The sequence below is a fragment of the Actinoplanes octamycinicus genome (assembly GCF_014205225.1).
GTDB lineage: Bacteria > Actinomycetota > Actinomycetes > Mycobacteriales > Micromonosporaceae > Actinoplanes > Actinoplanes octamycinicus.
On sequence record NZ_JACHNB010000001.1, the window covers coordinates 1,308,245 to 1,422,395 of the forward strand.

Below are 114,151 nucleotides of genomic sequence, written 5' to 3' on the forward strand. Positions count from 1 at the left end.
TGGCGGCCGAGGTGGCCCGCCTGGTCGGGCTGACCGCCGGCCACGCCACCGAGGACGACGACCCGGACGGCGAGCTGCTCTGCGACGCCGACCTGGCGATCCTGGCCGCCGACGAGGAGCGCTACGCCCGCTACACCACCGCGATCCGCCGGGAATACGCCCACGTCCCGGACGGCGACTTCCGGGCCGCCCGCTCCCGGGTCCTCCAGGAGCTGCTGAAACTCCCGTCGATCTACCGCCTCGCCCCGATCCGCGACGCGTGGGAGGCCGCCGCCCAGCGCAACCTCAAAGCGGAGCTGGAGCTGCTCGCGTAGCGGTTTCGGCACGACCCCGAGCCGGCTTCCGACCGCTCCCGCGTAGCGGCCACCGCCGGCTCCAGGCCGGCATCCGGGCCGCCTTCCGGGCCGACTTCCGGGCAAATTCAAGATCAAGAGCCTGCTGACTCGGATCCGCGCTGATCACTGATCGTCGCTCCCGCCAGGGACCCTTCCGGGCCGGGCTGGCCGCTGCGCGTCCAGAACGCCCGGCCCTCCAGGGCGACGTCCGTGGGTGGCCACGACCCGCCAAACCCCAACCCGCCAAGTCCGCCTCGCCCCCAGACCGCAAAGCGCCTCACGGCAGTCCGGCTGGCTCCCACGGGTGCCTCACCCACCCGGAGACACCCCTCACGCCCAGCCGGCCAACCGCGACGCGCGCAGCGACCCCGGCAGCGACGCGCCTCGCGCCCAGCCCGCCGACCGCGACGCGCGCAGCGACCCCGACAGCGACGCGCCTCGCGCCCAGCAGAAACCAGAGCTGGTCGGGGGTTTGGGCGGACCACCGGGAGGGTGCAGTTCGGCCCGGATGCGGCCCCGTGGTCGTGAGGTGGCAGCGGCCTGGCGTCGAGCGCGGGACACCGCTGTGCGGTTGGGGCGGGGTGGACGCCGTATCGAAAAGGGGTTGGGGTGTGGCAGCGGCCGCGCGCCAAGCGGGTCTGAAGCAAACAGCGGCCATGCGCCAAGCGGGCAGCGGTCGTGCACCAAGCGGCCTGAGCAGGTAGCGGCCGTGGGTCAAGCGGACCTGAAGCAGACAGCGGCCGTGGGTCAAGCGGACCTGAAGCAGACAGCGGCCGTGCACCAAGCGGGCTTGGCGCACGCAGCGGCCGCGCGTCAAGCGGACCCGAAGCGGGCAGCGCCGTGCACCGGGCGGGCTTGGCGCACGCAGCGGCCGTGCGCCGAGCGGGCCTGAAGCAGGCAGCGGCCGTGCGTCAAGTGACGCCTGACGGGAACCGAAGGCTGGGGCGAGCGGCCTGGAGCGGTCAGCGGGTCAGGTGTTTGGGGCGGCGGAGGCCGGCGGCTCGGAGGCGGGCGGTGAGTTCGCGGGACGGGACCAGGGTGGCGCCGAGCCAGAGGGCGGTGCGGAAGCGGTGGGCCGGGATGTCGTAGTGGTCGCGGTCGAAGGCTCGGCGTGGGGAGCCGAGCATCTCGGCGAAGGCGTGCAGCTCGGCCAGGGAGACGTCGCTGACCAGGTGGGACCAGAGGTGGCCACGGCCTGGCCAGCGCGGCTCGTCGACGAGGATCAAAGGTCGAGCTCGAGCAGGTCGGCGCGGCGGTCGCCGGCCAGACCCCGGACGTCCGGGGCGCCGACCCGGGCGGCGTCGGCGGTGCGGTCGTCGGGCTTGGTCTGCGACTCGCGCTCGGCGGTGACCCGGGCCAGGTAGTGCTCCACCTCCCGGGTGCGGACCGTGTCGTCCCAGCCCAGCACCTGGCCCATCACCTGGGCGGCATGCTCGGCCGACGCGGAGCCGCGGTGCGCCGTCTCGATCGAGATCCGGGTGCGCCGGGTGAGCACGTCGTCGAGGTGCAGGGCGCCCTCGGCGAGCGCGGCGTAGGCCACCTCGACGGCGAGGTATTCCGGGGCGCCGGCGAGCGGGACGGCCAGCTCCGGGTCGGCGGCCATCATGGCGAGCAGGTGGACGGTCAGCGTGCCGTACCGCTCCAGCAGGTGCTCGACCACGCCGGTGGTGACGCCGTGCCGGCGGGCGGTGTCCTGCCGGTCCCGCCAGGCGGCCTGGTAGCCGTCGGCGCCGAGCAGCGGCAGCTGGTCGGTGCGGGACTCGCGGAACGGGCCGCCCAGCCGGCGCACCGCGCGGTCGATCACGTCGGCGGCCATCACCCGGTACGTCGTGTACTTCCCGCCGGCCACCAGCATCAGCCCGAGCATCGGCTCGATCACCGCGTGCTCACGGGACAGTTTCGAGGTGCTGTCCGCCTCGCCGGACAGCAGCGGGCGCAGCCCGGCGTAGACACCCTCGATGTCGTCGGTGGTCAGCGGCCGGTCGAGCACCGTGTTGACCTGGTCGAGCAGGTAGCTGATGTCGCGCGCGGAGGCGGCCGGGTGGGACCGGTCGAGCTGCCAGTCGGTGTCCGTGGTGCCGATGATCCAGTGGCCGCCCCAGGGCAGCACGAACAGCACCGAGGTGGCGGTGCGCAGGATCAGCCCGGCCTCGCCGGTGATCGCCGAGCGGGGCACCACCAGGTGCACCCCCTTGGAGGCGCGCACCTTGAAGCCGGGCCGGACGCCGACGTCGTGCAGCATCTGCGACATGTCGTCGCTCCACACGCCGGTCGCCGCGACCACCGTCTTGGCGCGGACCTCGAACTCCTCGGAGCCGGGCGACTCCAGGTCCTTGACCTTGACGCCGACCACCTCGCGGGCCTCGCGCAGGAAGCCGGTGACCCGGGCGCTGGTCACCACCGCGGCGCCCTGCGCGGCCGCGGTCCGGGCCAGGTTGACCACCAGGCGGGCGTCGTCCATCTGGCCGTCGTAGTAGCGGATCGCACCGGCGATCTTGTCGGCGCGCAGGCTGGGGAAGATGTGCCGGGCGCCGTCCCGGCTCAGGTGCCGGTGCAGCGGCATGCCGCGGCCGCCGCCGAAGACACCGGCGAAGGCGTCGTAGGCCGCCACGCCGAGCCCGTAGTAGCCCCGCTGCCAGACCCGCTGGGCCGGGTTGGCGGCCGGCAGCGGGACCAGGATCGGCACCGGGCGGACCAGGTGCGGGGCGATCCGGGTGGCGAGCAGCCCGCGCTCGGTCAGCGCCTCGTGCACCAGGTGCAGCTCGAGCTGCTCCAGGTAGCGCAGACCGCCGTGGATCAGCTTGCTGGAGCGGCTGGACGTGCCGGCGGCGAAGTCACGTGCCTCGACCAGGGCGACCTTGAGCCCGCGGGAGGCGGCGTCGACCGCGGCGCCGGCACCGGTGACCCCGCCGCCGATCACCAGGACGTCGAATTTCTCGTCGCGCAGCCGCCGCAGATCGGCGGTCCGGCGGATCGGGGAGAGGCGGCCGGCGGTGTAGCGGGAGACGGAGGGATCACGCACCCGTCCCAGGTTAGTCCCCGCCGGTGTCACCCTGGCGGAGGAATGTGGTCCGGCCCACACACGTCACATCCAGCGATTAGCGTCCTGATCATGCATCGCACCGCGGCCGCGGTCCTGCTGGTCTGGACCGTCGTCCTGGGCTGCTGCGTGTTCCTGGTGGATCGTGGCGTGGCCGCCGCTCCGCCGGCGTTCGCGCTGCGGTTCGAGGCGAACACCAACGGCTCGATCCTGCTGCGCGGCAACGCCAGCCTGGTCTGCCCGGATCTCGACCCGGACTGCCGGGACGGCCGTGACGGGACCGGCGCGCAGCTCGACGACAACGACTTCGCGATGGTCGGCGCGGACGCCGACCACGACCTGACCACGCTGAACGACAGCACCGCCACGGTGTCGCTGCCGCCGGGCAGCACGGTGCTGTTCGCCGGGCTGTACTGGAGCGCGAACGTCACGGCGGGCCCCGCCGGGCTGCCCGCCCTGGCGCCGGCGAGCAAGAACCGGGTCCGGTTGCGCACCCCGGCGAGCGCCGCCTGGCAGCCGGTCACCGCGTCCACCGTCTACGGCACCGGCGCCCCGTACCAGGGCTTCGCCGACGTGACCGGGCTGGTCGCCGGGGCCGGCAGCGGGGTGTACGGGGTGGCCGACATCCAGGCCGGCACCGGCCAGGACCGGTACGCCGGGTGGGCGCTGGCGATCGCCTACCGCAACCCGGCCGAGGTGCTGCGGGCGCTGCGGGTCTACGACGGGCTGGGCACGGTCAGCAGCACGTCGGGGAACCTCAACATCCCGGTGAGCGGCTTCGAGACGCCGCACTCCGGCTCGGTGCGTGCCGAGGTGGGCACCGTGGCGTACGAGGGTGACCTGGGCAAGCGCGGCGACGCTCTCAAGATCAACGGGCAGATCATGTCGGACCCGGTGAACCCGGCCGACAACTACTTCAACAGCACCGCCCCGCCGGGCGGCCGGGACCCCGGTAACGCCAACCTGTTCGGCGTCGACGTCGACACCGTGGACGCGACCGACAAGCTGGGCCACGCCGCCACCTCGGCCACCCTGACGCTGACCACCAGCAGCGACACGTACTACCCGGGCGTGGTCACGTTCGCCATCGACCTGTACGCCCCGAAGCTGGTCACCACCATGACCGGCACCGACCTGAACGGCGGCAGCCTGCTCCCGGGCGACATCCTGGAGTACCGGATCGAGGTGCGCAACGACGGCAACGACACCGCCGACGGCACCGTGCTGACCGGCGCGATCCCGGCCTACACCAGTTTCGTCCCGGGCTCGGCCCGATTACGGGGCGCCCCGGTCCCGGACACGGTCACCTTCACCCTGGGTGACGTCCCGTACCAGGCGGTGGTCGTCGCGGTCTTCCAGGTCCGGGTGACCGCGAACGCTCCGGCCGGCTACGCGATCACCAACCTGGTGAACCTGAGCTACACCGGGCACACCGCCGGGGTCGGCGTCTCCGGGCTGGCCGGGACGATGGCCAGCGTGATCGCCCCGGCCCAGTCCGACCTGGCGGTCACTCTGACCGGGACGCCGGCCGCGGTGCAGCGGTCCGCGCTGCCCGCCCCGGTCGGCTACCTGATCACGGTGACCAACAACGGGCTCGGCGCGGAGCCGGACGCCCGGGCCGCACTGACCCTGCCGGCCGGGGTCAGCGCCGGGCCGCTGCCCGCCGGGTGCACCGAGTTCGGCCAGGTGGTGACGTGTCTGCTCGGGCCGCTGCTGCCGGGCACCCGGGGCACCGCGACGATCCCGGCCACGGTCCAGCCGGCCGCCGGGGCACGGCCGTCGGCCAGTCTGCTGGGGTACGGCGCCAACCCGGAGCCGACGCCCGCCGACAACACCGCCACCGCCGACGTGGTGGTGAACCTGGCGCCGCGCGCGGTCGCCGACCCGGGGCAGGCGCCCGGGACCATCGCGGTGCTCGGCAACGACGACGACCCGGACGGCATCACCGCGGCGCTCACCGTGGCGATCAGCACGCCGCCGCTGCACGGGTCGGCGATCGTGCTGGCCGGCGGGACGGTGGCGTACACGCCGGCGGCCGGGTGGGCCGGGGACGACCCGTTCACGTACACGATCACCGACGTCTGGGGCGGGAGTGACAGCGCGGTGGTGACCGTGCGTACCCCGAACGCCGGGCCGGTCGCCCTGGACGACGCGGCCGCGGTGGACACCGGCGGCACCGTGACCGTGCCGGTGACCGCCAACGACAGCGACCCGAACGGCGACCCGCTCACCGTGGTCGCGGTCACCGACCCGCACCAGGGCACGCTCAGCTTCGCCGGCGGCGGCATCACGTTCAGCCCGTTGCTCACCGTGGTCGGGCTGGTCACCTTCACGTACACGGTCAGCGACGGTCAGGCGACCACCACGGCCCAGCTCACCGTGGACGTGGCCAACGCGGTCCCGACCGCGAGCGACGACCTGGCGACGGTCGCCTACGCCGGCGCGGTCACCGTCCCGGTGCTCGGCAACGACCAGGACATCAACGGCGACACGCTGGGCGTGGTGTCGACCGGGCCGGCCGGGCACGGCACCGTGTCGATCTCCGGCCGGGACGTGGTCTACCAGGCCACCGACCCGGGCTTCTCGGGCACCGACACGTTCGACTACACGATCGACGACAACCGCAACGGCCGGGCGACGGCGACCGTCACGGTCCTCGTCGCCAACGCGCCGCCGGTGGTGGCCGACGTGGTGACCAGCACGGCATATCGGACCGCGAAGCCGCTCCCGGTGCTGGCCGGGGCGGCCGACCCGAACGGCGATCCGCTCAGCGTGATCGGCGCCACCGATCCGGCGCACGGCGTGGTGGTCCGCAACCCGGACGGCACGCTCACCTACATGCCGGACGCCGGCTGGTCAGGATCGGACAGCTTCACCTTCACCGTCGGTGACAACCGGGGCGGCACCGACACCGGCACGGTCACCGTCGTGGTGGCCAACGCGCCGCCGGTCGCCCGCCCGGACGCGGTCACCCTGCCGGCCGGCCTGCCCGCCACCATCGACGTGCTGGTCAACGACGACGACCCGAACGGCGACCCGCTCACGGTCAGCGTGGACGTCGCCCCGCTGCACGGCGTCGCGACGGTGTCCGGCGGCCGGATCGTCTTCCAGCCGGCGCCCGGCTGGTCGGGCGCCGACACGCTGCACTACACGATCACCGACGGGCGCGGCGGCACCTCCGGCGCCACGGTGACGATCGGGCTGGTCAACGCGCCCCCGACGGCCCGCCCGGACACCGCCTCGACGCCGACCGACACCGCGGTCCCGATCGCCGTGACCGCGAACGACGACGACCCGAACGGCGACCCGGTCACCCTGCTCAGCTGGACCACGGCGGCGAACGGGACGGTCGCCGCCGGGCCGGCCGGGTCGGTGATCTACACCCCGGCCGGCGGCTTCACCGGCGCCGACACGTTCAACTACACGATCACCGACCCGGCCGGGAAGCCGGCCACCGCGACGGTCACCGTGGTGGTGCGCAACGCGCCGCCGGTCCCGGTGAACGACACGTTCCGGGTCCGCGCGCAGGGGGCGACGACGCTGCCGGTGACCGGGAACGATCGTGATCCGAACATCGGGCAGACGCTCAGCGTGGTCGCCGCCGGGCCGGCCGGGCGGGGCGCCGTCACGGTCAGCGGGCCGCTGACGGTGGATTACACGCCGCTGCCGGGAACGGTCACCGACACGTTCGACTACACGCTCACCGACGATCTCGGCGGCACCGGCACGGCGACCGTCACGGTCGTCGTGGACGCCGCGCCGGTCGCGGCCGACGACGCCGCGGAGACCGGGGCGGGCGGACCGGTGGTGATCGACGCGCTGGCCAACGACACCGACCCGGCCGGTGACCCGCTGACTGTCACGTCGGCCGGGCCGGCCGCGCACGGCACGGTCACGGTGCAGGCGGACGGCCGGATCCGGTACCTGCCGGCGGCCGGGTTCGCCGGGGCCGAGATCTTCCGGTATGTCATCCGCGACCCGCTCGGCAACACCGCACAGGCCCAGGTCACCGTGCTGGTCCGGGCCGCCCCGGCGGTGCTGCCGGACGTCGCGGCGGTGCGCGCCGGGCAGCAGGTCTCCGTGGACGTGCTGGCCAACGACACCGCGGCGATCCCGGGTGGCCTGACGATCACCGCGGTCAGCGCTCCGGCGCGGGGCACCGCGACGCGGTCCGGCGGCACGGTCCGCTACGCGGCGCCGGTCAACTGGACCGGACAGGACGATTTCCGGTACGCCGTCCGTGACGCCCTGGGCGGCACCGCCGAGGCGACCGTGACGGTGCTGGTCACCGACGTGACACCGCTGGCGGTGGCGGACTCACGGTTCACGCCGTACCGCAGAGCCGTGTCGATCCCGGTGCTCGCCAACGACCTGGACGAGACCGGCAGCCTCGAGGTGGAGGCGGTCACCCGGCCGGACCACGGCACCGCGACCGTGGACCGCCCGGACGCGGTCACCTACGTCCCGCCGGACGACTTCTCCGGGGTGGCGAGCTTCGTGTACACGGCGGGGGACGCGGTCGGGCACCGGACCTCGGCGACCGTGACGGTCGTGGTCGGGCCGCCGCCGGCGGTGCCGGACAAGGCGGTGACCACGCCGCCCGGGCAACCGGCCGGAATCCCGCTGCCCGCGGTCGACGGGCAGGGCCGCCCGGTGGTGGACCGGCGGATCACCCAGCCGGCGCACGGCAGCGCGCGGCTCAACTCGGACGGCTCGGTGACCTACACGCCCGACCCGGGGTTCGTCGGCGAGGACCGCTTCACCTACGAGATCGTCGACGCGGACGGCAACGTCGCCCTGGGCACGGTGGTGGTGACCGTCCCGCCGCCGTCCTCCCCCGCGCCGTCCGCCTCCCCGTCGCCGCCGGCGCCCAGCCCCGCGTCGCCGAGCCCGTCGCCGTCCCGCTCCACCGCGCCGTCGCCGAGCCCGGCCCGCCCGACCGCCAGCGTCCCGGCCGCGCCGCCGCCGGTCCGGCCCGTGCCACCGCCGCCCGGTCCCGGCCCGGCACTGCCGACGACCGGCATGCCGGGGCCGTCGCCGCGGAGCGTGACGGCGGCGGCGGCCGGGCTCACGCTGCTCGGGATGGCGCTTTACACGGCCGCGCCACGGGTCGGCCGACGCGGGTCGCGGGGCGGGCGCTCCGGGCGTACCTGAACGGGGGTCCGGTCGGTGACCGCGAGCAGCATCGCGTCGACCGACGCGGCCGGGTCGGTGACCGGGAACTGGACCTCGCGGATCGTGCCGGCCGGGTCGACCAGCATGGTCAGACGCTTGAGCCGGTCGGCGCCGCCGGCCCGGAAGGTGGGCAGGCGCAGCGCCGCGGCGAGCCGGCCGTCGGCGTCGGAGAGCAGGTCATAGGGCAGGGCGGCGTGGCTCGCGAAGGCGGCCAGCTGGTCCGGGCGCTGGGTGCTGACGCCCCGGATCCGGGCGCCGGCCGCGACGAACCGGTCGTGGCGGGCGGCGTAGGTGGTCGCCTCCAGGGTGCAGCCGCGGGTGCCGGGAATGTCCGTCCAGCGCGGCGGATAGCCCTGCGACTCCGGAGCGAAGGCGCCGGGGAAGCAGAACAGCACGGTCCAGGCGCCCGGCTCGGCGGGGCGGGCCGGTGCGCCGTCCTGCCGGGGCAGGGTCAGCTCCGGCAGCGCGCGTCCGAGCAGGGACCGCACCCGGCGCTGCTCGGCCGAGCCCTCCTCGGCGGTGGCGGTCAGCGAGCCGTCGCCGAGCACGTAGCGGTCGCCCCACTCCTGCAGGGTGAGCAGCACCGGGAGCAGGCCCTCGCCCTTGGCGGTGAGCAGGTAGTCGTGGCGGGGCGGGCGGTCGGTGTAGCGCCGGCGCTCCAGCACGCCGTGCTCGACCAGGGCGGCGAGCCGCTCGGCCAGGGCGCGGCGGCTCATCCCGAGCTCTTTCTGCAGCGCGTCGAAGCGGGTCACCCCGCCGGCCACGTCCCGCACGATCAGGAACGTCCACCAGTCGGTCAGCACCCCGAGGGCCTGGGTGATTCCGCAATCCACGTCTGTCAGGTCGACCTGCCTCACGGCCACCACTATAGTGCGTTCCATTATGAAACTTACTACGTTCTGGCGCTGGTGGACGGCGGGCGCGACGAGCCAGCTCGGTTCCGCGGTGGGCTCGGTGGCCCTGCCGCTGACCGCGCTGACCGTGCTGCACGCCTCCGCCCTCGAGATGGGACTGATCACCGCCGCGACCTACCTGGCCTACCTGCTGATCAGCCTGCCGGCCGGCGTGATCGTGCAGCGTCTGCCGCTGCGCGGCTTCCAGGTCGGTGCGGACCTGACCCGGGCGCTCGCGGTGGCCTCGATCCCGCTCGCCTGGTGGCTGGACGCGCTCTCGGTGACGCAGTTGATCGTGGTGGCCCTGGTGATCAGCTTCGGCGACGTGCTCTTCGACGTGGCCAACCAGACGTTCCTGCCGACGATCGTGCCGGCCGCCCAGCTCCAGGCGCGGAACAGCCTGACCTCCGGCACCCACGCGGCCACCCAGCTCGGCGGCCCGTCACTGGGCGGGCTCGCGGTCCAGGTGTTCGGACCGGTGCCGACCCTGCTGGTCGACGCGGTCAGCTACCTGTTCTCCGGCGCGCTGCTCGGCTCGCTGCCGGCCCGCCGCACCGAGGCGCCGACCGGCGACCGGACCCCGATGGCCGCGCTGATCCGCGAGGGCTGGCGCTACGTCACCCGGCACCCGATCATCGGTCCCGGCATGTGGGTGGCCACCTCGGTCAACTTCGTCTGCGGGGCGCAGATGGCGCTCTTTGCCTACTACCTGGTCCGCGACCTGCACGCCGCGCCCGGCCTGGTCGGCCTGCTGCTCGCCGCCGAAGGCGTGGGCACACTGATCGGGGCGGCGCTGACCACCCGGTTCACCGCCCGGTTCGGCACCGCCCGCGGGCTGATCATCGTGGGCTTCACCGGGGTGGCCGGGGCGCTGCTCATCCCGCTGGGCGCCGGAGCCGCCGGCTACCTGGCCTTCGCCACCGGGAACCTGATCTTCGCGGCCTCGGTGGTGGTGCTGAGCGTGACCACCCGGACCTACCGGATGACGCAGAGCCCGCCCGAGCTGCTGTCCCGGGTGATCGCGACGGTGAAGTTCGTGTCCTGGGGCGCGATCCCGCTCGGCGGCCTGCTCGCCGGGGCGCTGGCCGGTCCGCTCGGCGCCCGGACCACCCTGCTGATCTTCGGGGCGCTGACCGCGATCTGCCCGGTGATCTACCTGCTCTCCCCGGTGCGCGGGCTGCGCGACCTCACCGATCACGCCGCCGCCGGGCGGGAGATGCAACCGGCCTGAGACACGGAACGGGCGGGCCGCTCGCGCGACCCGCCCGGTTCTGTCTGTTACGGCTGGACTCAGAAGTCCATGTCGCCGCCGCCGGGGCCGGCCGGCGCAGCCGGGGTCTTCTCCGGCTTGTCGGCCACGACGGCCTCGGTGGTGAGGAACAGCGCGGCGATCGACGCGGCGTTCTGCAGCGCCGAGCGGGTCACCTTGGCCGGGTCGATGATGCCCGCGGCCAGCAGGTCCACGTACTCACCGTTCGCGGCGTTGAGACCGTAACCGGCCTCCAGGTTGCGCACCTTCTCCACGACGACGCCGCCCTCGAGGCCGGCGTTCACCGCGATCTGGCGCAGCGGGGCGTCCAGCGCGACCTTGACGATGTTGGCACCGGTGGCCTCGTCGCCGGACAGGTCCAGCTTGTCGAACGCGGTCTTGCCGGCCTGCACCAGCGCGACGCCACCACCCGGGACGATGCCCTCCTCGACGGCCGCCTTCGCGTTGCGAACGGCGTCCTCGATGCGGTGCTTGCGCTCCTTGAGCTCGACCTCGGTGGCCGCGCCGACCTTGATCACCGCAACGCCGCCGGCCAGCTTGGCCAGACGCTCCTGCAGCTTCTCACGGTCGTAGTCGGAGTCCGAGCGCTCGATCTCGGCGCGGATCTGGTTGACCCGGCCCTGGATCTGCTCGGCGTTGCCGGCACCGTCGACGATGGTGGTCTCGTCCTTGGTGATGACGACCTTGCGGGCCTGGCCCAGCAGGGACAGGTCGGCGGCGTCCAGCTTGAGGCCGACCTCCTCGCTGATGACCGCGCCACCGGTGAGGATGGCGATGTCCTCGAGCATGGCCTTGCGGCGGTCACCGAAGCCCGGGGCCTTGACGGCGACGGACTTGAAGGTGCCACGGACCTTGTTGACGACCAGGGTGGCCAGGGCCTCGCCCTCGACGTCCTCGGCGATGATGATCAGCGGCTTGCCGGACTGCATGACCTTCTCGAGGACCGGGAGCAGGTCCTTGACCGCGGAGATCTTGCTGTTGGCGATCAGGATGTAGGGGTCGTCGAAGACGGCCTCCATCCGCTCGGCGTCGGTCATGAAGTACGCCGAGATGTAGCCCTTGTCGAAGCGCATACCCTCGGTGAGCTCGAGCTCCAGGCCGAAGGTGTTGCTCTCCTCGACGGTGATGACGCCTTCCTTGCCGACCTTGTCCATGGCCTCGGCGATGATCTCGCCGACCGTGGTGTCACCGGCGGAGATGGACGCGGTGGAGGCGATCTGCTCCTTGGTCTCCACGTCCTTGGCCAGCTGCTGCAGGCCCTCGGAGACGCTGGCCACGGCGGCCTCGATGCCCCGCTTCAGGGCCATCGGGTTCGCGCCCGCGGCGACGTTCCGCAGACCCTCGCGGACCAGGGCCTGGGCCAGGACGGTCGCCGTCGTCGTGCCGTCACCGGCGACGTCGTCGGTCTTCTTGGCGACCTCCTTGACCAGCTCGGCGCCGATCTTCTCGTACGAGTCCTCGAGCTCGATCTCCTTGGCGATGGATACACCATCGTTGGTGATCGTGGGGGCGCCCCACTTCTTCTCGAGGACCACGTTGCGGCCCTTCGGGCCGAGGGTCACCTTGACCGCGTCGGCGAGCTGGTTCATGCCCCGCTCGAGGCCCCGGCGAGCCTCCTCGTCGAATGCGATGATCTTGGCCATACGGCGTTGTCCTCCCGGACATCCGCGGTTTCGGGCCGAGGGCCCGTCCCCGCACACTGAGGAAGTCTGTGGACGTCACCACCTGGCGATGTGACGTCCTCAGGCCGAGCCGGATAGCCCGCGACGACCGGTTTCGTGCCGCGGCGCCGATGGCGGCGACGCGACCGGAACCCCACCGTCCCGACCTGCTGGCACTCACGGGTCGCGAGTGCCAATCACTTGTTTAGCACTCCCGGGTACCGAGTGCAAGAAACCCCATCTTCCCGCGAAACCCTCGGGTGCGGTCCGGAATCCGGCTAAAGATCTTCATGCGCAGCTCAGGACGGTTTTGCGGCAAGACGGTTGTGGCCGGCCGCCGCGACGAGTAATGAGGACGCATGGAGAACTGGACCGTGCGCCGGGTCACCCCCCGGGACGCCGGACGGATGCGCGCCCTGCGGCTCGAGATGCTCGCGGACAGTCCCCTCGCCTTCCTGGAGACCCTGGCCCAGGCCGCCGCCCGCTCGCACGAGGGCTACGCGCAGCGGCTCGGCATGTCGGCCGACGGCCCGGAGCTGTCCCAGTTCATCGCCGACCCGGGTGACGGGCCGCTGCTCGGGCACGCCGGCGGCACCGCGATCCCGGACGAGCCACACGTCACGGTGGTCTTCTCGGTCTATCTGACGCCGGCCGTCCGGGGCGGCAAACTGCTCGCCCAGCTGGTCGACGCGGTCGCCGACTGGTCCACCGCGGCCGGGCGGCACGAGCTGATGCTCGAGGTGGTGGTCGGCAACGGGCGGGCCGTCCGGGCGTACGAGAAGCTGGGTTTCCAGGACACCGGGGTGCGCCTGCCGCACCCGACCGTGCCGGTCCTGACCCAGCTGCAGATGCGCCGGAGGATGTGATGTCACCCCGGCGCTGGCATGTCACCCGGACGGTGCTCACCGCGGCGAACGGGACCACCGGCGCCGGGCTGCTGCTCGCCCTGGCCACCCGCACGAAGATCCGGCGCGGCCGGGACGGCGTGCTGATCGCCGAGGGGTGGAAACTGCCGATGCCGCCGGCGTCCTGCTTCACGGTCGGCTCGGTGATCATCACCCGGCGGTCGGCGGAGTGGCTGCTGGCCGAGGAGCGGGCCGCGCTGCTGGCGCACGAGAGCCGGCACGCCGGGCAGTACGCGGTGCTCGGGCCACTCTTCTGGCCGGCTTACTGGGTCGCTTGTGGCTGGTCCTACGTGGCGACCGGATCCTTCGGCGTGCGGAATTACTTCGAACGCCGGGCCGGGCTGCGCGACGGCGGCTATCCGGAGGATCTGCCACTGCGACCCTGGGTGGAGCGGGTGTTCCGCCGCCGCTGAGACCGGCCATCCGGGGCCGCTGAGACGGCCTAACGCGGCCGCTGAGACTCGGCCCGCCGCCACCGGTGAGATTTGGTCGGGAGGACGGACGCACAACGCCTCCGGCACGAAGCCATTGGGTCAGCGTTGGGTCGTTGGGTCCCTCGGAGATTGTCGCCAAGCTCAGGTGAGGGGCCACTTACGGCGTCGCGTCCTCCCGCGACAAGCATCCTGCCGATCCGGAGATCGGCGCGCAAGTCCTCGGAGGAAGGAATATTCGACAACCGGCAGATGTCCGGTTACTGTCCGCTATCCGAGCAGGCCGGCCTCGCGCGCGCCGCGCAGCGACGGCTTGATCCGGTGGGTCGGGCCGACCTCGGCGGAGATCGCGTCCAGCGTCTTCAGACCCTCGCCGGTGTTGTAGACGACCGTCTCCTTCGCCGGGTCCAGCTTGCCGCTCTCCACCAGCTTCTTCAGCACCGCGACGGTGGTGCCGCCGGCGGTCTCGGCGAAGACGCCGGTGGTCTCGGCGAGCAGCCGGATGCCCTCCCGGATCTCCGCGTCGTCCGCGTAGTCCATCCAGCCGCCGGTGCGGCGGACCGCCTCGATCGCGTACGGCCCGGCGGCCGGGTCGCCGATGTTCAGCGACTTGGCGATGCCGGTCGGCTTGACCGGGGTGATCACGTCGGTGTCGTTGTGCAGCGCCACCGCGATCGGGTTGCAGCCGGCCGACTGCGCGCCGAAGACCGTCCAGCCGCCCGCCGGCGCCTCGGCCAGTCCGATCTCGACCAGCTCGCTGAACGCCTTGTCCACCTTGGTGAGCAGCTCGCCGGAGGCCATCGGGATGACCACCTGGGCCGGGATCCGCCAGCCGAGCTGCTCGGCCACCTCGTAGCCCAGGGTCTTGGAGCCCTCGGCGTAGAACGGCCGCACGTTCACGTTCACGAACGCGGTGTCCTCGAACTCGTCGGTCTCCACCAGCTCGCTGCACAGCCGGTTCACGTCGTCGTAGGAGCCCTCGATGGCGACCAGCTCACCGCCGTAGACCGCGGTGGTGACGACCTTGCCCTGCTCCAGGTCGGACGGGATGAAGACGATGCTGGGCACGCCGGCCCGGGCCGCGTGGGCGGCCACCGAGTTGGCCAGGTTGCCGGTGGAGGCGCAGGAGAACCGCTTGAAGCCCAGCTCCTTGGCGGCGGTCAGGGCCACCGAGACGACCCGGTCCTTGAACGAATGGGTCGGGTTCTGCGAGTCGTCCTTCACCCAGAGCGGGGCGGTGATGCCCAGGCGCTCGGCCAGTGCCGGGGCGCTGACCAGCGGGGTCAGGCCGGGGTCCAGGGTCACTCGGGTGGCCGGGTCCTGGCCGGCCGGCAGCAGCGCGGCGTAACGCCAGATGTTCTGCGGGCCCGCCTCGATCTCGGCCCGGGTCACCCGCGCGAGCGCGGCCTCGTCGTAGGCCACCTCGAGCGGGCCGAAACACTCGAAACAGGCGTGCTGCGCGGCGAGCGGGTACTCCGCGCTGCACGCGCGGCAGATCAGGCCGCGGGCCGGCGAAGTGGTAGCAGTGGGTGTGGTGACGGCAGACGTCATCGAGGCCTTCCCTCTCATCTTTCCCGGCGGCGACCTGCCTCGGGACGGAATTAGCACCTGCCGCGCGCGGCCTCGTCCTCGAGACATACGCGGTGGTTGCCGGGGCTTCACAGGGCCGTTCCCTCTGCCCCTCTGGATGAGGTATTCAGTTGTTTCCCGAAGCTTACGACGAGATCTCGGCAAGTCCACACCGAGTTCCCGAGGTGTGAGCGACCTCCTTCCTATCGGCCGCCGCTTGACTGCTCCAAGGATCCGACGCAGGAGAACTGGCTGGCGACCGGGCGGTACCCCAGCCGCGTGTTGACCGCCAGCATCGGCAGGTTCGCCTCGTCGTTGCTGGTGAACGCGCGAGTCACGCCGGTCGCGGCGGCTCGCCGCAGGGCCACGCTCTTGACCAGCCGAGCCAGGCCGCGGCCGCGGTGGCCGGGGGCGGTGGCGGTCATGTCCGACCAGACCCGGTCGCCGTCACGGACCAGCAGGGAGAACGACACGATCTCGCCGGCCACCAGGGCCGCGGTGCTGCAGTCGTGGTCGAGGCCGGGGTTCTGCCAGATGTCGTACCGCCAGGACTCGAACGAGGGTGGCTGCGGGGCGACGTCGCCGGGCTCGTCGGCGGCGGCGACGACGTCGGCGGCGTAGAGCTCCTCGGCGGTCGTCTCGCGCAGCGCGATCAGCCGGACGCCGTCCGGCACCCGGTCCGCCGGCACGCCGTCCAGGGCGGCCAGCTCCAGCGCGGAATAGCGCAGCTCACGGACCGGCTCGAAGCCGCGGCGCCGGGCGAACGGCAGCGCCTGCGGGGTGGCGGTGACCGCGGCCCGGCGGACGCCGGCCGCGCGCAGATGACCGGCGGCCGCCGCGAACAGGGCGCCGCCGATCCCCCGGCCACGGGCCGTGGGATGCACCTGGAGCAGCGAGATCTGCCCGAAGTCCGGCTCCGTCGTCCGCACCTTCCGATAGGCCGACACCCAGCCGACCGGCTCGCCGTCCCGCTCGGCGACGAACGCCGCCCAGTCCTCGCCCGGCGGCGGCTCGGCGATCATCAGCCGGGTCCGGGCCACGCCGCGGACCAGATAGGGATGGACCGTCGCGCCGAGCGTGACCACGGCGGCGGCGTCGTCCGGCCGGGCGGGGCGGATGCTGAAGTCGGCCATCGGCCGATCCTCGGCCCCCCGGGACCGGCCGGTCAACGCCTTTCCCGGACGCTCAGGAGGTGACGTCCTTGCGGGTGAAGCGGAAGAAGGCCAGACCCCAGAAGACCACCGCGTAGACGAACGCGGAGATGGCGCCCTTGGCCAGGTCCTCGGTCTGCACCGGGGTGGAGAGCAGGCCCAGCCAGGCGTCGCTGTAATGGGTCGGCAGCGCGTTGCGGATCGACCCGAGCGCGGTGATCTGGTCCAGGATGCTGGACAGAATCCAGAGCAGCACCGCGCCACCGACCGCGCCCAGGGCGGCGTCGGTGAGCACCGACAGCAGGAAGGCGAGCCCGGCCACCACCAGCAGGGTCACCGCCAGGTAGGCGAGGATGCCGAGCAGCCGCAGCACCCCCTGGCCGGGTGGGATCTCGGCGGCGATGGTGCTGCCCAGCGGATGCCAGCCGTAGCGGACCGTGCCGACCAGCAGACCGGTGCCGGCCAGCAGGGCGAGGGCGAGCAGGGCGTACCCGAGCGCGACGGTCAGCTTGACCGCGAGCAGGCGGGCCCGCGGGACCGGGATCGCCAGCAGGTAGCGCAGGCTGCCCCAGCTGGCCTCGCTGGCCACCGTGTCGCCGGCGAACAGCGCGAAGACCACCACCAGCAGGAAGCCGGCCGAGACCGCGAGGCAGAACAGCGCGAAGTTCAGCCCGCCCGAGGTGGCCAGGTCGACCAGGCTGCTGAAGGCGCCGCCGCCGTTGCCGTCGTCGTCATCGCCGCCGCCGCCGAACTCGAAGGCGGCCAGGATGATCAGCGGCAGCAGCACCATGAAGCCGAGCGCCAGCTGGGTCCGCCGCCGGGACGCCTGCCGGCGGATCTCGGCGCGGATCGGCAGCGTGCGCGACGGCCGGTACCCCACTGCGGCACTAGTGCTCATCGGTCTCCACTCCCCCGGGAGTTGTCGCCCACCAGGGCCAGGAAGGCGTCCTCCAGGCGGCGGCGCGGAACCACCCGGTCGACGCCGACGCCGGCGCGGACCAGGGAGGCGACCAGCTCGGCGCGCGGGGTGCCGTTCATGTCGACGATCAGGCCGGTGGCGCCGTCCGGGGTGACCCCGCGGACGCCCAGGCCGCTGAGGATCTCGGTGGCCGCCGGGACGTCGGTGACCTCGATGGCCACCGACGGCGACTCGCCGACGATCTCCTCGACCGGCCCGGACGCGACGATCCGGCCCTTGTTCACCACCACGGCGTGCGTGCAGGTCTGCTCCACCTCGGCGAGCAGGTGGCTGGAGACCAGCACCGCCCGGCCGTCGGTGGCGTAGCGCTGCAGCACCCGGCGCATCTCGGCGATCTGCGGCGGGTCGAGGCCGTCCGTCGGCTCGTCCAGCACCAGCAGTTCGGGCAGGCCGAGCATGGCCTGGGCGATGGCGAGCCGCTGGCGCATCCCGTGGCTGTAGTTCTTGGTCCGGCGGTGCACCGAGGCGCCCAGCCCGGCGATCTCCAGCGCCTCGTCGAACCGGGCGTCCGCCCACGGACGGCCGGTCGCCCGCCAGTAGGCCCGCAGGTTGTCGTAACCGGACAGGTGCGGCAGGAAGCCGGGGCCCTCGACCAGCGCGCCGACCCGGGAGAGGATCTGCGCGCCGGGGACCAGCCGGTGCCCGAAGACCCGGATCTCGCCGGCGGTCGGGGTGGTCAGCCCCATCAGCACCCGCAGCGTGGTGGTCTTGCCGGCGCCGTTCGGCCCGAGCAGGCCGACGACCTGGCCACGCTCGACGGTGAAGCCGATCTCCTCGACCGCGACGAAGCCGTCGCCGTACGCCTTGCGCAGCCCGCTCACCACCAGCGGGGTGTCGGCCAGCGCCGGGTCGACCGCGGTCACCCGGCGACGGCGGCGGGCCCGGCGGACCAGCAGCAGGACGGCGAGGCCGAGCGCGATCACCAGGATCAGCGCGCCCAGGGCGTACCAGTAGATCGCCGCGGGCGACGCGATCGCCGTGCCCACCAGGGTGGGCAGCGTCAGCTGCTCGTCGACCGCCACGGTGTAGGTGGCCGGAGCGGCCGGGGAGAGGAACGCCTGGTCCGAGGTGGCGACCACGACCCGGAGGGTGTGCCCGGCCTCGATCTGCCGGACGATCGCCGGCAGGGTCACCGTCACCGGCTGCGCCTGGCCGATCTCGGTCGGCAGGCCGGTGAGCCGGACCGGGGCGACCAGGCCGGCGCTGAGCGTCGGCGCGCCGTTCTGGTCGACGTCGTAGAGCTTGACGAAGAGCACCGCCTGACCGGTCGGTGACGCCGCCCGCAGCCGCAGCGTGGGCGCGCCGGCCACGTCGATCGCGCCGGTCAGCGGCGCGCTGCCGAAGGTGGCGTGCTGACCTGGCACGTCGGTGGCCAGGTTGCCGCTGAGCAGCGAGCTGAGCCGGCCACCCAGCCCGGGCAGCGAGGAGATCGCCGCCGGGTTGCCGTTCGGCGGGTTGGCGATCGGCTGGGCCGCGCCGCTGAGGCTCACCGTCGCACTGCCGGTGCCGGTGAGCCCGGGGTAGGCGCCGGTGGAATACCCGTTGGTCACCAGGTCCCGGTCCAGCGCGCTGAACCCGGCGACCCGCGACCAGGTGAAGTCGTCGCCCGGCGCGCTGCCCTCGCCCTTCACGTAGTGGTCCAGCCACTGGACCGTGAGGAACTTGACCCGGTCCTGGTCGTTGCCGGGACCGGCACCGCCGTCGTGCCCGCCGGTGAACCAGGCGACCCGCACCGGGGTGCCGGTGGCAGCGATCCCGCGCGCGTTGGCGTCCGCCTCGGAGAGCGGGAAGAGCGTGTCGACGGCGCCCTGGATCAGCAGCGCCGGCGCCTTGATCTTGTCGAGCACGGTGGCCGGGCTGGACCGGCGGAGCAGGGCGAGGGTGGCCGCGTCCGGCACGCCGGTGGTGGCCATCGACAGGTAGGCCCGGCAGACGTCGGCGGCGAACCGCCCGCAGGCCGGGTCGTCACCGCCCGCGCCGGAGCCGAAGAAGGCGCCGGCCCAGCTCTTCTTGAACACGCCGGTGGCCGCGGTGCCGGCCGACTGCGGGAGGAACGCGGCGCCCAGGTCGTTCCAGGTGATCGACGGGACGATCGCGTCGACCCGCTGGTCCTGGCCGGCCAGCAGCAGGGCGAGGGCCCCGCCGTAGGAACCGCCGACCACGCCGACCCGGGGGTCGCCGGCCGCGTCGATGCGCACCTCGGGGCGCTCGGCCAGCCAGTCGAGCAGCCGCTGGGCGTCCTTGACCTCGTAGTCCGGGCTGTCCAGGTGGATCTCGCCGGTGCTCCGGCCGAAACCCCGCGCGGTCCAGGTGAGCACCGCGTAGCCCCGGGCGGCGAGCGACTCGGCGTCCGGACGGACCGAGTCCAAGGTGGCGCCGAAGCCGTGCGCGAGCAGCACCGCGGGCACCTTGCCGGACCGCTCCCGGGGCAGCAGGAAGCGGGCGTCCAGGTCGACCGGCTGGTCGTCGCCCGGACCGGAGCGGACCGTGATCCGCAGGTCCTGGGCGGTCCAGGCGGCCCGCTCGGGGAGCACCGCCCAGATGGTCGCGGCGGCCAGCAGCACGAGCACCACCGCGGCGGTGACCGCCCGGCGCCGGGTCACCCGGGGTAACGCAGACATGGCGCCCAACCTAGCCGGGCGCTGCTGAGCACGGGCTGTGAAGCCCGATCTGGCGTCCGGGCCGCTAGCGTGGACCACCTACGGTCTGTCCTGTCGATCAATCGGAGGCTTCCCCGGTGGCAGATGAGCTCACGCTGACCGTGACCCTGCGGCCCGCGGCGCTGGACGCCCGGCGCGGCATCGTCCGCCTGCACCCGGAGGTGATGGCCGCCCTGGCGCTGCAGCCGGGCGACCCGGTGCGGCTGGCCGGGACCAGGGTCACCGCCGGGATCGTGGCCCGTGCCGAGGCCGGCGCCAGCCGGGCCCTGCTCTACGCCGACGACCTCACCCTGGGCAACCTCGGCATGCGGGACGGCGGTCAGGTCACGGTCACCCCGATCCCGGTGACCGGGGCGCGCCGGGTGACGCTGGCCGGGGCGCCGGAGATCGTTGCCGTGGTCTCCCCGGAGATGCTGCGCCTGGCGCTGCTCGGCAAGGTGGTCAGCACCGGCGACGACGTGTCGCTGCTGCCGCAGGACGTGCTGCCCGAGGCGGGGAACCGGTCGCTGGTCGAGGCGGCCCGGCGCAGCCTGGCCAATCGGGTGGGGTACGCGTGGACCAGCACCCTGCTGACCGTGACCGGGGTCGACGACGCGGACGCCGCCCTGGTCACCATGGACACCGTGGTGGCCTGGCAGGACGGGCCGGCGGCGAGCCCGGCCCACCGGACGGCCCGTGCCGAGGCGCCCGCCTCCACCGATCCCGACGTGCCGCCGCCCAGCCTGGACGACCTGCCCGGCCTGCGCTCCCAGGCCAAGGAGCTGGAGGAGCTGCTCGACCTGGGCTTCCACCACCGCGAGGTGCTGGCCAAGCTGGGCACCAAGGTCAGCCTCGGCGTGCTGGTCTCCGGACCCGCCGGGTCCGGCAAGTCCGCCCTGGTCCGGGCGGTCGCCGCGACGGTCGGCGCGGAGGTCCGCCCGGTCTGGGCCCCGGAGCTGGCAGCGCTCACCAACGACGCGGCCGCCCGCCGGCTGCGCGCCCTGGCCGACGAGGTGCGCGGCGGCGAGCCCGCGGTGCTGCTGATCTCGGACGTGGAGGCGCTCACGCCCCGCGACGAGCCGGGCCCGCTCGCCACGGTCTTCCGGCAGGTGCTGCTGGAGACGGTCGCCTCCGGCGCGGCGGTGGTCTGCACCACCAGCAAGCCGGAGTCGGTCGATCCGGCGCTGCGCGCCCCGGACCTGCTCGCCGTCCAGCTGACCGTGCCGCTCCCGGACGCCGCGATGCGCCGCGAGCAGCTCGGCGTGCTGACCCGCGGCATGCCGCTGGCCGAGGACGTGCGGCTGGACGACGTGGCCGGGCGCACCCCCGGGTTCGTCGCCGCCGACCTGGGCGCGCTGGCCCGGGAGGCCGGGGTCCGGGCCGCGCTCCGGCAGAAGGTGGCGGACGCGCCGACCGTGACCATGGCCGACTTCGAGGCCGCGCTGGACGTGGTGCGGCCCACCTCGATGGCCGAGTCCACCCTGGAGGTCGCCAAGGTCACCCTGGACGACGTCGGCGACCTGGCCGAGGTGAAGCAGGTGCTGACCGAGTCGGTGCTGTGGCCGCTGACCTATCCGGACACCTTCGCCCGGCTGGGCGTCTCGCCGCCGCGCGGCGTGCTGCTCTACGGCCCGCCCGGCTGCGGCAAGACCTACCTGGTCAAGGCGATCGCCGGGACCGGCAAGGCGAACGTGCTCTCGGTCAAGGGCGCCGAGCTGCTCAGCAAGTGGGTGGGCGACAGCGAGAAAGCGGTGCGCGAGCTGTTCCGCCGGGCCCGGGAGGCCGCGCCGACCCTGGTCTTCCTGGACGAGGTGGACGCGCTGGCGCCGGCCCGCGGCCAGGGCACCGACGGCGGCGTCACCGACCGGGTGGTCGCCGCCCTGCTCACCGAGCTGGACGGGGTCGAGGACCTGCGCAACGTGGTGGTGATCGGGGCGACCAACCGGCCCGACCTGATCGACCCGGCGCTGCTCCGGCCCGGCCGGCTGGAGCGGCTGATCTACGTGCCGCCGCCGGACGCCGCCGCCCGGACCGCGATCCTGCGGGCGTCGGCACGCGCGGTGCCGCTGGACGAGTCGGTCGACCTGGACGCGCTCGGGGCCGAGCTGGACGGTTTCTCGGCGGCCGACTGCGCGGCGCTGATCCGGGAGTCGGCGCTGGCCGCGATGCGGGACTCGCTGGAGGCCTCGACGGTCACCCTGGCCAACGTCACGACGGCGCGGGAACGGGTGCGCGCTTCCCTGGACCCGGCCCAGGTCGCCTGGCTGGAGTCGTACGCGGAGAAGCGCCAGGCCTGACAGCGGTCAGCGACGCCGGGTGCGGGCCCGGGCTGATCGCAGGCGCCGCAGGCGGCCGATCAGGACCGGGTCGCGCTCCAGCGCGGCGGGATTGTCCAGCAGCGCGTTGAGCACCTGGTAGTACCGGGTCGAGGAGAGGTCGAAGGTGTCCCGGATGGCCTGCTCCTTGGCCCCGGCGTGCTTCCACCACTTCGCCTCGAAGGCGAGGATCTGCTCGTCCCGCTCGCTGAGGGCGGGCGCGACCGGCTCCGATGTGGAGGTCTCCGGGGCACGCGGAACAGGGATGTGCTGCTGCTCCTCGACCGGCTGCTCCCCGGTCGGTTCGGCGGCGGGCTGCATGGCGCTCCCTGACGGCAGGATCGGCTGGCTCGGATGTCGGTGCGGGGATCATCAGCATAGAGGCGGCTGACGATCCCCGCGTACGCTACCTCAGGTGATGTCCCGCTTACGGATCGTCCACATTGCGGCACCCACAATGATGATGGACAGCGCCGCGAAGACGCTCCCGGCCAGCTGCCAGGTGAGCGTGTAGGTGGGTGGCTCGCAGCCGTTGGCGGAGAACACACAGGGCGCGTTGTAGTCGGTCACCTCGAACGACTTGAACATCCAGGCGGCGATCCAGGTGGGCAGCAGGTAGAGGTCGGCGAACCGGGCCTGCGCCAGCGACAGCACCACACCCAGGCCGAACTGGAAGACCACGATCACGCCGATCGCCGCGCCCAGCGCCGCCGCGGTGTGCCGGCCGATCGACGCGATGCCGAACCCGACCGCGCCGGCGACCAGCACCAGGGCGAGGCCGCGCAGGCCCATCAGGCCGATCGACTGCCAGGCGCCCGAGGTCATCTTCGCGGTGGTGCCGCGCTGCGTCGCGATCACCCAGAAGACCCCGGTCCAGACCGCGCCGGTGACCACCGACAGCCCGGTCAGCCAGACCAGCAGGGCGGCCAGCTTGGTGGACAGCACCCGCAGCCGTTGCGGCCGCCAGAGCAGCAGGTTCATCATGCCGCCGCTGTTCCACTCGGCGCCCACGAAGGACGCGCCGATGATGAACGCGGCCAGCGCCAGCAGTGCCGCGAAGGTGATCAGCATCGCCGGGAAGTTGTTCCGGAAGTCGAACTGCGACGGCATGTAGTTCTCGGCCTGGAACTGGTCCTTGGTCGGCGTCCAGAGCGCGTCACAGCCCTCCGGATAGTCCGCCGGCCGCTCGGCGCAGCGCACCTTCTCCTGCGCGGCGAGCTTGGTCTGCTCCTGGAAGTCCCGGTCGGCGTCGGCCTGCGCGGCGGCGACGACCGCCGGGGTGGCCTTGTGGTTGGTGACCGCGACGCCGGCCGCGACCAGCCCGAGCACGACCAGCGCGAGCAGCACGAAGAAGATGGTGAAACGCCGCTTGGTCAGCCGCCGCGTCTCCGCCCGATAGAGGCTCACTGACCCCACCCGCCCTGCGTCGCCACCTGGTCCACCTGCCGGTTCGCCCCGTCGACCGGCGCGGTGCCGGTCAGCTCGAGGAAGACGTCCTCCAGATCCGCCGAGACCGGGGTCAGCTCGGAGACGTAGATCTGCCGATCGGCCAGCAGCTTGGTGATCTGAGCCGGATTGCTGGCGTTCCCCACCGTGAAGTGATCCTTCTCCATGGTGATCTGGGCGCCCGCCGCCCGCAGCAGCTCGGCCGCGCCGAGCAGGTCCACCCCCGGCTCCAGGCGCACCTTCACGGTCGACGAGGTGTGGCTGGCCAGCACCTCGGAGACCGACCCGGCGGCCACCCGGCGGCCGGCCGCGATGATCGTCACCGAGTCGCAGATCAGCTGGATCTCGCCGAGGATGTGGCTGGACAGCAGCACGGTCATCCCGGACGCGGCCAGATCCCGCATCAGCGTGCGCATCTCCCGGATGCCGCCCGGGTCCAGGCCGTTCGCCGGCTCGTCCAGGATCAGCAGCTGCGGCTCCTTGAGCAGCGCGGACGCCACCGCGAGGCGCTGCTTCATGCCGAGCGAGTAGGTCTTGACCCGCTCCTTGGACCGGTCGCGCAGACCGACCAGCTCGAGCACCGCAGGCACCCGGAGCCGGTTCACCCGGCCGGCGTCGGCGAGCAGCGACAGCGTGGTCTCGGCGGAGAAGTTGCCGAAGAACTGCGGGCTCTCCACGATGGCGCCGACCAGGCCGGCCACCTCGGGCAGGTGCTGTGGCACCTCGCGGCCGAGGATCGCCATCCGGCCCTCGTTGGGCCGGATCAGGCCGAGCAGCGTACGCAGGGTGGTGGTCTTGCCGGAGCCGTTCGGGCCGAGGAAGCCGTGCACCTGCCCGGCCTCCACCACCATGTCGAAGCCGTCCAGCGCCTTCCGGACACCCTTACGGCCGCGATAGGTCTTCCGCAGCCCTGATATCTCGAGTACGGCGGTCATCGCCGCACCCTAAGTGATCGGCGCACGTTTTATCAGGCGCAGATCACATCGACGCCGGCCTCACGGAACGCCGCGACCGTCGACGACGACGCCCCCGAGTCGGTGACCAGTGTCTCCACCTCGGTGATCGAGCAGATCCGGGCGAACGCGTGACTGCCCAGCTTCGACGAGTCGGCGATCACCACCACCCGCTTGGCCCGGGCCACCATCAGGCTGTTCATCGCGGCCTCGCCCTCGTGGTGCGAGGCGGCGCCCAGCTCCACGTCCAGCGCGTCCACACCGAGCAGCGCGATGTCCAGGGTCACCTCCTTGAGCAGCGCCCCGCCGAGCGGGCCGACCACCTCGAAGGACTGCGGGCGGACCACGCCGCCGGCCACCACGATCTTCATCCGGGACCGGAGCAGCAGCTCGTTCGCGATGTTCAGGGCATTGGTGACCACGGTCAGCTGGGAGCCCTCGCCGCCGGCGTTCAGGTCCGGCCGGACCGCCAGCGCCCGGGCCACCTCGGTGATCGTGGTGCCGCCGTTCAGGCCGACCACCGTGCCCGGGGTGACCAGCCGGGCCGCGGCCTCGCCGATCCGCTGCTTCTCCGCCGAGTGCTTGGCGCTCTTGTAGCGCAGCGGCAGGTCGTAGGAGACGCCGTTGGCGACCGCACCACCGCGGGTGCGTGTGATCATCTGCTGCTGGGCCAGCTGATCGAAGTCACGCCGGATGGTGGCCTGGGAGACGTCCAGGCGCTCGGCGACCTCCTCGACGGTCACCCGGCCGCTCTCCGTGAGTAGCTCCAGCAGGGCATTCCACCGCGCGTACCGGTCCACCCGACACTCCCCGATGCACGTTTCATGGTAAGTGTGTGCACATTAGTGCGCGAAAGGCAGGGAAGCAAAGCCAGCCGCTGCGCGGTACTTGCCCCCGCGCCGGGCCCATGAGCACAATAACGCGCGAAATACCCGGGAACCGAGCTTGATTGCGCAGCACAACCGCTGAGGATGAGCCATGACGCACGTAAAGGCGGAGATCGCCAGCCAACCGGACTGCTGGCGGCAAGCGGCCAAACTGGCCTCGTCACCGGGCCTGCCGGACCGTGGCGAGCGGGTCGCCGTGGTCGGCTGCGGCACCTCCTGGTTCATGGCCAAGTCCTACGCGGTGCTGCGGGAACAGGCCGGGCACGGCGAGACCGACGCGTTCCAGGCCTCCGACTTCCCGTACGGGCGGCGCTACGACCGGCTGATCGCGATCACCCGGTCCGGCACCACCACCGAGACCCTCGACGTGATGCGCACCGTCGGTGAGCGGACCCCGGTGACCGTGATCACCGCCGACCCGGCGCAACCGGCCGTCGACATCGCCGGGCACACCGTGGTGCTGGACTTCGCCGACGAGCAGTCAGTGGTGCAGACCCGGTTCGCCACCAGCACGCTCGCCCTGCTCCGGGCGCACCTGGGTCAGGACATGGACACCGCCGCGATGGACGCCGAGGTGGCCGTCCGGCTGCCGCTGCCGGTGCACCCGGCGCTCACCGACCAGATCACCTTCCTGGGCCGGGGCTGGACCGTCGGCCTGGCCGAGGAGGCCGCCCTGAAGTGCCGGGAGACGGCCGGGTTCTGGACCGAGTCGTACCCGGCGATGGACTACCGGCACGGCCCGATCTCGATCGCCGGCCCGCGCCGGGTGGTCTGGGCGTTCGGTGACGTGCCGGCCGGCCTGGCCGACGAGGTCGAGGCGCGCGGCGCCGCCTTCGTGCACAGCCGGCACCACGGCGGATACGCCTCGCTGGGCCGCTGGGTCGGCGGCCGCGCCCCGCTCGACCCGATGGCCGACCTGGTCCTGGCGCAGCGGGTGGCCGTGCTGCTGGCCACCACCCAGGGCCTGGACCCGGACAACCCGAGCGGCCTGACCCGCTCGATCGTCCTGCCCGACCAGTCGTGAACGACACCGTCGTCATCGCCCTCGACGTCGGGGGCACCGGGATGAAATGCGCGCTGGTCCGCCCGGACGGCGTGGTGCACCACGAGGAACGCCACCCCACCCTGGCCGCCCGGGGCCCGGCCGCGGTCACCGAGAACATCCTGGCCGTCGCCGAAGGACTGGCCGGCAAGGCGCGCTCGGACGGGCTCACCCCGGTCGCGGCCGGCATCGCGGTGCCCGGCGTGGTCGACGAGACCACCGGCGTGGCGGTCTGGTCGGCGAACGTCGGCTTCCGCGACGTGCCGCTGCGCGACCTGGCCGCCGAGCGCCTCGGCCTGCCCGCGGCCCTCGGCCACGACGTGCGGGTCGGCGCGCTCGCCGAGGCCCGGCTCGGGGCCGGGCGCGGCCGGCGGCACGTGCTGTTCGTGGCGATCGGCACCGGCATCGCCGGCGGCCTGGTGGTGGACGGCACCGGATACTCCGGGGCGCACGGCGCGGCCGGCGAGATCGGGCACGTCACGGTCCGCCCCGGCGGCACGATGTGTGGCTGCGGCCTTCAGGGCTGCCTGGAGGCGGAGGCCTCGGCCAAGGCGATCGGCCGGAAGTACGCCGAGCTCTCCGGCGACCCGGACGCCACCGCCTTCGACGTGGCCACCCGGGCCACCGCCGGCGAGGAACTGGCCGGCCGGGTCTGGCAGGACGCGGTCGAGGCGCTCGCCGACGGCCTGCTCACCGCGCAGGCGCTCTACGACGTCGGGGTGGTGGTGCTCGGCGGCGGGCTGGCCGAGGCCGGCGACGGGCTGCTGCTGCCGGTCCGGGACGCGTTCGCCCGGCGGGTCACCTTCCACCGCACGCCGGAGATCGTCCGGGCCGAGCTGGGCGACACCGCCGGCTGCCTGGGCGCCGCCCTGCTCGCCCTCGACTCCCTGGGTACCCCCGGATGACCGGCCCCTCCGGCCGGATCGTCACCCCGCTCACCCCCGACTCCCTAGGGACCGCCGCATGACGCGCCTCTCCGGCCGGATCGTCACCCCGTCCGCGATCGTCACCGGACATCTCGACGTCGCGGACGGCCTGATCGCCGCGATCACCCCGGACCGCACCGCCGGCGATGACGTGATCGTGCCCGGCTTCGTCGACCTGCACTGCCACGGCGGTGGCGGGCACACGTTCACCACCGGCGACCCGGCGGCGGCCCGCAGCGCGGCGGCCTTCCACCTGTCCCACGGCACCACCACCATGCTGGCCAGCCTGGTCAGCTCGCCGTTCGAGCTGATGCGGTCGGCGACCCTGGCCTACAAGCCGCTGGTCGACGAGGGGACCCTGGCCGGGATCCATTTCGAGGGGCCGTACCTGTCCGCGGTCCGCTGCGGTGCCCAGAACCCGGAGTTCCTCCGCGACCCGGTGCCGGCGGAGATCACCGAAGTGATCAAAATCGGCGAGGGCAGCGTCCGGATGATGACCGTCGCCCCCGAGCTGGACGGCGCCCTGGCCGCGATCAGCCAGCTGCGCGACGCCGGGGTGCTCGCCGCGATCGGGCACACCGACGCCTCCTACGAGCAGGTCCACGCCGGCGTGGCGGCCGGCGCCACGGTGGCGACCCACCTGTTCAACGGCATGCGCCCGGTCCACCACCGCGAGCCCGGCCCGATCGTCGGCCTGCTCTCCTCGACCGCGACGGTGGAACTGATCGCCGACAACATCCACCTGCACCCGGGCGCCCTGGCCTTCGCCGCCCGCAGCGCCGGCCCGGGCCGCGCCGTCCTGATCACCGACGCGATGGACGCCACCGGCATGCCGGACGGCGCCTACGAGCTCGGCGGCCAGGCCGTCGTCGTCGCCGACCGCGTCGCCCGCCTGGCCCGCGACGGCGCCATCGCCGGCAGCACCCTGACCATGGACGTGGCCCTGCGCAACGCGGTCGCCGCCGGCCTCCCCCTGGAGTCCGCCGTCGCGATGTCCTCGACCACCCCGGCCGGGTTGCTGGGCCTCACCGACCGCGGCGCCATCGAACCGGGCCTGCGCGCCGACCTCGCCGTCCTGAACGCCGACCTGACCCTCGCGAAGGTGTTCCGCGCCGGCCTCCCGGTGTAATTCCGCAAGACTGCGCCAACCCATCATTTACGCAGGTCCGCTGGGGTGCGGGCCGCATGCTCCCGCGCGGGCCGGGCGCGGCGATCTGGCCGCTGGCGCGTCCAGGACGATCGCCGCACCCTTCACGGTCCGCGGGTGGTCACCGAAAACCCGCCGTCCCGACCACGTCGTCCACGGCCCATCCGCCGAAGCCTGCGACGGCCCACACCGACATCGACGGCGGCCCCATCGCTGACGCCAGCGCCGCCTCACCCGTCGAGGTCAACGACGCCCCACCCGCCGAGGCCAGCGCCGCCCCACACCGAGGCCAGCGGCGGCCCACCCGCCGAAGCCTGCGACGCCCCATCCGCCGAAGCCAGCACCGCCCCACTTGCCGAAGCCAGCGACGCCCCACCCGCCGAGGCCAGCACCGCCCCACCCGAGGCCAGCACCGCCCCACCCGAGGCCAGCACCGCCCCACCCGAGGCCAGCACCGCCCTACCCGCTGAAGCCAACGACGCCCCACCCGCTGAAGCCAGCGACCCCCATCCGAGGCCAGCACCGCCCTACCCGCTGAAGCCAGCGACGTCCCACATCGACATCAACGGCGGCCCACTCACTGACGCCAGCGCCGCCTCACCCGCTGAGGTCAACGGCGGCTCACCAGCCGAGGCCAGCGACGCCCCATCCGTCGGGGCTGACGATCGGCGCTCCCTTCGTTGCCCGCGCCAGGTCGTCGCCGGGACCCGCTGTCCACATCACCGCGTTGTCCACAGGCTGCGCATCGCGGCCCGCGAAGATTCGGCACTCTGGCAAGAGGATGGCTCCCCCTGGGAGGGTGGGCTCGGTTGGGGCGGCCGGCGCGATCGGGAACCTCGACGTGATGGGCTCCGTCAGGAACCTCGACGCGGTCGGCTCCGTCAGGCCTCGACGCGGTCGGCTGCGTCAGGAACCTCGACGCGATCGGCTCCGCCACAAACCTCGACCCGATCGGCTCCGCCACGAACCTCGACCCGATCGACCCCGTCAGGGCAGCTCGTGGGACTGGCCGGGGGTCAGGTGGGTGTAGGGCACCCCGGTCGGGGCCGGGCCCTGCTCACCGAGGAAGGTGCCGAGCATGGTGAGGCCGATCGGGTTGAGGGCGCCGTCGTGGACGCCGATCGTCCGGGCCGGCTTGACTTCGCGGACCCAGTCGATCAGGTCGGCGACCCGGGACCATGGGCCGTGCACCGGGAGCAGCAGGGTCGGCACCGGCACGTCGGGCACGGTGAGCGCGTCGCCCGGGTGGAAGACCTGCCCGTCGACCAGGAAGCCGACATTGGGGACGCGCGGGATGTCCGGGTGCAGCTCGGCGTGCCAGCGGCCGTAGGCGCGCACCTCGAAACCGTCAGCGGTGAAGGCGTCGCCGTCGCCGACCACGTGCACCCGGGCCGGGTCGCCGTCGAAGGCCCGGGCCACCGACTCGTTGGTCCAGACCCGCAGGGCCGGGTTCGCCGTCAGCGCGGCCGCCAGCTTCTCCGGGCTGAAGTGGTCGAAGTGCTCGTGCGTGATCAGCACCGCGTCGGCCCCGGCCAGGGCGTCCTCCGGGGTGAGGCCACCGGGGTCGATCACCAGCCGGCGGCCGTCCCGCTCCAGCGTCACGCAGGCGTGGCCTAATTTGGTCAGTTCCATGGCGTTCTCCCAGTCAGGCCCAGATGTACAACACTGTTGTACAACCATGTTGTACATTATCGCCATGGCCGCGAGCAACGAACCTGATCTGACCGACATCGCCGAGCAACTGCGGCAGGCGTGCGCCCGGCTGGTCCGCACCACCCGGGCGCACGCCGACTCGCTGCCCCGCACGCACGCCGAGACGATGGGCTACCTGAGCCGTGAGGGCCCGCGCACCATCGCCGAGTTGGCCGCGCTCCGCCGGGTCACCCACCAGAGCATGAGCCGCACCGTCGCCGAGCTGGAGAGACTCGACTTCGTCAGCCGCACCCCCAACCCGGCCGACGCCCGCGGCTTCGTCATCACGCTGACCCCGCACGGCGAGATCGCGCTCGACCACGACCGGTCCGCCCGCCGCGAGTGGGTGGCGTCCCGGATCGCCACCACGCTCACCCGGGACGAGCAGCGCCTGCTGGCCGCGATCCCCGCCCTGCTCGACCGCCTGGCCGAGCCCCCCACCCGCTGATCCCCGCCGCCGGAACCACCGCGAGGCGCACAGCCGCCCGGACCGCCCGCGCCCGGCGGTCTCGACGGCGGCGGCGCGGGTCAGCGGGAGGAGGAAAAGGCGGCGCGGGTCAGCGGGAGGAGCAGAAGGCGGCGCGGGTCAGCGGGAGGAGGAGAAGGCGGGGCGGTTCCAGCCGCGGAGGGCGGGGAGGGGGACCCGGTCCCACGGGATGCGTTCGAGGAAGCGGGCCAGGACCAGCCCGAGCAGGAGGCCGGCGATCGAGTCGGTGAGCCAGTGGAAGCCGGTGTAGACCGTGGTGACGAAGACGATCGCGACCGGCAGGACCCGGATGGCGACGAACTCCCGCCGGGTCAGGGCGCGGCGCAGCAGGGCGGCCACCAGGATCGCGAAGACCGCGTACCAGACCAGCGAGTTGCCCATGTGCCCGGACGGATAGCTCCTGCTCAGGTCACCGCTCGCCACCGGATTGAACATCTCGACCTTGAACGGGCCGGTATATCTCGGCGCGGCCCGGTCGAAGAAGATCTTCATCGGCCCGATCGTCAGATAGGTCACGACGTACGCCGCGACGAACGGCAGCGCCGCCCGCGCCGACCGGGTCCGGTGGACCAGCAGCCCGGTCAGGATCAGCGCCACCGGGGTGAGCACCTGACCGCCCTGCCCCAGGTAGTTGAGCACCCGCGCGGTCCAGTACGGCAACCACGGCTGGTGCGACAGGGACCAGTCGGCCACCCGCTGGTCGAGCCCCAGCAGGTGGCCGTCGATCAACGCCACGGTCAGCGCCGCGAACGCCGCGAGCAGCAGGAGGTCGGGCCACCAGGCGAGGGTGCGGCGTTGGATCATCCGTAAAAGTTAAAGGTACGCCCGCAACTTCGCGGCCAGCAGGTCGCCGCGAACCCCCGAATTGGGGCATCCGCCGAAGTGGTGCAGCGCCACCACCTTGTTGGTCTTGCGGGACAGCACCGGCGAGCCGGACGAGCCCCCGGCGGTGTCGCAGAAGTACGAGACGTCGGAGTGCGCGGCGTAACCGGTGTAGTCCGGGTTGTCGACCGCGCAGTTGCCGGCCTTCTCCCCCTTGGCCCCGGCGATCCGGGTCGGTTCGCCGGCCGGGTGCTGCGGCACGTAGAGCTCGGTCCCCTTGGCCGGCCGCGCGGCATCCAGCGTGAGGTAGCCGAACTTCGCCACGTCGTCGAAGCCGTCGACGCTGAACAGCGTGTAGTCCAGCACATGGTCGGTGGAGACCACCTGGTCGCCCCACACCTTGGTGGGCTTGAAGACGTCGTACCCACCGCACTTGGCGCACTGGTAGTTGAACCAGACCTCGGTGTCGTAGGCCTCCTCCGAGGTGGTCAGGCAGTGGTTGTTGGTGAGCATCCGGTTCTTCGGGCCGACCCGCCAGCCGGTGCACAGCTCGGTCCCGTTGATCAGCAGCCGGGCGATCGCCTTGGACTTGATGTAGGCGACCGGGTCGGCGGACTGGTAACAGACCGCGTCGGTGGAGGTGTCGGCGCCGCACACCGACTCCTCGCGGCCGCTCCGGCCGGGCCGCACGGACGCCGGCGCCGGGACCCGGGCCTGTTCGGTACGGCTGAACCCGCGCGCCACCCGGTCGACCCGCACGCCGAGCCCGTCGAGTGCGGAGCGCAGCCCGAGCGGGTCGAGCGCCCGGTGCACCTCGACCACGGCGGTGTCCCCGCTGATCGACATCGCCCATCGACCGCCGTTTTCCGTGTCGTAGCGGTAGGACTCGGTGCGGTCCGGGTTCGCGACCGTGACATAGTCCCCCGGCAGCATCGCCATCCGGGAGAAGTGCACCTTCACGTACGAAGCACCCGGATAGCGGAATGTCTGCTTCGCCGGCCCGGCCAGATATCCGAGCAGCTTGCCGACGTGGAGCAGTTCCCCGACACGCTGCCGCCCGGGCGCCGCCTCAGCCGATTCGAGGACACGCTCCGCGCCTTCCGGCGTTTTGTCCGTTTTATGCGAAGATTTCCGGGCGGCCGAGGACGGCTCCGAGAAGGTCGGGGCGGTCGGCGAGGCGCGTTCGCGCGACGAGGCGGACGCGGACGAAGGAACGGCCTCGCCGGACGACCGCACCGCGACCGTCGCCGGCGGCAGTGATGCCTCAGCCGCCACCGGTGTCCGCGGCACCCCGGGCGCCTGCTGCCAGGTGCCGACCGGCCTCTCGTCGCCGTGCTTCGCCGTCATCGCGCCGGCCACCCCGGCCAGCACGAGGGCGGCGCACGCTCCGACGACGATCGCTGTCTTGCGTCGCATGCCACTCCCGGTACGTCGTAGGCGTTTTCGCACCTGTGTAACGAGCCACCTACGGGCACGACGCGGAACCGGAACGGGCACACTGGGGCGGTGCGCATCACCTCCGCCCTCATCGACCCCGCGCTGCTGGACCTGCCGTGGCACGTGCCGCTGGAGGACTGGCCGGCGGACCATCTGGTCGCCCTGCCCCAGGGCATCTCCCGGCACGTCGTGCGCTTCGTCAAGCTGAACGACGTGGTCTACGCGATGAAGGAGACCCGGGAGCGGATCGCCGAGAAGGAGTACGACCTGCTCCGCGCGCTGGAGCGGATCGACTTCCCGGCCGTGCAGGCGGTCGCGATCGCCACCGACCGGCTGACCTTGGAGGGCGAGCCGCTGGAGACCGTGCTGGTCACCCGGCACCTCCAGTTCTCGCTGCCCTACCGCGCGCTGTTCTCCCGGGTGCTCCGGCCGGACACGATGAACCGGCTGCTCGACGCCCTCGCCGCGCTGGTGGTCCGGATGCATCTGACCGGTTTCTCCTGGGGTGACTGCTCGCTGTCGAACACGCTGTTCCGCCGGGACGCCGGCGCCTTCGCGGCCTACCTGGTGGACGCCGAGACCGGCAACCTCTATCCGAAACTCTCCGAGGGCCAGCGCAGCGAGGACATCGAGATCCTCCGGCTGAACATCTTCGGCGAGTGCCTCGACCTGCAGGCCGCCGAGCTGCTGCACGAGTCGATCGACCCGGAGAAAGTGGTCGACGACATCGTCGCGCGCTACGAGCGGCTGTGGCACGAGGTGACCTATGAGCAGGAGGTCGCCCGGGACGCCCGGCACCACATCGAGCGGCGCATCCGCCGGCTCAACGAGATGGGTTTCGACGTGGCCGAGGTGTCCATGTCGACGGTGGACGGTGGTTACCGGGTCCGGCCCAAGGTGGTCGACGCCGGCTATCACACCCGCCGGCTGATGCGCCTGACCGGCCTGGACGCCGAGGAGAACCAGGCCCGCCAGCTGCTCAACGACCTGGACACCTATCGCGCGGAGAGCGCGCTGACCGACGAGCAGCAGGCCGCGCACCGCTGGCTGACCGAGGTCTTCGAGCCGGTAGTCCGCGCCGTCCCGCCGGCGCTGCGGCGCAAGCTCGAGCCGCAGGAGATCTTCTCCCAGATCATCCAGCACAAGTGGCTGCTCTCCGAGCGCGCCGGCCGCGACGTCGGGATGGGCCCGGCGGTGCAGTCCTACCTGACCGAGGTGCTGGTCAACAAGCCGGACGAGCAGGCGGTGCTCGGCGTCGACGCCGACGAGCTGGCGGTCTAGGTCCGCTTTCCGGCTTCCGGTCAGAGCCCTTTCCGGTACGCCGGAAGCGCCACCCGCCGTACCGGAAAAGGGGTCTAGGGTTTCGATCTCTCGACCAGGGCTCGCAACGCGCGCTGCCGGGCGACCACCAGGATCCGGTCGCCCGGGGCGAGCACCCGGCGCGGATCGGGCCGCCAGTCCATCCAGTCCGCACCGGCCGACGCACCGGACATGCCGATCACCCGGGCCTGGCCGGCGTGGTCGACGTCGCCCAGCGAGGCACCGTCCCATGCCGACCCGCCCCGCACCGTGACCGTGCCGACCAGCAGCACGTGCCGGTCGACCGGGATGCTGGCGTGCACGTTGCGGTCCAGCAGGGCGGCCGCGAACACCGGGGCGCAGAGCCGGGAGACGCTGCGCGACGCGGTGATGTCGAAGGCCGACCCGATCCGCTGCGCGAAGTCGTCGTCGAAGAGCCGCAGCACCACCCGCAGGTCGTCGCGGATCCCGCGGGCGTGCAGCGCGGCCTGCAGGTTCACCGGATCGTTGGTGGAGACCACGACCAGCGCCCGGCAGGTGGCGATCGACGCGGCCTGCAGCGTCTCCTCCCGGGAGGCGTCGCCGACGATCACCGGGACGCCGCGGCGCTGCGCCGACTTCACCCCGCGGGCGTCCGCGTGCCGGTCGATCGCGACCACCCGGACACCCAGGTCGTGCAGCTGGCGCAACACCTGGGTGCCGACGTTGCCGAGCCCGACCAGCACGATGTGGTCGCGCAGCGCGCCGGCGACCCGGCCCTGGCTGAGCGCCAGCCGGGCGTTCACCATGCCGTCCACCACGGCCGCGGTGATCAGCGGCAGCAGCGCCAGCCCGGCGACGGTCAGCACCAGCTGCGCGGCCTGGGCGACCGCGTTCCGCTGGTCCTCCACATCGGACGCGCCGACCGCGGTCATCAGGGTGACGTAGATCGACTCCCAGAGGTCGTGCCGGGTGTCGTCCCAGGCGTTCAGCACCGCGCCGGCCAGCACCGTGATGACCAGCGTGATCAGCACCGCGACGCCGAGCTTGCGGTTCAGTGCGGCGCGCAGCGCCCGGCCGAAGGCGGCGAGCGGACGACGCCGGCGACCGGCCCGGGCCAGCAGCCGGCGGGTGACGTCCTCGCCGGGCCGGCCGGTCGCCTCGGCCAGCACCAGGTCGTCGGCCCGGACGGCGGGCCGGTCCGGCTCGGCCGGCAGCACCGCCGCCTCGCCGTCGGCGTCGGTGGCCAGGGTCGCCATCACCGCGTGATCCGGCACGTCGCCGCGGTGCGCGACGTAGAGGGTCCGGTCGCCGTGCCGGAAGTGGGTGGGCGCGACCTCGCCGAGCGCGGCCGCCACGAAGGCGGGCGCGGCCATCTCGGCGTCGGAGAGCACCACGTGGTCCGGGAAGATCCGGCCGACGCTGCCGGCCAGCCCGGTGGTGAACATCCGGACCACCACCCGCAGTTTCTCCTCCACCTCCCGGGCGCACAGGGCGGCGTGCAGATTGACCATGTCGTCCGGCATCACCAGGGCCAGCGCGGTGGCGCCGGCCAGTCCGGCCTCGCGGAACGTGCGCTCGTCCAGCCGCTCGGCCTGGCGCAGCTCGACGCCACGCTCCTCCAGCACGGTCAGGTCGGGCACGTCCGGGCGGAGCTCGGGCGGAGTGATCACGGTGAGCCGGATCCGATGGCGGGAATTCGCCAGCTCTTCGGCCAGTGTCCAGACCAGCGCGTCGGCGCCACAGACGACCAGGTGGGGACGGGTATCAGCGGCGGAACCGGGCGACGCACTCACGTTCACGAATCGTAGTGAGCCGTTACCGCCTGGTGGGGCCCTCCGTTGCCCCATCCGACACCATTCGTCCGAGTTGGTGGGTATTTCCAGCAAACCCATCGTCCGAAGTGGTCTGGAGAAGATCAGTGCGTAAGTTGTGGTATGCCGGAGCCGGAATGATCGCCGGTGGATTCCTCCTGTTCGGGGCCGCCCCCGCCCAGGCGGACGACACGTCACCGGACCCGATCAGCTCCGTGACGCCGTACGCCGACCCGCTGGGCGACGTGCTGGCCAAGACCAACGGCCTGCGCCTGTCCAGCCCGGTCGGCAGCGACCCGCTCGGCCGGGCCCCGCTGCTCACCCTGGACCGGGACGGCCAGCAGCTGTTCCCGATCCGGCCCGGGCAGAACGACCTCGCCGGCCACACGCTGACCAAGGGCGGCAGCGGCAAGACGGAGTCCGGCGACACCGGCCGGCGCAGCCCGCTGCCGGCCGCCGACGTGATCGGCGGCAGCATCCACAACAGCCCCGATGACCGGTTCACCGGCTCGCTCAAGGGCGTCCCGTTCACCGACGCGAACACCGGCACGGCCCGCCTGCCGCTGCTCGGCCGGCTGCCGGTCGTCGGCGGCCTGCTCCCGTCCGGCAGCCGGACCATGGAGAGCGGCCTGCTCCCGGACGGCAGCCCGACCAGGGCGGGCGGCCCGGTCCTGGAGAGCGCGTCGAGCGAGTACCCGCTGCTCGACGACCTGGACGGCGACCTCAGCGTGCGCGGCCTGCCGAAGCGGCTCTCCGGCACGAACCGGACCGCGCTGGCCGGGTTCCCGCTCGGCGGCTCGCCGGTGGCCCCGGCCGACCTGCTCCCCGAGGCCGCCCCGTCGGCCTCGCCCTACGCCTCGGCCCCGGCACGCCCGGGTCTGCCCTCGCCGTCGGTCGCGGTCTCCGAGCCGGCCGCACCCTCCGCCGAGGCGCCCGCCTCGGAGGCGCCCGCGTCCGAGGCGCCCGTCTCGGTCGCGCCGTCCGCGTCGGCCGCGCCCTCGGTCTCGGTCGCGCCCTACACCAAGTCCGCCGACCCGCGGTCCAAGGTGGACGACCCGCGCCTGCTGGAGGAGCCGCTCGACCGCAACTGAGCGGAGCCGTTTCACCGACGCTGTCCAGGGAAAACTCCGGGTATGCAGACTTTTCTGCCATATCCGGATTTCCTGGCCAGCGCCCGGGTGCTGGATCAGAAGCGGCTCGGCAAACAGCGGGTGGAGACCATCCAGGTGCTGCGCGGCCTGACCGTCGCGGACTACGGCTGGCGGCACCACCCCGCGGTACTGATGTGGCGCGGCTACGAGGAGGCGCTGGTCCGGTACGGCCTGGCCATGTGCGAGATCTGGACCGCGACCGGCCGCGCCGACACCTGCGCCGCCACGCTGCTCACCGACCTGCGCGCGGCCAAGGGCATCACCGAGGTGCGCAGCCAGGAACAGCTCGCCCGGGTGGTCGCGGTGCCGCCCTGGCTCGGCGATCCGGACGTGCATCGCAGCCACCAGTCGGCGCTGCTGCGCAAGGACCCGGAGACCTACCGCCCGATCTTCGGCGACGTGCCGGACGACCTGCCTTACGTGTGGCCGGTCGCCGCGCGCGCCTGAGGTCGGTCCTGCAGATCAAGCGAGCGCGAGGCGCGGCCCCGCTTGATCGGCAGGACCGACCTCAGTCCAGCAGATCCCAGCTGAGCAGCGTGAACGTGGTCTCCTCCAGCGCGCCGGCCGACCGGTAGGTGGCCAGCGCCGCGGCGTTGTCGTTCTCGGTGGCCACCCACATGCCGTAACACCCGTTCTTGCGGGCCAGCTCGGCCAGGGCGGTGACCAGCGCGGTCCCGATCCCCTGCAGCCGGGCCACCGGCGCCACGCCCAGCTCGTAGACCAGCATCTCGGTGCCCTTGTCCGGATGCGTCGTCTCCACCCCGGAGATCATCCCGACCGGCCGGCCCGCGTCGTCGTAGGCGAACAGCAGATGGTGGGTCGGATCGTGCAGGAACCGCCGGGTCGCCTCGTCGAGCGGCGGCGCGTCGAAGAGGTCGGCACCGCGCCGCACCTCGTCGGCGGCGGTCACCCGTTCGATCCGCATGCCCGCCACCTTAGCCCCGCCGCGCAGCGTGATCGGCAAGCCGTCGCTCGGTAGCATGACGGACCGACACGACGACGGCGGAGGCGACCAGATGCCAGTTCCGGGTGACGGCTCCGAGCAGGCCGCTGCCGCCACGCCACCAGGCAGAACCCCCGATCAAGACCCTTTCCGGTACGCGACCGGCACCGCCCCGGCGGCCACCCCGCCGACCGCGCCGCACGAGCCACCGCCGCCGACCGACACCCGGGCCGAGCCGCCGCGCAACCCGCCGGCCGCCGACGAGCCGTCGATCCGCTTCGCCGAGCCGGTCGACCCGTGGGCCGAGGCCGAGGCGGCCGCGCGCGAGGCCGGCAGCCCGCCGCCGTACTCGATGGCACCCCCGACGGCGGCGACCGCGGCCGGGCCGACCTGGCCGATCGGGACGCCGGGCCAGGGTGGGCGCGGGTCGTCGTACCGTAAAGGGCTCTGGATCGTGGGTGGCGCGGCCGCAGCCGCGACCGTCGCGCTCGCCGTGGCCGCCGCCTACCTGTTCTGGCCCGGCTTCCGCGCCCTGGACTACCACGACCTGCAGGACGTCGCCCGGCTCGACCCGGCCGCGCCGATCACCTCGGGCTGGGCGGCGACCGCGGTGCGTGGCGACCGGGCCTACCTGGCCGGCACCGGCGAGTCCGGCGAAGCGGTGGTGACCGCCTACGACCTCGACGCCGGCGAGGAGATCTGGAAGAACACCAAGGCCGGCACCGCGCGGACCTGGTCCCGGCTGTGGGCGCTGCCCGGGGCGGCGGTGCTGCTCTCCGAGCCGGACTACACCACCAGCACCGCCCGCCTGGTCGTGCTGGACGGCCGCACCGGCGCGGTCCGCTGGGAGAAAACGCTGCACAGCTCGGACGACACGGTGCGGTTCGGCGCCGACATCGTGCTGATCGAGGACCACCGGGCCAAGACGCTGCGTGGCTACGAGCTGACCACCGGCGAGGAGCGCTGGCACGCCGACAACCCGGCGGACACCACGCAGAGCGGGCTGGTCACCGTGACCAGCCAGGCCGACCTGGACGGCACATCCGGCGCCCGAGGCAGCCTGCCCGCACCCGAGCTCAGCGACGACGACCAGGTCGTGCAGCTCACCAGCGACCGCACGGCCCGGGTGATCGACGTGCGCACCGGCAAGATCGGCAAGTCCCGGGCCGACGTCGCCTACGGCAGCGAACCGATGGTGGCGCACGACGGCCGGCTGTTCGTCGAGGAGTCCAGCAGCCACCGGCTGCTCGCCTACGACCTGGCCGGCTTGGACAGCGGTGAGCCGCAGCTGCTCTACACCGCGAAGAAGGACGGCTCGGTGACCGGGCTGGCGCCCTGCGGCGAACACCGGATCTGCTTCATCGAGACGGTGTCCTACGCCTACGACAAAGCCCAGGTGGTCGCGATCGACCTGGACCAGCACCGCGAGGTGTGGCGCCGGACCACGCCGAAAGCCGAGGTGCTGATCCCGGTCGGCGACGCGGTGCTGGCCGTCGGCGACGAGACGACCACGCTCTACGACGCCGACGGCAAACCCGAATGGGAAGGCGTCAAGGGCGCCGCGGCCCGGCTCGACGGCGGCAACGTGCTGCGCTTCTCCGACGACCTGTCCATGTCGGTCAGCGACCGCTACCTGGACGGCGTGCACCTCGGCGACCCGAAAGTGCAGATCGGCCCGCTGTCCGACGTGCGCAGCGGCAGCTGCTCGTGGAACACGTCGATGCTGGCCTGCGTCGGCGAGAAGGACTTCGCGATCAAACGGTTCGCCGGCTGACCCCGGCGACAGAAAGGGCCGCCCGGCTCACCGGACGGCCCTTCTCACTGCCTGGCGCTGGATCAGATCCGCTGGCCGGAGCCGGCGTGGAAGACGTGCAGCGCGTTCGCCTGCGGCCGGATGTAGACGGTCTCGCCCATGTGCGGCATGTTGCGACGCTCGGTGCGCACCACGAACCGCTCCGACCCACCGGCCAGCTCGGCGTGACCGTAGACGTTCGCGTCCGAACCGAGGTCCTCGACCAGGTCCACCACGATCGGCAGCGCGTCGATCGACTCGGGCACGATGTCCGCGGCCTCCGGGCGGAACCCGACGGTGACCTTGCCGTCACCGCTCTGCGCCGCGGCGACCTGCTCGCGGGTCAGCGGGATGGTCAGCGAACCGAACACGCCGCCCGCCTCGGTCAGCGGAACAGTCTTGATGTTCATGGCCGGGGAGCCCATGAAGCCGGCGACGAAGACGTTGCCCGGGGTGTCGTAGAGCGCCCGCGGGGTGTCCACCTGCTGCAGCACGCCGTCCAGCATGACCGCGACCCGGTGACCCATGGTCATCGCCTCGACCTGGTCGTGGGTGACGTAGACGGTGGTGACGCCGAGCTTCGCCTGCAGGGTGGCGATCTGCGAACGGGTCTGCACCCGCAGCTTCGCGTCGAGGTTCGACAGCGGCTCGTCCATGAGGAAGACCTGCGGCTGACGGACGATCGCGCGGCCCATCGCGACACGCTGACGCTGGCCACCGGAGAGCGCCTTCGGCTTCCGCGACAGGTACTCCTCCAGCTGGAGCAGGCCGGCGGCCTCCTTGACCGCGCGGTCGATCTCCGCCTTCGGGGTCTTGCGCAGCTTCAGGGCGAACGCCATGTTCTCGTACACCGTCATGTGCGGGTAGAGAGCGTAGTTCTGGAACACCATCGCGATGTCACGGGACTTCGGCGGGAGGTGGGTGACGTCCTTGTCGTTGATCAGGATCTGACCACGGTCGACGTCCTCCAGGCCGGCGAGCATGCGCAGGCTGGTGGACTTACCACAACCGGAGGGGCCGACCAGGACGAGGAACTCGCCGTCGCCGATCTCGAGGTTCAGCTCGTTGACCGCGGGGCGCTCAGAACCCGGGTAGATCCGGGAGGCCTTCGCGTAAGTGACGGTAGCCATGGTGAAACGACTTCCTTTCCACCGGCAGGAACGTGCCGGACGATCCGAGTAGAAGGAACAGCCCCGTCACCGTATTTGGTTTTCCCTGTGCTGCCAAGATGGCGACTGCATAACGGGACGTTATGCTGAGGCCCGCGCCCCTGTAGCTCAGTTGGCTAGAGCATCCGTCTTGTAAACGGAAGGTCGTCGGTTCGAGTCCGACCGGGGGCTCCGTCCTCGGTGTCCCCTGTCCGCGGAGAGCGCGGACCGGGGACGTCGCTTCGCTTGCCTGGGGGGCCGAGCCCCCCAGACCCCCGCGTTACGGACGGTCACGGTTGGGCTTCGGGCCGGGTTGGAACATCGGGGCATGTGTTTGGCAGCGGCAGCGCTGATTGATCTGCTTCTTATTTTTGTCAGCACTCAATGCATCGCGAGGTGCTGGGGGCTCACTTTCCGGATTACCGAGTCGGCCGTTGCGGGCGCGTGGGTTGGCCTTTTAATGCGGGGTGGGGCCCGCTTGGTGAGCGGGCCCCATGCTATTTAGCCGGCGCAGTTGGCGGGGCGGGTCGGGGAGTCGTAGGCGTAGTCGACGCTGGACCAGCGGGCGGAGTCCTGGGCGGAGCCGTAGGCGAGCCAGCGGCAGATCTGGCGGCCGCTGTAGAGGACCGCTACGTCCCTGCTGCGCGGGCGGGTGCAGCTGCGGATGTAGAGGCGGTCGCCGTTCTGGTAGACGCCGCATGGGCCGCCTGGGCGGCGACTGGGGTGACCAGCGCGGTGGCGCCGGTGCCGGCGACGGCCAGGGCGAGATCGGGGATGGCCTGCTTCAGTTTCATTGACGTTTTCTCTCCCCGTGAATGATGAGGACTACAACTGGGTAACGGGGATTACAAACGCAAAGTAAATGCAAGGTATGCGACGTGAATGCACGTCGCAGGGTTCTTGCTTTTGCGTTTCCCGTTGTCGCCGAGTGTGTCCATCCACGACGGATGATGTCGACCACGGGGCGGTGAATACCTGTCCAGGGACGCCGATTCGACATGGGCTATTCACGGGAAACTGGGCCTGCCCGGGGCGGAAAACAATGAATAGGCAGGTCGGAGGTGCCGCTGTTCGGCGGGCGGGGAGCCGACACGGGAACGGCCCGGTGGGTCACCCACCGGGCCGTTGCTTCCGCGTGTGTCAGCCGTGGGCTCGGCGGCGGGCTACCTCGGCCAGGGTGACGGCGGCGGCGACGCTGGCGTTCAGGGACTCGACGTCCGAGGCCATCGGGATGCTCACCCGCAGGTCGCAGGTTTCGCCGACCAGGCGGGAGAGGCCGCGGCCCTCGGAGCCGACGACCACCAGCAGCGGGCCGACGGCGGCCTCCAGCTGGTAGAGGTCGGTCTCGCCGTCGGCGTCCAGGCCGATCGCGGTGAAGCCCTGCTTCTGCGCCGCCTTGATCGCCCGGGTCAGGTTGACCACCTGAGAGACCGGCACCCGGGCGGCCGCGCCGGCGCTGGTGCGCCAGGCGGTCGCGGTGATGCCGGCGGCGCGCCGCTCGGTCATGAAGACGCCGTGCCCGCCGAAGGCGGCCACCGACCGGATCACCGCGCCCACGTTGCGCGGGTCGGTCACCCCGTCCAGCGCGACCAGCAGCGGCGCGGTCTGCTCCAGCGCCGCGGCGACCAGGTCGTCGAAGTCCTCGTAGGCGAACGGCGGCACCTGCAGGCCGATGCCCTGGTGCAGCACGCCACCGGTCATCCGGTCCAGCTCGGCCCGGCTGACCTCCAGGATCGGGATGCCCCGGTCACCGGAGGTCCGGACCGCCTCGGCGACCCGCTCGTCGATGTCGATGCCCTGCGCCACGTAGAGCGCGGTGGCCGGCACCAGCGCGCGCAGCGCCTCCACCACCGGGTTGCGGCCGAGCAGCAGCTCGGGGCCTTCCTTGGTGGGGTTGGACCGCCGCCCCGGAGCGACCCGCGGGCCGCGCGGACCGGAAGCCCGGCCACCGCCCCGGGCGGCCTGGGTGCGGGTGATACCGGGGGCACGCCCGCCGCCGCGACCCCAGGTGGTGTCCTTGGTGCCGGGCTGGCCGACCTTGGGCGCGCGGCCCTCGGCGGCCGCGGCCCGGCGCTCCTTGTCCTGCTTGCGCGCGGTCTTCTCGGGCAGTTTCTCGGTGCCCGAGTAGCCCTTGTGCCACGGCCGCTCGTCGGCCGGCAGGGTCTTGCCCCGGCCCTTCAGCCCGGCGCGGTTCTTGCCGCCGGAGCCGGCCGGAGCGCCCTTCTTCGAGGTGGCGCGCTTGCTCGCGTTCTGTGAATTACCCGGCATCAGTGCTGCTCTCCTACCGTCCAGCGCGGCCCGGCCGGAGTGTCCTCCACCTGAATACCCGCGTTCTTGAGCTGGTCCCGCACCTGATCGGCGGCCGCCCAGTCCTTCCGTGCGCGGGCCTGGGCCCGCTGTTCCAGAGCCAGCGCGACGAGCGAGTCGACCACCGGCTTCAGATCGTTGCCGCCCTCGCCGCCACCCCAGGCGTCGTCGAGCGGGTCGAGGCCGAGCACCCCGAGCATGGCCCGGACCGCGGTCAGCGCGCCCCGGATCGCCGGCTCGTCACCGGCGGCCAGCGCGGTGTTGCCCTCCCGGATGGTGTCGTGCACCACCGCGAGCGCGGCCGAGGTGTTCAGGTCGTCGTTCATCGCGTCGGCGAACGCCGGCGGCACCGCCTTGGGCCGGCCCGGGCCGACCACCTCGGCGGCCCGCTTGACGAAGCCCTCGATCCGTTTGTACGCCACCGCGGCCTCGCGCAGCGCGTCGTCGGTATAGTCGATCCGCGAGCGGTAGTGCGGGCTGCCCAGGTAGTAGCGCAGCTCGACCGGGCGGATCCCGGAGGCGGTGACCGAGTCCAGGTCGATCACGTTGCCCAGCGACTTGCTCATCTTGGAGTCGCCCAGGTTCAGCAGGGCGTGGTGCACCCAGAACCGGGCGAAACCGAGCCCGGCCGCCTTCGACTGGGCCACCTCGTTCTCGTGGTGCGGGAAGGTGAGGTCCAGCCCGCCGCCGTGGATGTCGAACTCGTCGCCGAGGTAGCGCCGGGCCATCGCGGAGCACTCGATGTGCCAGCCGGGCCGGCCCCGGCCCCACGGCGACGGCCAGTACGCGTCCTGCGGCTCGTCGGCCTTCACGCCTTTCCACAGCGCGAAGTCGCGGTGGTCGCGCTTGTCCCGCTCCAGCACCTCGCCGCCGGCGCGCATGTCGTCCGGTTTCTGCCCGGACAGCGCGCCGTACTCCGGGAAGGAGAGGACGTCGAAGTAGACATCGCCGTTGGCGGCCGCCGACGGGTACGCATGACCGCGCTCGATCAGCTCGGCGATCAGGTCGTGCATCTCGGTGATGTGCCCGGTGGCCAGCGGCTCGTAGGTGGGCGGGAGAACGTTGAGGGTGCGGTAGTCCCGGTCCAGCAGCAGCCGGTTCGCGAAGGCGATGGCCCAGTACGGCCGGCCCTGCTCCAGCGATTTCTGCAGGATCTTGTCATCCACGTCGGTGACGTTCCGGACGAACGTCACCTCCAGGCCGGTGTGCAGCAGCCAGCGGCGCAGCACGTCGTAGTTCACGGCGGAGCGGAGGTGGCCGATGTGGGGGGAGGACTGCACGGTGACACCACACAGGTAGATCCCCACCTGACCGGGCGTCATCGGGACGAAGTCCCGGACCGATCGGGTCGCGGTGTCGTACAAGCGCAGAGTCACCGTACAAGGGTACCGACCGGCGCGACCGAGTATCCGCCCCGCCCGTGCGACACGGGCGGGGCGGCTCGGATCAGCGTCCGCCGACCGCCGCGTAGGCGTCGACGATCCCGTACCCGTAGAAGCCGTTGAAGTTCTTCCCGCCCTCACAGAGCGCGTCGTACTCCGCGGACCGGCCCTCCTGCGCGTAGCTCTGCAGGCGCGGCGTCGGGCAGGACTGCTCGGCAGCCGAGCGGTACAGGATCTGCTCGACCAGCGCGGGCAGCAGCGTCTTGCCGCCGCGGCGCAGGTCCGGCAGGCCGTACCGGCTGACGATCAGGGCGCCCACGCCGGCCGCGTGCGGCGAGGCCATCGAGGTGCCCTGCAGGTAGGTGTAGTAGCCGCACTTGCCGGCCTTGGTGCAGTCCTTGAAGACCGAGCCCTCACCGTCCGCGGTGATGTTGCCGGCCTCGTCGACCAGCCCCTCCTCCTGCAGCACCTTCCGCGGGTAGCTGGAGAGGATGCGGTTGCCCAGCGTGTTGTAGGTGTCGGTGCCGAAGCCGTCCCGGGCGTAGCCACCCGGCGCGGCGACCGAGATCTGCTCGAGGCCGTAGTTGGAGTAGTCCGCCTTCTTGCCGGACGGGCCGACCGCGGACACGCCGATCACGTGCGGGCCCTCGACCGGCAGGTCCCAGCAGGTCGCGTTGTCGATCGGCCGGGAGTACGGCGTGCCGCCGTAGTCCGGGCTGGACGTGTCGGTGCGCGGCTTGCCGTTGTCCTCGTGGTTGTTGCCCAGCGAGCCGAACATGGTGACGCCGCGGGCGTGCGCGTAGTTGAGCGCCCGCCGCATGCCGGCGATGATCGCCTGCTGCTCGGCCTGCGCCTCCGGGCTGTCCGCCGGGTTGGCCGTGCAGTTGTAGAGCCACGGGTCGACGTAGAACGACATGTTCACCACGTCGATGCCCTTGTCGGCGGCGTAGGTCAGGGCGTTGACCACCGGGTCCAGGAAGAAGTAGCCGGAGTCCTGGCCGACCTTCAGCTCGACCAGCGACACGCCCGGCGCGACGCCGGAGATGCCGCTGCCGTTGAGCGCGGCGCCGATGGTGCCGGCCACGTGCGTGCCGTGCCCGCCGTCGTCGGTGCCCACCGGGTCGACGCAGCTGGGCACCTCGCAGCCCTGGTCCACGCCGTCGATGAACTCGTTGTCGATCGCCGGGATGTCCGGGGCGAAGTTGCGGGACAGCCGGGTGTTGAAGTTGGCGCCCAGGTCCGGGTTCGACGCGTCCAGACCGGTGTCCATCACGCCGACCGTGACGCTCTTGTCGCCCGACTCGATCTTGCGAGCCTTGTCGGCCCGGACCATGGCCAGGCCCCAGAGCTTGTCGTCCAGCGGGTCGGCCTTGGCCGGGCCGTGGCCCTTGCCGCCGCGCGAGGTGAGACCCCGCTCCACCTTCTCGACGCCGTTCGGCGTGTAGCCGATCGCCTTGCGCTCGCTGGCGCCGATCAGCGCCGGCGACGCGGTGGCCTTGGTCTCGAACTTCGCGTCGGTGGACGTCACGCGGTAGACGCCGACGGCGTCGTTGGCACTGACGACGGTGCCGCCGGCGGCCTTGATCGCGGCCTGGGCGTCCGACGCGGAAACCCCGTCGGCGGCCACGACCGTGTAATCGACCACGGCCGTGGGCTCCGCCTGAGCGGAGCCCGGGACCGTGGTGAGGAAAGCCAGACCCGTCAACGTGACGACGGCTCCGACGGTGAGGCGTCTTCTCATGAAATGCACTCCTCGTGAGAGTCAGATCTCCGCATCTCATCGAGAAAGATCGCTCAGCGCAAGGTCAACGGCGCCATCAATTCACGGCCGGGTCATCCTCAGGACGTCCAGCGCCTCATCGAGCTGCTTCTCGGTCAGGGTTCCCGAGCTGACATGTCCGCGTTCGATGACCACTTCGCGGATGGTGCGACCGGTGGCGAGCGCCTGCTTGGCGATCGCGGCGGCCTCGTCGTACCCGAGGAAGCGGTTGAGCGGGGTGACGATCGACGGGGAACCCTCGGCGTAACCCCGGGCGATCTCCTCGTTCGCCTCCAGGCCGGCCACGCAGCGGTCGGCCAGCTGCCGGCTCGCCGCGGCCAGCAGCCGGATCGACTCCAGCAGGTTGCGGGCCATCACCGGCAGCATCACGTTCAGCTCGAAGTCGCCCTGGGTGCCGGCGAAGGCGACGGTCGCGTCGTTGCCGATCACCTGGGCGCAGACCTGCCGGACCGCCTCGGGCACCACCGGGTTCACCTTGCCCGGCATGATCGACGAACCCGGCTGCAGGTCGGGCAGGCGCAGCTCGCGCAGCCCGGCCCGGGGGCCGGAGCCCATCCAGCGGATGTCGTTGGCGATCTTGTAGAGCCCGGCCGCCACCACCCGGAGCTGCCCGGACGCCTCGACCAGCGCGTCCCGCGCGCCCTGCGCCTCGAAGTGGTCGCGGGCCTCGGTCAGCGGCAGCCCGGTCTCCTCGCGGAGCAACGCGATCACCGCGGGGGCGAAGCCGGGCGGGGTGTTCACCCCGGTGCCCACCGCGGTCCCGCCCAGCGGCAGCTCGCCGAGCCGGGGCAGGGTGTCGGTCAGCCGCTCGACGCCGTTGGCGACCTGCCGCGCGTACCCGGAGAACTCCTGGCCCAGCGTGACCGGGGTGGCGTCCATCAGGTGGGTACGGCCGCTCTTCACCACGCCGGACCAGGCCGTGGCCTTCTCCCGCAGGGCCCCGGCCAGGTGCTCCAGCGCCGGGATCAGGTCGTCGCGGACCGCCTCGGTGGCGGCCAGGTGGATCGACGACGGGAACACGTCGTTGCTCGACTGGGACGCGTTGACGTGGTCGTTCGGGTGGATCGGGCGGTCGGCGGCGCGGGACGCCAGGGTGGCGATCACCTCGTTGGCGTTCATGTTCGACGAGGTGCCCGAGCCGGTCTGGAACACGTCGACCGGGAACTGGTCGTCGTAGCCGCCGGCGGCGACGTGCGCGGCGGCCGTGGCGATCGCCTCGGCCAGGTCCTTGTCCAGCACGCCCAGCTCGGCGTTGGCCCGCGCGGCGGCGCCCTTGATCCGGGCCAGCGCGCGGATGTGCGCCGGCTCCAGGCCCCGCCCGGAGATCGGGAAGTTCTCCACCGCGCGCTGCGTCTGCGCCCGCCACAGGGCGTCGGCCGGGACCCGCACCTCGCCCATCGTGTCGCGTTCGATCCGGAATCCGCTCTCGTCAGAAGTCACCCGACCATCCTCTCTCGCGGATCAGTCCGCCGCCGCGATCTCCTCGGTGAGGCCCATCCGCTCGAAGATCTCCCGGGCCTGGGCCCGGAGCCGGTCCGCCTCCGGATCACCCTGGTCCAGGCAGTCCGCCAGCCCTCGCTGCGCCCGCGCCGTCCAGTACGGATTCCGCCCCGCCCCGGCCACCCGCAGCGACTCCTCGAACATCGCCCGCGCCCCGGCCCGGTCCCCGAGCCGGCGCAGGGTGACCGCGTAGTCGTGCCGGAACCCGGCCTGGTGCCGGACGTCGTTCAGCCGGACGCTGATCTCCACGGCCCGGCGGTGCTCGCCGATCGCCTCGGCGTAGCGGCCCTCGTCGCGCAGCAGCCGGGCCCGGTCGTTGTGCGCGTCCCCGGTGGTCGACTGGTAGCCGGTCCGCCTGGTCACCCAGAGCGCCAGGTCGATGTAGCGGTGCGCGGCCGCGGCGCTGAGCGTGCCGAGCCGGTAGCGGAGCCGCTGCAGGGAGAGCAGCGTGCCGGCCAGCTGCCCCTCCTCCCGGTTCTCGATCGTCGAGAAGAGCCGGCGCCGGGCGTAGTGCAGCGCCCGCTCCGGCTGACCCAGGGCGGTGTAGATGTCCGCCGCGATGGCCAGCATCGGGCTCGGCGTGGTGTGGTGGCCGAACCGGGTGCGCAGCCGGATCACCGTCTGCACCGTCTCCAGCGCCTCGGTCAGCCGGCCCTGGCTCAGCAGGATGTTGCCCAGGTTGCTGTAGCCGACCGCGGCACCGGCGATCTCGCCCAGCTCCTCGCGCAGCCGGATGGAGAGCCGCAGGTACTCCTCGGCCCGGTCGTTCTGGCCGGCCCGGCCGTAGACCGAGGCCAGGTAGTTCGCGGTGGTGGCGATCGCCGAGCGGCTGCCGGACGCCTCGGCCGCGGTCAGCGCCCGCTCCTGCAGCTCCCGGATGTCGTCCATGTAGCCGCGGTAGAACAGCAGGTGCCAGACCGCCCGCGGGAGCTGCCAGGCGTAATCGGTGCGGCCGGCCGCCTCGACCAGGGCGACCAGGTTCGGACGCTCCCGCTCCAGCCGGGCGATCGGATCCTCGACCACCAGGTCCGGCCGGGCCGGGACCGGGGCCCCGAGGTCGCGCACCAGGATCAACCGGTGGCTGGGGATGGCCGCGGCGATCGCGGCGTGCAGCTGGAAGTCCAGCACCGCGGTCAGCGCGGCGGCCCGGTCCGCCTCGGGCAGCTCGGCGGCGAGCATCCCGGCGTACTCGCGCATCAGGTCGTGCAGCCGGAACACGCCCGGCTCCGGCTCGTCGACCAGGTGCACGTCGACCAGGTCGTCGAGCATCTCCTCGGCGGTGTCCCGGGCCAGGTCGGCGAGCGCGGCCACGGCGAGCGCGTCGAAGTCGGCGCCCGGGTAGACGCCGAGCAGCCGGAACACCCGCTGCAGCGGAGGCCGCAACTGCCGGTAGGTCAGGGTGAACGCACCGGTCACCGTGCGGTCCTCGGCGGCCAGCTCGGGCAGCGCCGCCTCGCTCAGCCGGCGCAGCAGGTCGGCCACCCGCCAGCGCGGGCGGTGCGCCAGCCGGGCGCCGGCCAGCCGGATGGCCAGCGGCAGCAGCCCGCAGCGCCGGACCACCTCGGCGGCCGCCTCCGGCTCCTCGCGCACCCGGTCCCCGGCGATCTGGGCGAGCAGCGCGACCGCCTCGTCCGGGGTGAGCACCGGCAGCGACTCGACCCGCGCCCCGTCCAGCCCGGCCAGCCGGCGGCGGCTGGTGACCAGGGCCAGGCTGCCCGGCGCGGTGGGCAGCAGATCGGCGATCTGGGTGCTGGAGGCGGCGTTGTCCAGCACCACCAGCAGCCGCCGCCGGGCCGCCTCGGTGCGCCAGCAGGCCACCCGCTGCATCGGCTCCAGCGGGATGTCGTCGGCGGCCAGCCCGAGCTGGCGGAGCAGGGTGACCAGCGCGGCGCCCGGCTCGACCGGATCCCGCTCGCTGTGTCCCTGCAGGTCGACGAAGAGGTGCGCGTCCGGGTAGCGGTCGCCGACCAGGGCGGCCAGGTGCAGGGCCAGGGTGGTCTTGCCGCTGCCGGCCATCCCGTCGATCACCGCGACCAGCGGGCCGGCCTCGTCGCCGGCCAGCTGCCCGGCCAGCAGCCGGTTGACCTGCTCGTGGCGGCCGGTGAAGTCGCCGACCGTCCGGGGCAGGCAGCGCACCGGGGCGGCCGGTCGCGGCGCCGGGCCGGTCGCGGTCTCCCCCTTGAGGATCCCCCGGTGCAGCTCCTGCAGCTCCTCGCCGGGCTCGATGCCCAGCTCGTCGGCGAGCAGCCGGCGGGCCCGGCGGAACTCGGTGAGCGCGTCGGCCTGCCGCCCGGACCGGGCCAGCGCCAGGATCAGCTGCCCGCGCAGCCGCTCGCGCAGCGGGAACCGCTCGACCATGGCGGTCAGCTCACCGGTCAGCTCGCGCTCCCGGCCGGCGGCCAGCTCCAGGCCGGCCCAGTCCTCGACGGCCAGCGCGTACCGCTCGTCGAGCACCGCGGCGGCCTGGCGGATGGCCGGGGCGTCCAGCTCGGCGCAGGCCGGGCCGCGCCACAGGGCCAGCGCCGCCCGGTACGCCACCGGGTCGCCGTCGGCACGCGCCTTCTCGATCGCCTGGGCGAAGACCTCGGCGTCCAGCTCGTCCGGTTCGACCCGGATTCCGTAGCCTGCCCGATCAGTGAGGATCACCCCGGCTGGCAGGATCCGTCGCAAACGCGATATACACGACTGCAGCTGGCCGCGCGCGGTGGCCGGCGGGGTGCTGCCCCAGAGCGCGTCGACGAGCTCGCCGGCGCCGACGATCCGGTTCGGGTGGAGCAGCAGCATCGCCAGCACGATCCGGTCACGCCCGGCAGTCACGGCCACCGGCTGTCCGGCCACGGTGACGGACAGTGGCCCAAGAATGCGGTAGCGCATGGTAGCCATCCGTTCCCCGTGCCGGCCATCGAGACTAGCCGACACGTGAGAGCGGATCGACAGTGGAACGAGAGCGCCCTGCCGCAGAGTGAGGTCCAGCGCCGTTCCATCGCCGATGCTTAAACCCATCGCCCCCAGAACGCGGTGGGACGGCCACATGACTTGAAACACGGGGGCGTTCAGCCCGTCCACGGTCACCGTGGGCGGGCTGTTCGTATCTCGCTGATCACTCTCGGTTGGACGGATGCCTCTACGGAACGTACCGTCGGTTCCGCCGTTCCCCCGACGCGAAGGATCCAGATGCGACCCGCCATCCTGGCCGTGCTCACCGGTGTCCTGTTCACCGCTGCGGCCTGCGACAGCGATGCACCGGTCTACGAGACGGGGGCGGCGCCCGCCCCGTCGACCGCCGTGGCCGTCCCGCCGCCGGACTACTCGGCCGACACCGCGAAGGTGTGCCAGCAGCTCGACAAGATCTTCACCGGTGAGCTGAACGACTTCGGCACCGCGCTCGGCAAGATGATCGCCTACAAGGAGGCGAAGAAGGCGGCGGACGCCACCAAGGCGGAGAAGGCGGCGGCCGCCGAACTGCAGTCAGCCGGCGCCCAGATCCGCAAGGAGACGGCGGTCGCGCAGGACCCGGCGCTCAAGGCGGCCGGCGAGACCTCGGCGCGCAAGCTCGAGGCGAGCGCCAAGGACCACGCCTACCTCAAGCAGATCAAGACCACCGCCGACTTGGACAAGACCCTCAAGCCCCAGCTCGCCGAGTGGCTCAGCCCGGTCTCCGGCTTCTGCTGACCGAACCCCTTTCCGGTACGCCCGGCGCCCACCCCACCCGCACAGCCGGCTCCCGTGCCTCGACGCCAGGCCGCTGCCACCGCACGACCGCGAGGCCGCATCCGGGCCGAACTGCCCCCTCCCGGTGATCCGCCCAAACCCCGACCTCGGTCCATCTGGCCGCAGAGGGTGTCTCGACGTGCTCGACACACCCACGAGAGCCAGCCGGACTGCCGTGAGACGCGCGGCGGTCCGGGGTCGCGACGCGCGTCGCGGGGTTGGCGGTCGTGGCCACCCGCGGGCGTCGCCCTGGAGGGGCGGGCGTTCTGGACGCGTAGCGGCCAGCCCGGCCCGGAAGGGTCCCTGGCGGGAGCGACGATCAGTGATCAGCGCGGACCCGAGTCAGCATGCTCTTGATCTTGCAGGTGACGGTGCCGCCTCGACGCGGCGGGACCTCACCGCTTGCCGATGCTCAGGACCGGCTTGGTGACCGCCTCGAAGAAGTCGTTCCCCTTATCGTCGACCACGATGAACGCCGGGAAGTCCGCCACCTCGATCTTCCAGACCGCCTCCATGCCGAGCTCCGGGAACTCGAGCACCTCGACGTGCCGGATGCAGTCCTGGGCCAGCCGGGCCGCGGGGCCGCCGATCGAGCCGAGGTAGAAGCCGCCGTGGGCCTTGCAGGCGTTGGTCACCTGCTGCGACCGGTTGCCCTTGGCCAGCATCACCATCGAGCCGCCGGCCGCCTGGAACTTCTCCACATAGGAGTCCATCCGGCCGGCCGTGGTCGGGCCGAACGAGCCGGATGCGTAACCCTCCGGGGTCTTCGCCGGGCCGGCGTAGTAGACCGCGTGGTCGCGCAGGTACTGCGGCATCGGCTCGCCGGCGTCCAGCCGCTCGGCGATCTTGGCGTGCGCGATGTCCCGGGCCACCACCAGCGGGCCGGTCAGCGACAGCCGGGTCTTCACCGGGTACTTGCTGAGCTCGGCGCGGATCTCGGCCATCGGCCGGTTCAGGTCGATCTTGACGACCTGCTCGGACTCCAGGTGGTCGTCGGTGACCTCCGGCAGGAACCGGGCCGGGTCGGTCTCCAGCCGCTCCAGCCAGACCCCGGACGGGGTGATCTTGGCGACCGCCTGGCGGTCGGCCGAGCAGGAGACCGCGATCGCGACCGGGCAGGACGCGCCGTGCCGGGGCAGCCGGACCACCCGCACGTCGTGGCAGAAGTAGCGCCCGCCGAACTGCGCGCCGATCCCGAAGTCCCGGGTCAGCTCCAGCACCGCGGCCTCCAGCTCGAGGTCGCGGAAACCGTGCGCCGCCATGGTGCCGGCGGTGGGCAGGTTGTCCAGGTACTTCGCGCTGGCCAGCTTGGCGGTCTTCAGCGCGTGCTCGGCGCTGGTCCCGCCGATCACCACGGCCAGGTGGTACGGCGGGCAGGCGGAGGTGCCGATCAGCCGCAGTTTCTCGTCCAGGAACTGCATCATCCGCTGCGGGTTCAGCAGCGCCTTGGTCTCCTGGTAGAGGTACGACTTGTTGGCCGAGCCGCCGCCCTTGGCCATGAACAGGAACTTGTACGCGTCCGGCTGCCCGTTCGGGTCCTCGGCGTAGAGCTCGATCTGGGCCGGCAGGTTGGACCCGGTGTTCCTCTCGTCCCACATGGTCAGCGGGGCGAGCTGCGAGTACCGCAGGTTGAGCCGGGTGTACGCCTGGTAGACGCCGAGCGCGATGGCCTCCTCGTCGCGCCCGTCGGTGAGCACGTGCCGCCCGCGCTTGCCCATCACGATCGCGGTGCCGGTGTCCTGGCACATCGGCAGCACCCCGCCGGCCGCGATGTTCGCGTTGCGCAGCAGGTCCAGGGCGACGAACCGGTCGTTCGGCGACGCTTTCGGGTCATCGATGATGGCGCGCAGCTGGGCCAGGTGCGCCGGCCGCAGGTAGTGCGCGATGTCGTGCATCGCCTCGGCGGTGAGCATGGTCAGCGCGGCTGGCTCGACGGTCAGGAAGCGGCGCCCGCCCGGGCCCTCCACGACATCCACGCCCTCGTCCGTGACCAGGCGATACTCGGTCGAATCGTCGCCGGTCGGCAAGAGCGGCGAGTAGGTGAAAGCGGCGCCTCTGCTCATGAGCGGCAAGCCTAGGCCAGCCGGGGTGGGGGGTGCGAACCCGGCACCCGGCAAACGCGCCTGTCGGCGGGTCAGCGGTAGGGCAGATAGGCCATGTCGCGGCCGGAAACCAGGATCAAACCCTGGGCGGTGGCGGTGAAGACCTTCGCATCCGTGCGTACATCGGCACGAACCGCCCCATTCGCCGGATTCAGCGCCGTCACTCGTCCGGACGAGACGACGATCACCGCGTGCGGCGTGAGCGCGGCACCGGCCTTCGCCCCGGCCTGCCGCCAGACCGCCCGGCCCCGGCTGAACGACCAGCCGCGCAGGGCGTCGCCGTCCCGGATCACCGCGTACCGGTCGTCGACCGCGAGCACCTCGGCCGTCTTGTCGCCGTACCAGAGGATCCGCCCGTCGGCCCCGTTGATCAGCTCCTGCCGGCCGTACGGGTCGACGCCGAGCAGCACGTCGTACCCCCCGGCCGGGTCCCGGTCCTGCTCGCAGTCGCTCTCCGCGGTCCGCAGGTTGAGCCCGTCCCGCTTCCAGACCACCCGGTTGCCCGGCGGGCCGGTGGCCACCACGCCGTAGTAGCAGGTGCCGTCCTTCGCGGTGCCGGTGATCGTGAGCACCCGGCCGCCGACCACCGCGATCCGCTGGTCCGCACCGGCCTTCGCGGTCTGCACCAGCCGGCCGGTGGCGGTGTCGATCACCCGGACCTGGTCGCCGTCCGGCAGGCCGAGCAGGCCGGGCATCTCCGCCGGGCCGGCCGCGTCGTCGTCCACGTCGCCGGTGCCGAGCCGGCGGGCGTCCGGCAGGTCCGGGTTCGCGGCGTGCAGCACGAAGCCGATCCCGCCGGTGGCCACCGACCAGAGCTGGGTGCCGGCCCGCGGGTCCCAGGCGGTGAGCCGGCAGTCGTTCCCGCCCGAGCAGCGCAGGTCGACGATCCCGTTCCGGTACGTCCAGACCGCGCTCGCCTCGGTGTCCGCCCGGCGCACCGTGCCGGTCCGCGGGTCCAGCACCTGGTAACCCTTGGTCAGCAGCCGGCCGGTGACCACCACCGCGTCGGCGCCCTGCCCGGCCATCGCGGCCCAGTCGGCGTCGGTCGACCACATCCGCACCGCGGTGCTCAGGTGGTAGGCCTCCACCGAGGTGCGGTACTCGACGATCACCGACTCGCCGGCCACCGCGACGCTCTGCGGGGCACCGCCCAGCCGCTGCTGCCAGGTGGTGCCGGGCGCCACCGGCTCGCTCGTGCTGACCCATTCCCAGAGCTGCGGGAACGGGTTCCACACCCCGGTCGTGGCCAGCACGGTGACCGTGACGGCAGCGACCAGCGTGACTCCCTTCCAGGTGCCCGAGGCCATGCCGGCACCCTAATGATCGGAATCCACCGACCCCGCCAGCGTAGAAAGCCCGTGTCGTGGGCTTATGCGAGAGTTGCCGCTTTCGTCAACGGCACCGTCCGGTACGGGATCAGCTCGGCCAGCGCGATGATCGTGTGCGCCCGCCGGATCCCCTCGTAACCGACGATCTTGTCGATCACCCGCTGCAGGTCGGCGTTGGAGCGGGCCACGATCCGGCACAGGATGTCCCCGCCACCGGTGATCGTGTGCGCCTCCAGCACCTCGGGGATCTCGGCCAGGTGGCTCGCCACCGCGTCGTGGCCGTACCGCTGGCTGATCTCCAGGGTCACGAAGCTCATCACCCGGTACCCGATCACGGCCGGCACCACCTCCGGGCCGAAGCCCTTGATCGCGCCGCGGGCGATGAGTTTGTCCAGGCGGGCCTGGACCGTGCCGCGTGCCACCGCGAGCCGCCGGGACAGCTCCAGCACGCCGATCCGCGGCTCCGCCGCGAGCATTTCGACCAGGTGCGCATCCAGCTCGTCGAGCTGAACAAATTGCTCGGTCATCTCCGGCCACCCCCCTACTTATTGCACAGATTGACCAGACGAAAAACCGACTGTTGCCCATCCGTGTGAGCTGAGTCAATCCTCAGCCTCATGACCTCGCCGACCGAGAAAAACAACGACGTCTTCCCGGTGAAGGGCGTCGACCACCTGCGCTTCCTCGTGGGCAACGCCCGGCAGGCCGCCCACTTCTACTCCACCGCGTTCGGCATGCGCTGCGTCGCCTACCGCGGTCCCGAGCAGGGCTACCGCGACCACGCCGAGTACGTGCTGGTCAGTGGCGGCGCCAAGTTCGTGCTGACCGGCATGGTGCACGCCGGGGCGCCGGGCGCCGAGCACGTCACCAAGCACGGCGACGGCATCTCGGACATCGCCCTGCAGGTCCCCGACGTCGACGCGGCCTACCTGCACGCCACCTCGACCGGGGCGCGCGGCGTGACCGAGCCGCACGACGTCAAGGACGAGCACGGCACGGTCCGGATGGCGTCGATCGCCACCTACGGCGACACCGTGCACACCCTGATCGACCGCTCCGGCTACGACGGCCCGTTCCTGCCCGGCTTCGTCGCCCGGGAGCCGATCGTGGCGGTCCGCCCGAAGCGCTTCTTCCAGGCCGTCGACCACGTGGTCGGCAACGTGGAGCTGGGCAAGATGGACGAGTGGGTGGAGTTCTACCGGCGGGTCATGGGCTTCACCAACATGGCCGAGTTCATCGGCGACGACATCGCCACCGACTACTCGGCGCTGATGTCCAAGGTCGTCGCGGACGGCACCCGCAAGGTCAAGTTCCCGCTGAACGAGCCGGCCATCTCGCAGCGCAAGTCGCAGATCGACGAGTACCTGGAGTACTACGGCGGTCCCGGCGCGCAGCACGTCGCGCTGGCCACCAACGACATCCTGACCACGGTCGACGCGATGCGCGGGGCGGGCGTGGAGTTCCTGAACACGCCGGACTCGTACTACGACGACCCGGAGCTGCGGGCCCGGATCGGGCAGGTGCGGGTGCCGATCGAGGAGCTGAAGAAGCGCCGGATCCTGGTGGACCGGGACGAGGACGGATATCTCCTGCAGATCTTCACGGCCCCGGTGCAGGACCGGCCCACCGTATTCTTCGAGTTGATCGAGCGACACGGCTCCCTCGGTTTCGGCAAGGGCAACTTCAAGGCGCTCTTCGAGGCCATCGAGCGGGAGCAGGAGCGGCGCGGCAACCTGTGACGTACTGACCTGCGCGCAGGGAACCGTCAGGCATACGTGGTAAAGGTTTGCGCATGAGTTCCCTTCCCGCGGGTTGGTACAAGGACCCGGCCGACACCAGCACCCAGCGCTACTGGGACGGTGAGGGCTGGCTGGGCAAAGCCATCCCGGCCGACGCGGTGCCGCCGGTGGGACCGCCCCCGGTGGAGGCGGAACCCCCCGCGGCACCGCCCCCGGTGGTGACGCCCCAGCCGCAGCCCTACGCCCCGCCCCAGCCGCCGCCCGCCCATCCGGCCTACGGTCCGCCGCCCGGGTGGCAGCAGCCGCCGCCGGGGTGGCAGCAGCCGCCTCCTGGCTGGCACCAGCCGCCGCCTCCGCAGGGCTGGCAGCAACCGCCACCGGGCTGGCAGCAGCCGCCGCCTCCGCAGGGCTGGCAGCAACCGCCGCCCGGATGGCAGCAGCCGCCGCCTGGATGGCAGCAGCCGCCACCGCCGCAGGCCTGGCCGTACCCGCAACCACCGCACGCCTACGCCATGCCGGTCCCGAAGGCACGCCCGCACGGCATGCCGCTGGCCGGCCTGGGGCAGCGCCTGCTCGCCCGGCTGATCGACATCGGCGTGGTGCTGCTGCTGAACGTCGTGGTCAACGGCTGGTTCGTCTACCAGTGGTGGCAGGACTTCCGGCCGATCTACAACCGCTACCTGGACCAGGTGATGGCCGGCGCCGAGCCGGACATGCTGGAGCCGACCGGGCGGATGCAGACCCTGCAGATGACGATCATCGTGATCGCCACCCTGCTCTGGCTGCTCTACGAGGCCCCGGCGATCAGCAGCCGCGGGCAGACCCTCGGCAAGATGCTGATGGGGATCAAGGTGGTCGGGCTGGACAGCACCCAGCCGATCGGGTTCCGCCGCGCGTTCTCCCGCTGGGCCCAGCTCGGCATGTGGACACTGTTCTGGTGGTGCCTGGTCGGGCTGGTGATCCAGTTCCTGGACTCCCTCTCCGCCACGTTCGACCCGCGCCTGCGGCAGGCCTGGCACGACAAGGCGGCGTCCACCGTCGTCGTCGCGGTCCCGCGAGGCGCCCAACAGACCGTCGAGGCCGCGCCGCGCGGCGACATCCCAGGAGGACGAGAATGACCCGGCTGACCCGCGCCGATCTGGACGCGCTGCCCGCGTACGTGCCCGGTCGCAACGTCGCCGACCTGGCTCGCGAGCTGGGCATCGCCGAGGCGATCAAGCTGGCCAGCAACGAGGTGCCGTACGGCCCGCTGCCCGGCGTGGTGGAGGCGGTCACCGAGGCCGCCCAACAGATGCACCGCTACCCGGACATGGGTGTGCTCGCGCTGCGCGACGCGCTGGCCGAGCGGCTCGGGGTGGCCGCCGACCGGGTGGTCACCGGCTGCGGCTCGGTGGCGCTGGCCGAGATCCTGGTCAAGGCCACCTGTCTGCCCGGCGACGAGGTGCTCTACGCGTGGCGGTCGTTCGAGGCGTACCCGATCGTCGCGGCCGGCGCCGGCGCCACCAGCGTCCGGGTGCCGAACACGCCCGGCCACGCCCACGACCTGACCGCGATGGCGGCGGCGATCACCGACCGGACCCGGCTGATCTTCGTGTGCAACCCGAACAACCCGACCGGCACCGCGCTGCGCCGGCCGGAGCTGGACCGGTTCCTCGCGGCGGTGCCGTCCGACGTGCTGGTGGTGCTCGACGAGGCGTACCGGGAACTGGTCACCGACCCGGCGGTGCCGGACGGCCTGGAGACCTACGGCGACCGGGCCAACGTGGTGGTGCTGCGCACCATGAGCAAGGCCTGGGGCCTGGCCGGCATGCGGATGGGTTACCTGGTCGCCCAGCCCGAGGTGGCCGCCGTGGTGCGCAAGGTGCTCACCCCGTTCTCCACCAGCCTGGTGGCGCAGGCCGCGGCGCTCGCCGCGCTGCGCCAGGAGGCCGAGGTGGTGCGCCGCTGCGCGCTGGTCACCGCCGAGCGGCAGCGGGTCACCGAGGCGCTGCGCAAGCTGCCCGTGGAGGTGCCGGAGAGCCAGGCCAACTTCGTCTGGCTGCCGATCGGCGACCGGACCGCGACGTTCGCCGCGGCCTGCGAGGCGCGCGGGGTGATCGTCCGCGGCTTCCACCCGGACGGCGTCCGCGTGACCATCGGCACCCCGGAGGAGAACGACGCCTTCCTCGCCGCGGCCGAGGCGGCCCTGTCGGCCTGATCAAGATCAAATTCAAGGGACTGCTGACTCGGATCGCGCTGATCACTGATCGTCGCTCCCGCCAGGGACCCTTCCGGGCCGGGCTGGCCGCTACGCGTCCAAAACGCCCGGCCCTCCAGGGCGACGCCCGCAACCACTAACGACCCGTCAGACCACAACCACCCGCCCACCCGCCCAACGCAACATCTACGGCCAGCCACAACCCGTCACGCGACCCACCCTGCCCAGGGCGACGTCCACGGCCGGCCACGACCCGTCACGCGACCCACCCTGCCCAAGGCGACGTCCACGGCCTGCCGGCCCCAGCCCGACCTTTGCGCAAGACGCCCACGGCCGGTCACGACCCGCCGGCCCCAGCCCGACCCATGCACCAGACATACACACGCCCCACCGGTGGGGCACGCAAGGCCACAACGCGTCAGGACCCAGCCGCGACTCACGGAGCCGGCTGGCTCTCATGGGTGTCTCGACCACCCCGAGACACCCATGACGCACAGCCCACAGACCACGACCGGCGGCTGGACCCCGACCCATCCAGGCATACACACGCCCCACCGGCGGGGCACGCGAGGCCACAACGCGTCAGGACCCAGCCGCGACTCACGGAACCGGCTGGCTCTCATGGGTGTCTCGACCACCCCGAGACACCCATGACGCACAGCCCACGAACCGCGACCGGCGGCTGGACCGCGACCAGCATCGGTGCGGGGTTGCGGCGGACCCGCTGCGAGGTCGTGGCCGCCGCGGCATCGGCACCGCTCTGCTGCGCCACGTCGGCCGGAACCCGCATCGGCGCCTCGCGCCGGAGGTGACACGGCGGGAGTGGGGCGGAGACGGAAAGCACCTGGCCGGTCCGCGAATCCGCCGCGGGCCGGCCAGGCTTTCCTTGCGGCCGTGAGTGACATTACGTCGTCATCCGCACGGTTTGCGGAACCGCGCGAACATTGGCCCCTAACGAGTAATCACAGTGCGGACGGCGAGCCTCGGCGGGCGGCGGGCGGCGGGCGGCGGGCGGCGGGCGGCGGGCGGCGGGCGGCGGGCGGCGGGCGGCGGGCGGCGGGCGGCGGGCGGCGGGCGGCGGGCGGCGGGCGGCGGGCGGCGGGCGGCGGGCGGCGGGCGGCGGGCGGCGGGCGGCGGGCGGCGGGCGGCGGGCGGCGGGCGGCGGGCGGCGGGCGGCGGGCGGCGGGCGGCGGGCGGCGGGCGGCGGGCGGCGGGGCCTAACGAGCCACCGCGGCGGCTTCCGCGGCGACCCGGTGGTGGTCGTCGGCGCTGATCCGGGTGGGGAAGACCGATCGGGAGAAGAGCACCAGCGTGCCGGCGACCACCGCGAGCACCCCGGCGAGCAGCGGCAGCATCCCGAGGCTGCCGGCCGTCACCAGGCGCTCGCCGACGAAGGCGCCGCTGCCGATGCCGATCTGGAACGCCACCACGTAGACCGCCGACGCGGCGTCCCGGGCGTGTGGCGCGATCCGCAGCGGCACCGAGCCGAGGACCGCCGGGATGGCGGTGAACGCCCCGCCCCACACCAGCGTGGCCACGATTGTCGGCGCCAGCCCGAGGACCGGCGCGAGCAGCGCCACCGACGCCGCCTGGGCGGCCAGCAGGATCAGTAGCAGCGGGCCGGGGCGCCGGTCGATGTGCCGGCCGACCAGGTAGGTGGTGAGCAGCCCGGCCACCCCGTAGCCGAGCAGCAGCGCGCTCAGCCCGGCCCCGTCCAGCCCGCCGTCCCGGCGGACCAGCGGCGCGATGTAGGTGTACGCCGCGAAGTGCCCGATCACCAGCACCGCGGTCACCAGGCACAGCCGGGCCACCCGGCCGTCGCGCAGGATCCGCACCGCGTTGCCCAGTTGCTGCCCGACGCCGGCCGCCCGGTCCCGGGGCAGCGGCGGCAGCGCGGGCAGCACGGTGAGCAGCAGCACCACGCAGATCACCCCGCCGACCGCCATCGAGCCGATCGCCACCCGCCAGCCCAGCCACTGCCCGAGCGCGGTGCCGAGCGGCACGCCGAGCACGATGGCCAGCGAGTTGCCCAGCGAGGTGAGCGCGCTGGCCCGGCCGATCTGGTCCGGCGGGGCGAGCCGGGCGACGATCGGCAGCAGCACCGACCAGAAGACGCCGTGCGCCAGCGCGCAGAGCAGCCGGGACCCGGCCAGGATCGGAAAGGTCGGGGCGAACGTCGCGGCTGCCTGGGAGACGGCGAAAATCGCTACCGTGACGGCGATCAGCAGGTGCCGCGGGATCCGCATGGTGACCGCGGTGAGCGGGATGGTGCTCAGCGCGGCGACCACGGCGTAACTGGTCATCAGCAGGCCCACCCGGGCCTCGCTGACGTGCAGATCGGCCGAGATCTGCGGCAGCAGCCCGATCGGCAGGGTCTCGGCGGCGACGTAGAAGAAGGCGGACGCACCGATGGCGGCCAGCGCGGAGCGGTGGAAACTCACCCTCGAACAATAAGCTTCAAGTCAGAGCATAAGAAGGGGAACCGATGTGACGACCCGCTCCATCGAGCTGCTCCGGGTGGTCCACCGGAGCCCCGGCGTGACCCGTGCCGACGCGGCCCGGCGGCTCGGCGTCGGCACCGGCGCGGCCACCGAGCTGGTCGCCAAGCTGAGCCGCGCGACGCTGCTGACCCAGGCCCCGGCCGCGCCGAGCGGTTTCCGGGGCCGGCCGACGACCGTGCTGCTGCCGCACCCGGCGGGCCCGCTCGCGCTGGCCGTCGCGATCACCCAGGAGGCCTGGCGGGTGGAGGCGGTCGAGCTGGGCGGCGCCAGCGCGGCGGCGAGTTCCGGCCGGCACGCCGGGTCCGCCTGGCCCGAGGTCCGCGACGCGGTCCGGGCCGCGATCGACGAGCTTCGCCTCCGGTACGCCGACCGCCCTCGCGCCATCGGCGTCTCGGTCCCCGGCACCGTCTCCCGCGCCCACCGCGTGGAGGCCGTCGGGATCGGCTGGCACGACGCCGACCTGACCGAGCTCTGGCCGGACGCCGAGGTCTTCACGGCCGGCAACGACGCCACCCTGGCGGCCACCGCCGAGTCCCGCCGGGGCGCCGCGGCCGGCGCGTCGGTCGCCCTGCACCTGCGGATCGAGGCGGGGCTGGGCGGCGCGGTGGTGGACGGCGGCCGGCCGGTGATCGGCGCGCGTGGGGCGGCCGGCGAGTTCGGGCACATGCCGTTCGGCGATCCGGCGGTCCGCTGCCCGTGCGGGGCGCGCGGCTGCTGGGGGGTCGCGGTCGACGGGCACCAGCTGGCCCGGCTGCTGGGCGAGCCGCCGCCGGCCGACCCGATCAGTTACGCCCGCCGGGTGATCACCGCGGCCGCGGCCGGGCCGGGTCCGCGGCTGACCGCGGTCCAGGCCGTCGCCGAGACCCTGGGCCGGGGCATCGCGGGCCTGGTCAACGCGCTGGACGCGGACCTGGTCACGCTCGGCGGGCTGGGCGCCGACCTGCTGGCCACGGTCCCGGACGAGATCGCCGCCGCCTACCGCGACGGGCTGATGTCGATCCACCGGGACGCGCCGCCGCCGATCGTGCCGGCCGCGCTCGGCGACCACGGCCCGATCGCCGGCGCCGCCGAGGAGGCCTGGTCCGCCCTGCTCCCGCGACTGGCCTGAGCAGCCCTGGTCCGCCGCGCTCCCGCGACTGGCCCGAGCAGCCCTGGTCCGCCCCGCTCCCGCGACTGGCCTGAGGCCGGCCCGCGGGAGCCGGGAGCGAGGCGCCGGGTCAGCGCAGGCGCTTGAGCCGGTCCACGCCGTACCAGGTGGCGGCGCAGGCGGCCACCCAGTCCTTGGAGTAGTTCGAGGTGTAGAACGGCTCGGCGAGGTTGCCGATGTTCAGCGGCTTGTACTTCACCACGGTGGCGCCCTCGGCGGCCTGCCGGCGGATCCGCGAGTCCTGCTTGTCCCAGCTCGCGGCGCGGGTGGCGGCCACGTCGTGCAGCGTTTCCACCCGGGGCACCAGGGAGACCACGCCGACGATCGCGACGCCGGCCGTCAGCACCGCGGTGACCAGGGCGGCGGTCAGCGCGGTGGTGCCGCGCCGGGCGTCCATCGCCTTGCGCAGCGCCCGGCCGGCCAGCACGCCGTAGGCGGCCAGGGTGAAGACCATCGGCGCCACGAAGCTGAACCAGGTGCGGTAGTACGACCAGCCGGTCGGGCCGTAGCCCTGCCGGACGCCCAGGATGATCACGAACGAGCCGAGCAGCAGCAGCGGGATCGGCAGCAGGAACGCGGCGATCAGCGCCCAGCGGGCCGGGCGGCGCGCCTCGGACTCCCCCTCGGCGGCCCGGTCCTCGGTCTCGGCCCGGTCGCGCGGCGCCACCAGCAGGCCGGCGGCCACGCCGATCGCGATGGCGGCCAGGTAGGTCCACTCGGACGACAGGATGTCGAGCACCCGCAGCCAGTCGTGGTACGACCCGCTCAGGTTGTCGGCCGACAGCAGCGGCTGGGCGGCCGTGTTCTGCGCCCGCCGCCACTGCGCGCCGGGCGAGGTGTAGAGCACGGCGTAGCCGGTCAGCATGCCGGCGCAGGCCGCCACGCACCAGACGAACGGGTACCAGCCGCGCACCTGACGGAACCACGGCACGACGAGCAGGCCGACGGTCCCGGCGGCGAGCCCGCCGACGATCACGAACGGCTCGTTCAGGGTGCCTACGCAGAAGCCGGCGAGCAGCACCACGACCAGCGCGAAGCCGCGCAGCCAGGCCGGCCCGGAGCGGCCCGCCCAGAGGCCGAGGGCGATGGTCCACACTCCGATCGCGATCGGCAGCGTGTGCGAGATCGTCGCCGGCGCCCAGAGCAGCGCCTGGTAGGGGTTCTTCGCCGCGATGAAGAGCAGCACCTCGACCACGGTGGCGATCGCCGCGAACATCAGCCACTGCACCCGCCAGCCGAGCAGCAGCCAGATCTCCCGGAGCAGCAGCACCAGCCCGAGGCCCATGGCGCCGACCAGGAACGCCGGGAACAGCTTCATCCCGACCACGCCGTCGGCGTTGACCAGACCGCTGATGAAGGCGTTGGCGATCCGCCCGTTCTGGGTCTGGTAGAAGTCCTCGGTGATGCCGAAGATCCCCATGTCCCGGGTCTTCCAGAGCGCGCACCAGTCGTCGGAGGTGGGCCGCACGAACCGTCCCAGGTACGCCATGACGGCCAGCTGGGCGGCCGCGACGACGGTGACCACGCCGGCGATCACCTGGATCGCGGCACGGCGCCAGGGCGAAGGATGAGTATCCGGCACGTGACTTCTCTCTATCCGGATCGAGCGGGACGGTCGTCGCGCGCGAGGGGCGCGGCGGGAGTCCGGGATCAGGGCTGGGAAGGAAGTGTAGGAGATTCGTTTTCCTGGTGAAGGGCGGGTTACCAGCAGCTCATCGAAGAGACGAGAATCACAGATCCCGTTGCTCACGCCCCGTGACGCGGCGCGCGCTGAGCGGAGCCGGTGTCCCCTGTGGACGCGTTTGCCCGTTCGAGTCGATCATTCCGCCCGCTCAGCCGGTCCGCTGGGCGGGCGCATGCTGTGTAGGATGCCCCCGCCAGGCGCGGCCGGCCCCCCGAGGTCGCAACCTCATTGGAGTGAACACCATGCGTCTTTCAGTGATCGTCCCCTGTTACAACGAGGAGGACGTCATTGATCTCTTCGACGTGCGGGTGCGTGCCACGCTGACCGAGCTCGCCATCGATCACGAGCTGTGTTACGTGGACGACGGCAGCTCGGACTCGACCCTGGAGCACCTCCGCGCCCTGGCCGAGAAGAACCCGGACACCACCCGGTACGTCTCGTTCAGCCGCAACTTCGGCAAGGAGGCCGGCATGCTGGCCGGCCTGCGCGAGGCCACCGGCGACGCGGTCGTGATCATGGACGCCGACCTGCAGCACCCGCCAGAGCTGATCGCCCGGATGCTGGAGCTGCACGCGCGCGGCCACGACCAGGTGGTGGCCCGGCGCACCCGGGAGGGTGACAAGTTCGTCCGCAGCCTGCTGAGCAAGACGTACTACCGGTTCATCAACCGGATGGTGGACGTCGAGCTGACCGACGGCGTCGGCGACTTCCGGCTGCTGTCCCGCGCCGCCGTGGACGCGCTGCTCTCCCTGCCGGAGTACAACCGCTTCTCCAAGGGCCTGTTCTCCTGGATCGGCTTCGACACCGTCACCTTCGACTACCAGAACGTGGCCCGCGAGGCCGGCGCCACCAAGTGGCGCTTCAGCTCGCTGCTCAACTACGGCCTGGACGGGCTGATCTCGTTCAACAGCCGGCCGCTGCGCCTGGGCATCCACGTCGGCCTGACGCTGACCGTGCTGGCCGGCCTCTACGCCGCCTGGATCACCGGTGAGGCGATCCTGGACGGCATCGACACCCCGGGTTACGTGACCCTGCTGGTCGCCATCGTCGGCCTGGGCGGACTCCAGATGATCATGCTGGGCCTGGTCGGCGAGTACATCGGCCGGATCTACTACGAGTCGAAGCGTCGCCCGCACTTCCTGGTCAAGGAGACCAACGTGCCGCGGGACGCGTTCCGGGGCAGCGGCGCCGGCGTCCAGGCCGTGCTGTCGCAGCGCGGCACCGCCCCGCAGGAGCAGCGCGGCGCCGTCCCGCAGGAGCGCTGGCCGGCCACCGAGGAGGCCACCACGGGGCGTCCGGTCTGATGCGGACCCAGCTGTTCCAGATCGCCAAGTTCGGCGCCGTCGGGGTCGTCAACACCGGCACCTTCTACGTGCTCTACCTGCTGCTGCACACCTGGCTGCCGTACTACCCGGCCTATGTGATCGCCTTCCTGATCAGCATGGTCGGCTCGTTCTTCCTGAACACCTACATCACCTACCGGACCAAGCCGACCTGGCGGAAGTTCCTGCTCTTCCCGCTGACCAACCTGACCAACTTCGTGGTCACCTCGGTGGGCGTCTTCGTGCTGGTCGAGTGGTTCCACGTGAACGAGAAGATCGCCCCGCTGGCGGCCGCGGTGGTCGCCATCCCGGTGACCTTCGTGCTCTCCCGGAAGATCCTCACCCACCGCGACGCCGACCGCCCGGCCGACGAGGTCCCGGTCGCCGCTCGCGGCTGACCGCGGCCCGGCTCAGAAACCGGCCAGCAGCACCGTGTCGGTGGTGTAGTAGTAGATCGGCGACTCCGGGTCGTCCGGCGCGTCCGGCCGGCGCCGCTCGATCGCCAGGTAGTGCTCGGCGATCTGCAGACCGCTGATCTCCCAGAGGTCGTCCTCCTTGCCGAAGGCGAGGCGGAACTCGGCGGCCGGCCGGCCGGTGACCGCGTCCAGGACGACCAGGTGGTGGTCCGGCCGGAGGAGCAGCACCTGGGTCGACGAGCCGCCCAGCACCCGCACGTCGCCCGCCCAGGTCCAGCGCGCGGCGCCATCCGGCCCGTAGGCGTTGACCAGGCCGTCCGCGGCCGAGACCACGACCCCGGCGGCCACCGTGGCGTCCGGCCGGTCCAGCGCGGCGGCCCGGCCCGGCACCGCGGTGCTGGTCAGCCAGCCGTGACCGGCCGCATCCCGGAACCCGGCGCAGACCGAGGCGGCGACCGGGCAGCCGACCGCGGTGAACGGTCCGGCCGGCCAGTCCGGCATCGGCCGTCCGGAGGCGGCGTCGTAGGCGCCGGTCGCGCAGACGTAGACCCCGCCGGCGGTGGTGAAGCCGTCGGTACAGCCGGCCGGGATCGTGGTGCGCCAGCGCTCGGCGCCGGTGCTCACGTCGTACCCCAACAGCTCTTGACCCGCGGTGACCACGACGAACCCGGCGGCGACCCGCAGACCCGGCGGCGTCCAGACGGCCGCGGCGCCGGTCCGGTGTCCGGCATAGTCCGGCGCGTCCGGACCGCTGGTCCGCCAGAGGATCTTCCCGGTACGCCCGTCCTGCCCGATCAGCTGCCCGTCGGACCACCGGCTGACCACCGTCGTGCCGGTGCTCACCACCCCGCTGAGCTGCTCCGGCCAGCGGCGCAGCGACCACCGGCTGGTGTAGACGGCCTTGCCGTAGACCGGCTCGTCGGCGCGCAGCTGATGCTTGGCGGCATAGATCCGGAGCCGATCGTTGAAGATCAGCGGTGCCACGTTGATCCGCCCGGTCACCCCGGGCGAGGAGACCACCAGTGGCGGGTACGGCGCGGCCGAGGTGTCCAGCCGCTCGGCCGGACCCAGCACCCGCCAGCCGATCAGAACCGAGCTCAGCAGCAGGAGCACCGCCGCGGAGGCTCGCAGCAGCACCCGTGTCACGGGCGTGAAGTATTCCAGGTCCGGCCGGGGGCGATCACGGAACCCACCGTGATCCGCCGCTCAGAGCCCGACCACCAGCACCGCGTCCGGGCTGTAGTAGTAGGTCGACGACTCGGGGTCGTCCGGCGCGGACGCGTTCTTCCGCTCGACCGCCAGGAACCGCTCGGAGACCAGCACGCCGGAAGCCTCCCACCGGCCCTCCTCGTGCGAGCTGAAGAACAGGGCGATCCGGAACTTCCGCTTGCCGGTCGCCGCGTCCAGGCCGATCAGCTCCCGCTTCGGCGTCATCAGCAGGATCCGGGTGGAGTTGCCGCCGAGCAGCTGCAGCCCGGTGCCCGGCCAGGTCCACTTCACCGCGCCGTCCGGCTGGTAGGTGGTGACCACGCCGTTCGCGGTGGAGACCAGGGTGCCGCCGGCGATCGTGACGTGCGGGTCGTCCAGCACCGTGGACCGCCGCGGCGTCACCCGGTCGGCCAGCCAGCCGTGGCCGGCGCCGTCCCGGAACCCGGCGCAGTTCGAGGCGGCGACCGGGCAGCCGACCGCGGTGAACGGTCCGGCCGGCCCGTTGCGCACCGCCGCGCCGGTGCTCAGCTCGTAGGCGCCGGTCGGGCAGAGATAGAGGCCGCCGGCCGTGGTGAAGCCGTCCGCGCAGCCGGCCGGGATCGGGGTGCGCCAGCGCTCGGCGCCGGTGCTCACGTCGTACCCCAACAGCTCTTGACCCGCGGTGACCACGACGAACCCGGCGGCGACCCGCAGACCCGAGGGCGACCAGACGGCCGCGGCGCCGGTCCGGTGTCCGGCATAGTCCGGCGCGTCCGGACCGCTGGTCCGCCAGAGGATCTTCCCGGTACGGCCGTGGAGCGCGATCAGCTCGCCGTCCGACCACCGGGTGACCACCGTGGTGCCGGCCAGCACCACCGCGCTCAGCTGCTCCGGCCAGCGGCGCAACGACCAGCGCGCGGTCTGCACGAACTTGCCGGTGACCGGCTGATCGGCGCGGACCTGGTGCTTGGAGCCGTAGATCCGCAGCCGGTCCTCGAGGAACAGCGGCGCCGCGTTGAGCCGGCCGGTGATCGTGGCGCGGTCGACGGCGGTCGGCGCCGGATAGGGCGTCGTCGCGGTCGCCAGCACCTCGGCCGGGCGCAGGATCCGCCAGCCGACCAGCACCGTGGTGAGCAGCAGGACCAACGCCACCGAAGCTCGGAGCAGCACCCGGGTCACGGGCGGAAGTATGTCAGGCGCGGTCCAGCGGGCTCATTCACGGCCGCCGCTCGGAGACCCCACTCATACCCGCCGGCGGCGGGGCCTCGTTCTCCCCGTCGGCGATGCCTCACTCATACCCGCCGTCGGCGATGCCTCACTCATACCCGCCGTTGACCAGGCCGAGCCGGACCAGCTCGGTGAGCGGCTCGACGACGTTGGCCGCGCCGAACCCGGCGAACAGCGGGCGCGGGGCGTCGCGGTGCGCCCGGGCCGGCTCGACCAGCGGCACCGGATGGGTGGCGGCCAGCGCCTCGGCCACCTCGGCCACCTCGCCGCCGTCGACCGCCAGCAGGGTGGCGACCAGCACGTTCAGAAAGCCGTGATGGGTGAAACCGGTCTCCGGGTCGGTGTGCCGGGTGGCGTGCCGCAGACCGGCGGCCAGCTTGAACGGGAGCTGGCGGTCGCGGCAGGCGCAGATCACCGCGGCCAGCTCGACCGGGGTCGGGAAGAGCTCGGCGGCCAGGCCACCGACCCGGAATTTCGGGGCGATCGGGAGGCCCCCGGCGCGGGCGTCGGCGATCGTGTCCAGAGCGCCGATCAGGCCCCAGCTCAACGGGACCTCGGCCCAGACCTTCGGGGTGCTGCCGGCCGAGGCGTTCGCCGCGAAGGCGCGCAGCACGGACAGGCCCGGCTGAGGGTCCTCACCCCGGCGCGCCACCGCCGCCTCGACGTGCTCGATCACCATGCCGGCCGCCCGCAGCTTCTCCACCGTGGCCGGCAGCGCGCCGAGCGGGATGTCGCCGATCAGCGCGGCGGCCGCCCGGGGCACCGGCTCGGCGCCGACCACCGACGCCGGGACCAGCAGGGCGCCGATCAGATCCGCATACCACGCGGCGGCGTGCTCGCGATGTTTCGCCTCGGCGTCGGCCAGGCCGGTCGGGCTGGGCGGCAACAGGGACGCGTCATCGACGAGCCCGACATACAGCGGAGGCACCATCGTCGACACGATCCGAACCTAACGGACCACGTACGAAGCGGACAACAGTCCGCTCACCCGGCCCAGCCCGCCGTCTCGATCGTCAAGCGCGTGGGCAGCGGTTTCTCGCTCGGAAACACCGGAATCCGGAAGGCGGTCACGTGCTTCCGGTCCGCCGTACGGCGCATGCAGTACGCCCGGCCGGCCTCCAATTCCATATATTGCGATTGATATGTCGCCCCGTTGGCCTCGGCGCACGCCTCCGGGCCGGCGAACGGGTCGCCGACCGCCCGGGCCACCACCGACCGCTTCTCCAGCGGGTCGGCGCTCCACACCCGGACGTCGTCGCCGGTGCAGTTCTGCACGGTGTCGTCCTTGCCCGGAGTGGAACAGATCAGCGACATGTCGCCGGTCCAGGCGTCCGGGCCGGGCCGGGGCGGGTCGAGCAGCAGGATCGCGGCCTGCGGATATTTGTCGCCCCGCGGCAGCGGGAGGTCCAGCCGCAGAACGGCGGCGCCCAACGCGGCCTCGGCGGACCGGGCCGGGCCGGGGGTGGCGCCGGGCTCGTCCGGGCGATGGGAGCGGTAGAGCAGGACACCGGTGGCCGCGGCGGCCAACGTCATGATCACCAGCCCGGCCGCGAAGTAGGCACGGCCCAGCGTCTCGGCCCGGAACAGGACGACCAGCACCACGGCCAGGGCCAGCAGGGCCAGTGCGGCAATCAGAAGATCGGCCATGGTGGTCAAAATACGGGGACATCGGTCGATGCGGCAGCCTGGGTGAGCCGGAGTCTCGCGGCTCTGGCCTTCATCCGCCTGGCCCGGCCCGTTCCGCTCTTCTCCACCCTTTCCGGCGCGTCTCGCCCTCTGCCGCCTTGCCTGGCGCGCCCAGCCCTCTACGGCCCGGTCGGCCTTCTCTGAGCCGGCCGCTGGTCGCCGCTCAGCGGCGGCTGGTCAGGACCACCAGTTCGCCGATCGCGGCGAGGACCATGCCGGCGAGCAGGGTCGGCAGGCCGCCGACCACGGCATAGGCGACCAGGAACAGCGGGGCGGCGAAGGTCAGGTAGAGCGCCACGGCCAGCTTGCGGTCACCGGAGCGGAGCCGGGCCAGCACCAGGCCGACCGGCTCGGTGAGGCGGCTGCGGAACCAGAGGATCACAGCGAGGAAGACCAGGAAGCCGATCAGACCGGCCCAGACCCGCGAGATGCCGTCGCTGATCAAGGTCATCGCGGCGGTGAGGACGGCGGCGACCAGGGTGCCGTTGGCTCCGTACTGGATCGTCTCGCGGACCGCCTCGGCCGAGTCGGCGGAGACGTCCAGCACCGGCTTCCGCGGGCGGCTCACGGCCGGCGGCTCGGACCAGGCCGGACGGGACGGCTGGGCCGGCTGCGGGGTCGCCGACGGCTCGGTGACCGGGCCCGGCTCCGGCGGCACCCCGGCGCCCAGCGAGGCCTCCTCGGCCAGCGCCTCCAAGGCCCGGGCCCAGCGCCGCCGCTCCAGCCGGACGATGCCCACGTCCTGGCCGGCGTCGGCGATCGCCGGGTCGAGCTCCAGCGCCTCCGCGTACCCCCGCTGGGCCAGATCGAACAGCCGCAGCCGGGCGGCGACCACGGCCAGCACCAGGTGCGCCTCGGCCTCGCCGGGCGCCACCCGGACGCCGTTCCACGCGGCGTTCAGGGCCTCCTGGCCGTTGCGCGACTCGCCGAGCAGGGCGGCGCCGGTGCGCTGCGCGTAGGCGTCCGCCGGCCAGGTCCGCAGGATCTCGCCGGCCAGCTGCGCGGCCTCCCCGTAGCGCCGGGTGTCGGTCAGGGCCATCGCCCGCACCACCAGCGGTGGCAGCTCCCCGGGGGCGGCGGCGACCGCCCGGTCGGCGGCGGCCAGCGCCTCGACCGGCTGCTCCGCCGCCAGGTGGATCCGGGCCAGCGTGACCAGCAGCGCGGTCTCGTCCGCCGCGCCTGCGGCGCCGGCCTCTTGACCCGTGGGCGCGCCGGCTCTCGTCCCTCGGCCCGCCGCGTCGTCCGCTTCCGCCTCCTGGGCGGCAGTCCGGTCGGCGCCGGGTTCACCAGCCGCCGTTTGCTCCGCTTCGGTCTCCCGAGCCGTGGTGTCGTCCGACCCGGTCCCGCCGATCCCGGTCTCGCGGACCGCGGTCCCGTCCGGCCCGGTCCCCCAGGCCGAATCAGCCCAGGGCCCGGTAGCGGGCGCCGGGCCCGGATCGGGCGCGATACCGGCGGTGGGGTCGGGTGCGGTGCTGGACGACGCGTCCGGCTGCGGCGTGGCGCCGAGGCCGGCGACCGCGCTCAGTCCGGCCGCGATCTCGTCGGCGGCCTCGTCGTAGCGTCCGAGGTCGGCGAACAACAACGCGCGCTGGCGGTGGTCCTCCGGCGTGGTGTCAGGCTCCATGGGGGCGGGCACTGTCCGAGCCTAGGCGGTCTACCTGTAGATCACATGGGTCGGGGTGAGCCGGCACACCACCCGGACGGTGTCCGGGCCGTCGCTGGTCCACGGCTCGTTCGCGTACTTGTAGCTGAGCTCGCTGATCAGATTGGCCGCGTCGTCGACCAGCGCGACAGTCCCCTCGATCGTGCAGTAGGAGTAGGGCTGCGCCGGGTCGTAGGCACAGATCGACGCCCGCGGGTCCCGCTCCAGGTTCCGGGTCTTGCGCCGCCCGCGGATGGTGGAGAAGAGGACGTCGTCCCCGTCGCGCTTCACCCAGATGACGGTCGACTGCGGAAGGCCGTCCGGATTGATCGTGCTGAGTACCGCGTAGGTGGGGTTGTCGATCAGTCTCCGGGCCACATCGGGCAGAGCGACAGTCATGATCGTCATCATGCCGGACAATCTCGCCGCAGCTCACGTGACGGTTACCACCGCGTAGCCCAGCCGTGCGCGGAAGGCGGCCCGGCCGGCCGCCAGGCAACCCGGATCCCGCTCCGGCTACACCGGCCCGGCGGCGGCCATCTCGCTGTAGACCATCGCCACCGCGACGCCGGCCAGCCCCTCCCCGCGACCGGTGAGCCCCAGCCCGTCGGTGGTGGTGCCGGCGACCGTGACCGGCGCGCCGACCGCCGCGGAGAGCACCTTCTCGGCCTCCGCCCGCCGCTTGCCGATCTTCGGCCGGTTGCCGATCACCTGGATCGAGACGTTGCCGATCGCGAACCCGGCGGCCCGCACCAGCCGGGCCGACTCGGCGAGCAACGTCACGCCGGCCGCCCCGGCCCACTCCGGCCGGCTCGTACCGAAATTGCCGCCCAGATCGCCGAGCCCGGCGGCCGAAAGGAGGGCGTCGCAGGCGGCGTGCGCGGCCACGTCGGCGTCCGAATGGCCGGCCAGCCCCGGCTCCCCGGGCCACTGGAGCCCGGCCACCCAGCAGGCCCGGTCAGCGTCGAAGGCATGCACGTCGGTGCCGATCCCCACCCGCGGAATGATCACCCCGACACCCTAGCGGCCGGCCAACCACAGCCGCACAGATCTCCGTCGCCCCAACCAGCCGCTCCGGCCAAACGGAACGAACGCAACGTCCGGATCACGCACCGCTTCACTACCGAGAGACGACTCGGCAACGGCGTCGCCCACCCGCACGCCGCCGACTTCCATGCCGTCGGCCGGGTCATGCGCAGCAGGCCAGCACCTTGCGCAAGTTGCCACTCCACCGTGCGCGGGCTCACGAACAGCGCCGCGCGGGCGGCGGCGTGCCGGTCAGGCGTCCGGGTCGGGAAGGGCCAGCAGATGGGTGGCCAGAGCCAGGTCGATCGGGCGGGTGATCTTCAGCGCCAGATCGGACCCGGGCACGCAGAGCACCGGCCGGCCCAGCTTCTCGACCGCGCCGGCATCGTCGGTGTGCAGGTCAGCGGCGGCCCGATGGGCGGCTCGCAGCACCGAGGCGCGGAAACCCTGCGGCGTCTGGACGGCCCGGAGCACCGAACGGTCCACCGTCCCGAGCACGGTGTCGTCGGCCGCCACCTCTTTGATCGTGTCGACCACCGGGAGCACCGGGATCACCGCGTCGGCGCCGGACCGGACCGCCGCGGCCACCCGCTCCACCACCGACGGCGGGGTGAGGCAGCGAGCCGCGTCGTGCACCAGCACGATCGCGACCTCGTCGGGAACGACGGCCAGAGCGGCGGCCACCGACTCCTGACGCTCGGCGCCGCCGGGCACCACGGTGACCGGTGCCACCGGTGCGAGCAGCGCGTGCACCGCGTCGACGTCAGCCGGCGGCGCGGCCACCACGATCATCCGGACCGAGGGGGCGGCGGCGAGCCGGCGCACCGCGTGCACGAGCAGCGGCTCACCGTCGAGCAGGCGCAAAGCCTTGGGCGCGCCCGGACCGAGCCGGACACCGGCGCCCGCGGCAGGAACGACGACCGCGACGTCACCGCGAGCATTCAGCTGCGCGGTCACGTCGCGGTCGGCGTACATGGTGCTATGAGGGATGCGTCGGTGTATCAGGCCTCGGTGAGGACCTTGTCGAGCAGAACCTCAGCCTCGTCCTTGGTGCTCTTCTCAGCGAGGGCCACCTCGCCGACCAGGATGTCGCGGGCCTTCGCGAGCATGCGCTTCTCGCCTGCCGAGAGACCGCGCTCCCGCTCGCGACGCCAGAGGTCACGAACGACCTCGGCCACCTTCAGCGGGTTGCCGGAAGCGAGCTTCTCCAGGTTGGCCTTGTAGCGCCGCGACCAGTTGGTCGGCTCCTCGGTGTGCGGAGCGCGGAGGACGTCGAAGACCTTGCCCAGGCCTTCCTCGCCAACCACTTCGCGCACGCCGACTTCCTCGGCGTTCTCAGCGGGCACCCGAACCGTCAGATCGCCCTGGGCGACACGCAGAACGAGATACTGCCTTTCAACGCCCTTGATGACCCTAGTCTCGATTGCCTCGATGAGTGCGGCCCCGTGGTGGGGGTAAACAACGGTCTCGCCGACACTGAAAACCATAGGTTCGAAACCCCTTTCGCTGTGTCTAGGGTAACACGCCCAGGCGACGGTGTCTCGCCCTGACGGTCACTGTTAGTGCAGCTCAGAGGCCCTGTGACGGGGCTTTCTACCGCTTGACAGCGAAGCAGGAAGCTGCCTAAGTAACTCAAAGTGACTGAGAGGTCACCGGCACTGCCAACGAGTCGGAAATTCCGGACCTGATGGCTTTGCCAGATCAAGCGTATCGCTGAGGTCCATGCCACGACAGCACTGGCGATGCGGCGTAGCGTGCGAGACGCTGGACGGAAGTTCCCCGACCGAAGCAAGATCTGGTCGGCCAGGGGGGAGGTGAGTCATGGCAGGCGCGAGCGACAACGGCGGCTGGCCGCCCGACGGCGGTTCCTCCGACGACCTGCCCGACCTCCCCGAGGAGTGGGGCGTCATCGTCATCCCGGACGACCTCTCGGAGCTGTCCGACGAGGTCGAAGCGGTGCGCGCCGAGCTGCACCTGGCTCCGCCGCCGAACCGGTGGCAGCGTTTCGCCCGCCGCCCCGCGGTCCGCCGGCTGCGCCGCGCCGGCAGTCTGCTGCTGCGCGCCCCGGTCCTGATCGTCTCGATGGCCATCCTGGTCACCGTCGCCAGCCTGTTCGCCTCGGCCTGGCCCGGCACCCCGCGGCAGCCGGCCACCCAGCGCACCTCGGAGACCACTCCGGCGCCCGGCAAGACGATGCCCGCGCTCGACCTGATCGGCGCCGACGGCCAGACGGTGCCCCTGCTCGGCAAGAAACCGATGGTGGTCATCATCACGGACGGTTGCGTCTGCGACCGCCTGATCGCCGACACGGTCGCCGCGGTGCCGCTGCGCGTGTCGGTCCTGGCCGTCTCGGTCACCGCCCCGACGGCGGCCGCCTCCCCGGGCACCCTGGCCACCGCCCAGACCCCGCGAGCCGACGGCAAGACTCTGCTCTACCTCCAGGACCCGACCGGCCACCTGCGCCAGCTCGCCGGCCTGCCCCCGGCCCGCCCGGACAAGCGCACCCCCTCCGACGGCACCGCCGCCACCTTCGTCGTCGACGACACCGGCCGGATCCTGCACACCTACCAGCACGTCGTCTCGGTCGAGGGCCTCAAGCCCGACTTCGCCCGCCTCAACTGACCGCCCGCCCGGACTCCATCCCTCCAGGTGCGCTCCTGATCGACCACAACCCCGGCCGGCGCCCCTGACGGCATCGCCTGCCCGGCTGACCAGCCTGGCTGGGCGACGTGCCTAACCCTGGGAGCTGCGCTCCAGCGTGTACCGGAAGATCACCGGGCCGATCCGGTCGACCGCTATCCGCAGGCGCAGCTGGGTGCCGACGCCGACGCTGAACACCTCCGGCGTGCGCGCCCCGGAACACCGCAACCCGCGCCCGGAGTCCTCGTCACCCTCGCCGAGGCTGACCCGCACCAGGCTGCCGTCCGGTCCGGCACACACCACCGAGACCAGGAAGGCGCCGCCGTCCAGATCGTTGATCTTCGCGGTCTCCGAGTTCCCGGCCAGCACCATCGTGTCGGCGGCCTCCTGGTCCCCGGTGTCCGGCAGGAGTTGCTCGGCGGTGAGCCGCCAGGAGAGCAGCCGCGGATCCGACTCCGACCGCGGCCGCGCCGACCACCACCAGGTCCCACCGGCCACCAGCAGCAACACCGCCACGACGAGCAGGACCACCCCGCGCCCCCGAGCATGGGCCGCCCCAGGCCCCTGAGCGTCGGTGAGTAAGCGCCCCTTCTGATCACCCTCAGGGGCACCATCCATTTCGCCAGTCACGACCCGATTGTCCTGTTCCCCGCTCATCGCGTGATTGCCCCGTTCCCCGTTAGAGGTAAAGAACGTGCCGCCTCACCGCAAAACCCACGGCCGCGCCCGCCCACCTCGCTCTCGAACGACCACTCGCCCCGCCCGCCACTCACCCGGCCTTCCGCGGCGACTCGTCGCAACCACCGCTCACCACGCCCGCCGTCCGCCTCTGCACCGACGGCCACTCGCCCCGGCTGCCACTCACGGTGCACTGCCCGCGCACGCCCGGCCACCGTCCCGCGAGGTGCGGATCCTCGGTCCGCCGGTCACCGCGTGACTCCTCCGGCCCGCCGACCTCGCTCGACCACCACGCCGACTGGGCGCCGCGGATGGCTCGGCCGGCCGGTCAGGGCGGGTCGTCTCGTTCCGCGGTCACCGGGTGGCCGGGGCGAACTCGAGCAGCGCGCCGTAGAGGGTGAGCCCGGGACCGAAGGCGAGCATCACCACCCAGCGTGGCGGGCGGGCCGCTCGGCGCAAGGCCTCCAGGACCAGGAGGACGGTGGGTGAGGAGCAGTTCCCGTACGCCGAGAGCACGCCCCGCGACGCCGCCAGCGCCGACTCCTGCAGGCCGAGCCGCTCCCGGACCACGTCGAGGATCCGCGGCCCGCCGGGGTGCACCGCCCACCCGTCCACCTCGCCGATGGTCAGCCCGTGCCGGGCGAGCAGGTCGCTGACCAGCGTGCGGACGTGCACCGAGAGCACCGCCGGCACCTCCGGCGACAGCCCCATCCGGAACCCGAGGTCGGTGACCTCCCAGGTCATGTGCCCGGTCGTGGTGGTGTCGGTGACCGCGACGACCTCGCGCACCTGATATCCGGGGAGCGACCGGGCAGCCGAGGTGAGCACCGCGGCGGCCGCCGCGTCGGAGAAGAGCGCGTGCGAGACGATCTGCTGGACGTCCGCCGCGCCGGTCCCGGCCGGCTGCACGTGCAGGCTGGTCAGCTCGGTGCAGAGCAGCAGCGCCGGCCGGCCGCGGGCGACCACGAAATCATTCGTGGCGCCCAGCCCGGGCAGCGCGGCGTAACAGCCCATGTGCCCGACGAAGAGGCGCTGCACCGTCGGTGACATGTCCAGGTCGCGGGCGAGCAGGATGTCCAGCCCGGGCGTGGCGTAACCGGTGCACGAGCAGACCGCGAAAAGTCCCAACTCGGACGCGGACAGCCCGGCGTCGGCCAGCGCCCGGCTCACTGCGGCCTTGCCCAGCGGCACCGCCTCGTCCTGGTAGCGGCGCATCCGGCGCTCGGTGGACCACTCGGAGACGTCCTCCAGCAGCGGACTCACCGCGGCCTGCCGGGTGACCACCCCGGAATTCGCGAAGATCCGCCGCGCCAGCCGGTGCCGCCCGCCCGCGTAGTGCTGGGCGAAGAATCCCTCCCACAGATCGTCCTGCACCGTGCTGGGTGGCAACGCCACGCCCAGCCCGCTGATCACCGCCCCGGCCACGCCCGTCACTTGCCGCCACACCCTCCGGTCGCCGCCGCCCGCACCCGGCCCGCGCCGGCATCCCCCACGTCGGGTCCTCGGTCGCCACGGTGTCCGGGATGGCCGAAGCCACGGTCAGCCGGCCGATGACCGACGGGTGGACCCGTGGGCGGGGTAGGGCCGGAGGCGAAGCCGGGTGGCTGGTGACCGGCCGGATCGGTGCCACGATCAGCGCCGGATGGCCGGTGATCGGCCGGATCGGCGCCCCGGCCGGGGCGGTGGATGTCGCGGTGGGAGGCGGGGGCGGCCTTGCGGCCGACGCCCTGGTAGAGGACCGCGGTGGAGAAGGTGGGCAGCATGCGCCCGAGCGGCCGCCCCGCGTCGACCCGGGCGGCGGCCAGCCACCGGACCAGGCCGGGCATGCTCGGGCGGACGCCGCGGACCGCCAGCCGGACGCCCCACCGGGCGAACTCGGCGCGCAGCCGGGCCGGCGCCACGAAGAGGGCCGGGTCGTGCAGGCCGATCGGGGCCACCCCGGCACGCTCGGCCAGGGTGACCGTGATGAAGCGGCTGAGCCCGGTGGCGTTGACCGTGTCGAGCACCACGGTGCCGCCCGGCCGCAGCACCCGGCACAGCTCGGCGACCGTGGCGGGCAGGTCGGGAACGTGCTCCAGGATCTCGCCGGCCACCACCACGTCGGCGGACCCGTCGGCGAGCGGCAGCGCGGCCACGTCGCCGCCGACCGGCGTCACGCCTTGCCCCGCGGCCAGCGCCAGGCCGGCTCGGCGCAGGTCCACGCCGATGTGCCGATAGCCCAGGTCACGGACGTGCGGGGCGAGCAGGCCGCCGCCGCACCCGGCGTCCAGCAGGACCCGGCCCGGGCCGGCCGGCCGCGGGATCAGCTCGGCCCGGGCGGCGGCGAGCCAGTGCAGCAGCTCGAACCGGCCACCCGGCCGCCACCACTCGCCGGCCAGGTCGTCGTACTGGCACGGATCGTTACGCCGGATCGACAGCATGTGATCGAGACTGGCACGAACCCCGCCGGGGCACCACCGGAGAGCCGCCACCTGTGGACAACAACAACCAGCGCCCCGAAGGAGCACCCACGGCTGGCCCGGAATGACCATCGGACGCAGACTGCTCAGCATGTCCCGTGCGCTCGCCCTGCTCCGCTCCGCCCATCCGGAACCGGGCGCCGCCGTCACCCTGGTGATGACCCTGCTCGCGGCGGGCGCCGGGCACCGCGGCCGCCGGCTTCTCTGGGTGGCCCTCGCGGTGGCCGCCACCCAGCTCGCGGTCGGCTGGGTGAACGACTGGCTGGACGCCGACCGGGACCGGCGCACCGGCCGGACCGACAAGCCGATCACCACGGGCGCGGTCTCCCGCCGTACCGTAGGAATCTCCGGGTTGATCGCGGCCCTGGCCGCGCCGGTGGTGGCGCTGCCGCTCGGCGCGGCCGCCTCGGTGACCATCGGCGTGGCCGCGCTCGTCGGCCTGCTCTACGACTGGCCGTTGAAGTCGACGCCGTTCTCGGTGCTGCCCTATCTGGTGGCCTTCGGGCTGCTGCCGGCCTTCGTGGTGGTGGCGCTGCCCGGGCATCCGGCGCCGCCGGCCTGGCTGATGGTGGCGGCCGGGCTGCTCGGCGCCGGGGCCCATTTCGCCAACGTGTTGCCGGATCTCGCCGACGACGCGGCGACCGGGGTGCGCGGGCTGCCGCACCGGATCGGCGCGGGCGGTTCCCGGCTGGCCGCGGCGGTGCTGCTGCTGGGCGCCACCGCGGTGCTGGTCCTCGGGCCGCCCGGGGCACCGTCGTGGACCGGCTGGCTGGCCGGCGCGGCGGCCGTGGTGGTGCTGCCGATCGGCTGGTACGCGGCCGGCCGCGCCCGGGGACGCCCGGTGGCGCTGTTCCGCGCGGTGATGGTGGTGGCCCTGATCGACGTCCTGCTGTTGATCTCCAGCGGGCCGGTGGTGTGATCCGTTCCGGTGAGCGGGCGGCCGGATGGATGGGTCGGCGCACGCGGCGGATTACCGCCCACTAGGCTGATCACACACCTTGGTGTCGCTATTTGGAGGATCGTGATGCGCTCGCTGGTAACCCGTCGCGCCGCCCTGGTCGCGGGTGTCGCCACCGTCGGTGTCATCGCGCTGGCCGGTTGCTCGGCCGGCCAGGTTGCCGAGACCGCCCTGCTGGACACCCCGATCGCCGGGGTGAACGCGCAGGCCGTCGACGGCAGCGTGTTCGTGCGCAACGCCCAGGTGCAGTACAACGGCACCGAGGGCTACGCCAAGGGCGAGAACGCGCCGCTCGAGCTGAGCCTGTACAACCAGACCGAGGCCGAGGTCACCGTCTCGATCACCAGCGAGCCGGCGGTCAACCAGCCGAATGTGGTCTCGGCCCAGCAGGTGGGCTTCGTCACCAAGCCGGCGCCGAGCGCCACCGCGGCCGTTCCGGAGACCTCGGGCAAGCCGTCCAGCTCCGCGAACCCGTCGGCCCCGGCCACCCCGGCCGCCGAGCCGTCCCCGGTGGTCACCGCGGCGCAGATCAAGATCAGCCCGCTCGGCGAGGCGCTCTTCCGCCCCACCGACGCCAACAAGCTGCAGGTCATCGGCCTGAGCGACCGGCTCCGGCCGGGCCAGACGGTCAACCTGGTGTTCCACTTCAGCAACGGCGCGGCCGACCTGCCGCTGCAGGTGCCGGTCGCGATCCCGCTGACCCCGGCCTCCCGGGCGCCCGGTCTGGACGCGGAGCACAGCGAGGGCGAGTGACGTTGTCATACCCGGCGGCTAACTTGGCCGGGTGACATCCTCGCGAACCAGTGCCAAGGCCGCCCGGCCCGCCTACGTCTGCGACGCCTGCGGCCACCAGCCGCCGAAATGGCTGGGTCGCTGCCCGGAGTGCGGTGAGTGGGGCTCGGTCATCGAGTCCACCGTGTCCGTCGGCGTCTCCGGCCGGGTGGTCAGCTCCCGCATGCCGAGCGAGCCGGCCCGGCCGATCTCGCAGATCAGCGCCGCGCCCGCGCGGGCCGTGCCGTCCGGGGTCAGCGAGCTGGACCGGGTGCTCGGCGGCGGCCTGGTGCCCGGCGCGGTGGTGCTGCTGGCCGGCGAGCCCGGGGTGGGCAAGTCGACGCTGCTGCTCGATGTGGCCCAGCAGTGGGCGACCGGCGCCGGCACCCCGTCGCTGGTGGTCAGCGGCGAGGAGTCGGTGAGCCAGGTCCGGCTGCGGGCGGAGCGGCTCGGCGCGCTGCACGAGCGCCTCTTCCTGGCCGCGGAGAACGATCTGGGCACGGTGATCGGGCACCTCGACGCGGTCAAGCCGGGCCTGCTGGTGCTCGACTCGGTGCAGACCGTCTCGGCGCCCGGCACCGAGGGCGTGCCCGGCGGCGTGACCCAGGTCCGCGCGGTCACCGCGGCGCTGGTCTCGATCGCCAAGGAGCGCGGCATCGCCACCGTCCTGGTCGGTCACGTCACCAAGGACGGTCAGGTGGCCGGCCCCCGGGTGCTGGAGCACCTGGTCGACGTGGTGCTGCACTTCGAGGGCGACAAGCACTCGGCGCTGCGCCTGGTCCGCGGGGTGAAGAATCGGTTCGGCGCGGCCGACGAGGTGGGCTGCTTCGAGATGCACGAGGGCGGGATCAGCAGCCTGCCCGACCCGTCCGGGCTCTTCCTCACCCGCTATCAGGAGCCGGTCCCGGGCACCTGCGTGACGGTCGCGATGGAGGGCCGGCGGGCGCTGGTCACCGAGGTGCAGGCGCTGATCGGGGCGGAGGTGCAGGGTTCGCCCCGGCGCACCGTGTCCGGCCTCGACAGTGCCCGGCTGGCCATGGTGCTGGCCGTGCTGGAGCGCCGCACCAAGCAGATCAAGCTCTACAACCGTGAGGTGTTCGCGGCCACCGTGGGCGGCATCCGGCTCACCGAGCCCTCGGCCGACCTGGCGATGGCCCTGGCGGTCGCATCCGGCGGGCTGGACCTGGCGATGGCGCCGACCCTGGTGGCGATCGGCGAGGTCGGGCTGACCGGGGAGATCCGCCGGGTGAGCGCGATCGGCCGGCGGCTGGCCGAGGCGGCCCGGCTCGGCTTCCGGGTGGCCCTGGTGCCGCCGGGCAGCCTCAGCGGCGAGGCCGGCGCGCCCAAGGGCATGGAGGTGATCGAGGTCGGCGACCTGCGGTCCGCCTTGCAAAATGCGGCCCGTGCCTCGGCCGAGCACAGCGCGCGGTGACCCAGAGTGACGATTCATCACGCTACGGAGCATTCATCGAACCATGCCTCGTTGCCCGTGATGAAGGTTCGTAGACTGTACCGGTGCCGCTCGACCGCGATGGTTCCAAGTCCGCCGCCAGTTCAACGCCGCGCCCCGGCGTCAACGGCGCGGGCCACCGCGCGGTTGCCCCGCTGACCGGCATCGGCCTCACCGGGGGCGCCAGCGATCCGATCCGGGCCAACCTTGCCTTGATGGCGCCCGGCACCGCCCTGCGCGACGGCCTGGAGCGGATCCTGCGCGGCCGCACCGGTGCGCTGATCGTGCTGGGTTACGACTCGGTCGTCGAGACCATCTGCACCGGCGGCTTCCCGCTGGACGTGGAGTTCTCCGCCACCCGGCTGCGCGAGCTGTGCAAGATGGACGGCGCCGTGGTGCTCTCCAGCGACGGCACCCGCATCGTCCGGGCCGCGGTGCACCTGATGCCCGACCCGTCGATCCCGTCGGAGGAGTCCGGCACCCGGCACCGCACCGCGGAGCGGGTGGCGAAACAGTCCGGTTTTCCGGTGATCTCGGTGAGCCAGTCGATGCACATCATCGGGCTCTATGTGAACGGGCAGCGGCACGTCCTGGACGACTCGGCCGCCATCCTGTCCCGGGCCAACCAGGCACTGGCCACCCTGGAGCGTTACAAGCTGCGGCTGGACGAGGTGTCCGGCACGCTGTCCGCCCTGGAGATCGAGGACCTGGTCACCGTCCGGGACGCGGTCTCGGTGGTGCAGCGGCTGGAGATGGTCCGCCGGATCGCCGACGAGATCTCGGGTTACGTGGTGGAGCTGGGCACCGACGGCCGCCTGCTCGCCCTGCAGCTCGACGAGCTGATGGCCGGCGTCGACGCCGACCGCACCCTGGTGATCCGGGACTATCTGCCCACCGGGCGCAAGGCGCGCACCCTCGACGAGGCGCTGGTCGAGCTGGACCTGCTCACCGCCACCGAGATGATCGACCTGGTCGCGGTGGCCAAGGCGATCGGCTATCCGGGCGCCTCCGACGCGCTGGACGCGGCGGTGTCGCCGCGCGGGTTCCGGCTGCTGGCCAAGGTGCCGCGGCTGCCCGCGCAGATCGTGGACCGGCTGGTGGATCACTTCGGCAGCCTGCAGCGGCTGCTCGGGGCCACGGTCGAGGATCTGCAGGCGGTGGAGGGCGTCGGGGACGCGCGGGCGCGTGGCGTGCGGGAGGGGCTGTCCCGGCTCGCCGAGGCGTCGATCCTCGAGCGTTACGTCTGAGCGAGCGGCTCTCCGCGTACCGAAGATGAACCTCTTTCGAGGGGTTTCTGTTGCCGCGACCAGCATGACTGTCTGTCACAGCCGCCCGGAGCCCCGCGAATCCGCGATCAATTTTCCGGACAATAGCCCCTGAAGACCCCGCTTCGGGTACGGACCCGGCGCCATTTGCCGATGGTCGACATCACGTTCCGTGATGACCTCTTCCGTTCCGCCACGCCACGTCCTAACCTGGTCCCGCCGCGGACGAATCGCCGCGAGCACCCAGATATGGGGAGATAGTGATCCGGGCCGAGCTTGAATCGGTCACCGCGTGGCGGCCCGGGGAGTCAGTGGTGAGACCGCCCCCGACCCGATGAGTGGGGGGCATTCGCCTTGCGCCGTGTCATGCTCGTTCTCGGTGGCGCCGCCGTCGCCACCGCCGCGTTCGCCGGGATCTCGCCGGCCGCCAACGCCGGCGTCTCGCACCAGTCGTGCGTCAGCGCGGCGGACGCGACCTACCGGCACACCTTCGACGGCCCCGGCGGCACCGCCGTGATCACCGCGGTGAAGCCGCTCTGTGCCGGCGAGGCGCAGGACTTCTCGCTGGTGTCCTACACCGCGCCGAAGAAGACCTACGCGACGCCGCAGTTCGTCTACGACGCGGTGACCGGGCGGATCGACGCCGACCACGGCAGCGTCGCCCTGGAGGTCCGGGTGCCCGGCTGCTTCACCCAGGTCGACACGGTCTTCGGCGCCTCGGTGCTGAACGAGATCACCGGCCCGGAGACCCAGTACGGCGACGCCAAGCTCGGTTCGCCGTCCGGGATCGGCAGCCGGTCGAGCGGCGGCCGGGCCTGGTACAACGGCGGCGAGGGCGGCTGCTCGCCGAAGCCGGCGGTGACCTTCGGCAGCGACTGCACGGGCACGCTCACCATCCGGATGGCGAACGCGGCCACCGCCGGCGTGGATGCGGTCTTCGTGCTGGACGGCAAGCGGATCCGGGTCCGTCCCGGTCAGTCCGCCGAGAGCTCCGCCGCGGCCGGGACGACCGTGAAGGTGCGGGACAACACGTTCACCACCAGCACCGGCACGTGGACCAAGCCGTCCGGCTGTGCCACGCCGACGCCCACGGCCACGACCGCCGCACCGACCACGGCTCCCACCACGGCGCCGACCACCGCTCCTACGACGGCGCCGACCACCGAGCCCACCACCGAACCCACCACGGTCCCGGTCACCCAGGAGCCGTCGTCGGCGGCCCCGGTCGTCCCGGTGACCGCCACGCCCAGCCCGAGCACCAGCACCGAGCCCGCCCTCGCGCTGACCGGCTCCGACTCGATGAGCCTGATCTGGTACGCGATCGGCTTCGTCCTGGTCGGCGGCGGCCTGGTGGTCGTCGGACGGCAGGCGCGCAAGGGCCGGCACACCGCCTGACCAGTGTGAAACGCGGCGGGGCCGGGCATCGCCCGGCCCCGTCGTGCTACAGCGGATGCGCGATGTCGTTGGCGTGGTCCGCGATCGCCGCCCCGGTCACCGTCGCGGTCAGCGGCAGGATCTCCAGGCAGCGGCGGATCGCCGGGGCCATCATCGGGTTCGGCACCCGCAGCGACACCGTGCAGTGCGGCACCCACCGGCCCGGCTGGTACTGCTCCCAGATCGGCACGCCGCCCGCGGCCAGCCGCTCGTGCACCGCCCGATGGTGGTCCAGCAACGCCCCGGTCACGGTGACGCCGAGCCAGAGCACCCGGCCGACGAACTGCCCGGCGAAATCCATCCGCAGGGTGAGCCCGCGCCCGACGGCCAGCCCGTCGAGCGCCTCGGCCGCGGCCACCGGGTCGATCGTCCGGGCCGCCGCGAGCGACACGTGCGGCCGGTGCTTCTGGTGCAGCGAGCCCAGGGTCGGGATGCCCTCCGTCTCCAGGGCACGCCACAGCGTCCGGACCCGCCGGGTGGCGTCGACGTCCAGATAGAGCTCGAGGGCCGCGACCAACCGTGGATCAGGCGGTGATGGTCACGGTGACCGGCTTGCTGAGGATCTGGTCCAGGCGGCCGCGCAGCTGGTACTGCCCGGGCTCCAGGGCCGGCCCGGACGCGACCGAGCCGCTGCACGCGCTGGACTGCCGGCCGTTCCAGGTGATGTTCCACTGCCGCTCGGCGCCCGGCGCGAACGACTGCACGTCGCTGCCCTTGGCCGTGCTGCACTTGTCCGACGACCAGACCTTCTGCGCGCCCTGGTCGAGGTAGAGCTCCTGCGGGTCGGCGCCGACGTCCCGGGTGCAGGTCCGCGTACCGATGTTCTTGATCTTCAAGGTGATCGCCAGGGGCGCGCCGCGCTTGGCCGAGGTGGTCGCCGGCACCGGCGTCACCAGCATCTCGGTGTCCGCGCAGGAGCCGTCGGCCGGCACGTTGACGTTGGTGTTGCTGCCGGTCCCGTTCGAACTCGCGGTGGTGGGCAGCAGACCGCCGTCGTCACCGGGCAGCGCCTGCTGGGACTGCGCGGCGTCCGGGTCCGGATAGGCCGGGCCGCCGGGCGGCGCCGAGTCGAGCAGGCCGCTCGGGGTGGGCGACGCCGCAGCCGACGGGGAGGCCGGAGCCGGCGTCGGGAGCGAGGACGACGCGTTCTTGGTGTCCGGCTTGGTGTCGTCCCCATGGGAGCACGCCACGAACCACACGATGATGCCCAGCAGCAGGGCGCCGAGCACGACTGCGCGCCGCCGCCAGTAGACCGCGGGTGGGAGGGAACCAACCGTCGTACGCATGATGTGGCCACCGTAGACCCGGACCCGGCGCGTGGGGCGCGCGACGCGCCGGGCAACCGACACCAACTCACGTATCGTTCGTTAGAGATAGACCTTGCGCTGATAAATCGCGTGCGCACCGGCCACCCGATCGAGGAAGAGCTTTCCGGCGCAGTGATCGATCTCATGCTGCACCGCCCGTGCCTCGAAGGCGTCGGTGGTCAGCGTGACCGCCTCGCCGGTGCCCGGCCGCAGCCCCTCCACCACGATCCGGCCGGCCCGCTTCACGTCGCCGGTCAGGTCCGGCACCGACATGCAGCCCTCCCGGCCGGGCCGCCACCGGCTCGCCTCAATGATCTTGGCGTTGCAGAGCACGAACGCGCCGTGCGTGGTGACCGCCTTGGGGTGCCCGGTCACGTCCACGCAGAACACGCTCGCCGAGACGCCGATCTGCGGGGCGGCCAGGCCGACGCAGCCCGGCGACACCCGCATGATCGCCACCAGCTCGTCGGCCAGCGCGACGATCTCCGGATCGGTCGGGTCCACCTCGGCGGCGACCGTGCTGAGCACGCCGGCCGGCGCGGTCACCACCTGCCTCACAGCAGCTCCGAATCGGCGCGTCGCAACGTCACGTCGACGCCCAGCTCGGCGCCGGCCACCGCGAGCTGCTCGGTCAGCTCGTCGGCCCGGCCGGGTGGCAGGTCCACCTCGGCGACCAGCACGTAGAGCGGCCCGGTGAGCCGGGTGGTCAGGTCGGTGATGTTGCCGCCGGCCGCGGCCACCACCCGGGTGACCGCGGCGACGATCCCCAGCCGGTCCGCGCCGTGCACGCTGACCAGGAACGGCTCGCCGTTGGTCGCCTCGGTGGACGGACCGACCTCGCGCACCGAGGTGAGCAGGCCGATCCCGGCCAGCGCCCGCTCGGCCTCCGCGGCGGGCGGCCCGGTGCAGATCAGGGTCATCGCGAAGTGACCGCGCAGCCGGGTCATCGTCGAGTCGGTCAGGTTGGCGCCGACGGCGGCGAGCGCCTCGGCCACGTCGGCGACGATGCCGGTCCGGTCCGGCCCGATGACGGTGATGGCGAGCTCATGCACCCACTTACAGTAGGTCCTGCTATGACTCTCGCCGACGAAGCCATCTCCTGGTACGACGCCAACGCCCGCGATCTCGCGTGGCGGCAACCGGAAACCACCCCTTGGGGTGTCCTGGTCAGTGAGGTGATGCTGCAGCAGACCCCGGTGGTCCGGGTGGAGCCCGCCTGGCGCTCCTGGATGACCCGCTGGCCCACGCCGGCCGATCTCGCCGCCGAGCCGCAGTCCGAGGCGGTCCGGATGTGGGGCCGGCTCGGCTATCCGCGACGGGCGATGCGGCTGCACGCCTGCGCCCAGGCGATCGTCGAACGGCACGGCGGGGTGGTGCCGGACGATCTCGACCAGCTGCTCGCGCTGCCCGGGGTGGGCACCTACACCGCGCGGGCGGTCGCGACCTTCGCGTACGGCCAGCGCCACCCGGTGGTGGACACCAACGTCCGGCGGGTGGTCTGCCGGGCGGTCGAGGGCAAGCCGGACGCCGGCCCGGCGACCACCGCCGCCGACCTGGTCGCGATGGCCGAGCTGCTGCCCGCCGAGCCGGCCCGCGCAGCCCGGGCCAGCATCGCGTTCATGGAGCTCGGCGCGATCGTCTGCACCGCCCGGGCGCCGAAGTGCGGGGTCTGCCCGTTCCACGACGTCTGCGCGTGGCGGCAGACCGGGCTGCCGCTGCCGGAGGGGCCCAGCCGCAAGCCGCAGCGCTACGCCGGCACCGACCGGCAGGTCCGCGGGCTGCTGCTGGAGGTGCTCCGGCACGCCACCGGGCCGGTCCCCCGGCAGCGCCTGGACCTGGTCTGGACCGATCAGGTGCAGCGCGCCCGGGCGCTGGCCGGGCTGGTCGAGGACGGACTGGTGGAGGCGTACGGCGCGGACGACTTCGTGCTGGCCGGGGACGCTCCGCCGGTCGAGCGGCAGATCCTCTGACCCTTTCTCCACATCGACGGCAACTACTTTGTCAGGTGCGGCTGACCGCGGGATAGGGACGCTCGGGCGGGAGCAGCGCGGCCGCCCGGGCGTCGTCGCCCGCGTCCAGGTGCCCGCAGATCTCCCGGACCAGGCCGGTCACGTCGGTGATCCCGGTGATCCACTCGTCGGCGTAGCGGGCCGCCGCCACGCCACCGAGGCCCAGCTGCAACGACCGGTACGGCAGCTCCCGCAGCCGCAGGTCACGCTCCGGGTCCCACTGCACCCGGGTCGGCGCCCGCCTGAGCGCCCGCTGCCAGGCGTCCCGGCTCGGGTACTCGCCACGCTGGTAGCTGCTGTGCACCGCGTTGGTGAGCGCCCACTCGAAGCCCTCGCGGGTGATCGACACCGCGAGCACGTGCTCCTGACCCTCCTTGGTGGCCCAGCCGCAGCGGTACATCATCCACAGGAACGACGGCTTGATCCAGGTCATCCGGTCCCGTTTGAACGGTGGCACGAACCGCCCGGCGGCGACCGCCGGCACCGCGATGGCCGGCGAATATGCCTGGTAGACGGTGATGGTGTGGTCGTCGTAGACCGCCCGGATCTCGTGCATCCGCCCATGATGGGCGATCAGATCTGGTGCAGCCAGGCAATAAAGAAGGCCGCCTCGGCCACCGAGACGACCGCGACCACCGGCAGCACCCACGCCCCGCCCGGCCGGCCCGCCAGCCGGGCCGTCCAGCGCCGGTGCAGCGCCGCGATGCCCGCCAGGCCGGCCAGGCCGACCGCCGCGAGGGCCGCACCGACCAGGAAGTGCACCGTCCAGGCGCCGGCCAGGGTCGGGCCGCCCCACGCGGTGTCGTACGGGCCCGGATCGACCCAGCCGTAGCCGATGCCGCGGACCACGAAGACCAGCACCAAGCCGAGCGGGATCAGCGCGAGGACACCGAGCAGCAGCCCGACCAGCGCGTTGGCCGCCGCCGGACGGAACCGTCCGGGCAGGCCGGCCGGCGGGCCGATCCAGCTCTGCCAGCCGGTGGCGAGCCGGGCCGCGGTCGCCGGCCGACCCAGGACGGCCAGGCCCAGACTGGCGGCGCTCACCACGCCGAGGCCGGAGCTGTAGAACACCGACTGCGCGAGGCGATTCGTCATCATGGATGGAACCTAGGGACCGGCGCGGGCGGCCCACATCACCCCGCGGAACTCATCCCGGCGTAGTACCCGGGTATGAGAAACGGCCCGGCAGAGCCGGGCCGTTTCCTCGTGCTAGCGGGTCACTCCTCGCCGGTGGCCGCGCCGAGGTCGGCCGGCACCGCGTCGGGCACCGCACCCGCCTTCTCGGCGCCGCGGAAGACCAGCTTGGACTTCTCCACGTTGGCCGGGTCGCCCTCGCAGTCCACGACGACGATCTGGCCGGGGCGCAGCTCGTTGAAGAGGATCTGCTCGGACAGGGTGTCCTCCAGCTCGCGCTGGATGGTGCGGCGCAGCGGCCGGGCGCCCAGGACCGGGTCGAAGCCCTTCTTCGCCAGGTACTTCTTGGCGTTGTCGGTCAGCTCGAGGCCCATGTCCTTGTTCTTCAGCTGGGACTCGATGCGCGCGGTGAAGATGTCGACGATCTGCAGGATCTCCTGCTCGCGCAGCTGGTGGAAGACGATCGTGTCGTCGATGCGGTTGAGGAACTCCGGGCGGAAGTGCTGCTTCAGCTCGTCGTTGACCTTGACCTTCATCCGGTCGTAGTTGCTCTCGGTGTCCTCCGAGGCCTGGAAGCCCAGCGAGACCGCCTTGGCCACGTCCCGGGTGCCCAGGTTGGTGGTCAGGATGATCACCGTGTTCTTGAAGTCCACGATGCGGCCCTGGCCGTCGGTCAGCCGGCCGTCCTCCAGGATCTGCAGCAGCGTGTTGAACACGTCCGGGTGGGCCTTCTCGATCTCGTCGAAGAGGACCACGCTGAACGGCTTGCGCCGCACCTTCTCGGTGAGCTGGCCGCCCTCGTCGTAGCCGACGTAGCCGGGAGGGGCACCGACCAGCCGCGACACCGTGTAGCGGTCGTGGAACTCGGACATGTCCAGCTGGATCAGCGCGTCCTCGGAGCCGAACAGGAACTCGGCGAGGGCCTTGGACAGCTCGGTCTTACCGACACCGGACGGGCCGGCGAAGATGAACGAGCCGGACGGCCGCTTCGGGTCCTTCAGACCCGCCCGGGTCCGCCGGATCGCCTTGGAGACCGCCTTGACCGCGTCCTCCTGGCCGATGACGCGCTTGTGCAGCTCGTCCTCCATGCGCAGCAGCCGCGAGGTCTCCTCCTCGGTCAGCTTGTAGACCGGGATGCCGGTCCAGTTGCCCAGGACCTCGGCGATCTGCTCGTCGTCGACCTCGGACACCACGTCCAGGTCGCCGGCCTTCCACTCCTTCTCCCGCTGCGCTTTCTGGCCCAGCAGCTGCTTCTCCTTGTCGCGCAGCTGGGCGGCCCGCTCGAAGTCCTGCGCGTCGATCGCGGACTCCTTGTCGCGGCGGACCTGGGCGATGCGCTCGTCGAAGTCACGGAGGTCCGGCGGCGCGGTCATCCGGCGGATGCGCATCCGGGCGCCGGCCTCGTCGATCAGGTCGATCGCCTTGTCCGGCAGGAACCGGTCGGAGATGTACCGGTCGGCCAGCGTCGCGGCGGCCACCAGGGCGGCGTCGGTGATGCTGATCCGGTGGTGCGCCTCGTAACGGTCGCGGAGGCCCTTGAGGATCTCGATGGTGTGCGCCAGCGACGGCTCGCCGACCTGGATCGGCTGGAAGCGGCGCTCGAGGGCGGCGTCCTTCTCCAGGTGCTTGCGGTACTCGTCGAGGGTGGTGGCGCCGATGGTCTGCAGCTCGCCGCGGGCCAGCATCGGCTTGAGGATCGAGGCGGCGTCGATCGCGCCCTCGGCGGCGCCCGCGCCGACCAGGGTGTGGATCTCGTCGATGAACAGGATGATGTCGCCGCGGGTGCGGATCTCCTTGAGCACCTTCTTCAGGCGCTCCTCGAAGTCACCGCGGTAGCGGGAGCCGGCGACCAGCGCGCCCAGGTCGAGCGTGTAGAGCTGCTTGTCCTTCAGCGTCTCGGGCACCTCGCCCTTGACGATGGACTGGGACAGGCCCTCGACGACGGCGGTCTTGCCGACGCCCGGCTCGCCGATCAGCACCGGGTTGTTCTTGGTCCGGCGGGACAGCACCTGCATGACCCGCTCGATTTCCTTCTCCCGGCCGATGACCGGGTCGAGCTTGCCCTCCCGGGCGGCCTGGGTGAGGTTGCGTCCGAACTGGTCGAGAACCAGCGAAGTGGACGGCGCGGCCTCGCCGGTGGCGGTGCCCGCGGCGGCCGGCTCCTTGCCCTGGTAGCCGGAGAGCAGCTGAATCACCTGCTGGCGGACCCGGTTCAGGTCGGCGCCGAGCTTGACCAGGACCTGGGCGGCGACGCCCTCGCCCTCCCGGATCAGGCCGAGCAGGATGTGCTCGGTGCCGATGTAGTTGTGCCCCAGCTGCAGCGCCTCCCGCAGGGAGAGCTCCAGCACCTTCTTCGCCCGCGGGGTGAACGGGATGTGCCCGCTGGGCGCCTGCTGGCCCTGGCCGATGATCTCCTCGACCTGCTGCCGGACGCCTTCGAGGGAGATGCCCAGGCTCTCCAGAGCCTTGGCGGCGACGCCCTCGCCCTCGTGGATCAGACCCAACAGGATGTGCTCTGTACCGATGTAGTTGTGGTTGAGCATCCGGGCCTCTTCTTGGGCCAGGACGACAACCCGTCGCGCTCGGTCGGTGAACCGCTCGAACATGCCCTCGTGCTCCTCACGTGCCGTGCGCCAATGCTGAGCCTGTCTCAACAGCTGGCGGGGCCAGCGCACGGGCATCGGTGATACCCGTGCAGTAACTCTATCGCCGCCGGGAGGATCCGCTGGGCCCTCGCAGCCCCTCGAAACGATCCGCGACGTTGATTTAGCCAACTTCGCACGCTCAGCGGCTGTTCCCCCACCCGAACGTGTACGCGGACAGCGAAATCCCCGCGGTCCACAGCCTGTGGACAACCCGCCGGTGCCTGTGGATAACGGTACGGGAAGCACGGAGAGGGCGTACCGATGATCGGTACGCCCTCTCCGGGTGGAACTCAGGCCCGGCCGGGGCCCTTCGAGTGGTACTCGTCGACGATCTCCTGCGGGATGCGCCCGCGGTCGGAGATGTCGTAACCGGCCTTCTTGGCCCACTCCCGAATCGCCTTGTTCTGCTCCCGGTCGGCCGCCGCGCCGCCCCGGCCACGCGCCGCGCGGCCACCGACGACCACACCGCCGCGGGCCACCTTGGTACCGGCGCTCAGGTAGGGAGCGAAGACCTCCCGCAATTCCGCGGCGTTCTTCTCCGAGAGGTCGATCTCGTACTGAATACCGTCGAGAGCGAACTTCACTGTCTCGTCGGCTTCGGTGCCGTCGATGTCATCGACCAGCTTGTGAATGATCTGCTTGGCCACGCGCCGTTATCCTCCCGAACACAGGTTCTCTCCCACGCAATGGGAGAACAATAACGCCAGGGGGACATCGCCCGTCAATGGCGGGGGCAGATAATTGACGTCGGCTACTCTGCCCGGACCAACGGGAAGAGGATCGTTTCCCGAATGCCCAGGCCGGTGAGCGCCATCAACAGCCGGTCGATTCCCATTCCCATGCCACCGGTCGGCGGCATTCCGTACTCCATGGCCCGGAGGAAATCCTCGTCGAGCTGCATGGCCTCGGCGTCACCGCCGGCGGCCAGCAGCGACTGGGCGTGCAGCCGGTCCCGCTGGACGACCGGGTCGACCAGCTCGGAATAGGCGGTGGCCAGCTCGAAACCGCCGACGTACAGGTCCCACTTCTCGGTCAGGCCGGGCGTCTCGCGGTGCGCGGCGGTCAGCGGGGCGGTCTCCTCCGGGTAGTCCCGGACGAATGTCGGCGCCTGCAGGGTGTGCTGCACCAGGTGCTCGAAAAGCTCCTCGGCCAGCTTTCCGGCGCTCCACTTCGGGTCGACGCCGAGCTGGACCTTCTCCGCGTACCGCTGCAATTGGGCCAGGTCGGTCTGGATGGTGACCTCCTCGCCGAGCGCCTCGGAGATCGCGCCGAACAGGGTGATCTGCTTCCACTCGCCGCCCAGGTCGAGCTCGGTGCCGTCGTAGTGGGTGACCACGTGCGAGCCGGAGACCGCCTGCGCCGCCTCCTGAATCCACTCCCGCACCTGGACCTGCATCACGTTGTAGTCGGCATACGCCTGATACGCCTCGAGCATGGCGAACTCCGGAGAGTGGGTGGAGTCCATACCCTCATTACGGAAGTTCCTGTTGATCTCGAAGACCCGGTCGATGCCGCCGACCACCGCGCGCTTCAAAAACAGTTCCGGCGCGATCCGCAGATAAAGATCGGTATCCAACGCGTTGCTGTGCGTCACAAACGGACGAGCGGTCGCGCCACCGTGCAGCAACTGCAACATCGGCGTTTCCACCTCGAGATAATTGCGGCGGAACAGCGACTCACGGAGGCTACGCACCACGGTCGCGCGAGTACGCACGGTGTCCCTGGCCTGCGGCCGGACGATCAGATCGACATAGCGCTGCCGGACCCGGGTCTCCTCGGAAAGCGGCTTGTGCGCGACCGGGAGCGGGCGCAGCGCCTTGGCGCTCATCGACCAGGAATCGGCGAGCACGGACAGCTCGCCGCGCCGGCTGGTGATCACCTCACCGGTGACCGCGACCAGGTCGCCCAGGTCGACCAGGCGCTTCCAGTCGTCCAGCCGCTCGGCGCCGACCTTGTCCAGGGAGAGCATCGCCTGCAGCTCGGTGCCGTCGCCCTCGCGCAGGGTCACGAAGCAGAGCTTGCCACCGTTCCGGATGAAGATCACCCGGCCGGTCACGCTGACCTGGTCGCCGGTGGCGGTGTCGGTCGGCAGCTCGGCGTACTGCTTGCGGATCTCGGCCAGGGTGATGGTCCGGGGAACCGTGACCGGGTAGGGCGCGACGCCCTTGGCCAGCAGCTGGTCCCGCTTCGCCCGGCGGACCTTCATCTGCTCGGGTAGGTCGTCTGCGGGGTCAGTCACTGGCGCGTTCTGCTCGGTCACGGCACGTCTTCCTGTGGGAGAAGCGGGAAAGGTCCTGGAAAGCCTACTCAGCCGGGTTCAGACGTTCCGCTCATATACCATCCGGAGCCCGATCAGCGTGATCATCGGCTCGTGCGCGGTCAGCGTGCGGCACTCGTCCTTCACCAGCCAGGCCAGCCCACCGGTGGCGATCACCGCGCGGACCGGGCCGATCTCCTCGATCATCCGCTCGACGATCCGGTCCACCTGGCCGCCGAAACCGTAGTAGAGCCCGGCCTGCAGGCACTCCACGGTGTTCTTGCCGATCACCGAGCGCGGCTTGGTCGGCTCCACCTTGCGCAGCTGGGCGGCGCGGGCGGCGAGCGCGTCGAAGGAGATCTCGATGCCCGGGGCGAAGGCGCCGCCGAGGAACTCGCCCTTCGCGCTGATCAGGTCGAAGTTCGTGGTGGTGCCGAAGTCGACCACGATCGACGGCCCGCCGTAGAGGGCGTGCGCGGCCAGCGTGTTCACCACCCGGTCGGCGCCCACCTCCTTGGGGTTGTCGATGGCCAGCTGCACCCCGGTCTTCACGCCCGGCTCGACGATCACGCTGGGCACGTCGCCGTAGTAGCGCTTGAGCATCGTGCGCAGGTTGCGCAGCGCGGCCGGCACCGTGGAGCAGGCCGCCACCCCGGTGATCTCGACCGCGTCCCCGGCCAGCAGGCCGCGGAACATCAGGCCGAGCTCGTCCGCGGTCGAGTTGGCGTCGGTCTTGATCCGCCAGTTGTGCACCAGCTTGTCACCGTCGAAGGTGGCCAGCACGGTGTTGGTGTTGCCGATGTCAATGCAGAGCAGCACGGATAACCCCTAGGTCGTACGGGCGTCGCGGTCAGCGGGGTCGCAGATCCAGCGCGATGTCCAAGATCGGTGAGGAGTGTGTCAGCCCGCCGACCGAAAGGTAATCCACGCCGGTCGCCGCGTACGCCGCGGCGGTGGCCAGCGTCAGGTTCCCGGTGGCCTCCAGCTCGGCCCGCCCGCCGATCGCCGCCACCACCTCGGTGAGCAGCTCCGGCGTCATGTTGTCGCAGAGCAGGAAGCCGGCGCCGGCCTCCACCGCCTCCCGAGCCTCGGCCAGCGTGGTCACCTCGACCTGCACGTCCACGTCCGGGAACGTCTCCCGGACCAGCCGGTACGCCGCGGTGATGCTGCCGGCCGCCAGCTTGTGGTTGTCCTTGATCATGGCGACGTCGTACAGCCCCATCCGCTTGTTGGTGCCGCCGCCGACCCGGACCGCGTACTTCTCCAGCGACCGCAGCCCGGGCGTGGTCTTGCGGGTGTCCAGCACCGTCGCCTTGCTGCCGGCCAGCTGGTCGGCCCACTTGCGGGTGTGGGTGGCCACCCCGGACAGCCGGCTGATCAGGTTCAGCGCGGTGCGCTCGGCGGTGAGCAACGCCCGGGTCGGCCCGGTCACCACGGCCAGCACCTCGCCCCGGGTCACCCGGTCGCCCTCGCCGGTGATCTGCCGGAACTCGGCGTGCCCCTGCGAGGTCACCGCGAAGACCTCGGCGGCCACCGGCAGCCCGGCCACCACGCCGTCGGCCCGGGCCACCAGCTCGGCGGTGTCCACCTGCTCGGCCGGGATGGTCGCCTCGCTGGTCACGTCGCGGGGCGGCGTGCCGAGGTCCTCGGCCAGCGCGGTGAGCACGGTCCGCTGGACCTCCGCGAAGTCCAACCCGAAGTCGATCACGCCATCTCCTGGAAGTCTTGGGTCATGCTGCCGTCGGAAGCAATGGAGTCGAGCAGGTGGCCGCGCCACTCGTCGGCCGCGGTCGGGTAGTCCTCACGCCAGTGGCAGCCGCGGGTCTCCCGGCGGCTGCGCGCCGACGCGACCAGCGCGGCGGAGACGGTGAGCAGGTTGGTCGCCTCCCACGCCGCGGTGTTCGGCGTGGAGCGGGACTCGGCCAGCCGGGACAGCTCCTTGGCGGCGGTGTCCAGCGAGTCGGCCGAGCGCAGCACCCCGGCGCCCCGGGTCATGGCGCGCTGCACCTCGGCGCGGATCGCCGGGTCGGCCACCCAGGCCGGGGTCAGGTTCATCCGCACCGGGTCGGCCTGGGCCGGCAGGTCACGGCCGATGTCGTCGGCGATCCGCTTGGCGAAGACCAGACCCTCCAGCAGCGAGTTGCTGGCCAGCCGGTTGGCGCCGTGCACGCCGGTGCAGGCCACCTCGCCGCAGGCGTACAGCCCCGGGATGGTGGTGCGGCCGTGCAGGTCGGTGCGGACGCCGCCGGAGGCGTAGTGCGCGGCCGGCGCGACCGGGATCAGCTCGGTGGCCGGGTCCACCCCGGCGCTCCGGGTGGAAGCCATGATGGTCGGGAAGCGGTGCTCCAGGAACTCCCGGCCCAGGTGCCGGGCGTCCAGGTAGACGTGGTCCGCCCCGGTCGCCCGCAGCACCCGGTAGATGCCCTTGGCGACCACGTCGCGCGGGGCCAGCTCGGCCAGCTCGTGCTGGCCGACCATGAACCGCTCCCCGTTCTCGTCGACCAGGTACGCGCCCTCGCCGCGCAGCGCCTCGGAGATCAGCGGCCGCTGCACCGAGGTGAGCCCCGCGGTCACGAACGACGTCGGGTGGAACTGGACGAACTCCACGTCGGTCACCTCGGCGCCGGCCCGCAGCGCGAGCGCCACGCCGTCGCCGGTGGAGACCGACGGGTTCGTGGTGGACGAGAATATCTGCCCCATCCCGCCGGTGGCCAGCACCACCGCGCGGGCCAGGATCGCGCCGACCCCGTCCTCCGAGCCCTCGCCCAGCACGTGCAGAGTGATCCCGCAGGCCCGGCCGTCGGCGGCCCGCAGCAGGTCGAGCACCAGGGCGTGCTCGACCAGCCGGATCCACGGGTCGCGGCGGACCGCGGCGTGCAGGGCGCGCTGCACCTCGGCGCCGGTCGCGTCGCCGCCGGCGTGCACGATCCGGTCCGCCCGGTGGCCGCCCTCGCGGGTCAGCATCAGCGAGCCGTCCGGGTTGCGGTCGAACTCGGCGCCCCGGCGGATCAGCTCGCGGACCCGGGCCGGACCCTCCTCGACCAGCGCTTTCACCGCTTCCGGGTCGCACAGCCCGACGCCGGCGATCTCGGTGTCGTAGGCATGCGCCTGCGGCGTGTCCAGCGGGTCGAGCACCGCGGCGATCCCGCCCTGCGCCCAGCGCGTGGAGCCGTCGTCGATGTTGACCTTGGTGACCACCGTGACGTGCAGGCCCTGCTCGCGCAGGTGCAGAGCGGCGGTCAGCCCGGCGATGCCGGACCCGACCACCACCACGTCGGTGGTCTCGGTCCAGCCCGGCTCGGCAGCGGCGAGCCGGCGCGGCAGGGCCGGCAGATCCGCGAGAGGTGACATGGGTGTCAGTACACTCCGCCCCCGCGCACCCGTCACGCCGGGGGCACCATCAGTGGTCACCGTTACTTGTACTGGACTGGCAGGGACGTGGCCCCCTTGCCCTTCAGCGACGAGGTCAGCTCGGCCCCGTCCAGCCACAGATAGCAGCGCACGCCGCGGTCGCCCTGGGCCCAGACGTCGGTGTTGCCCGGCAGCGAGACCACGCCGGTGCGGTACTGGAGGTTCTTGTCGTCCGGCACGCCGGTGTACGCGGACACCACGGTCCGGCAGCCGTCGTGGAACTCCTCCCAGGCGGCGTCGCCCTTCGGGTACGAGGCGTCGTCCGGCGCGTCCCACACCCCGGTGAACTCGGCGTTGTGCTTGTCCGAGCAGGCGGCCGGCGGCATCGTGTCGATGGCGCCGCTGTCGTCCAGCTTGATCGCGTAACAGCCGAGCGCCAGGTCGGAGTTCGCCGCCGCGAGCGCCCCGCGCAGGCTGCCCTGCCGCTCGACCAGCGCGCCGTTGTCCTCGATCGAGTCCAGCTCGACCACGTCGCAACGGAACCAGCGGGCCCCGCCGGACCAGGCCGCCGGGGACGGGTGGGTGACCCCGATCCAGAGCCGTCCGGTACGCCAGGGCGCCCCGACGTACGCCGTGGTCTTCTCGTCGCAGGTCCGGTATGCCGCCCGCGCCCCGGTCGAGGTCTCGGCCGGCGGCTGCTCGGCGTCCGCGGCCGTGCCGGTGTAGGTCCCGACGTGGACCGTCTCGGTGCGGTGCTGCACCGAGCAGGCCACCTCCTCGTAGGTGGCCCGGGGCCCGGTCGCCGCGAAGTTGGCCAGGTGGCAGGTGCCGGCCGCCGGCTCGAAACCGGTCGCCGGGGCCATCGCGCCCCAGTCGTTGGTGAGGTCCCCGTCGACGTTGCCGGGGTTACCGCAGCCGGCCGCGACGAGCAGCATCACACCCAGCGTGGCTGCCAGGTCGAAGCCGAGGCCCGGGCCCGGTCGGGCACGCCAGTGTCGCATGAAGGACCCTCCCACACGCCGCCAATGTCCGATTTATCGATCATATGGTGATCGGACCGGTTCATCGGCGGCGTTCGGGAAAGTCACCCTAAGATCAACGGGCGGACAGCGTCAGATCTCCCCGCACCAGGTCATCCGCCATGCCCGCGACCGCCTCGGCCGGGTCCGTGCCCAGCTCGATCACCCGGTTGTCCGCGTCCACGTGCACCACCCGCGGCTGGTACTCGCGCGCCTCGGTGTTGTCCATCTGCCCGTAGGAGATCAGGATGACCAGGTCACCCGGGTGCACCAGGTGCGCGGCGGCACCGTTGATGCCGATCACGCCGCTGCCCCGCTCGCCCGGGATCACGTAGGTCTCCAGCCGCGCCCCGTTGGTCACGTCGACGATCGCCACCTGCTCACCGGGCAGCAGATCGGCCGCCTCCATCAGGTCGAGGTCGACGGTCACCGAGCCCACGTAGTGCAGGTCGGCCTGCGTCACGGTGGCCCGGTGAATCTTCGACTTCAGCATGGTGCGGAGCATCAGGCTTCCTTCCGGAGAACGATCGGGACGTTGTCGATCAGACGGGTGGCGCCGACCTTGGCGGCCACCAGCAGGCGGGCCGGGCCGTCATCCGGGACGGCGCCCAGATCCGGTCCGGTCAGTTCGAGGTAGTCGACGCGTACGCCGGGCTCCTCCGTCAGAATCTTCCCGGCGGCGGCCAGGACCGCCGCGGGATCGGCGTGCGTCGCGCCCTCGCGCAACGCGCGAGACAGGGCCAGAGCGGACTTCCGCTCCTCCGGCGACAGATACCGGTTGCGGCTGCTGAGCGCCAGACCGTCGCTTTCCCGTACGGTCGGCACGCCCACGATCTCGACGCCCAGCTCCAGGTCCACCACCATCCGGCGGATCAGCGCCAGCTGCTGGAAGTCCTTCTCCCCGAAGTAGGCGACGTCCGCCCGGGTCAGCCGGATCAGCTTCTCCACCACGGTGAGCATCCCGGAGAAGTGGCCGGGGCGGCTCGCGCCCTCCAGGATCCCGCCGAGCGGCCCCGGGTTCATCGTGATCGACGGCGCGCCACCCGGGTAGACGTCGTCCCGGCCCGGCGCGAAGACCACCGCGGCGCCCTCGGCCCGGCACGCCTCCAGGTCGGCCTCCAGCGTCCGCGGATACTTCTCGAAGTCCTCGCTCGGGCCGAACTGCAGCGGATTCACGAAGATCGTCACGACCACGAACGCGGACCGCTCCCGGGCCACCCGGATCAGCTGCCGGTGCCCCTCGTGCAGCGCGCCCATGGTCATCACGACCGCGATCTCCGCTTGGTCCGGGAGCGCGGCGGCCAACTCGGCGCGAGTGTTCACAACCTGGGTCACGCGGGGCTCCCGACATCGGCTCGATCCAGAATCTCCAGCAGACCCGTGGCGTCCTGCGGGCGCAGTCGCCCGGCCGCGAGGGCCCGGTCCGCGGTGCGCCGGGCAAGCGCGAGATAGGCCGGCACCGCCTGCGCCGGGATCCGGGCCAGGTGCTTGGCCACCGTGCCGGCGTCGCCGCGGGACACCGGCCCGGTCAGCGCGGCGTCCCCCATCCGCAGCGCGTTGTCCAGCGCCGCGGTCAGCAGCGGCCGGAGCACCCGGTCGGGCTGCTCCACCCCGGCCGCGCGCAGCGTGTCAGCCGCCTCGTTGACCAGCGTGACCAGGTGATTGGCGCCATGCGCGAGAGCCGCGTGGTAGACCGGCCGGGCATCCTCGGCGATCCACTCCGGCGCGCCACCCAGATCGGCGACCAGCCGGGTGGCGAACGCCCGATCCCGGGTGGTCACCCCCCAGGCGATGCCCGGCAGCCGGGCCAGGTCGGAGTCCGCACCGGTGAAGGTCATCGCGGGATGCAGGGCCATGCCGTTCACATCGCCCAGAACGTCGAGTCCATGAGCCCCGGAGGTGTGCGCCACGATCTGCCCCGGCCGCAGCGCCCCGGTGCGGTCCAGCCCGGCGACCACACTCCGCAGCGCGTCGTCCGGCACGGCGAGCAGCAGCAGATCGGCGGCGGCCCGGGCGACCTCGTCGGCGGGCAGGATCGCGGCCCCCGGCAGCAGGCGCGCGGCCCGCTCCCGCGACCCCGCGGAGACAGCGGCCGCGGCGACCACCCGGTGCCCGGCCCGCTGCAACGCCGCACCCAGCACCGCGCCCACCCGCCCGGCGCCGACAACGCCGACGGTCAATACGTTCATCAGATCCAGTCCTCATGTCGGGGTACCGGTCGAGCGCCAGTATGCGCCGTCTTAACACGCCCGTAGCAACCGCCTGTGAACAACCGCACCGGCGACGCCTCCCCCGTTCGGCGGAGGCCGCCCGACGCTGAGTGCCCGACCAACGCTGCGTGCCAGATCACGCCCGGCGGATCGGTTCCCGGTCATCCACAGTCCGGCCTCGTCCACAACCCGCCCCACCCGATCATGAAATCCCCGCCACACTGTCTTGCGGGGGCTCCCCCAGGGAAGGGCGGGGTCTGACGATCTTGCGGTTCGTTCTTCGTGATCTTGCGTTCTGCCTGCTGACTGCGATGCGGTGGGTTCGCGGTCTGCGGGGAGCCGGTCGCGACCGCGAGTTGAGGTCGGCCGATCGGGACCGTCAGCCGAACGGCGACCGACCGACACCATGAGCCGACGGCCGGCCAGTCGCGACCGCGAGTTGAGGTCGGCCGATCGGGACCGTCAGCCGAACGGCGACCGACCGACACCACAAGCCGACGGCCGGCCAGTCGCGACCGCGAGCTGAGGTCGGCCGATCGGGACCGTCAGCCGAACGGCGACCGACCGACACCACAAGCCGACGGCCGGCCAGTCGCGACCGCGAGCTGAGGTCGGCCGATCGGGACCGTCAGCCGAACGGCGACCGACCGACACCACAAGCCGACGGCCGGCCAGTCGCGACCGCGAGCTGAGGTCGGCCGATCGGGACCGTCAGCCGAACGGCGACCGACCGACACCACAAGCCGACGGCCGGCCGGCCGAGACCACGGACTTCGTCACGGCGCCGGGTGGTCGGGCATGGTCGCCGCCGGGTGGTCGGGTGGGGCGGGCTTAGGCTGGCGGCGTGGTGGGGATCGGGTGGCGGCTGGCCATGCAGTCCGCGCTCTATGGGCCGGACGGGTTCTTCGTCCGGCCGCGGTCCGGGCCGGCCGATCATTTCCGGACGAGTGTGCATGCTTCGCCGCTGTTTGCCGGAGCCCTGGTTCGGCTTGCCGAGCGGGTGGACGCGGCGCTGGGGCGGCCGGCGGCGTTCGATCTGGTGGACGTCGGGGCCGGGCGCGGGGAGCTGCTCAGCGCGGTGTGCGCGATGCTGCCCGCCGGGCTGGCCGGGCGGGTGCGGCCGGTGGCGGTGGAGATGGCGCCGCGGCCGGACGGGCTGAATCCGGGGATCCGCTGGCGGCGGGACGTGCCGGAGGTGGTGACCGGGCTGCTGGTGGCGACCGAGTGGCTGGACAACGTTCCGCTCGACGTCCTGGAGTCCGACGAGCACGGGCGGCTGCGGAAGGTGCTGGTCGACCGGCACACCGGCGCGGAGACGCTGGGCGGGGCGGCGGATCCGGCGGAGGTGTTCTGGGCGGCCCGGTGGTGGCCGGGGCCGGGGCGGGTGGAGATCGGGGCGCCCCGGGACGCGGCCTGGGCGGAAGCGGTCAGCCGGGTGCGGCGGGGTGCGGCGCTGTGTGTCGACTACGGGCATCGCCGGGACGAGCGGCCGCTGATCGGGAGTCTGGCGGGGTTCCGGGACGGGCGGCAGGTGGCGCCGGTGCCGGACGGGAGCTGTGACGTAACGGCGCACGTCGCGATCGACGCGGTGGCGAGCGCGAGCGGTCTTCGGTACGAGTTGGTGCGCCAGCGTGCGGCCCTGCACGCGCTCGGGGTCAGCGGTGCGCGACCACCGCTCGCCCTGGCCGGCAGCGATCCGGCGGCCTACCTGCGGGCGCTCTCGTCGGCCGGGGCGGCCGCCGAGCTGACCTCGTCCACCGGCCTCGGCGACCACTGGTGGCTGTGGCACCCGATCGGCATCGACCTGCCGCTCACCTGAGCGCCCCGCAGCAGCGAGCACGGGTCACCGGAACACGTGCCGCGGCCGTAGAGGGCAGCGACTCGCGCGCGAAGACCCGGAACAAGCGCTACGGCCGTAGACGGCAGCGACTCGCCCGCGAAGACCCGGAACAAGCGCCACGGCCGTAGACGGCAGCGACTCGCGCGCGGAGAGCCGGAACGCGCGCTGCGGCCGTTGGCAGCAGCGGCCCGCGCGTAGCGAGCACAGACTCACCCGGGACCGCGCGCAGCGGTCCGGAGCGGTGGCGGCTCGGCGCCGGTGGTCACGGCGGGCGCGCGGTACCCGTACCGAAAAAGGATCCGGGGTCGGAAACGGGTCTGCCTGGGCCGGAGCCGGGAGCCGGGGACGTGCGACGATGCGGGGGTGACGGACGCGCTGCGCGAGATGACCGTGGGGACCGGGGCCGGGCTCGAGACGGCGGACATGGTGCTGAACATCGGGCCGCAGCATCCGTCGACGCACGGCGTGCTGCGGCTCAAGCTGACCCTGGACGGGGAGCGGGTGGTCGCCTGCGACCCGGTGGTGGGCTACATGCATCGCGGCGCGGAGAAGCTGTTCGAGGTGCGCGACTACCGGCAGATCATCATGCTGGCGAACCGGCATGACTGGCTGTCGGCGTTCTCCAACGAGCTCGGCGTGGTGCTCGCGGTCGAGCGGCTGATGGGGATCGAGGTGCCGGAGCGGGCGGTCTGGCTGCGGATGGCGCTGGCCGAGCTGAACCGGGTGCTGAACCATCTGATGTTCCTCGGCTCCTACCCGCTGGAGATCGGCGCGATCACCCCGATGTTCTACGCGTTCCGCGAGCGGGAGACGCTGCAGGCGGTGATGGAGGAGGTCTCCGGCGGCCGGATCCACTACATGTTCAACCGGGTCGGCGGGCTGAAGGAGGAGGTCCCGGCCGGCTGGACGAAACGGGCCCGGCAGGCGGTCGGCGCGGTCCGGCGGCGGATGCCGGACCTGGCCGGCGTGATCCACAAGAACGACATCTTCCTGGCCCGGACCGTCGGGGTCGGCGTGCTGTCGGCGGCGGACGCCGCCGCCTTCGGCGCCTCCGGGCCGGTGGCGCGGGCGAGCGGTCTGGATTTCGACGTACGCCGGGACGAGCCGTACCTGTTCTACGACCAGCTCGACGTGCCCGTGGTGACCCGGACGGCCGGTGACTGCCACGCCCGGTTCGAGATGCTGCTGGAGCAGGTGTACGTGTCGCTCGACCTGATCGAGCAGTGCCTGGACCGGGTGGAGCGGATCAGCGGCCCGGTCAACGTGCGGCTGCCCAAGGTGGTGAAGGCGCCGGAGGGGCACACCTACGCGTGGACCGAGAACCCGCTCGGGGTGAACGGCTACTACCTGGTGTCCCGCGGCGAGAAGACGCCGTGGCGGCTGAAGCTGCGGACCGCGTCCTACGCGAACGTGCAGGCCCTGGCCACGCTGATCCCGGGCTGCCTGGTGCCGGACCTGATCGCGATCCTCGGGTCGATGTTCTTCGTGGTCGGCGACATCGACAAGTGACCGCTGCCGGGCCGGGCGGCCCGGCAGCGTCCGAGGGTCACCAGTTGCTCTGCGCCGGGGCGTCGCCGCGGTACCCGGGCATGTTGGCGAAGTCGGCCAGCGAGCCGACGTTGGTGTCGTTGGCGGACGGGCGGTGGCGGCGGGCCTTGTACTGGGCCGGGTCGCCGTACTGGCCGGGGTCGCCGCCGGCGGGCGGGAAGCCGCCGCTGTCCGCCTCGTAGCCGTGGTCCGGGCCGTAGCCGTAACCGTTGTGGTCGGCGTAGCCGGTCTCGTCGGCGTAGCCGTTGTCGTCGGTGTAGCCGTTGGCCGGGTCGGCGTAACCACCGGCCGCGGCGTAGTCGTCGTGCGGGCCGGGATAGCCGTCGGCCGGGCCCTCCGGGCGGCCGTAGGTGGGGCCGGGGCGGACGGAGGCGGAGGCGCGAGCCGGGGCGGCCGGGACCGGGGCGTGGCCGCCGGAACCGTAGACCGGGCCGCCGGCCGGAACGGAAGCGACGCCGGGCATCGCGGCCGGACCCGACTGGGGCGCGACGGCGACGCGGGCGGCGCCGGACGCCGGGGCGGGAACAGAGGCCGCGCCGCGCTGGCGGGGCATCGGGCCGCTGGGCACCGCGGCCGCGCCGACCGAGGCAGAACCGGCGGCCGGGGCGCCGACCGGGGCCGCGCCTGAGGCGGGGACGGCGGCGGAGGCGCGACCGGCCGGGGCGCTCGGGGACATCGGGCGGGCGCTGCCGGCGACCACGGCACGGCCACCGGCGGGCCGGGCGGGCTCCTCGTAGTACTCACCGGCCGGCTGGTCCGGGTAGCCCGGCTCGGCGTCGTACCCGTCCGGGCCGTAGCCGGCCGGGTCGTCGAAGCCCGGCTGGTCCGGGAACGCCGGCGGGCCGGCGAATCCGGACCGGTCGTCGTAGCCCTGCTGGTTGTCGAAGTCGGGCTGGTCGGCGAAGTCGGGCTGATCGGCGAAGAAGCCGCCGCCCGGACCGGCGGCCGGGGCGAAGTCCGGCGCGTGCTCAGCGCCGCGACCCGGCTGCGGACCGTAACCGCCGCCGGGGGCGCCCGCTGCGGCCCGCACCGGCGCGGCCGGCTTGCGCGGGGTCAGCGGCGGCCGGTTCGGATCCGGCCCGGCCGGCGCGGCGACCCGCCCGGAGAGCTCGGCCAGCAACTGCCCGCGGAGGTTTTCCATCTCCTCGGCGACGCGGTCCTCGACGTCCATCCGGAGCAGCACCGGATCGGTGCGGATCAGCACCGACGCGCCGATCAGCACGACGCTGACCGCGATCAGCAGCACCGCGAACCGCACCGAGTTCGAATTCCCGCCGAGCAGCACGACGGCGGCCGCGAGCGGGGCGAGAATCACGCCCGCCCAGACGAGGCCGCGGAGCAGGCGTGCGCTGTGTCCCGCTTGGGAGTCCCGTTCCGGCATGGGCGCTGATGTTACCGAGAGTGCGTCCGGGACGAAACGGCCGAACGCCGGGTGGCATACACCGACCCGGCGTTCAGCACATCCGTCGACCAGTCGTCAGCCGGCGGCCAGGGCGCCGTCCGAGCTGAAGACCAGGCCCACCGAGATGGTGCCCTGCTTCAGCGCGTTCTTGGTGAGCGGGCCGCCCGCGTCCAGCGTGTCGAACCGGCCGGCCTGGAAGTTGTAGACCTCGACCAGGCCCTGCTGGCACTTCGGCCGCTGCGGGCACTCGGCCGGGCCGCCCAGCACGGTGGCCGTGCCGGAGCACTTGCTCGCCAGGTCGGAGAGGGTGGTCAGACCATACTTCTGGGCGAACGCGGTGGAGACCGCGAACGCGTTCTGGTCCTGCGCCGCGCTGGCCTTGCCGAAGACCAGGCCGCGCTTCTCGCCCAGGGCGGTCAGGCCGGCCACGGTGGCGTCCAGGTCGGGCGAGGACGGGTCCTTGGCGTCCTTGCCGTCGACCTTGCCGGCCAGGAAGTAGGCCAGGGTCGCGGCGTACTCCGGGACGACCTGGATGTCGCCCTTCTCCAGGGCCGGCTCGTACAGCTCGCGGTTGCCGATCTGCTGCACCTTGACGGTGTAGCCGGCGGCGGTGAGGACGATGCTGTAGAGCTCGCCGAGGGTGGCGCTCTCGGCGAAGTTGGCCGCGCCGACGGTGATGGCGCCGCCCTTGCCCTTGGTGATGCCGGCGGTCAGGTTGTTCGCCGTGGCGAACTCCTGGGCGGCGGCCTTGGACGACTTGCGGTCGATGTCGACCGCCTTGTTCAGCTCGATCAGCTTGGTCGTGTCGAGCGCCGCGGAGACCTTGTCCAGGGCGGCGATCAGCTCGGGCGTGGACGCCTTCTTGTTGATCGCGGGGATGACGTTGTCGGTGTTCTGCAGTTTCTTGTCGTCGGTGAGGACGACCAGCTTGTCGCCGGCGACCGGGGCGCAGCCCTGACCACCCGCCGCCGCGGCCGACGGGGGCGCCTCGGTGCCGGAGGACCCGGCCTCGCCACAACCGGCAAGGACGACGACGGCCGCGGCTAGAGCGCCGGCCGTACGAAAAATGTTGTGCCGCATTACTGCCGCCTTATGTGTCCCGGCGCTGCCCGGATGGCGACGCCGCGTGTCCGACGGGCAGCCGAATTGCGATGCCCGCTGTTGCTCTTGTCATTCCTACTCTTCGGGTATGACAAGATCAGCTTTTGAGGCCGGAGCGTTATGGGGTGGTTACCGTCACAGCGCTCCGGCGGCGCTTGCGCACCCGTAGCGCAGGTGGCGTGACCAGGCGCTGGACCAGTGCCAGCACCCCCTCGACGAGAAGTGCGAGCAACGCCACGGCGAGGCCGCCCGCGACGATCTGGCCGCCGCCGCCGTTGCTCATCCCGATCCCGAACCCGGCGCTGATGATCTGCCCCAGCCCGCCGCCGTTGACCAGCGCGGCCAGCGCCGCGGTCGCCACCACCTGGACCGCCGCGGTGCGCAGCCCGGCGGCCAGATAGGGCACCGACAGCGGCAGCTCCACCTGGCGCAGCAGCTGCCCGCCGGACAGGCCCATGCCGCGGGCCGCCTCCCGGGTCTCCGGGTCGACCGAGCGGATCCCGGTGTACGCGTTGGCCAGCAGCGGCGGCACCGCGAAGACGGCCAGGGCCACCACGACCGGCGGCTTGCCGAACCCGAGCGGGGTCAGCGGCAGGATGGTGAGCAGGGCCAGGGTCGGGATGGCCAGGGTCAGGTTGGCGGCGGTGACCACCGGACCGCCGCCCTTGCCGCGGTGCCCCAGCCAGATGCCCAGCGGCCAGCCGATCACGCAGCCGAGCAGCACCGCCCAGGCACTGATCACCAGGTGCTCGATCAGCCGGTCCAGCAGGCCGCCCGGGTTGGTCCAGTTCAGCGGGTCGTTGAGCCAGGTGATGCCCTCGCCGAAGTAGCTCACGCGGCCCGCCCCCGGGCCCACGGGGTGAGCAGCCGGCCGACCCCGGACAGCGCCAGGTCGAGGACCAGGGCCAGCCCGACGCAGAGCACCGTGCCGGTCATGATCTCGGCCTTGTAGAAGTTGTTCCGGAACCCGCCGAGGATCAGGTCGCCGAGCCCGCCCTGGCCGATCAGCGAGCCGACCGTGACCAGCGCCACCGTCGAGACGGTGGCCAGGCGCAGGCCGGTCAGGATGCCGGGCAGCGCCAGCGGCAGCTCGACCCGCCAGAGCCGGCCGAACCGGCCGTACCCCATCCCGGTCGCCGCCTCGATGACCTCGGCCGGGACCTGGGTGAGCCCGGCCAGCGAGTTGCGGACCAGGACCAGCAGCGCGTACAGCACCAGGGCGATCAGGACCGAGGTGGTGCTGGTGGTGCCGACCAGCGGGGCCAGCAGGGAGAGCAGCGCCAGCGACGGGATCGTGTAGAGAATGCCGGAGAGTGCGAGAATCGGCGCGGTCAGCGGTCTGATCCAGTAGGCGACGACCGCGAGCGGCACCGCGACCAGCAGCGCGATCAGCACGGTCTGCGCGGTCAGCCCGGCGTGGAAGCGCAGGGCGGTGCCGATCGCGTCGGCGTTCTCGGTGACGTACCGCCAGGAGAACCACGGATTCCCCGGGCCGTCATCGGCGGGTGCGGCCACCGGCGTCAGCGATGCCGGGCCCCAGGACAGGAGAGACATACGTGGACGCTACCGCGGCATCGATCACCCTGGCGGACGTCGGCAAGGTGTACCCGGACGGCACGGTCGCCGTCGCGGACTTCAGCCTGGAGGTGCGGGCCGGCGAGCTGGTCGTGCTGATCGGCGCTTCCGGCTCCGGCAAGTCGACCATCCTCCGCATGATCAACCGGCTGATCGAGCCGACCCGCGGGGAGATCACCATCGACGGCCGCAACGTCCTGAAGCAGGACCCGGTGCAGCTGCGCCGGCAGATCGGCTACGTGATCCAGAACGTCGGCCTGTTCCCGCACCAGACCGTCCGGGCCAACGTCGGCACGGTGGCGAAACTGCTGGGCTGGGACCGCAAGCGGATCGGCGCGCGGGCCGACGAGCTGCTCGACCTGGTCGGTCTCGACCCGGCCCGGTACGGCAAGCGCTACCCGCACGAGCTTTCCGGCGGTCAGCGGCAGCGGGTCGGGGTGGCCCGGGCGCTCGCCGCGGACCCGCTGGTGCTGCTGATGGACGAGCCGTTCTCGGCGGTCGACCCGATCGTCCGGGCCCGGCTGCAGGAGGAGTTCCTGCGCCTGCAGGCCGCGGTGCGCAAGACGATCGTGCTGGTCACCCACGACATCGACGAGGCGGTCCGGATGGGCGACCGGATCGCGGTGCTGGCCGAGGGCGGCCGGCTGCTGCAGTACGCGACGCCGGCCGAGCTGCTCAGCCGGCCGGCCTCCGCGGAGGTGCGCGACTTCGTCGGCGCCGACCGGGGCATCCGCCGGCTCGCGGTGACCCCGGTCCGCGAGGTGATGGCCGCGCTGGACGGCGCGGCCCGCGACGGGCTGCCCACGGTGGACGCGGCGGCGACGCTGCACGACGCGCTGGCCGTGATGCTCACCGACGACGCCGCCACGGTGCTGGTGACGGAGAACGGCCGCCCGGTCGGTCAGGTGACCCGGACGGCCGTCTTCGAGACACCGGCGGAAACCGCCGTCTGATCACCTGGTGCCGCGCCAGCCGCCGAGGCTGGCCAGGCCGACGATCCAGCCGACGAAGAGGCCGTACTGGGCGCCGCTGCCGGCCGCCCGGAACGCGCCGAGCAGCGACGGGTTGGTCAGGAAGAGGGTGGCGAGCAGGGCGGCGAACCCGCCCGCGAAGATGTACGCGGCCCAGCCGGCGAAGAACTGGCTGATCGTGCCCCGGGCCCGGGCCAGCTGCGAGCCGGGCAGCAGGACCAGGAAGAGCAGGGTCAGCACGACGACCAGGATCGCCTTGAGGTCGCCGACCACCACGTCGCGCAGTGAGTCGGAGCTGTCGAACTGCCAGGCCGGCCAGTGCAGCAGCCGCAGCCACCAGCCGCCGGCGGTGTTCTCGCTGGTGTTGTCGACGACCCAGTCCCCGTACCAGGGACTGCCGAAGACCAGGACGAGTATGAGCGCGGCAAGAGTGCCCGCACCGGGTGCGGTCTTGTACCGATTTCCGAGAGCCATGGCCCGGCTATTTCCCTGCCGGGCCGCGCTCTCAAACGATGGCCGTCACTGCCTGCTGAGATAGTCGATGAACGCGGCCCGCAGCAGCGGCTCCTGCTCACCCAGGTCGCGGCCCTCCAGCTCACGCCAGAGCGCGACCGCCTCGTCCACGGTCGGGCCGATCGAGTTGGGCGCGCCGTCCAGCGTGGCGGCCCGGTCGGCGTCCGGCAGGTGCTTGAGCACCGACCAGAAGAACCGGACGTCGTGCTTCTCGCGGGCCTTGGCGAAGGCGCGCTCGCGCAGCTCGTCGGTGGGCAGGGCGTCCAGTTCGGCGAAGCCGGGCATGGTCATGCCGGAAAGCATACGGTCAGCGGGTGGCGGTCCAGGGCCCGTCGTCCCAACGGTCGCTGCGGGCCGGCGGGGCGGCCGGGGTGTTCCAGGTCTCCGGCAGGGTCGGCGACCAGTTGCTCAGGCCGCTGGACGGCGCCGCGTTCCAGTCCGCCGCCTTGGCCGCGGTGGCCAGCCGCCCGTACGACTCGACGATCCGGGTGGCGACCAGGCCGGCCGCGAACACCGTGCCGGCGATCGCGAACAGCGCGATGTCCAGCTCCGTGCGGGTCTGGTAGTCCAGGAAGACGGTCAGCGCCGTGACCGCGAAGAGCGTGCCGAAGATGCCGCCGCGCCGGCCGTACGCGCTGGTCCCGCCGAGCAGCGCCAGGCCCAGGCCGATCCCGGTCCACTCCAGGCCGGTACCGGGCTGGATCGGGCCGGCCGACTGACCGGCCATGATCACCCCGGCGCCGGCCGCGAAGACCGAAGAGACGATCAGGGCGAGCAGCACCGGCAGCACCACCGCGGGGCCGCGCCGGCCGGCCGGGTCGCCGACCGGGCGCATCCGGCCGAAGAACCGGCGCACCGGGCCGATCGCGCCCAGCCCGCCACCCAGCACCGCCAGGATCGCGAACCCACCGAACAGCAGGAACGCCCGGTCGCTCGGCTCCCAGGTGCCCTGCACCGCGACCGCGCCGACCCGGAGCTGGTCGAAGGTGATCACCCCGAACGCGGCGGCCAGGGTGGCCGCCCAGCCGGGCACGTGCAGCACCAGGATCAGCAGACCGACGACCAGGCCACCGGCCGCCGCGATGATCAGGGCCGGCACCAGTGCCTGGGCCAGGCCCTTGTCCCCGTTCTCGGCGAACTGGAACTCGGCGGCCAGCACGATCGGGCCGATCGCCAGGTTCGGCACGCCGGCCCGCAGGGACAGCCCGGCGCCGAGCGTGATCAGGCCGATCGCGGCGCCGGTGACCAGCAGGGCGTCCAGCGCGGGGCGCTGCACCGCGGCGGCGTCCTCGCGCCAGAGCAGGAAGCCGAGCACCGCGGCGACCACCAGCAGGACCACCTCCCAGCCGAGGTGGACGCCGAGCCGGTCGCGGCCGTCGTCGGTGGCGGCCGGAGCGGCGGGGGCGGGCGGGGCGCTCACCGGGGCGCGCAACGACTGGTCGAGGGTGCCGCCGGCGGTGTCGTCGAACTGGACCCGGCGCCGGTACGCCGCCGGATCCGACTCGCCGGCGCTCCCGCCCGGCTGCCGGGTCGTCGTGTCGTCGTACGCCATGGTCCGCGCCTCCTTACGCCTCCACCAGCGGTTCGAGGCGCACGCTACTCCGGGTCAGGTCCCCCGCTGCAGAGGATACGGATACGGGACGGCCACAGTTCAGAACCCTTAGAGCGGTGGCACGCGTCAGCGCCGGCCGGTCGGCCGGTCCGAGTCGTCGTCCTTGTGATCGGGCTGCTCCGGGACCCGGCAGGACCGCTCCAGCCAGAGCGCGGCGCCGATCAGAGCGACCGAGGCGACCAGCGTCGTGGCCACGGTCGGCACGTCCGACTTGGCGGCTTCGCTGAACTCTTTCAGCACCAGCCAGGCCAGCACCCCGGCGGAGAAGCCCGCGGTGAGCGAGCCGACCAGGGAGGACGCCTTGGCGAGCGCGACATAACGGGCGACCAGCAGCGGCTCGACCCGGGGCGCGCCGGGTTTGCGCTGGATCCGGGCGCTGGTGTTCTGCGCCAGGTAGCCCTCGGTGACGGCGAGCGCGACCAGCACCACCGCCGCCGTCCACGGGAGCGGGGTGAGCTTGTAGAACAGCTGGTTGTAGCCGAGCAGCAGCCAGCCCAGGGCGGCGCCGATCAGCGCGGCCAGGACCAGCGCCGAGACGCTGGTCGGGTGCAGCGACGGATCGGTCCGGCGTCCGTGGGGGGAACCGTCGGGGTTGGCGCTCACGCCATCGACTCTAGCGACAGATCCGGACGTGCCGTCACTCCGGCGACGTCGGCGGCGAGTTCGGGCGCGCCGAGCAGATCGGTCAGCCGGCCGTGCCCGGGCAGCTCGCCGGCCGGCTCCACGTCCTGCCACGGGCGCAGCACGAAGGCGCGCAGGTGGGCGCGCGGGTGCGGCAGGATCAGCTCCGGGTCGGCGCTGGTCACCGGCCGCCCGCCGGCGTCCCACACGGCGATCACGTCGACGTCCAGGGTGCGCGGCCCGAAGCGGCGCTCCGGATCGCGCTCGCGCCCCTCGGCCGCCTCACAGGCCCGGGCCCGCTCCAGCCAGGCACGCGGGCCGGTCGCGGCATCCTCGACCAGGACCACGGCATTGAGGTACGACGGTTGCTCGGTGTCCCCCCACGGAGGGGTCTCGTAGACCTCGGAGACCCGCCGGACGGCACCGCCGAGCAGGGTCACCGCGGCCTGCAGGTGGGCGAGCCGGTCGCCCAGGTTGCTGCCGAGCGAGAGGACGGCCCGGCTCACGATGCCCGGGCCCGGCGCAGGGTGACCGCCACGTCGGCGAACTCGTGCGGGATCGGGGCCTGCGGCTTGTGCACGGTGACCTCGGCGGCGGCCACCCGCGGGTCGGCCAGGCAGACGTCGAGCAGCCGGTCGGCGAGCCGCTCCAGCAGGTTGACCGGCTCGCCGGTGAGCACCTCGACCAGGGCGGTGGCCAGCTCGCCGTAGTGCACCGTGTCGGCCACGTCGTCGGTTTCGGCGGCCCGGCTCAGGTCCAGGTCGAGCCGGACGTCGACGACGAAGTCCTGACCCTGCTCGCGCTCGAAGTCGTAGACGCCGTGCCGGCCGCGGGCGCGCAGCCCGGTCAGCGTGATCTGTCCGGTCACCCGGTTCCCCCTGCAACTGATGCCGCGGCGTGCGGCTGCGGTCGTACGTCTAGATCTTGCTGAGTCGCGGCGACCCGGTCGCGCGCCACACGGCCAGCGCGTCCGCGGTCTCGCGGACCTGATGCACCCGGACGCCCCAGGCGCCGGCGGCGAACGCCAGCAGAGAGGTGGCCAGCGTGGCCGCCTCGCGGCCGTCCACCGGGCGCGGCGTGCCGTCCGGCCCGGCCAGCAGACGGCCCAGGTAGGTCTTGCGGCTGGCCGCGAAGAGCAGCGGGTAACCGAGGTCGATCAGGACGTCGAGGTGGCTGCTGAGCGCCCAGTTGTGCTCGGCGGTCTTGGCGAACCCCAGGCCCGGGTCCAGGATGATCCGGCCGGGGTCGACGCCGGCCGCGATCGCGGCGTCCGCGCGGGCCCGCAGCTCGTCCCGGACCTCGGCGACCACGTCCCGGTAATCGGCGAGCCGCTGCATGTCGCGCGAGTGCCCGCGCCAGTGCATCAGCACCCAGGGGCAGCCGGCCGCCGCGGCGACCGCGGCCATGCCCGGGTCGGCCAGCCCGCCGGAGACGTCGTTGATCACCACGGCGCCGGCCGCCAGCGCGGCCTCGGCCACCGCCGCGCGGGTGGTGTCGATGCTGAGCCGGACGCCGGCGGCGGCCAGCGCCTCGATCACCGGGACCACCCGGGCGGCCTCGGTGGCGGCGTCGACCCGCTCCGCTCCCGGGCGGGTGGACTCGCCGCCGACATCGACGATGTCCGCGCCCTGGCGGGACAGCGAAATGCCATGTTCCACGGCAGCTTCAAGATCAGCCCAGCGCCCGCCGTCGGAGAACGAGTCCGGCGTGACGTTCAGGACGCCCATCACGACCGGGTGATCCCGATGCAGCAGATCAGCGCCGGTGACCTGGGCTTCTGTCGGCGGAGTCAGCACCCGTCGAGAGTACGGGGCGGGGTTCTTTCGAACAGGTGTACGATCCGTCGTGACTCAGATTCATGCACTCCTTCACCTTGGGTAACGAAACGGACGCTTGTTGCTCGCAAGTACGGGCCGTACTCTTCGGAACTGGGCATCATGAAGTGACCGAAGAGAGCAGACGAGCATGGCAGTGCCCGAACGGCTCACTCGACGTGGTGAGCTACAGGCTGCACGATATGGGCGTTGCCGTAAGGCTTTACCACTGCAGCGTGTCCGCACCCCCCATACCGGACACGGGGAGGTTTACCGATGATCGCCACCGAGCTCGCCGGACAGGTCGCGACGGCGTTCCATAGCGGCGTGCTCGCCGCCGCTGCCGAGCCCACA

99 protein-coding genes, 1 tRNA gene, 1 pseudogene and 1 riboswitch (2 of these 102 cut by a window edge) are annotated in these 114,151 nt (G+C 72.5%); of the genes and pseudogenes, 33 read left to right on the top strand and 68 right to left on the bottom strand.

Annotated features, from left to right (window positions below):
* Window positions 1-314, top strand: partial view of an HD domain-containing protein gene (locus BJY16_RS05860; RefSeq protein WP_185038089.1) — the 3' portion only. 334 nt of this gene lie to the left of the window's left edge; the window shows 314 of its 648 coding nt (coding positions 335-648); the start codon falls outside the window, past its left edge; it ends in the stop codon at window positions 312-314.
* Window positions 315-1,297: 983 nt separating this feature from the next.
* Here the strand turns inward: BJY16_RS05860 and BJY16_RS05865 are convergent.
* Together BJY16_RS05865 and BJY16_RS05870 are read right to left on the bottom strand one after the other, a co-directional pair.
* On the bottom strand, window positions 1,298-1,561 hold the full coding sequence (locus BJY16_RS05865) for a DUF4031 domain-containing protein (RefSeq protein ID WP_185038090.1): 264 nt from the start codon (window positions 1,559-1,561) through the stop codon (window positions 1,298-1,300).
* Complete coding sequence (locus BJY16_RS05870; protein ID WP_185038091.1) at window positions 1,558-3,357, bottom strand: glycerol-3-phosphate dehydrogenase/oxidase; 1,800 nt, start codon at window positions 3,355-3,357, stop codon at window positions 1,558-1,560. Before BJY16_RS05870 ends, BJY16_RS05865 begins: the two co-directional genes overlap by 4 nt.
* Window positions 3,358-3,447: 90 nt before the next feature.
* On the opposite strand from BJY16_RS05870, the gene BJY16_RS05875 reads away from it, so the two are divergent.
* Entirely contained in the window at window positions 3,448-8,529 is a 5,082-nt protein-coding gene (locus BJY16_RS05875) for an Ig-like domain-containing protein (protein WP_185038092.1), read from the top strand.
* Here the strand turns inward: BJY16_RS05875 and BJY16_RS05880 are convergent.
* The gene (locus BJY16_RS05880; protein WP_185038093.1) at window positions 8,466-9,407 is read right to left on the bottom strand and encodes a winged helix-turn-helix transcriptional regulator; all 942 of its coding nucleotides are present in this window, start codon (window positions 9,405-9,407) and stop codon (window positions 8,466-8,468) included. The genes BJY16_RS05875 and BJY16_RS05880 overlap by 64 nt on opposite strands.
* Window positions 9,408-9,432: 25 nt before the next feature.
* Between BJY16_RS05880 and BJY16_RS05885 the strand changes: the two genes are divergently transcribed.
* Window positions 9,433-10,674: an MFS transporter gene (locus BJY16_RS05885; protein ID WP_185038094.1), complete on the top strand. Its 1,242-nt coding sequence runs from the start codon at window positions 9,433-9,435 to the stop codon at window positions 10,672-10,674.
* A 59-nt stretch (window positions 10,675-10,733) separates the two neighbouring features.
* Here the strand turns inward: BJY16_RS05885 and groL are convergent, their stop codons facing one another.
* Window positions 10,734-12,356 carry a chaperonin GroEL gene (gene groL / locus BJY16_RS05890; protein WP_185038095.1) on the bottom strand — a complete coding sequence of 541 codons (1,623 nt, stop codon included), beginning with the start codon at window positions 12,354-12,356 and terminating at the stop codon, window positions 10,734-10,736.
* Window positions 12,357-12,733: 377 nt separating this feature from the next.
* Here groL and BJY16_RS05895 point away from each other — a divergent pair, with 377 nt between their 5' ends.
* Complete coding sequence (locus BJY16_RS05895) at window positions 12,734-13,240, top strand: GNAT family N-acetyltransferase (RefSeq protein WP_185038096.1); 507 nt, start codon at window positions 12,734-12,736, stop codon at window positions 13,238-13,240.
* Complete coding sequence (locus tag BJY16_RS05900) at window positions 13,240-13,692, top strand: hypothetical protein (RefSeq protein ID WP_185038097.1); 453 nt, start codon at window positions 13,240-13,242, stop codon at window positions 13,690-13,692. The genes BJY16_RS05895 and BJY16_RS05900 overlap by 1 nt, the downstream gene beginning before the upstream one ends.
* 288 nt (window positions 13,693-13,980) lie before the next feature.
* Here the strand turns inward: BJY16_RS05900 and thrC are convergent, their stop codons facing one another.
* The 4 genes from thrC to BJY16_RS05920 form a co-directional block, all read right to left on the bottom strand.
* A complete protein-coding gene (gene thrC, locus BJY16_RS05905) occupies window positions 13,981-15,261 on the bottom strand; it encodes a threonine synthase (protein ID WP_185038098.1) in 1,281 nt (426 codons plus the stop codon).
* Between the two features lie 11 nt (window positions 15,262-15,272).
* Window positions 15,273-15,404, bottom strand: a riboswitch (SAM riboswitch).
* Between the two features lie 78 nt (window positions 15,405-15,482).
* Complete coding sequence (locus tag BJY16_RS05910; RefSeq protein ID WP_185038099.1) at window positions 15,483-16,412, bottom strand: GNAT family N-acetyltransferase; 930 nt, start codon at window positions 16,410-16,412, stop codon at window positions 15,483-15,485.
* Between the two features lie 52 nt (window positions 16,413-16,464).
* A complete protein-coding gene (locus BJY16_RS05915; RefSeq protein WP_185038100.1) occupies window positions 16,465-17,328 on the bottom strand; it encodes an ABC transporter permease in 864 nt (287 codons plus the stop codon).
* Entirely contained in the window at window positions 17,325-20,030 is a 2,706-nt protein-coding gene (locus BJY16_RS05920; RefSeq protein ID WP_185038101.1) for an alpha/beta fold hydrolase, read from the bottom strand. Before BJY16_RS05920 ends, BJY16_RS05915 begins: the two co-directional genes overlap by 4 nt.
* Before the next feature lie 116 nt (window positions 20,031-20,146).
* On the opposite strand from BJY16_RS05920, the gene BJY16_RS05925 reads away from it, so the two are divergent.
* A complete protein-coding gene (locus BJY16_RS05925) occupies window positions 20,147-22,345 on the top strand; it encodes an AAA family ATPase (RefSeq protein ID WP_185038102.1) in 2,199 nt (732 codons plus the stop codon).
* Between the two features lie 6 nt (window positions 22,346-22,351).
* On the opposite strand, the gene BJY16_RS05930 is transcribed toward BJY16_RS05925, so the two are convergent.
* The 4 genes from BJY16_RS05930 to BJY16_RS05945 form a co-directional block, all read right to left on the bottom strand.
* Window positions 22,352-22,684 (bottom strand): DUF3263 domain-containing protein, encoded by a 333-nt coding sequence (locus BJY16_RS05930; protein WP_185038103.1) that lies wholly within the window; start codon window positions 22,682-22,684, stop codon window positions 22,352-22,354.
* Window positions 22,685-22,774: 90 nt separating this feature from the next.
* Window positions 22,775-23,770, bottom strand: a complete 996-nt coding sequence (locus tag BJY16_RS05935) for an ABC transporter permease subunit (RefSeq protein ID WP_185038104.1) — start codon at window positions 23,768-23,770, stop codon at window positions 22,775-22,777.
* A complete protein-coding gene (locus tag BJY16_RS05940) occupies window positions 23,767-24,744 on the bottom strand; it encodes an ATP-binding cassette domain-containing protein (protein WP_185038105.1) in 978 nt (325 codons plus the stop codon). The genes BJY16_RS05935 and BJY16_RS05940 overlap by 4 nt, the downstream gene beginning before the upstream one ends.
* A 32-nt stretch (window positions 24,745-24,776) precedes the next feature.
* Window positions 24,777-25,562, bottom strand: coding sequence for a DeoR/GlpR family DNA-binding transcription regulator (locus BJY16_RS05945; RefSeq protein ID WP_185038106.1), 786 nt, complete (start codon window positions 25,560-25,562; stop codon window positions 24,777-24,779).
* A gap of 178 nt (window positions 25,563-25,740) precedes the next feature.
* On the opposite strand from BJY16_RS05945, the gene BJY16_RS05950 reads away from it, so the two are divergent.
* Genes BJY16_RS05950 through nagA form a run of 3 tightly spaced genes read left to right on the top strand, consistent with a single transcriptional unit; the run spans window position 25,741 to window position 28,746 of the window.
* Window positions 25,741-26,673 carry an SIS domain-containing protein gene (locus tag BJY16_RS05950; protein WP_185038107.1) on the top strand — a complete coding sequence of 311 codons (933 nt, stop codon included), beginning with the start codon at window positions 25,741-25,743 and terminating at the stop codon, window positions 26,671-26,673.
* Window positions 26,670-27,596, top strand: coding sequence for an ROK family protein (locus tag BJY16_RS05955; protein WP_185038108.1), 927 nt, complete (start codon window positions 26,670-26,672; stop codon window positions 27,594-27,596). Before BJY16_RS05950 ends, BJY16_RS05955 begins: the two co-directional genes overlap by 4 nt.
* A 58-nt stretch (window positions 27,597-27,654) precedes the next feature.
* Window positions 27,655-28,746, top strand: coding sequence for an N-acetylglucosamine-6-phosphate deacetylase (nagA, locus tag BJY16_RS05960; RefSeq protein WP_185038109.1), 1,092 nt, complete (start codon window positions 27,655-27,657; stop codon window positions 28,744-28,746).
* A gap of 248 nt (window positions 28,747-28,994) precedes the next feature.
* On the opposite strand, the gene BJY16_RS05965 is transcribed toward nagA, so the two are convergent.
* Together BJY16_RS05965 and BJY16_RS05970 are read right to left on the bottom strand one after the other, a co-directional pair.
* The gene (locus tag BJY16_RS05965; protein ID WP_185038110.1) at window positions 28,995-29,219 is read right to left on the bottom strand and encodes a hypothetical protein; all 225 of its coding nucleotides are present in this window, start codon (window positions 29,217-29,219) and stop codon (window positions 28,995-28,997) included.
* A gap of 532 nt (window positions 29,220-29,751) precedes the next feature.
* The gene (locus tag BJY16_RS05970; protein WP_185038111.1) at window positions 29,752-30,396 is read right to left on the bottom strand and encodes an MBL fold metallo-hydrolase; all 645 of its coding nucleotides are present in this window, start codon (window positions 30,394-30,396) and stop codon (window positions 29,752-29,754) included.
* Window positions 30,397-30,460: 64 nt separating this feature from the next.
* On the opposite strand from BJY16_RS05970, the gene BJY16_RS05975 reads away from it, so the two are divergent.
* Window positions 30,461-30,904: a MarR family winged helix-turn-helix transcriptional regulator gene (locus tag BJY16_RS05975; RefSeq protein ID WP_185038112.1), complete on the top strand. Its 444-nt coding sequence runs from the start codon at window positions 30,461-30,463 to the stop codon at window positions 30,902-30,904.
* A gap of 138 nt (window positions 30,905-31,042) precedes the next feature.
* On the opposite strand, the gene BJY16_RS05980 is transcribed toward BJY16_RS05975, so the two are convergent.
* Window positions 31,043-31,747 (bottom strand): phosphatase PAP2 family protein, encoded by a 705-nt coding sequence (locus BJY16_RS05980; RefSeq protein WP_185038113.1) that lies wholly within the window; start codon window positions 31,745-31,747, stop codon window positions 31,043-31,045.
* Window positions 31,748-31,756: 9 nt separating this feature from the next.
* Window positions 31,757-33,181 (bottom strand): trypsin-like serine peptidase, encoded by a 1,425-nt coding sequence (locus tag BJY16_RS05985; RefSeq protein ID WP_185038114.1) that lies wholly within the window; start codon window positions 33,179-33,181, stop codon window positions 31,757-31,759.
* A 90-nt stretch (window positions 33,182-33,271) separates the two neighbouring features.
* Between BJY16_RS05985 and BJY16_RS05990 the strand changes: the two genes are divergently transcribed.
* Complete coding sequence (locus BJY16_RS05990; RefSeq protein ID WP_185038115.1) at window positions 33,272-34,483, top strand: DUF4032 domain-containing protein; 1,212 nt, start codon at window positions 33,272-33,274, stop codon at window positions 34,481-34,483.
* Window positions 34,484-34,557: 74 nt separating this feature from the next.
* On the opposite strand, the gene BJY16_RS05995 is transcribed toward BJY16_RS05990, so the two are convergent.
* Window positions 34,558-36,276, bottom strand: a complete 1,719-nt coding sequence (locus BJY16_RS05995) for a potassium channel family protein (RefSeq protein ID WP_239177226.1) — start codon at window positions 36,274-36,276, stop codon at window positions 34,558-34,560.
* A 155-nt stretch (window positions 36,277-36,431) separates the two neighbouring features.
* Here BJY16_RS05995 and BJY16_RS06000 point away from each other — a divergent pair, with 155 nt between their 5' ends.
* Together BJY16_RS06000 and BJY16_RS06005 are read left to right on the top strand one after the other, a co-directional pair.
* A complete protein-coding gene (locus tag BJY16_RS06000; RefSeq protein ID WP_185038117.1) occupies window positions 36,432-37,385 on the top strand; it encodes a hypothetical protein in 954 nt (317 codons plus the stop codon).
* A 42-nt stretch (window positions 37,386-37,427) separates the two neighbouring features.
* Window positions 37,428-37,892 (top strand): MSMEG_6728 family protein, encoded by a 465-nt coding sequence (locus tag BJY16_RS06005; RefSeq protein ID WP_185038118.1) that lies wholly within the window; start codon window positions 37,428-37,430, stop codon window positions 37,890-37,892.
* A gap of 61 nt (window positions 37,893-37,953) precedes the next feature.
* On the opposite strand, the gene BJY16_RS06010 is transcribed toward BJY16_RS06005, so the two are convergent.
* The gene (locus BJY16_RS06010) at window positions 37,954-38,370 is read right to left on the bottom strand and encodes a GNAT family N-acetyltransferase (RefSeq protein ID WP_185038119.1); all 417 of its coding nucleotides are present in this window, start codon (window positions 38,368-38,370) and stop codon (window positions 37,954-37,956) included.
* Window positions 38,371-38,461: 91 nt separating this feature from the next.
* Here BJY16_RS06010 and BJY16_RS06015 point away from each other — a divergent pair, with 91 nt between their 5' ends.
* Window positions 38,462-40,162: an outer membrane protein assembly factor BamB family protein gene (locus BJY16_RS06015; protein WP_185038120.1), complete on the top strand. Its 1,701-nt coding sequence runs from the start codon at window positions 38,462-38,464 to the stop codon at window positions 40,160-40,162.
* Between the two features lie 62 nt (window positions 40,163-40,224).
* Here BJY16_RS06015 and BJY16_RS06020 read toward each other — a convergent pair whose 3' ends face one another.
* Window positions 40,225-41,310 (bottom strand): ABC transporter ATP-binding protein, encoded by a 1,086-nt coding sequence (locus BJY16_RS06020; protein WP_185038121.1) that lies wholly within the window; start codon window positions 41,308-41,310, stop codon window positions 40,225-40,227.
* A gap of 136 nt (window positions 41,311-41,446) precedes the next feature.
* Here BJY16_RS06020 and BJY16_RS06025 point away from each other — a divergent pair.
* Window positions 41,447-41,520, top strand: a tRNA-Thr gene (locus BJY16_RS06025).
* 948 nt (window positions 41,521-42,468) lie between these two features.
* Here BJY16_RS06025 and rlmB read toward each other — a convergent pair.
* The 5 genes from rlmB to BJY16_RS06050 all read right to left on the bottom strand — a co-directional run bounded on the left by rlmB (window position 42,469) and on the right by BJY16_RS06050 (window position 51,120).
* Window positions 42,469-43,596: a 23S rRNA (guanosine(2251)-2'-O)-methyltransferase RlmB gene (gene rlmB, locus BJY16_RS06030; RefSeq protein WP_185038122.1), complete on the bottom strand. Its 1,128-nt coding sequence runs from the start codon at window positions 43,594-43,596 to the stop codon at window positions 42,469-42,471.
* Window positions 43,596-45,011 carry a cysteine--tRNA ligase gene (gene cysS / locus BJY16_RS06035; RefSeq protein WP_185038123.1) on the bottom strand — a complete coding sequence of 472 codons (1,416 nt, stop codon included), beginning with the start codon at window positions 45,009-45,011 and terminating at the stop codon, window positions 43,596-43,598. Before cysS ends, rlmB begins: the two co-directional genes overlap by 1 nt.
* A gap of 70 nt (window positions 45,012-45,081) precedes the next feature.
* Entirely contained in the window at window positions 45,082-46,758 is a 1,677-nt protein-coding gene (locus BJY16_RS06040) for a S8 family serine peptidase (RefSeq protein ID WP_185038124.1), read from the bottom strand.
* 81 nt (window positions 46,759-46,839) lie between these two features.
* On the bottom strand, window positions 46,840-48,237 hold the full coding sequence (locus BJY16_RS06045; protein WP_185038125.1) for a class II fumarate hydratase: 1,398 nt from the start codon (window positions 48,235-48,237) through the stop codon (window positions 46,840-46,842).
* Window positions 48,238-48,258: 21 nt separating this feature from the next.
* Window positions 48,259-51,120 carry an AfsR/SARP family transcriptional regulator gene (locus BJY16_RS06050; protein WP_311775299.1) on the bottom strand — a complete coding sequence of 954 codons (2,862 nt, stop codon included), beginning with the start codon at window positions 51,118-51,120 and terminating at the stop codon, window positions 48,259-48,261.
* A 351-nt stretch (window positions 51,121-51,471) separates the two neighbouring features.
* Between BJY16_RS06050 and BJY16_RS06055 the strand changes: the two genes are divergently transcribed.
* Entirely contained in the window at window positions 51,472-51,969 is a 498-nt protein-coding gene (locus BJY16_RS06055) for a hypothetical protein (RefSeq protein WP_185038126.1), read from the top strand.
* A gap of 434 nt (window positions 51,970-52,403) precedes the next feature.
* Here the strand turns inward: BJY16_RS06055 and BJY16_RS06060 are convergent, their stop codons facing one another.
* From BJY16_RS06060 to BJY16_RS06070, 3 genes are all read right to left on the bottom strand, one after another.
* A complete protein-coding gene (locus tag BJY16_RS06060; RefSeq protein ID WP_185038127.1) occupies window positions 52,404-54,071 on the bottom strand; it encodes a fumarate hydratase in 1,668 nt (555 codons plus the stop codon).
* 71 nt (window positions 54,072-54,142) lie between these two features.
* The gene (locus BJY16_RS06065) at window positions 54,143-55,417 is read right to left on the bottom strand and encodes an outer membrane protein assembly factor BamB family protein (RefSeq protein WP_185038128.1); all 1,275 of its coding nucleotides are present in this window, start codon (window positions 55,415-55,417) and stop codon (window positions 54,143-54,145) included.
* A 62-nt stretch (window positions 55,418-55,479) separates the two neighbouring features.
* Complete coding sequence (locus BJY16_RS06070; RefSeq protein WP_185038129.1) at window positions 55,480-55,965, bottom strand: Lrp/AsnC family transcriptional regulator; 486 nt, start codon at window positions 55,963-55,965, stop codon at window positions 55,480-55,482.
* Window positions 55,966-56,055: 90 nt separating this feature from the next.
* Between BJY16_RS06070 and hppD the strand changes: the two genes are divergently transcribed.
* From hppD to hisC, 3 genes are read left to right on the top strand one after another with little or no spacing between them, the layout of a single operon-like run.
* Entirely contained in the window at window positions 56,056-57,177 is a 1,122-nt protein-coding gene (hppD, locus tag BJY16_RS06075) for a 4-hydroxyphenylpyruvate dioxygenase (protein WP_185038130.1), read from the top strand.
* 53 nt (window positions 57,178-57,230) lie between these two features.
* Entirely contained in the window at window positions 57,231-58,295 is a 1,065-nt protein-coding gene (locus tag BJY16_RS06080; protein WP_185038131.1) for an RDD family protein, read from the top strand.
* On the top strand, window positions 58,292-59,374 hold the full coding sequence (gene hisC / locus BJY16_RS06085; RefSeq protein WP_185038132.1) for a histidinol-phosphate transaminase: 1,083 nt from the start codon (window positions 58,292-58,294) through the stop codon (window positions 59,372-59,374). The genes BJY16_RS06080 and hisC overlap by 4 nt, the downstream gene beginning before the upstream one ends.
* Before the next feature lie 1,217 nt (window positions 59,375-60,591).
* On the opposite strand, the gene BJY16_RS06090 is transcribed toward hisC, so the two are convergent.
* Entirely contained in the window at window positions 60,592-61,815 is a 1,224-nt protein-coding gene (locus tag BJY16_RS06090; RefSeq protein WP_185038133.1) for an MFS transporter, read from the bottom strand.
* Window positions 61,816-61,861: 46 nt separating this feature from the next.
* Here BJY16_RS06090 and BJY16_RS06095 point away from each other — a divergent pair, with 46 nt between their 5' ends.
* Window positions 61,862-62,983, top strand: a complete 1,122-nt coding sequence (locus BJY16_RS06095) for an ROK family transcriptional regulator (protein ID WP_185038134.1) — start codon at window positions 61,862-61,864, stop codon at window positions 62,981-62,983.
* Window positions 62,984-63,092: 109 nt separating this feature from the next.
* Here the strand turns inward: BJY16_RS06095 and BJY16_RS06100 are convergent, their stop codons facing one another.
* Window positions 63,093-64,604: a DUF6056 family protein gene (locus tag BJY16_RS06100; protein WP_185038135.1), complete on the bottom strand. Its 1,512-nt coding sequence runs from the start codon at window positions 64,602-64,604 to the stop codon at window positions 63,093-63,095.
* Window positions 64,605-64,948: 344 nt separating this feature from the next.
* Here BJY16_RS06100 and BJY16_RS06105 point away from each other — a divergent pair, with 344 nt between their 5' ends.
* Complete coding sequence (locus BJY16_RS06105; protein ID WP_185038136.1) at window positions 64,949-66,010, top strand: glycosyltransferase family 2 protein; 1,062 nt, start codon at window positions 64,949-64,951, stop codon at window positions 66,008-66,010.
* Entirely contained in the window at window positions 66,010-66,426 is a 417-nt protein-coding gene (locus BJY16_RS06110) for a GtrA family protein (protein WP_185038137.1), read from the top strand. The genes BJY16_RS06105 and BJY16_RS06110 overlap by 1 nt, the downstream gene beginning before the upstream one ends.
* A gap of 12 nt (window positions 66,427-66,438) precedes the next feature.
* Here BJY16_RS06110 and BJY16_RS06115 read toward each other — a convergent pair whose 3' ends face one another.
* The 9 genes from BJY16_RS06115 to BJY16_RS06155 all read right to left on the bottom strand — a co-directional run bounded on the left by BJY16_RS06115 (window position 66,439) and on the right by BJY16_RS06155 (window position 74,700).
* Window positions 66,439-67,590 (bottom strand): outer membrane protein assembly factor BamB family protein, encoded by a 1,152-nt coding sequence (locus tag BJY16_RS06115; protein WP_185038138.1) that lies wholly within the window; start codon window positions 67,588-67,590, stop codon window positions 66,439-66,441.
* 60 nt (window positions 67,591-67,650) lie between these two features.
* Window positions 67,651-68,811, bottom strand: a complete 1,161-nt coding sequence (locus BJY16_RS06120; RefSeq protein ID WP_239177229.1) for an outer membrane protein assembly factor BamB family protein — start codon at window positions 68,809-68,811, stop codon at window positions 67,651-67,653.
* 136 nt (window positions 68,812-68,947) lie between these two features.
* Complete coding sequence (locus BJY16_RS06125; RefSeq protein ID WP_185038139.1) at window positions 68,948-69,799, bottom strand: hypothetical protein; 852 nt, start codon at window positions 69,797-69,799, stop codon at window positions 68,948-68,950.
* Window positions 69,800-69,843: 44 nt separating this feature from the next.
* Window positions 69,844-70,506, bottom strand: a complete 663-nt coding sequence (locus tag BJY16_RS06130; RefSeq protein ID WP_185038140.1) for a hypothetical protein — start codon at window positions 70,504-70,506, stop codon at window positions 69,844-69,846.
* Between the two features lie 202 nt (window positions 70,507-70,708).
* Entirely contained in the window at window positions 70,709-72,169 is a 1,461-nt protein-coding gene (locus tag BJY16_RS06135) for a tetratricopeptide repeat protein (RefSeq protein ID WP_185038141.1), read from the bottom strand.
* 30 nt (window positions 72,170-72,199) lie between these two features.
* The gene (locus BJY16_RS06140; protein ID WP_185038142.1) at window positions 72,200-72,586 is read right to left on the bottom strand and encodes a PPOX class F420-dependent oxidoreductase; all 387 of its coding nucleotides are present in this window, start codon (window positions 72,584-72,586) and stop codon (window positions 72,200-72,202) included.
* Between the two features lie 117 nt (window positions 72,587-72,703).
* On the bottom strand, window positions 72,704-73,198 hold the full coding sequence (gene ispF, locus BJY16_RS06145; protein WP_185038143.1) for a 2-C-methyl-D-erythritol 2,4-cyclodiphosphate synthase: 495 nt from the start codon (window positions 73,196-73,198) through the stop codon (window positions 72,704-72,706).
* 267 nt (window positions 73,199-73,465) lie between these two features.
* Window positions 73,466-74,170 carry a 2-C-methyl-D-erythritol 4-phosphate cytidylyltransferase gene (gene ispD, locus BJY16_RS06150; RefSeq protein WP_185046292.1) on the bottom strand — a complete coding sequence of 235 codons (705 nt, stop codon included), beginning with the start codon at window positions 74,168-74,170 and terminating at the stop codon, window positions 73,466-73,468.
* Between the two features lie 44 nt (window positions 74,171-74,214).
* Entirely contained in the window at window positions 74,215-74,700 is a 486-nt protein-coding gene (locus BJY16_RS06155) for a CarD family transcriptional regulator (protein WP_014447856.1), read from the bottom strand.
* 334 nt (window positions 74,701-75,034) lie between these two features.
* Here BJY16_RS06155 and BJY16_RS06160 point away from each other — a divergent pair, with 334 nt between their 5' ends.
* Window positions 75,035-75,835: a hypothetical protein gene (locus BJY16_RS06160; RefSeq protein ID WP_185038144.1), complete on the top strand. Its 801-nt coding sequence runs from the start codon at window positions 75,035-75,037 to the stop codon at window positions 75,833-75,835.
* Window positions 75,836-75,946: 111 nt separating this feature from the next.
* Here BJY16_RS06160 and BJY16_RS06165 read toward each other — a convergent pair whose 3' ends face one another.
* From BJY16_RS06165 to BJY16_RS06175, 3 genes and pseudogenes are all read right to left on the bottom strand, one after another.
* Window positions 75,947-76,384 carry a DUF6023 family protein gene (locus BJY16_RS06165; RefSeq protein WP_185038145.1) on the bottom strand — a complete coding sequence of 146 codons (438 nt, stop codon included), beginning with the start codon at window positions 76,382-76,384 and terminating at the stop codon, window positions 75,947-75,949.
* 501 nt (window positions 76,385-76,885) lie between these two features.
* Window positions 76,886-77,956: a type III polyketide synthase gene (locus BJY16_RS06170; protein ID WP_185046293.1), complete on the bottom strand. Its 1,071-nt coding sequence runs from the start codon at window positions 77,954-77,956 to the stop codon at window positions 76,886-76,888.
* 287 nt (window positions 77,957-78,243) lie between these two features.
* A pseudogene (locus BJY16_RS06175) lies at window positions 78,244-78,951 on the bottom strand (methyltransferase domain-containing protein); the annotation flags it as partial.
* Window positions 78,952-79,081: 130 nt separating this feature from the next.
* Here BJY16_RS06175 and BJY16_RS06180 point away from each other — a divergent pair.
* From BJY16_RS06180 to BJY16_RS06200, 5 genes are all read left to right on the top strand, one after another.
* Window positions 79,082-79,909 (top strand): UbiA family prenyltransferase, encoded by an 828-nt coding sequence (locus BJY16_RS06180; protein WP_185038146.1) that lies wholly within the window; start codon window positions 79,082-79,084, stop codon window positions 79,907-79,909.
* Between the two features lie 105 nt (window positions 79,910-80,014).
* Window positions 80,015-80,701 carry a hypothetical protein gene (locus tag BJY16_RS06185; protein WP_185038147.1) on the top strand — a complete coding sequence of 229 codons (687 nt, stop codon included), beginning with the start codon at window positions 80,015-80,017 and terminating at the stop codon, window positions 80,699-80,701.
* 31 nt (window positions 80,702-80,732) lie between these two features.
* Entirely contained in the window at window positions 80,733-82,151 is a 1,419-nt protein-coding gene (gene radA / locus BJY16_RS06190) for a DNA repair protein RadA (RefSeq protein WP_185038148.1), read from the top strand.
* A 173-nt stretch (window positions 82,152-82,324) separates the two neighbouring features.
* Window positions 82,325-83,416 (top strand): DNA integrity scanning diadenylate cyclase DisA, encoded by a 1,092-nt coding sequence (gene disA / locus BJY16_RS06195; protein ID WP_221502353.1) that lies wholly within the window; start codon window positions 82,325-82,327, stop codon window positions 83,414-83,416.
* A 384-nt stretch (window positions 83,417-83,800) separates the two neighbouring features.
* The gene (locus BJY16_RS06200; RefSeq protein ID WP_185038150.1) at window positions 83,801-84,829 is read left to right on the top strand and encodes a hypothetical protein; all 1,029 of its coding nucleotides are present in this window, start codon (window positions 83,801-83,803) and stop codon (window positions 84,827-84,829) included.
* Between the two features lie 46 nt (window positions 84,830-84,875).
* Here the strand turns inward: BJY16_RS06200 and BJY16_RS06205 are convergent, their stop codons facing one another.
* The 4 genes from BJY16_RS06205 to BJY16_RS06220 all read right to left on the bottom strand — a co-directional run bounded on the left by BJY16_RS06205 (window position 84,876) and on the right by BJY16_RS06220 (window position 87,227).
* Entirely contained in the window at window positions 84,876-85,385 is a 510-nt protein-coding gene (locus tag BJY16_RS06205; RefSeq protein WP_185038151.1) for a 2'-5' RNA ligase family protein, read from the bottom strand.
* Window positions 85,386-85,392: 7 nt separating this feature from the next.
* Window positions 85,393-86,154: an adhesin gene (locus BJY16_RS06210; RefSeq protein WP_185038152.1), complete on the bottom strand. Its 762-nt coding sequence runs from the start codon at window positions 86,152-86,154 to the stop codon at window positions 85,393-85,395.
* A gap of 81 nt (window positions 86,155-86,235) precedes the next feature.
* On the bottom strand, window positions 86,236-86,733 hold the full coding sequence (locus tag BJY16_RS06215) for a peptide deformylase (RefSeq protein WP_185038153.1): 498 nt from the start codon (window positions 86,731-86,733) through the stop codon (window positions 86,236-86,238).
* Complete coding sequence (locus BJY16_RS06220) at window positions 86,730-87,227, bottom strand: glycine cleavage system transcriptional repressor (RefSeq protein ID WP_185038154.1); 498 nt, start codon at window positions 87,225-87,227, stop codon at window positions 86,730-86,732. The genes BJY16_RS06215 and BJY16_RS06220 overlap by 4 nt, the downstream gene beginning before the upstream one ends.
* Before the next feature lie 21 nt (window positions 87,228-87,248).
* Here BJY16_RS06220 and BJY16_RS06225 point away from each other — a divergent pair, with 21 nt between their 5' ends.
* Window positions 87,249-88,145: an iron-sulfur binding domain-containing protein gene (locus BJY16_RS06225; protein ID WP_185038155.1), complete on the top strand. Its 897-nt coding sequence runs from the start codon at window positions 87,249-87,251 to the stop codon at window positions 88,143-88,145.
* 31 nt (window positions 88,146-88,176) lie between these two features.
* Here BJY16_RS06225 and BJY16_RS06230 read toward each other — a convergent pair whose 3' ends face one another.
* The 12 genes from BJY16_RS06230 to BJY16_RS06285 form a co-directional block, all read right to left on the bottom strand.
* Window positions 88,177-88,740 (bottom strand): DUF4291 domain-containing protein, encoded by a 564-nt coding sequence (locus BJY16_RS06230; protein WP_185038156.1) that lies wholly within the window; start codon window positions 88,738-88,740, stop codon window positions 88,177-88,179.
* A 17-nt stretch (window positions 88,741-88,757) separates the two neighbouring features.
* Window positions 88,758-89,282 carry a hypothetical protein gene (locus tag BJY16_RS06235; RefSeq protein ID WP_185038157.1) on the bottom strand — a complete coding sequence of 175 codons (525 nt, stop codon included), beginning with the start codon at window positions 89,280-89,282 and terminating at the stop codon, window positions 88,758-88,760.
* Between the two features lie 119 nt (window positions 89,283-89,401).
* Entirely contained in the window at window positions 89,402-91,924 is a 2,523-nt protein-coding gene (locus tag BJY16_RS06240) for an ATP-dependent Clp protease ATP-binding subunit (protein WP_185038158.1), read from the bottom strand.
* A 329-nt stretch (window positions 91,925-92,253) separates the two neighbouring features.
* Window positions 92,254-92,610: a histone-like nucleoid-structuring protein Lsr2 gene (locus tag BJY16_RS06245; protein ID WP_185038159.1), complete on the bottom strand. Its 357-nt coding sequence runs from the start codon at window positions 92,608-92,610 to the stop codon at window positions 92,254-92,256.
* Window positions 92,611-92,714: 104 nt separating this feature from the next.
* Complete coding sequence (lysS, locus tag BJY16_RS06250; RefSeq protein ID WP_185038160.1) at window positions 92,715-94,223, bottom strand: lysine--tRNA ligase; 1,509 nt, start codon at window positions 94,221-94,223, stop codon at window positions 92,715-92,717.
* Window positions 94,224-94,280: 57 nt separating this feature from the next.
* Window positions 94,281-95,039 (bottom strand): type III pantothenate kinase, encoded by a 759-nt coding sequence (locus BJY16_RS06255; protein WP_185038161.1) that lies wholly within the window; start codon window positions 95,037-95,039, stop codon window positions 94,281-94,283.
* A gap of 31 nt (window positions 95,040-95,070) precedes the next feature.
* Window positions 95,071-95,928, bottom strand: coding sequence for a carboxylating nicotinate-nucleotide diphosphorylase (nadC, locus tag BJY16_RS06260; protein ID WP_185038162.1), 858 nt, complete (start codon window positions 95,926-95,928; stop codon window positions 95,071-95,073).
* Window positions 95,925-97,571, bottom strand: coding sequence for an L-aspartate oxidase (locus tag BJY16_RS06265; RefSeq protein WP_185038163.1), 1,647 nt, complete (start codon window positions 97,569-97,571; stop codon window positions 95,925-95,927). The genes nadC and BJY16_RS06265 overlap by 4 nt, the downstream gene beginning before the upstream one ends.
* Before the next feature lie 62 nt (window positions 97,572-97,633).
* Window positions 97,634-98,572 (bottom strand): septum formation family protein, encoded by a 939-nt coding sequence (locus BJY16_RS06270; protein WP_185038164.1) that lies wholly within the window; start codon window positions 98,570-98,572, stop codon window positions 97,634-97,636.
* 94 nt (window positions 98,573-98,666) lie between these two features.
* Window positions 98,667-99,095: an aspartate 1-decarboxylase gene (gene panD / locus BJY16_RS06275; RefSeq protein ID WP_185038165.1), complete on the bottom strand. Its 429-nt coding sequence runs from the start codon at window positions 99,093-99,095 to the stop codon at window positions 98,667-98,669.
* Complete coding sequence (panC, locus tag BJY16_RS06280) at window positions 99,095-99,925, bottom strand: pantoate--beta-alanine ligase (protein ID WP_185038166.1); 831 nt, start codon at window positions 99,923-99,925, stop codon at window positions 99,095-99,097. Before panC ends, panD begins: the two co-directional genes overlap by 1 nt.
* Window positions 99,922-100,779, bottom strand: a complete 858-nt coding sequence (locus tag BJY16_RS06285; RefSeq protein ID WP_185038167.1) for a Rossmann-like and DUF2520 domain-containing protein — start codon at window positions 100,777-100,779, stop codon at window positions 99,922-99,924. The genes panC and BJY16_RS06285 overlap by 4 nt, the downstream gene beginning before the upstream one ends.
* 868 nt (window positions 100,780-101,647) lie before the next feature.
* On the opposite strand from BJY16_RS06285, the gene BJY16_RS06290 reads away from it, so the two are divergent.
* Window positions 101,648-102,619: an SAM-dependent methyltransferase gene (locus BJY16_RS06290; protein ID WP_239177464.1), complete on the top strand. Its 972-nt coding sequence runs from the start codon at window positions 101,648-101,650 to the stop codon at window positions 102,617-102,619.
* A gap of 405 nt (window positions 102,620-103,024) precedes the next feature.
* Window positions 103,025-104,149, top strand: a complete 1,125-nt coding sequence (locus BJY16_RS06295; protein WP_185046295.1) for an NADH-quinone oxidoreductase subunit D — start codon at window positions 103,025-103,027, stop codon at window positions 104,147-104,149.
* Window positions 104,150-104,186: 37 nt separating this feature from the next.
* Here BJY16_RS06295 and BJY16_RS06300 read toward each other — a convergent pair whose 3' ends face one another.
* The 4 genes from BJY16_RS06300 to BJY16_RS06315 all read right to left on the bottom strand — a co-directional run bounded on the left by BJY16_RS06300 (window position 104,187) and on the right by BJY16_RS06315 (window position 108,245).
* Window positions 104,187-105,569 carry a hypothetical protein gene (locus tag BJY16_RS06300; protein ID WP_185038168.1) on the bottom strand — a complete coding sequence of 461 codons (1,383 nt, stop codon included), beginning with the start codon at window positions 105,567-105,569 and terminating at the stop codon, window positions 104,187-104,189.
* Window positions 105,570-105,665: 96 nt separating this feature from the next.
* Entirely contained in the window at window positions 105,666-106,670 is a 1,005-nt protein-coding gene (locus tag BJY16_RS06305) for a glycine betaine ABC transporter substrate-binding protein (RefSeq protein ID WP_185038169.1), read from the bottom strand.
* 139 nt (window positions 106,671-106,809) lie between these two features.
* Window positions 106,810-107,526: an ABC transporter permease gene (locus tag BJY16_RS06310; protein ID WP_185038170.1), complete on the bottom strand. Its 717-nt coding sequence runs from the start codon at window positions 107,524-107,526 to the stop codon at window positions 106,810-106,812.
* The gene (locus BJY16_RS06315) at window positions 107,523-108,245 is read right to left on the bottom strand and encodes an ABC transporter permease (protein ID WP_185038171.1); all 723 of its coding nucleotides are present in this window, start codon (window positions 108,243-108,245) and stop codon (window positions 107,523-107,525) included. The genes BJY16_RS06310 and BJY16_RS06315 overlap by 4 nt, the downstream gene beginning before the upstream one ends.
* Here BJY16_RS06315 and BJY16_RS06320 point away from each other — a divergent pair.
* Entirely contained in the window at window positions 108,218-109,219 is a 1,002-nt protein-coding gene (locus BJY16_RS06320) for an ABC transporter ATP-binding protein (protein WP_185038172.1), read from the top strand. The genes BJY16_RS06315 and BJY16_RS06320 overlap by 28 nt on opposite strands.
* Here the strand turns inward: BJY16_RS06320 and BJY16_RS06325 are convergent, their stop codons facing one another.
* The 7 genes from BJY16_RS06325 to folP form a co-directional block, all read right to left on the bottom strand.
* Window positions 109,220-109,711, bottom strand: a complete 492-nt coding sequence (locus BJY16_RS06325; RefSeq protein WP_185038173.1) for a hypothetical protein — start codon at window positions 109,709-109,711, stop codon at window positions 109,220-109,222. It abuts the gene before it with no gap.
* A 45-nt stretch (window positions 109,712-109,756) separates the two neighbouring features.
* Window positions 109,757-110,041 (bottom strand): hypothetical protein, encoded by a 285-nt coding sequence (locus tag BJY16_RS06330; protein ID WP_373873451.1) that lies wholly within the window; start codon window positions 110,039-110,041, stop codon window positions 109,757-109,759.
* Between the two features lie 16 nt (window positions 110,042-110,057).
* Window positions 110,058-111,302, bottom strand: a complete 1,245-nt coding sequence (locus BJY16_RS06335; RefSeq protein ID WP_185038175.1) for an ABC transporter permease — start codon at window positions 111,300-111,302, stop codon at window positions 110,058-110,060.
* Between the two features lie 126 nt (window positions 111,303-111,428).
* A complete protein-coding gene (locus BJY16_RS06340) occupies window positions 111,429-111,965 on the bottom strand; it encodes a DUF3180 domain-containing protein (protein WP_239177458.1) in 537 nt (178 codons plus the stop codon).
* A complete protein-coding gene (gene folK, locus BJY16_RS06345; RefSeq protein WP_185038176.1) occupies window positions 111,962-112,489 on the bottom strand; it encodes a 2-amino-4-hydroxy-6-hydroxymethyldihydropteridine diphosphokinase in 528 nt (175 codons plus the stop codon). The genes BJY16_RS06340 and folK overlap by 4 nt, the downstream gene beginning before the upstream one ends.
* Window positions 112,486-112,851: a dihydroneopterin aldolase gene (folB, locus tag BJY16_RS06350; protein ID WP_185038177.1), complete on the bottom strand. Its 366-nt coding sequence runs from the start codon at window positions 112,849-112,851 to the stop codon at window positions 112,486-112,488. The genes folK and folB overlap by 4 nt, the downstream gene beginning before the upstream one ends.
* Before the next feature lie 49 nt (window positions 112,852-112,900).
* Window positions 112,901-113,710, bottom strand: a complete 810-nt coding sequence (gene folP, locus BJY16_RS06355) for a dihydropteroate synthase (protein WP_185046297.1) — start codon at window positions 113,708-113,710, stop codon at window positions 112,901-112,903.
* Window positions 113,711-114,073: 363 nt separating this feature from the next.
* Between folP and BJY16_RS06360 the strand changes: the two genes are divergently transcribed.
* Window positions 114,074-114,151, top strand: the 5' portion of a protein-coding gene (locus tag BJY16_RS06360; RefSeq protein ID WP_185038178.1) for a hypothetical protein. The gene runs 219 nt beyond the window's last position; 78 of the gene's 297 nt are visible here — the first part of the coding sequence; the start codon lies at window positions 114,074-114,076; the stop codon falls past the right edge of the window.

Excerpts from the sequence above, each read along its gene's own strand:
- BJY16_RS05895 (WP_185038096.1), top strand. The coding sequence starts at position 12,734 with ATGGAGAACTGGACCGTGCGCCGGGTCACCCCCCGGGACGCCGGACGG.
- BJY16_RS05970 (WP_185038111.1), bottom strand. The coding sequence starts at position 30,396 with ATGGAACTGACCAAATTAGGCCACGCCTGCGTGACGCTGGAGCGGGAC.
- BJY16_RS05980 (WP_185038113.1), bottom strand. The coding sequence starts at position 31,747 with ATGATCCAACGCCGCACCCTCGCCTGGTGGCCCGACCTCCTGCTGCTC.
- BJY16_RS06225 (WP_185038155.1), top strand. The coding sequence starts at position 87,249 with ATGACTCTCGCCGACGAAGCCATCTCCTGGTACGACGCCAACGCCCGC.
- rlmB (WP_185038122.1), bottom strand. The coding sequence starts at position 43,596 with ATGCCGGGTAATTCACAGAACGCGAGCAAGCGCGCCACCTCGAAGAAG.
- BJY16_RS06060 (WP_185038127.1), bottom strand. The coding sequence starts at position 54,071 with ATGAGCAGAGGCGCCGCTTTCACCTACTCGCCGCTCTTGCCGACCGGC.
- BJY16_RS06265 (WP_185038163.1), bottom strand. The coding sequence starts at position 97,571 with ATGTCACCTCTCGCGGATCTGCCGGCCCTGCCGCGCCGGCTCGCCGCT.
- BJY16_RS06135 (WP_185038141.1), bottom strand. The coding sequence starts at position 72,169 with ATGGAGCCTGACACCACGCCGGAGGACCACCGCCAGCGCGCGTTGTTG.
- BJY16_RS06110 (WP_185038137.1), top strand. The coding sequence starts at position 66,010 with ATGCGGACCCAGCTGTTCCAGATCGCCAAGTTCGGCGCCGTCGGGGTC.
- BJY16_RS06185 (WP_185038147.1), top strand. The coding sequence starts at position 80,015 with ATGCGCTCGCTGGTAACCCGTCGCGCCGCCCTGGTCGCGGGTGTCGCC.
- BJY16_RS06040 (WP_185038124.1), bottom strand. The coding sequence starts at position 46,758 with ATGAGAAGACGCCTCACCGTCGGAGCCGTCGTCACGTTGACGGGTCTG.
- BJY16_RS06020 (WP_185038121.1), bottom strand. The coding sequence starts at position 41,310 with ATGGCTACCGTCACTTACGCGAAGGCCTCCCGGATCTACCCGGGTTCT.
- BJY16_RS05915 (WP_185038100.1), bottom strand. The coding sequence starts at position 17,328 with ATGAGCACTAGTGCCGCAGTGGGGTACCGGCCGTCGCGCACGCTGCCG.
- BJY16_RS06210 (WP_185038152.1), bottom strand. The coding sequence starts at position 86,154 with ATGCGTACGACGGTTGGTTCCCTCCCACCCGCGGTCTACTGGCGGCGG.
- BJY16_RS05930 (WP_185038103.1), bottom strand. The coding sequence starts at position 22,684 with ATGCAGCCCGCCGCCGAACCGACCGGGGAGCAGCCGGTCGAGGAGCAG.
- BJY16_RS06315 (WP_185038171.1), bottom strand. The coding sequence starts at position 108,245 with ATGTCTCTCCTGTCCTGGGGCCCGGCATCGCTGACGCCGGTGGCCGCA.
- BJY16_RS06160 (WP_185038144.1), top strand. The coding sequence starts at position 75,035 with ATGGCAGGCGCGAGCGACAACGGCGGCTGGCCGCCCGACGGCGGTTCC.
- BJY16_RS05975 (WP_185038112.1), top strand. The coding sequence starts at position 30,461 with ATGGCCGCGAGCAACGAACCTGATCTGACCGACATCGCCGAGCAACTG.
- hppD (WP_185038130.1), top strand. The coding sequence starts at position 56,056 with ATGACCTCGCCGACCGAGAAAAACAACGACGTCTTCCCGGTGAAGGGC.
- BJY16_RS06010 (WP_185038119.1), bottom strand. The coding sequence starts at position 38,370 with ATGCGGATCGAACGGGTGACCGCCGCCGACGAGGTGCGGCGCGGTGCC.
- BJY16_RS06295 (WP_185046295.1), top strand. The coding sequence starts at position 103,025 with ATGACCGTGGGGACCGGGGCCGGGCTCGAGACGGCGGACATGGTGCTG.
- BJY16_RS06155 (WP_014447856.1), bottom strand. The coding sequence starts at position 74,700 with ATGGTTTTCAGTGTCGGCGAGACCGTTGTTTACCCCCACCACGGGGCC.
- BJY16_RS06325 (WP_185038173.1), bottom strand. The coding sequence starts at position 109,711 with ATGGCTCTCGGAAATCGGTACAAGACCGCACCCGGTGCGGGCACTCTT.
- BJY16_RS05940 (WP_185038105.1), bottom strand. The coding sequence starts at position 24,744 with ATGACCGCCGTACTCGAGATATCAGGGCTGCGGAAGACCTATCGCGGC.
- BJY16_RS06080 (WP_185038131.1), top strand. The coding sequence starts at position 57,231 with ATGAGTTCCCTTCCCGCGGGTTGGTACAAGGACCCGGCCGACACCAGC.
- BJY16_RS06015 (WP_185038120.1), top strand. The coding sequence starts at position 38,462 with ATGCCAGTTCCGGGTGACGGCTCCGAGCAGGCCGCTGCCGCCACGCCA.
- folP (WP_185046297.1), bottom strand. The coding sequence starts at position 113,710 with ATGGGCGTCCTGAACGTCACGCCGGACTCGTTCTCCGACGGCGGGCGC.
- BJY16_RS06230 (WP_185038156.1), bottom strand. The coding sequence starts at position 88,740 with ATGCACGAGATCCGGGCGGTCTACGACGACCACACCATCACCGTCTAC.
- nagA (WP_185038109.1), top strand. The coding sequence starts at position 27,655 with ATGACGCGCCTCTCCGGCCGGATCGTCACCCCGTCCGCGATCGTCACC.
- BJY16_RS05950 (WP_185038107.1), top strand. The coding sequence starts at position 25,741 with ATGACGCACGTAAAGGCGGAGATCGCCAGCCAACCGGACTGCTGGCGG.
- BJY16_RS05885 (WP_185038094.1), top strand. The coding sequence starts at position 9,433 with ATGAAACTTACTACGTTCTGGCGCTGGTGGACGGCGGGCGCGACGAGC.
- BJY16_RS05910 (WP_185038099.1), bottom strand. The coding sequence starts at position 16,412 with ATGGCCGACTTCAGCATCCGCCCCGCCCGGCCGGACGACGCCGCCGCC.
- BJY16_RS06105 (WP_185038136.1), top strand. The coding sequence starts at position 64,949 with ATGCGTCTTTCAGTGATCGTCCCCTGTTACAACGAGGAGGACGTCATT.
- BJY16_RS06065 (WP_185038128.1), bottom strand. The coding sequence starts at position 55,417 with ATGGCCTCGGGCACCTGGAAGGGAGTCACGCTGGTCGCTGCCGTCACG.
- BJY16_RS06240 (WP_185038158.1), bottom strand. The coding sequence starts at position 91,924 with ATGTTCGAGCGGTTCACCGACCGAGCGCGACGGGTTGTCGTCCTGGCC.
- BJY16_RS06000 (WP_185038117.1), top strand. The coding sequence starts at position 36,432 with ATGATCGCCGGTGGATTCCTCCTGTTCGGGGCCGCCCCCGCCCAGGCG.
- BJY16_RS05875 (WP_185038092.1), top strand. The coding sequence starts at position 3,448 with ATGCATCGCACCGCGGCCGCGGTCCTGCTGGTCTGGACCGTCGTCCTG.
- BJY16_RS06140 (WP_185038142.1), bottom strand. The coding sequence starts at position 72,586 with ATGACTGTCGCTCTGCCCGATGTGGCCCGGAGACTGATCGACAACCCC.
- panD (WP_185038165.1), bottom strand. The coding sequence starts at position 99,095 with ATGCTCCGCACCATGCTGAAGTCGAAGATTCACCGGGCCACCGTGACG.
- BJY16_RS05985 (WP_185038114.1), bottom strand. The coding sequence starts at position 33,181 with ATGCGACGCAAGACAGCGATCGTCGTCGGAGCGTGCGCCGCCCTCGTG.
- BJY16_RS05900 (WP_185038097.1), top strand. The coding sequence starts at position 13,240 with ATGTCACCCCGGCGCTGGCATGTCACCCGGACGGTGCTCACCGCGGCG.
- thrC (WP_185038098.1), bottom strand. The coding sequence starts at position 15,261 with ATGACGTCTGCCGTCACCACACCCACTGCTACCACTTCGCCGGCCCGC.
- BJY16_RS06320 (WP_185038172.1), top strand. The coding sequence starts at position 108,218 with ATGCCGGGCCCCAGGACAGGAGAGACATACGTGGACGCTACCGCGGCA.
- BJY16_RS06335 (WP_185038175.1), bottom strand. The coding sequence starts at position 111,302 with ATGGCGTACGACGACACGACGACCCGGCAGCCGGGCGGGAGCGCCGGC.
- BJY16_RS06070 (WP_185038129.1), bottom strand. The coding sequence starts at position 55,965 with ATGACCGAGCAATTTGTTCAGCTCGACGAGCTGGATGCGCACCTGGTC.
- groL (WP_185038095.1), bottom strand. The coding sequence starts at position 12,356 with ATGGCCAAGATCATCGCATTCGACGAGGAGGCTCGCCGGGGCCTCGAG.
- BJY16_RS06285 (WP_185038167.1), bottom strand. The coding sequence starts at position 100,779 with ATGAACGTATTGACCGTCGGCGTTGTCGGCGCCGGGCGGGTGGGCGCG.
- BJY16_RS06005 (WP_185038118.1), top strand. The coding sequence starts at position 37,428 with ATGCAGACTTTTCTGCCATATCCGGATTTCCTGGCCAGCGCCCGGGTG.
- hisC (WP_185038132.1), top strand. The coding sequence starts at position 58,292 with ATGACCCGGCTGACCCGCGCCGATCTGGACGCGCTGCCCGCGTACGTG.
- BJY16_RS06235 (WP_185038157.1), bottom strand. The coding sequence starts at position 89,282 with ATGATGACGAATCGCCTCGCGCAGTCGGTGTTCTACAGCTCCGGCCTC.
- BJY16_RS06055 (WP_185038126.1), top strand. The coding sequence starts at position 51,472 with ATGCGACCCGCCATCCTGGCCGTGCTCACCGGTGTCCTGTTCACCGCT.
- BJY16_RS06130 (WP_185038140.1), bottom strand. The coding sequence starts at position 70,506 with ATGGCCGATCTTCTGATTGCCGCACTGGCCCTGCTGGCCCTGGCCGTG.
- BJY16_RS06330 (WP_373873451.1), bottom strand. The coding sequence starts at position 110,041 with ATGACCATGCCCGGCTTCGCCGAACTGGACGCCCTGCCCACCGACGAG.
- BJY16_RS06300 (WP_185038168.1), bottom strand. The coding sequence starts at position 105,569 with ATGCCGGAACGGGACTCCCAAGCGGGACACAGCGCACGCCTGCTCCGC.
- BJY16_RS06180 (WP_185038146.1), top strand. The coding sequence starts at position 79,082 with ATGTCCCGTGCGCTCGCCCTGCTCCGCTCCGCCCATCCGGAACCGGGC.
- BJY16_RS06200 (WP_185038150.1), top strand. The coding sequence starts at position 83,801 with ATGCTCGTTCTCGGTGGCGCCGCCGTCGCCACCGCCGCGTTCGCCGGG.
- BJY16_RS05920 (WP_185038101.1), bottom strand. The coding sequence starts at position 20,030 with ATGTCTGCGTTACCCCGGGTGACCCGGCGCCGGGCGGTCACCGCCGCG.
- BJY16_RS06270 (WP_185038164.1), bottom strand. The coding sequence starts at position 98,572 with ATGCGACACTGGCGTGCCCGACCGGGCCCGGGCCTCGGCTTCGACCTG.
- BJY16_RS06305 (WP_185038169.1), bottom strand. The coding sequence starts at position 106,670 with ATGCGGCACAACATTTTTCGTACGGCCGGCGCTCTAGCCGCGGCCGTC.